Origin of the sequence: Kribbella qitaiheensis (genome assembly GCF_042657745.1) — a bacterium.
GTDB lineage: Bacteria > Actinomycetota > Actinomycetes > Propionibacteriales > Kribbellaceae > Kribbella > Kribbella qitaiheensis.
This window is the reverse complement of the sequence record NZ_JBHSKE010000024.1, coordinates 1-85,846: the sequence shown is the minus strand read 5'-3', so window position 1 is coordinate 85,846 and position 85,846 is coordinate 1. Positions and strand designations below refer to the sequence as shown.

At 69.4% G+C, this 85,846-nt stretch carries 77 protein-coding genes, 1 rRNA gene and 1 pseudogene; 20 read left to right on the top strand and 59 right to left on the bottom strand.

Features of this window, described 5'->3' with window-relative positions:
• From ACFPJ1_RS19970 to ACFPJ1_RS19960, 3 genes and pseudogenes are all read right to left on the bottom strand, one after another.
• Positions 1-167 (bottom strand): annotated as a pseudogene (locus tag ACFPJ1_RS19970) (IS701 family transposase); the annotation flags it as partial.
• Between the two features lie 407 nt (positions 168-574).
• On the bottom strand, positions 575-1,108 hold the full coding sequence (locus ACFPJ1_RS19965; protein WP_380105877.1) for a TetR/AcrR family transcriptional regulator: 534 nt from the start codon (positions 1,106-1,108) through the stop codon (positions 575-577).
• A complete protein-coding gene (locus ACFPJ1_RS19960; protein ID WP_380105875.1) occupies positions 1,105-2,538 on the bottom strand; it encodes an MFS transporter in 1,434 nt (477 codons plus the stop codon). Before ACFPJ1_RS19960 ends, ACFPJ1_RS19965 begins: the two co-directional genes overlap by 4 nt.
• Here ACFPJ1_RS19960 and ACFPJ1_RS19955 point away from each other — a divergent pair.
• Genes ACFPJ1_RS19955 through ACFPJ1_RS19945 form a run of 3 tightly spaced genes read left to right on the top strand, consistent with a single transcriptional unit; the run spans position 2,515 to position 4,057 of the window.
• The gene (locus ACFPJ1_RS19955) at positions 2,515-2,763 is read left to right on the top strand and encodes a hypothetical protein (RefSeq protein ID WP_380105874.1); all 249 of its coding nucleotides are present in this window, start codon (positions 2,515-2,517) and stop codon (positions 2,761-2,763) included. The genes ACFPJ1_RS19960 and ACFPJ1_RS19955 overlap by 24 nt on opposite strands.
• Before the next feature lie 29 nt (positions 2,764-2,792).
• Positions 2,793-3,209: a cupin domain-containing protein gene (locus tag ACFPJ1_RS19950; protein WP_380105873.1), complete on the top strand. Its 417-nt coding sequence runs from the start codon at positions 2,793-2,795 to the stop codon at positions 3,207-3,209.
• Positions 3,209-4,057: an NAD-dependent epimerase/dehydratase family protein gene (locus tag ACFPJ1_RS19945; protein ID WP_380105872.1), complete on the top strand. Its 849-nt coding sequence runs from the start codon at positions 3,209-3,211 to the stop codon at positions 4,055-4,057. The genes ACFPJ1_RS19950 and ACFPJ1_RS19945 overlap by 1 nt, the downstream gene beginning before the upstream one ends.
• Positions 4,058-4,137: 80 nt before the next feature.
• Here ACFPJ1_RS19945 and ACFPJ1_RS19940 read toward each other — a convergent pair whose 3' ends face one another.
• Positions 4,138-5,874, bottom strand: a complete 1,737-nt coding sequence (locus ACFPJ1_RS19940) for a S1C family serine protease (protein ID WP_380105870.1) — start codon at positions 5,872-5,874, stop codon at positions 4,138-4,140.
• Between the two features lie 173 nt (positions 5,875-6,047).
• Positions 6,048-6,608 carry a TetR family transcriptional regulator gene (locus ACFPJ1_RS19935; RefSeq protein WP_380105869.1) on the bottom strand — a complete coding sequence of 187 codons (561 nt, stop codon included), beginning with the start codon at positions 6,606-6,608 and terminating at the stop codon, positions 6,048-6,050.
• A 98-nt stretch (positions 6,609-6,706) separates the two neighbouring features.
• Between ACFPJ1_RS19935 and ACFPJ1_RS19930 the strand changes: the two genes are divergently transcribed.
• Positions 6,707-7,537, top strand: a complete 831-nt coding sequence (locus tag ACFPJ1_RS19930; protein ID WP_380105868.1) for an oxidoreductase — start codon at positions 6,707-6,709, stop codon at positions 7,535-7,537.
• Positions 7,538-7,653: 116 nt separating this feature from the next.
• On the opposite strand, the gene pdxR is transcribed toward ACFPJ1_RS19930, so the two are convergent.
• Entirely contained in the window at positions 7,654-9,066 is a 1,413-nt protein-coding gene (pdxR, locus tag ACFPJ1_RS19925; RefSeq protein ID WP_380105866.1) for a MocR-like pyridoxine biosynthesis transcription factor PdxR, read from the bottom strand.
• Positions 9,067-9,143: 77 nt separating this feature from the next.
• Between pdxR and ACFPJ1_RS19920 the strand changes: the two genes are divergently transcribed.
• Entirely contained in the window at positions 9,144-10,433 is a 1,290-nt protein-coding gene (locus ACFPJ1_RS19920; RefSeq protein WP_380105864.1) for an FAD-binding oxidoreductase, read from the top strand.
• Here the strand turns inward: ACFPJ1_RS19920 and ACFPJ1_RS19915 are convergent.
• On the bottom strand, positions 10,420-11,361 hold the full coding sequence (locus ACFPJ1_RS19915) for a helix-turn-helix transcriptional regulator (RefSeq protein WP_380105862.1): 942 nt from the start codon (positions 11,359-11,361) through the stop codon (positions 10,420-10,422). The genes ACFPJ1_RS19920 and ACFPJ1_RS19915 overlap by 14 nt on opposite strands.
• A gap of 63 nt (positions 11,362-11,424) precedes the next feature.
• Here ACFPJ1_RS19915 and ACFPJ1_RS19910 point away from each other — a divergent pair, with 63 nt between their 5' ends.
• Positions 11,425-12,570, top strand: coding sequence for an epoxide hydrolase family protein (locus ACFPJ1_RS19910; protein WP_380105860.1), 1,146 nt, complete (start codon positions 11,425-11,427; stop codon positions 12,568-12,570).
• Here the strand turns inward: ACFPJ1_RS19910 and ACFPJ1_RS19905 are convergent.
• The 15 genes from ACFPJ1_RS19905 to ACFPJ1_RS19835 all read right to left on the bottom strand — a co-directional run bounded on the left by ACFPJ1_RS19905 (position 12,567) and on the right by ACFPJ1_RS19835 (position 27,649).
• Positions 12,567-12,689, bottom strand: a complete 123-nt coding sequence (locus ACFPJ1_RS19905) for a hypothetical protein (protein ID WP_380105859.1) — start codon at positions 12,687-12,689, stop codon at positions 12,567-12,569. The genes ACFPJ1_RS19910 and ACFPJ1_RS19905 overlap by 4 nt on opposite strands.
• Positions 12,690-12,713: 24 nt before the next feature.
• A complete protein-coding gene (locus tag ACFPJ1_RS19900) occupies positions 12,714-13,121 on the bottom strand; it encodes a nitroreductase family deazaflavin-dependent oxidoreductase (protein WP_380105857.1) in 408 nt (135 codons plus the stop codon).
• Positions 13,122-13,199: 78 nt separating this feature from the next.
• Positions 13,200-14,108 (bottom strand): ribonuclease Z, encoded by a 909-nt coding sequence (locus tag ACFPJ1_RS19895; protein ID WP_380105855.1) that lies wholly within the window; start codon positions 14,106-14,108, stop codon positions 13,200-13,202.
• 5 nt (positions 14,109-14,113) lie between these two features.
• Positions 14,114-16,417 (bottom strand): aminotransferase class III-fold pyridoxal phosphate-dependent enzyme, encoded by a 2,304-nt coding sequence (locus ACFPJ1_RS19890; protein ID WP_380105853.1) that lies wholly within the window; start codon positions 16,415-16,417, stop codon positions 14,114-14,116.
• A complete protein-coding gene (locus ACFPJ1_RS19885) occupies positions 16,414-17,163 on the bottom strand; it encodes an MBL fold metallo-hydrolase (protein ID WP_380105851.1) in 750 nt (249 codons plus the stop codon). The genes ACFPJ1_RS19890 and ACFPJ1_RS19885 overlap by 4 nt, the downstream gene beginning before the upstream one ends.
• Positions 17,164-17,270: 107 nt before the next feature.
• A complete protein-coding gene (locus tag ACFPJ1_RS19880) occupies positions 17,271-18,608 on the bottom strand; it encodes a metallopeptidase TldD-related protein (protein ID WP_380105849.1) in 1,338 nt (445 codons plus the stop codon).
• Entirely contained in the window at positions 18,605-20,059 is a 1,455-nt protein-coding gene (locus ACFPJ1_RS19875; RefSeq protein WP_380105847.1) for a TldD/PmbA family protein, read from the bottom strand. The genes ACFPJ1_RS19880 and ACFPJ1_RS19875 overlap by 4 nt, the downstream gene beginning before the upstream one ends.
• A 211-nt stretch (positions 20,060-20,270) precedes the next feature.
• The gene (locus tag ACFPJ1_RS19870) at positions 20,271-20,489 is read right to left on the bottom strand and encodes a hypothetical protein (RefSeq protein WP_380105845.1); all 219 of its coding nucleotides are present in this window, start codon (positions 20,487-20,489) and stop codon (positions 20,271-20,273) included.
• The gene (locus tag ACFPJ1_RS19865) at positions 20,486-21,280 is read right to left on the bottom strand and encodes a COG4280 domain-containing protein (RefSeq protein ID WP_380105843.1); all 795 of its coding nucleotides are present in this window, start codon (positions 21,278-21,280) and stop codon (positions 20,486-20,488) included. Before ACFPJ1_RS19865 ends, ACFPJ1_RS19870 begins: the two co-directional genes overlap by 4 nt.
• Positions 21,281-21,460: 180 nt before the next feature.
• Complete coding sequence (locus tag ACFPJ1_RS19860; RefSeq protein WP_380105841.1) at positions 21,461-22,456, bottom strand: threonine/serine dehydratase; 996 nt, start codon at positions 22,454-22,456, stop codon at positions 21,461-21,463.
• 22 nt (positions 22,457-22,478) lie between these two features.
• Complete coding sequence (locus ACFPJ1_RS19855) at positions 22,479-23,294, bottom strand: ABC transporter ATP-binding protein (RefSeq protein ID WP_380105839.1); 816 nt, start codon at positions 23,292-23,294, stop codon at positions 22,479-22,481.
• Between the two features lie 10 nt (positions 23,295-23,304).
• Entirely contained in the window at positions 23,305-24,330 is a 1,026-nt protein-coding gene (locus tag ACFPJ1_RS19850) for a FecCD family ABC transporter permease (protein WP_380105837.1), read from the bottom strand.
• Positions 24,327-25,385: a FecCD family ABC transporter permease gene (locus ACFPJ1_RS19845; RefSeq protein WP_380105835.1), complete on the bottom strand. Its 1,059-nt coding sequence runs from the start codon at positions 25,383-25,385 to the stop codon at positions 24,327-24,329. The genes ACFPJ1_RS19850 and ACFPJ1_RS19845 overlap by 4 nt, the downstream gene beginning before the upstream one ends.
• Position 25,386: 1 nt before the next feature.
• Positions 25,387-26,409: an ABC transporter substrate-binding protein gene (locus ACFPJ1_RS19840; RefSeq protein WP_380105833.1), complete on the bottom strand. Its 1,023-nt coding sequence runs from the start codon at positions 26,407-26,409 to the stop codon at positions 25,387-25,389.
• 43 nt (positions 26,410-26,452) lie between these two features.
• Positions 26,453-27,649 (bottom strand): C45 family autoproteolytic acyltransferase/hydolase, encoded by a 1,197-nt coding sequence (locus ACFPJ1_RS19835; RefSeq protein ID WP_380105832.1) that lies wholly within the window; start codon positions 27,647-27,649, stop codon positions 26,453-26,455.
• 196 nt (positions 27,650-27,845) lie between these two features.
• On the opposite strand from ACFPJ1_RS19835, the gene ACFPJ1_RS19830 reads away from it, so the two are divergent.
• Positions 27,846-28,778: a MurR/RpiR family transcriptional regulator gene (locus tag ACFPJ1_RS19830; RefSeq protein WP_380105829.1), complete on the top strand. Its 933-nt coding sequence runs from the start codon at positions 27,846-27,848 to the stop codon at positions 28,776-28,778.
• Between the two features lie 57 nt (positions 28,779-28,835).
• Here the strand turns inward: ACFPJ1_RS19830 and ACFPJ1_RS19825 are convergent, their stop codons facing one another.
• From ACFPJ1_RS19825 to ACFPJ1_RS19805, 5 genes are all read right to left on the bottom strand, one after another.
• A complete protein-coding gene (locus tag ACFPJ1_RS19825) occupies positions 28,836-29,429 on the bottom strand; it encodes a Chromate resistance protein ChrB (protein ID WP_380105828.1) in 594 nt (197 codons plus the stop codon).
• A gap of 25 nt (positions 29,430-29,454) precedes the next feature.
• Entirely contained in the window at positions 29,455-31,311 is a 1,857-nt protein-coding gene (locus ACFPJ1_RS19820; protein WP_380105827.1) for an FAD-binding protein, read from the bottom strand.
• Positions 31,308-32,027, bottom strand: a complete 720-nt coding sequence (locus ACFPJ1_RS19815; RefSeq protein ID WP_380105825.1) for a VIT1/CCC1 transporter family protein — start codon at positions 32,025-32,027, stop codon at positions 31,308-31,310. Before ACFPJ1_RS19815 ends, ACFPJ1_RS19820 begins: the two co-directional genes overlap by 4 nt.
• A 77-nt stretch (positions 32,028-32,104) precedes the next feature.
• Entirely contained in the window at positions 32,105-34,675 is a 2,571-nt protein-coding gene (gene acnA / locus ACFPJ1_RS19810; protein WP_380105823.1) for an aconitate hydratase AcnA, read from the bottom strand.
• Positions 34,672-35,763: an isocitrate/isopropylmalate dehydrogenase family protein gene (locus ACFPJ1_RS19805; protein ID WP_380105821.1), complete on the bottom strand. Its 1,092-nt coding sequence runs from the start codon at positions 35,761-35,763 to the stop codon at positions 34,672-34,674. Before ACFPJ1_RS19805 ends, acnA begins: the two co-directional genes overlap by 4 nt.
• A gap of 221 nt (positions 35,764-35,984) precedes the next feature.
• Here ACFPJ1_RS19805 and ACFPJ1_RS19800 point away from each other — a divergent pair, with 221 nt between their 5' ends.
• Together ACFPJ1_RS19800 and ACFPJ1_RS19795 are read left to right on the top strand one after the other, a co-directional pair.
• Entirely contained in the window at positions 35,985-36,767 is a 783-nt protein-coding gene (locus tag ACFPJ1_RS19800) for a GntR family transcriptional regulator (RefSeq protein ID WP_380105819.1), read from the top strand.
• Positions 36,757-37,758: a GDSL-type esterase/lipase family protein gene (locus ACFPJ1_RS19795; protein ID WP_380105817.1), complete on the top strand. Its 1,002-nt coding sequence runs from the start codon at positions 36,757-36,759 to the stop codon at positions 37,756-37,758. The genes ACFPJ1_RS19800 and ACFPJ1_RS19795 overlap by 11 nt, the downstream gene beginning before the upstream one ends.
• On the opposite strand, the gene ACFPJ1_RS19790 is transcribed toward ACFPJ1_RS19795, so the two are convergent.
• From ACFPJ1_RS19790 to ACFPJ1_RS19780, 3 genes are all read right to left on the bottom strand, one after another.
• Positions 37,742-38,620: an alpha/beta fold hydrolase gene (locus ACFPJ1_RS19790; RefSeq protein ID WP_380105816.1), complete on the bottom strand. Its 879-nt coding sequence runs from the start codon at positions 38,618-38,620 to the stop codon at positions 37,742-37,744. The two genes, ACFPJ1_RS19795 and ACFPJ1_RS19790, sit on opposite strands and share 17 nt — an antisense overlap.
• Positions 38,621-38,713: 93 nt before the next feature.
• Positions 38,714-41,752 carry a glycine--tRNA ligase gene (locus ACFPJ1_RS19785; protein WP_380105814.1) on the bottom strand — a complete coding sequence of 1,013 codons (3,039 nt, stop codon included), beginning with the start codon at positions 41,750-41,752 and terminating at the stop codon, positions 38,714-38,716.
• A gap of 18 nt (positions 41,753-41,770) precedes the next feature.
• The gene (locus ACFPJ1_RS19780) at positions 41,771-45,289 is read right to left on the bottom strand and encodes a BTAD domain-containing putative transcriptional regulator (protein WP_380105813.1); all 3,519 of its coding nucleotides are present in this window, start codon (positions 45,287-45,289) and stop codon (positions 41,771-41,773) included.
• A 134-nt stretch (positions 45,290-45,423) separates the two neighbouring features.
• On the opposite strand from ACFPJ1_RS19780, the gene ACFPJ1_RS19775 reads away from it, so the two are divergent.
• The 3 genes from ACFPJ1_RS19775 (at position 45,424) to ACFPJ1_RS19765 (ending at position 46,941) form a co-directional block, all read left to right on the top strand.
• Positions 45,424-46,143 (top strand): hemerythrin domain-containing protein, encoded by a 720-nt coding sequence (locus ACFPJ1_RS19775; RefSeq protein WP_380105811.1) that lies wholly within the window; start codon positions 45,424-45,426, stop codon positions 46,141-46,143.
• Between the two features lie 63 nt (positions 46,144-46,206).
• Positions 46,207-46,659, top strand: a complete 453-nt coding sequence (locus ACFPJ1_RS19770; RefSeq protein ID WP_380105809.1) for a nuclear transport factor 2 family protein — start codon at positions 46,207-46,209, stop codon at positions 46,657-46,659.
• Positions 46,660-46,671: 12 nt separating this feature from the next.
• Positions 46,672-46,941: an alpha/beta hydrolase family protein gene (locus ACFPJ1_RS19765; RefSeq protein WP_380105879.1), complete on the top strand. Its 270-nt coding sequence runs from the start codon at positions 46,672-46,674 to the stop codon at positions 46,939-46,941.
• Here ACFPJ1_RS19765 and ACFPJ1_RS19760 read toward each other — a convergent pair.
• Entirely contained in the window at positions 46,930-47,889 is a 960-nt protein-coding gene (locus ACFPJ1_RS19760) for a LysR family transcriptional regulator (protein ID WP_380105808.1), read from the bottom strand. The genes ACFPJ1_RS19765 and ACFPJ1_RS19760 overlap by 12 nt on opposite strands.
• Before the next feature lie 84 nt (positions 47,890-47,973).
• On the opposite strand from ACFPJ1_RS19760, the gene ACFPJ1_RS19755 reads away from it, so the two are divergent.
• The 3 genes from ACFPJ1_RS19755 (at position 47,974) to ACFPJ1_RS19745 (ending at position 51,070) form a co-directional block, all read left to right on the top strand.
• On the top strand, positions 47,974-49,239 hold the full coding sequence (locus ACFPJ1_RS19755) for an MFS transporter (RefSeq protein WP_380105807.1): 1,266 nt from the start codon (positions 47,974-47,976) through the stop codon (positions 49,237-49,239).
• Positions 49,236-50,057 (top strand): alpha/beta fold hydrolase, encoded by an 822-nt coding sequence (locus tag ACFPJ1_RS19750; RefSeq protein ID WP_380105805.1) that lies wholly within the window; start codon positions 49,236-49,238, stop codon positions 50,055-50,057. The genes ACFPJ1_RS19755 and ACFPJ1_RS19750 overlap by 4 nt, the downstream gene beginning before the upstream one ends.
• Before the next feature lie 386 nt (positions 50,058-50,443).
• Complete coding sequence (locus ACFPJ1_RS19745; RefSeq protein ID WP_380105803.1) at positions 50,444-51,070, top strand: superoxide dismutase; 627 nt, start codon at positions 50,444-50,446, stop codon at positions 51,068-51,070.
• 70 nt (positions 51,071-51,140) lie between these two features.
• Here the strand turns inward: ACFPJ1_RS19745 and ACFPJ1_RS19740 are convergent, their stop codons facing one another.
• From ACFPJ1_RS19740 to ACFPJ1_RS19705, 8 genes are all read right to left on the bottom strand, one after another.
• Positions 51,141-51,587 carry a YdeI/OmpD-associated family protein gene (locus tag ACFPJ1_RS19740; RefSeq protein WP_380105802.1) on the bottom strand — a complete coding sequence of 149 codons (447 nt, stop codon included), beginning with the start codon at positions 51,585-51,587 and terminating at the stop codon, positions 51,141-51,143.
• The gene (locus ACFPJ1_RS19735) at positions 51,584-52,381 is read right to left on the bottom strand and encodes an alpha/beta fold hydrolase (RefSeq protein WP_380105800.1); all 798 of its coding nucleotides are present in this window, start codon (positions 52,379-52,381) and stop codon (positions 51,584-51,586) included. Before ACFPJ1_RS19735 ends, ACFPJ1_RS19740 begins: the two co-directional genes overlap by 4 nt.
• The gene (locus ACFPJ1_RS19730) at positions 52,378-53,154 is read right to left on the bottom strand and encodes an alpha/beta fold hydrolase (RefSeq protein ID WP_380105799.1); all 777 of its coding nucleotides are present in this window, start codon (positions 53,152-53,154) and stop codon (positions 52,378-52,380) included. Before ACFPJ1_RS19730 ends, ACFPJ1_RS19735 begins: the two co-directional genes overlap by 4 nt.
• A 129-nt stretch (positions 53,155-53,283) precedes the next feature.
• Positions 53,284-54,552 (bottom strand): RNA polymerase sigma factor, encoded by a 1,269-nt coding sequence (locus ACFPJ1_RS19725; RefSeq protein WP_380105797.1) that lies wholly within the window; start codon positions 54,550-54,552, stop codon positions 53,284-53,286.
• Between the two features lie 121 nt (positions 54,553-54,673).
• Positions 54,674-55,051: a YciI family protein gene (locus ACFPJ1_RS19720; protein ID WP_380105795.1), complete on the bottom strand. Its 378-nt coding sequence runs from the start codon at positions 55,049-55,051 to the stop codon at positions 54,674-54,676.
• 805 nt (positions 55,052-55,856) lie between these two features.
• Positions 55,857-57,626, bottom strand: a complete 1,770-nt coding sequence (locus ACFPJ1_RS19715; protein WP_380105793.1) for an HNH endonuclease signature motif containing protein — start codon at positions 57,624-57,626, stop codon at positions 55,857-55,859.
• A gap of 337 nt (positions 57,627-57,963) precedes the next feature.
• Positions 57,964-58,431 carry an NUDIX domain-containing protein gene (locus ACFPJ1_RS19710; RefSeq protein ID WP_380105791.1) on the bottom strand — a complete coding sequence of 156 codons (468 nt, stop codon included), beginning with the start codon at positions 58,429-58,431 and terminating at the stop codon, positions 57,964-57,966.
• 9 nt (positions 58,432-58,440) lie between these two features.
• Entirely contained in the window at positions 58,441-59,193 is a 753-nt protein-coding gene (locus tag ACFPJ1_RS19705; RefSeq protein ID WP_380105790.1) for a helix-turn-helix domain-containing protein, read from the bottom strand.
• Positions 59,194-59,297: 104 nt separating this feature from the next.
• Here ACFPJ1_RS19705 and ACFPJ1_RS19700 point away from each other — a divergent pair, with 104 nt between their 5' ends.
• Positions 59,298-59,993, top strand: a complete 696-nt coding sequence (locus ACFPJ1_RS19700) for an HAD hydrolase-like protein (RefSeq protein ID WP_380105788.1) — start codon at positions 59,298-59,300, stop codon at positions 59,991-59,993.
• 351 nt (positions 59,994-60,344) lie between these two features.
• Complete coding sequence (locus tag ACFPJ1_RS19695) at positions 60,345-60,704, top strand: hypothetical protein (protein WP_380105787.1); 360 nt, start codon at positions 60,345-60,347, stop codon at positions 60,702-60,704.
• Between the two features lie 119 nt (positions 60,705-60,823).
• Here the strand turns inward: ACFPJ1_RS19695 and ACFPJ1_RS19690 are convergent, their stop codons facing one another.
• The 3 genes from ACFPJ1_RS19690 to ACFPJ1_RS19680 form a co-directional block, all read right to left on the bottom strand.
• On the bottom strand, positions 60,824-62,491 hold the full coding sequence (locus tag ACFPJ1_RS19690; RefSeq protein WP_380105785.1) for an LCP family glycopolymer transferase: 1,668 nt from the start codon (positions 62,489-62,491) through the stop codon (positions 60,824-60,826).
• A gap of 165 nt (positions 62,492-62,656) precedes the next feature.
• Entirely contained in the window at positions 62,657-62,923 is a 267-nt protein-coding gene (locus tag ACFPJ1_RS19685) for a hypothetical protein (protein ID WP_380105783.1), read from the bottom strand.
• Between the two features lie 70 nt (positions 62,924-62,993).
• Positions 62,994-63,668 carry an SDR family NAD(P)-dependent oxidoreductase gene (locus ACFPJ1_RS19680; protein ID WP_380105781.1) on the bottom strand — a complete coding sequence of 225 codons (675 nt, stop codon included), beginning with the start codon at positions 63,666-63,668 and terminating at the stop codon, positions 62,994-62,996.
• 55 nt (positions 63,669-63,723) lie between these two features.
• On the opposite strand from ACFPJ1_RS19680, the gene ACFPJ1_RS19675 reads away from it, so the two are divergent.
• Positions 63,724-64,677 (top strand): NAD-dependent epimerase/dehydratase family protein, encoded by a 954-nt coding sequence (locus tag ACFPJ1_RS19675; protein WP_380105780.1) that lies wholly within the window; start codon positions 63,724-63,726, stop codon positions 64,675-64,677.
• Positions 64,678-64,704: 27 nt separating this feature from the next.
• Here ACFPJ1_RS19675 and ACFPJ1_RS19670 read toward each other — a convergent pair whose 3' ends face one another.
• Positions 64,705-65,646, bottom strand: a complete 942-nt coding sequence (locus ACFPJ1_RS19670; RefSeq protein WP_380105778.1) for a GntR family transcriptional regulator — start codon at positions 65,644-65,646, stop codon at positions 64,705-64,707.
• A gap of 99 nt (positions 65,647-65,745) precedes the next feature.
• Between ACFPJ1_RS19670 and ACFPJ1_RS19665 the strand changes: the two genes are divergently transcribed.
• Entirely contained in the window at positions 65,746-66,969 is a 1,224-nt protein-coding gene (locus ACFPJ1_RS19665) for an FAD-dependent monooxygenase (protein ID WP_380105776.1), read from the top strand.
• Here ACFPJ1_RS19665 and ACFPJ1_RS19660 read toward each other — a convergent pair.
• The 13 genes from ACFPJ1_RS19660 to ACFPJ1_RS19600 form a co-directional block, all read right to left on the bottom strand.
• Positions 66,964-67,617, bottom strand: a complete 654-nt coding sequence (locus tag ACFPJ1_RS19660; protein WP_380105774.1) for an NUDIX domain-containing protein — start codon at positions 67,615-67,617, stop codon at positions 66,964-66,966. The genes ACFPJ1_RS19665 and ACFPJ1_RS19660 overlap by 6 nt on opposite strands.
• Positions 67,614-69,347, bottom strand: coding sequence for a CTP synthase (locus tag ACFPJ1_RS19655; protein ID WP_380105772.1), 1,734 nt, complete (start codon positions 69,345-69,347; stop codon positions 67,614-67,616). Before ACFPJ1_RS19655 ends, ACFPJ1_RS19660 begins: the two co-directional genes overlap by 4 nt.
• Before the next feature lie 21 nt (positions 69,348-69,368).
• Positions 69,369-70,394, bottom strand: a complete 1,026-nt coding sequence (locus ACFPJ1_RS19650) for a glycosyltransferase family 4 protein (protein ID WP_380105770.1) — start codon at positions 70,392-70,394, stop codon at positions 69,369-69,371.
• A complete protein-coding gene (gene murJ / locus ACFPJ1_RS19645; protein ID WP_380105767.1) occupies positions 70,391-71,995 on the bottom strand; it encodes a murein biosynthesis integral membrane protein MurJ in 1,605 nt (534 codons plus the stop codon). The genes ACFPJ1_RS19650 and murJ overlap by 4 nt, the downstream gene beginning before the upstream one ends.
• 18 nt (positions 71,996-72,013) lie before the next feature.
• The gene (locus ACFPJ1_RS19640) at positions 72,014-72,823 is read right to left on the bottom strand and encodes a hypothetical protein (protein WP_380105765.1); all 810 of its coding nucleotides are present in this window, start codon (positions 72,821-72,823) and stop codon (positions 72,014-72,016) included.
• 1 nt (position 72,824) lies between these two features.
• Positions 72,825-73,769, bottom strand: a complete 945-nt coding sequence (locus ACFPJ1_RS19635; protein WP_380105763.1) for a copper transporter — start codon at positions 73,767-73,769, stop codon at positions 72,825-72,827.
• Positions 73,766-74,947, bottom strand: coding sequence for a putative cytokinetic ring protein SteA (gene steA / locus ACFPJ1_RS19630; protein ID WP_380105761.1), 1,182 nt, complete (start codon positions 74,945-74,947; stop codon positions 73,766-73,768). The genes ACFPJ1_RS19635 and steA overlap by 4 nt, the downstream gene beginning before the upstream one ends.
• A 170-nt stretch (positions 74,948-75,117) precedes the next feature.
• On the bottom strand, positions 75,118-76,842 hold the full coding sequence (gene recN, locus ACFPJ1_RS19625; protein WP_380105759.1) for a DNA repair protein RecN: 1,725 nt from the start codon (positions 76,840-76,842) through the stop codon (positions 75,118-75,120).
• Positions 76,843-76,848: 6 nt separating this feature from the next.
• On the bottom strand, positions 76,849-77,796 hold the full coding sequence (locus ACFPJ1_RS19620; RefSeq protein WP_380105756.1) for an NAD kinase: 948 nt from the start codon (positions 77,794-77,796) through the stop codon (positions 76,849-76,851).
• A gap of 57 nt (positions 77,797-77,853) precedes the next feature.
• Complete coding sequence (locus ACFPJ1_RS19615; RefSeq protein WP_380105754.1) at positions 77,854-78,669, bottom strand: TlyA family RNA methyltransferase; 816 nt, start codon at positions 78,667-78,669, stop codon at positions 77,854-77,856.
• The gene (locus ACFPJ1_RS19610; RefSeq protein ID WP_380105752.1) at positions 78,670-79,278 is read right to left on the bottom strand and encodes a hypothetical protein; all 609 of its coding nucleotides are present in this window, start codon (positions 79,276-79,278) and stop codon (positions 78,670-78,672) included.
• Between the two features lies 1 nt (position 79,279).
• On the bottom strand, positions 79,280-79,771 hold the full coding sequence (locus ACFPJ1_RS19605; protein WP_380105750.1) for a phasin family protein: 492 nt from the start codon (positions 79,769-79,771) through the stop codon (positions 79,280-79,282).
• Positions 79,772-79,894: 123 nt separating this feature from the next.
• The gene (locus tag ACFPJ1_RS19600; RefSeq protein WP_380105748.1) at positions 79,895-81,007 is read right to left on the bottom strand and encodes an HAD-IIA family hydrolase; all 1,113 of its coding nucleotides are present in this window, start codon (positions 81,005-81,007) and stop codon (positions 79,895-79,897) included.
• Positions 81,008-81,031: 24 nt separating this feature from the next.
• Between ACFPJ1_RS19600 and ACFPJ1_RS19595 the strand changes: the two genes are divergently transcribed.
• The gene (locus ACFPJ1_RS19595; RefSeq protein ID WP_380105746.1) at positions 81,032-82,195 is read left to right on the top strand and encodes a DUF1015 family protein; all 1,164 of its coding nucleotides are present in this window, start codon (positions 81,032-81,034) and stop codon (positions 82,193-82,195) included.
• A gap of 43 nt (positions 82,196-82,238) precedes the next feature.
• Here ACFPJ1_RS19595 and ACFPJ1_RS19590 read toward each other — a convergent pair whose 3' ends face one another.
• The 3 genes from ACFPJ1_RS19590 to rrf form a co-directional block, all read right to left on the bottom strand.
• On the bottom strand, positions 82,239-83,147 hold the full coding sequence (locus ACFPJ1_RS19590) for a CHAD domain-containing protein (RefSeq protein WP_380105744.1): 909 nt from the start codon (positions 83,145-83,147) through the stop codon (positions 82,239-82,241).
• 143 nt (positions 83,148-83,290) lie between these two features.
• Positions 83,291-84,439: a tetratricopeptide repeat protein gene (locus ACFPJ1_RS19585; protein WP_380105742.1), complete on the bottom strand. Its 1,149-nt coding sequence runs from the start codon at positions 84,437-84,439 to the stop codon at positions 83,291-83,293.
• Between the two features lie 1,093 nt (positions 84,440-85,532).
• Positions 85,533-85,650 (bottom strand): 5S ribosomal RNA (rrf, locus tag ACFPJ1_RS19580).
• Positions 85,651-85,846: the final 196 nt, after the last annotated feature.

Genomic DNA, 85,846 nt, shown 5'->3' with positions numbered 1-85,846 from the left:
TTCGCCTTCCGCAGCAGGTGCTGCAGGCCATCAGGCGAGTCATGGCCGGCGTGTTCGGCCAGCGTCCAACAGTTCTTCACCGCCAACCCCGACATCAACCCCGCGACCGCATCCCGCCCCAGCCGCCGCGACTCCACCCGCGCGAACCGAGACGCGATCCGCGCCATCAACCTGTCAAACTCCATCCGCCAACAACCAGGGTCTATGCTTTGGCCCGCGGCCACCGCGAGATCATCTTGAGTCCACACAACCCGAGATCATCGAGCGGTGGCCGCCTCGCGTCCGGGACCGCCACACCGCCAGATCACGAACTACGGCTGCCGTACTAGCACCATCACGCAGCGGAGACCGCGAACCACCCCGCTGATGCGGGTGAGACGGCCCGCACTCTGCAGGGTGAGAACGGAGCACGCTCGGCCGGGTGGGAACGCGTGCGCCGCGGGATGGGAACAGGCCGCTCGGCCGGGTGGGACCGGCCTCGCTCGGCCAGTCCGAGTTGGGCAACCACGTGCGCTGCGGATGGGAGTGGCGGGCGCTGTGCCCGGGTGGGAACGACGGCGCTGCGGCCGAGCGCTCAGCTGATCAGCGACTGGAGGGCAGGGGCGTAGAGGTCGGCGACCTGGGCGGGGTCGGCGGAGGCGGTCGGGCCGGTCTTGTCGACGGCGAGGGCGGCGCCGAGGCCGAGCAGGTGGGCGACGATGAGGTCTGCTCGCAGCTTGATGTCGTCGCCGGAGAGACGGTCCGCGAAGGCCTGGACGACCTGGTCGTGGAACCGCTCGCGGAGGAGTTTCCGTTCGTCGCTGATGCCGATGGCGAAGACCACCCGGAGCAGAAGGTCGCTGCCGTTGTCGCGGCGCCACTGGATCAGGGTCACCACCGCGTGCCGGCCAAGCTCGGCATCAGGGGCCGCCAGCAACAGTTCGGCCGCGTCGCTGAAGTCGGCGACCTGGTCGAACAGGGACTCCTTGCCGCCGAAGTGCTTGACGATCAGCGAAGCGCTGACATTAGCGTCCTTGGCGATCCCCCGCAGCGTCACCGCCGCATAGGGCTGCCGCGCGAACGCCCTGCGCGCCGCCCGGAGGATCGCGGTACGGCCGACGTCGGTCACGTGGTCCGGCCCGCCTCGGCCAGTGCGGGGTGGCGCGCCGGCCTGGCCCCGCGGGCCGGGATCAACAGGGTGAGGCCGACCGCGACCAGCGCGGCGGCGCCGGCGATCACGAAGATGATCAGGTAGGCGCCGAGCGTCGGGGCCGTCCGGCCCGCGTGCGTGGCGACCACGTTGGCCAGGACAGTGGCCACGATCGCGCTGCAGACTGCCTGCCCGATCGTGCGCATCAAGGTGTTGAGGCCGTTCGCGGCGGCCGTTTCGGTCACGGGCACAGCATGCATGATCAGAGCCGGAAGTGCCGAGTAGGCCACGGCGGTTCCGGCCGCGACCACGGTCGCACCCGCCACGATCGCGATCAGGTTCTCGCTGGTGAACAGTCGTACGACGTACCCGGCGGCCATCAGGGCGGCCGCGATCGCGAGGGTGAAGCGCGGCCCACGAGCCTTGGAGATCCGCGCGGAGACGGGCGAGAGCAGCACCATCGCGATACCGCCGGGCAGCAGGCACAACCCGCTGACCACGATCGAGGCGCCCAGCCCGTACCCGGTCGACGTCGGCTCCTGCACGAGTTGCGCGGTGGTCAGCGAGTTCGCGTAGAAGGCGAAGCCGATCAGCAGCGCGGCGAGGTTGGTGAACAGCACGGCCGGTCGCGCCGACACCCGCAGATCCACCAGCGGTGCTGAGGTCCGCAGCTCGAACAGGATCCACAGCGGCACGATCACGACCGCGCCGGCGAACAACCCGAGCGTCGCCGCGGACGCCCAGCCCCAGGCGCTCCCCTTGGACACCGCCAGCAGCAGGCAGACCAGGAACGCGCTCAACCCGAGAGCACCCGGTACGTCGAACCGCCCGCTCGTGCGCAGCTTCGACTCGGGCACGATCAGCAGCACCAGCAGGATGTCGAGCAGGCCGAGCGCGAGGCAGATCCAGAACATCGTGTGCCAGTTGGCGTACTGCACCACCAGCGTCGCGGCCGGGATGCCGAACGCGGCGCCGACGCCCAGGGTGGAACTCATGATCGCGATGGACGGGATCACCCGGTCCGGCGGCAACTCGTCGCGCAGGATGCTGATGCCGAGCGGGACGACGGCGACCGCCGCCCCTTGGAAGGCGCGGCCCGCGATCAGCACCGGCAGCAGGGAACTGATTGCGCAGAGCAACGAACCGAGCACCATCGACGCGAGCGCGACGATCAGCACCCGGCGCTTGCCGTACATGTCGCCGGCCCGGCCGAGCAACGGGGTGAACACGGCGCCGGTGAGCAGGGTGATGGTGACCAGCCAACTGACGTCGGCCGGGCGGCTGTTGGTGAGCGAGGGCAGTTCGGGCAGCAACGGCACGACGATCGTCTGCATCACCGACACCAGCACGCCACAGGAGGCGAGTGCGGCCAGAACCAGACGCGGGTGAGCAGCGGGACGGACGGTCAAGGAAGTCCTTACGAGGAAGGGCTGCGGTGGAGCGGCCGCAGTGAACAGCTGTTCACCTCTACAGTAAACGCCCGTTCACCCCTTCCTCAACTCGACTCCGGCGCTACTCAACTCGACTCTGGCGCTACTCAACTCGAGTACGGCGCTGCTCAGCTCGCCTGCGGGCCTCTCAGCTCGAATGCGGCGAAATGGACCATCGAACAACCGGCGAAGTGGACCAGTTGAGGGGTCATTCGGGCTTTTACGTTGGGAGCATGGAATCGAACTCGCAGTTGACGATGCTGCTGGATGTGGTGCCACCGCGGATCCCCGCCGGGACTGAGGTGATGACGGCGACCGTCGACCTACCGCCGGGCGATCCGGGGACCCCTCCCCACCGGCACTCGGGACCGGTGTTCGGCTACCTGCTTGAGGGCGAGCTGCTCTTCGAGCTCGAAGGCGAGGCCCCGCGCGTGATCAAAGAGGGCGAGGCCTTCTGGGAGCCCGGCGGCGACCTGATCCACTACCAGGCCGCCAACCACCTCGCCGACCGGCCGACCCGCTTCGTGGTCGTGATGCTCGGTGTACCGGGACAGCCGATGCTCACGCTCGTCGATGCCGAGGAACTCGACGCCCGGCGCGACCGGCGGGGAGCCCGGACCGCGGACGCCGACCTCTCGGAGGCGAACTGATGCGGGTCTTCCTGGCCGGGGCAACAGGAGTGATCGGTCGCATCCTCGTCCCTGAGTTGATCGCTGCGGGACATCAGGTCACTGGACTGGTTCGGCGTGCGGCACACGTCGACGTCCTGAAGGCGCAGGGTGCCGAGGCGGTGCAGGCAGATGTCTACGACGCAGCGGCGCTGACGGCTGCCGTGATCGCGGCACAGCCCGACGTGGTGATGCACCAGCTGACCGACCTGGGCAGAGGCGACTTCGCCGCGAACTCGACCATCCGGAAGACCGGTACGCGGAACCTTGTCGACGCGGCACTCGCCGCGGGCGCTCGTCGGGTGATCGCGCAGAGCATTGCCTGGGCTTATGAAGCCGGCGACTCGCCGGCAGTCGAACGGACTCCGCTCGATCTCGGCGCGTCGATGCCTCGGCTGGGGTCCGTGGAGGGCGTGGCCACACTGGAGGAGATCGTGGCCGAGGTGCCCGAGTGGGTGGTTCTCCGCTACGGCACGCTCTACGGTCCGGGCACCTGGTACTCGAAGGGCGGGCTGATGGACGACAAGGTCGGTGCCGGTGAGCTCGTCCCGAACTCCGACGTCAGCAGCTTCGTACAGGTGGAGGACGCTGCCGCGGCCGCGGTCCAGGCACTCGGCTGGCCGAGCGGACCGGTCAACATCGTCGACGACGAGCCCACTGCGGCCGCCGAGTGGATTCCCGCTTTCGCCCGTTCCGTCGGTGCTCCTGAGCCGGCACCGGTCGACACCGGGCGGACGCCTTGGGCCCGCGGCGCGGACAACCACTACGCCCGCAACCGCCTGCACTGGACACCGCAGTACCCGACCTGGCGCGAGGGCTTTCTCAGCTGAAATGACAAACGATCGGGCCCGCGCGCTCTGAGGGGAGAGGAGCGCCGCGGGCCCAATCTGGCGGTTCGCCGATGGAGGCGTCAGCGAACCGGGCCGGTGGCCAGTTCGATCGTGGCGGAGTGGTGACCGCCGGTCTGGTCGGTCCAGGTGACGGCTACCTTGTCGCCTGGGTGGTGCTGGTCGAGCAGGTTGGAGAGCGCGTCGGCCGAGTCGACGGTCTTGCCGCCGAGGGAGGTGATCACGTCGCCCGCGGTGATGCCGGCCTCCTCGGCCTTGCCGTTGGCGAGGACGTCGTTGACGACGGCGCCCGAGGTGCCGGTGGCGTTGGCGAGAACCGAGATGCCGAGCATCGGGGAGCCGCCGATGTGGACGGTCGAGGACGAGTCGCCCTTGTCGATCTGCTGGGCGATCTCCAGTGCCTGGTTGATCGGCACCGCGAAGCCCTGCGTCGTCGTCTGGCCCTGGCCGTCGCCCTGTCCCTGACCTTGGCCGTTGCCTTGTCCCTGGCCGTCGCCGAAGCCCTGGCCGCCGAAGCCCGGGCCGTTGCCGTCTCCGAAGCCGCTGCCGTCGCCGTCGCCGAAGGGCGAGCCGTTGCCGGTGCCGTCACCCGAGGCGGTCAGCGTCGCGGTGGCTGAGGTCGCACTGGGGCTGTAGGCGGTCTCGCCGGAGCCGCCCGGAGTCGGGTTGCTCGAGCCACCCGCGGTGTCGACGCCGATCACCTCGCCGGCGGCGTTGGCGAGCGGTCCGCCCGAGTCACCCGCCTGGATGTTGGCGTCGGTCTGGATCAGGCCGGTGAGGTTCTCCGGGTCGGAACCGGACGCGTCGGTCGCGGTGATCGCCTGGTTCAGGCCGGTCACCTTGCCGGCGGCGAAGCTCGGCGTACCGCCCACTCCCCCGGCGTTGCCGATGCCGACCACCTGGTCGCCGATCGCGACCTTGGAGGAGTCACCGGTCTTGGCGGTCTGCAGCCCGGACGCGTCCTTCAGCTTCAGGACCGCGATGTCGTGGGTCGCGTCGTAGCCCTCGACGCTGGCCGAGTAGGTCTTGCCGTTGCCGATGTCCACGACGGAGATCTGCGTCGCACCCTCCACCACGTGGTGGTTGGTCAGCACCTCGCCGTCGGACGTCAGCACGATCCCGGTACCGGCGGCGCGAGCGCCCTCGAAGCCGAGCACCGTGTTCACGTCGACCAGCCCGGGCGAGACCTGCGCGGCCACCGAGGCCGCGTTCATCGGCTGGGAGAGCTTGGAGCTGTTCGCGTTCGAGTGCTGATCGATGCCCCAGGCAACCGATCCGAGGACCAGGGCGGCGGCCACTCCGAACGCCCCGATCAGCGCCGGCATCCGCCTCCGCCGCTTCGGCGGCTGGTGGTGGAACGGCATCGGGCCCCAGTGCCCGCCATGCGGCTGCCCATACGGATACCCGTACGGCGCCTGCCCGTACTGCGGCTGCCCCTGCGCCGCGTAGTGCGGCTGACCCGGATGCCCGTACTGCGGCTGCCCTGGCTGCCCGTACGGCGGCTGCGCCGGCTGACCCTGCTGACCGAACTGCGGCTGCCCCTGCTGGCCGTACGGCGCCTGCCCGGGTTGACCTTGCTGCCCGTACTGCGGGTGTTCCTGCGGCCTGTAGTGCGACGGCCCGTACTGCGGCGTCCATCCCTGCTGGCCCTGCTGGCTCTGCGGGTTCTGCTGGTTCCCCGGCTGCTGGGGCTGCGGCGACGGCGGCGGGGTGTTCGGACCCTGTCCCTGTTGCTGCCCCGAACCCTGCCGACCGGTCTGGTCCGGCGTCGGTCCCTGCTCTCCGTCGATCTCGCTCATTCCGATTGCCTCCTCAGCCCATTTCCCTGCTGATTCGAGTAGAGCGCGCGATCCTGAGAGCACCATCGACCCGATGGAGGAATCACCTGAGAATCCACCGTGACCCGCACCACACCCCAGCCGGCCACTCTCACGCAGGTACCGCGGCGGGGCGCCGACCACACTCCAGTGGCTCAGCTGCTGAGCAACCGCTCGACCGCGTCCACCACGGTCCGGCGGCGGTGGGCACGGTCGGCGGGCACCGCGCTGCCGTACTCCGGGTTCATCGTCGACCAACTGGTGGCGATCGACTGGATCAGGGACAGCAGTTCCACCGGGCTGAAGTCTGCCGGGATCACGCCATCGGCCTGAGCCCGCTCCAACTCGGCGAGCCGGTCCGCGTTGACCGCCAGCACAGCGTCCAGTCGAGCCCCCTGCGGTCGCTCCAACCGGTACCAGGTGGCGAGCCGCAGGTGCCCCGGTTGCTCCTCGAAGTAGTCGAAGACGCGACCGGCGTACGACGGCAGGTCGTCCGCGTCGAAGCCCACCTCGTCGAGGTACGCGTCGATATAGGCGGTGAACACCGCGTCGAACAACTGGTCCTTGTTGCCGTAGTACGCGTACAGCATCGCCTTGTTGCAGCCGGCCACCTCGGCGATCCGGTTCACCCGGGCGCCGGCGATGCCGAGCGCGGCGAACTCCTCGGTCGCGGCCTCGAGGATCCGTTGCCTGGTCCGTCCGGCGTCTCTCTGCATGCTCCCGAGTCTACCAACCAACTGGTCAGTTGATTATTGCCGCCGAGCGAGGTTCCATAGAACTATCCAACCAGTCGGTTAGTTAGTGGAGAAAGATCATGAGCAAGACCTGGCTCATCACCGGCAGTTCCCGCGGCCTCGGGCGCGAGCTCACCAGGGCGGTCCTGGACAGCGGCGACCGCGTGGTCGCGACCGCTCGCCGGCCCGAGCAGCTCGACGACCTGGTGAAGGAGTACGGCGACGCCATCCGCGCCGTCGCCCTGGACGTCACCGACGCCGAGGCTGCCCGGGGCGCCGTGCAGACCGCGATCGACGAGTTCGGCGGCCTGGATGTGGTCGCGAACAACGCCGGCTACGCGAACAGCGCGCCGATCGAGGAGACCACCGACGAGGACTTCCGAGCGCAGATCGAGACCAACCTGTACGGCGTCGTCAACGTCACCAAAGCCGCCCTGCCGGTGTTCCGCAAGCAGCGCTCCGGCCACTTCCTGCAGTTCTCCTCGATCGGCGGACGCGTCGGCGGCACCCCGGGGATGGGCGCGTACCAGACCGCGAAGTTTGCCGTCGAAGGCTTCTCAGAGGTGCTCAACAACGAGGTCAGGCCGTTCGGCGTCAAGGTGACGATCATCGAGCCGGGCGCCTTCCGCACCGACTGGGGTGGCTCGTCGATGACGATCGCGCCGGTCGGCGAGGACTACGCGTCGACCGTCGGCGAGCTCAACCGGTACCGCGTGAGCGTCGACGGCAAGCAGGCGGGCGATCCCGCCAGGGCAGCCCAGGCCGTCGTCGACATCGCCGCCCTGGACGAGCCGCCGCTGCGACTGCTGCTCGGCAAGGACGCCCTGGAGCACGCCGATCGCGCCTCCCGGTCCCGCGCCGACGAGGCCGCCCAATGGGCCCACGTCAGCACCTCGACGGACTACGAGTGATCGGCTAGGAACTTGTCGATCAGGACGTTCACTCGTCCGGGCACTCCAGCGCGGCGAGGTGAGCGGCCTTCTCCAGTACGACGAACCGCGCGCCAGGCACCCTCCGACGCAGGACACTAACGACGCAGTGAGGCGATGGTGTCTGCAAGCAGGTCGATGCCTTCGACAACGGCCGGCTCGGTCAGTCCGCCGTACCCGAAGACGAGACCCTCAGGTCCGGCATTCCGCACCCAGTAGGGCTTCAGGCCGTAGACGCCGAGCCCGCGTTCCCGCGCGGCCTGGGTCACCGCGCTCTCGGACACGTCCGCCGGCAGCCAGGCCATCACGTGCAGCCCGGCGGAGACCCCGATCGGCTCCAGGTCCGGCAACCGCTCGGCCAGCCGGCCGACCAGGGCATCGCGCAACCGCCGGTACCGCGGTCGCATCCGGCGCAGGTGCCGGTCGAACTCGCCGCGCGCGACGAAGTCGGCGAAGGTCAACTGGTCCAGCACCGGCGAGCCGCGGTCGTCGACGATCTTGGCGGCCGCCATCGGCTCGACCAGCCGCGCAGGCAGGATCAGCCAACCAAGCCGGAGCCCCGGCGCCAGCGTCTTACTCGCAGTCCCCGCGTAGACCACCCGATCCGGCGCGAGCCCTTGCATCGCGCCGATCGGCTCACGGTCGTACCGGTACTCCGCGTCGTAGTCGTCCTCGATGATCAGCGCATCGCGCCGCGCGGCCCACTCGACCAGCGCCGCCCGCGTCTCGGCCGAGGTGACCGCCCCGGTCGGGAACTGATGCGCGGCAGTCACCAGTACTACGTCTGCTCCGGACCGCTCGAGTGCCTCCACATCCAGGCCGGACTCCAGCACCGGTACTCCGACAGCCTCGAGTCCGGCGGTGGTCGCGACCTCCCGCAGTTCGTTGTCCGACGGGTCCTCGACTGCGAGCCGCTTATACCCGGAGGCGGCGAGCACCTGGAGGAGCAACCGCGATCCCTGCGCGAATCCGTTGCAGACCAGCATATTCTCGGGCTGGGCCGAGGTGCCGCGCACCCGGTTGAGGTAGTCGGCCAATGCCTCGCGCAACTCCCCAGCGCCGCGGCCGTCGAGGTAGGCGAAACTCAGGTGCGGCGTCTCGTTCAGCACCCGGCGGATCGAGCGCAGCCAGGCCGCCCGGGGGAACTGCGAGACATCGGGACGGCTGTACTTGAAGTCGATCCTCGGCGGACCGATCGGCGCCGTTTTCCCCTTGTCTTGCGGAGTTGCCCGGGCTGCCGCGGGCGCGACCTGCGTGTAGCCGCCCGTACGGCTGACGAGATACCCCTCGGCGACCAGTTGCTGGTAGGCCTCGACGACAACGCCGCGGGACAGGCCGAGGTCCGTCGCGAGCGCCCGGGTCGACGGCATCACCGTGTCCGCCCGCAGCAGGCCCTGCCGGATCCGCTCCCGGATCCCACTCTCCAACTGCTGGTGCAGCGGCACGGTCGTCTCCCGGCGGAGCTCGACCAACAGCTCCCCGGAACCGGAATTGGTCCTGGATCGGCTCATGGAACTGGACCTTATCCGGGTACCGCTTCGCTGTCATGGTCGTGAGTACCAAGACTTTCCAGCAGAGGGGCAAGCTCATGACCGCCATCCAGCTCCAGACCGAGACCTTGATCCGCGAGGGCGAGCCCGGCTACGACGAGGCCCGGAGCGTCTGGAACGCGATGGTCGACCGCCGCCCGGCCGCGATCGCCAGGTGCCACACCACCGCCGAGGTCGCCGCCGCGGTCCGGTACGCGCGCCAGCACGACCTGGAGATCGGCGTTCGGTGCGGCGGCCACAGCATCGCCGGCCTCGCCGTACCCGACGGCGGCCTGATGATCGACCTCACCCCGATGAGCGAGGTCCGGGTCGACCCCGACCGGCGGCTCGCCTGGGTCCAGGGCGGCGCCCTACTAGGCGAACTGGATCGCGCGGCGCAGCAGCACGGTCTGGCCACCACCGCGGGCAACGTGTCCCACACCGGGGTCGGCGGCCTCACCCTCGGCGGCGGCATGGGCTGGCTGGCCCGGCAGTTCGGCCTCGCCTGCGACAACGTCGTCCGCTGCGAGATGGTGACTGCGACCGGCGACGTCGTGCACGCCAGCGCGACGGAGAACCCGGACCTCTTCTGGGGTCTGCGCGGTGGCGGCGGCAACTTCGGCATCGTCACCTCGTTCGAGTTCCGGCTGCACGCCATCGGCACCCAGGCACGCGTCGCCGAGTTCACCTACCCCGCCGCCGAGAGTTTCGCAGTACTGCGGGCCTGGCGCGAGCTGAACGCGACCGCTCCGCGGCAGGCGACCTTCACCGCGAGCATAGGCGGCGACGGGATCACCGTGGGCTTCGTCTGGGTCGGCGACCCGGCTGGGCGCGAGCAGTTGTTGCAGGCCTTCGACGGCCTCGGCCAGGTCGTTGCCAAGAGCATCGAAGAGGTTCCTTACCTGGCCTTGCAGAGCCGCGACGACGGCATCCAGGGGCACCGGTACCGCCGCTACTGGAAGGGCCACTACTTCAAGGCCCTCACGGACGACGCGATCCGGGCACTGCTGCGGAATCCCGGTGTCGGTGCGAGCCTCCAGGCCTACGGCGGCGCCATCTCCGACGTACCGGACGAGGAGGCCGCGTTCAGCCAGCGGGACACGTTGTTCGAGTTCGTCACCGCGACCCGGTGGGAGGACCCGGCCGACGACGAGGAGCGGATCGCCACGATCCGCGCGTACGCCGCTTCACTCGACCAGTACGCCGGGGGCGCGTACCTCAACACCCTCAACGGCGAGAGCGTACGCCGGGCCTTCCCGCCCGCGAAGCTGGCCCGCCTGACCACGCTGAAGACCACCTGGGACCCCGAGAACACGTTCCACCTGAACCAGAACATCAAGCCGGCGTAGCCGCTCCGAGGCGGGCGGTGAGGGTGCGGACGTGGTCGATCAGTTCGGGTGGGGACTCGACCTGGAAGTCGAAGCCGAGGAGGCCGACATAGAGGGTGAGTTCGTCGAGGGAGTTCGAGCCGGTGGAGAGGATGCAGGTCGAGGCGTCGACCGGCTCGACCGTGCCGATGGTGTTGGCGATCCGGTCGGCGACCTCCTCGGCGGGCGCACGGACCAGGAAGCGAGCCTGGTAGCGATACGCGCCCGAGGCGACTCCTCGACTGGTGTCTTCGAGTCCGGGCGCCTGTCGAGGCGTGAAGCGTGGGCCGGTAGGGATCCGCGGGTTCAGTCGGTCCAGGCGGAAGGTTCGCCAGTCCTCGCGATTCAGATCCCAGGCCACGAGGTACCACCGGCGTCCGGTCTGGACCAGGCGATGCGGCTCCGTAGTACGGATCGTCGAGGTGCCGTCGTGGCTGCGGTAGTCGAAGCGGAGGCGCTGGTGATCGCGGCAAGCGGCCGCGACGGCCATCACCACGTCGGGCGCCACCGACGCTCCGACAGTCGGAGTCACTGCCACCGACTGGAGTAGGCGGACCCGATGGCGCAGTCGCGAGGGCAGAACCTGCTCGAGCTTGGTCAGGGCGCGCACCGACGACTCCTCGATGCCCGAGACACCCCCGGTCGCGGCCGCCCGTAGTCCGATCGCGACGGCGACCGCCTCCTCGTCGTCGAGCAGAAGCGGCGGCAGGGATGCGCCGGCACCCAGGCGATAGCCGGCCACCCCGGGTACGGCGTCGACGGGGTAGCCGAGGTTGCGGAGCTTGTCGACATCGCGGCGGACGGTCCGTACTCCGACGCCGAGTTCCTCCGCGAGCGCGGTACCGCTCCAGTCGCGCGGGGACTGCAGCAAGGAGAGCAATTTGAGCAGTCGCGCCGAGGTCTCCAACATGTTCCCCAGTCTGCCATCGAGCTAGGACTGAACCTGTCCTAACCAGGTGACAGAGTCGGGGACATGATCAAGCCCTTCGTCATCGACATCCCGCAGAGCACTCTCGACGATCTCCAGGACCGGCTCGCCGCCGCGCGATTCCCGGCCGCACTACCCGGCGACGACTGGGACACCGGCGTCCCGGTCGCCTGGCTGTCCGAAATGGTCGAGTACTGGCGGACCGGCTACGACTGGCGAGCCGCCGAGAAGCAGTTGAACGAGTTCCCGCAGTACACGACCGAGATCGATGGCCAGCAGATCCACTTCCTGCACGTGAGGTCGGCTGAGCCGGATGCGCTGCCGCTGATGCTGACCCACGGGTGGCCGGGGTCGATCGTGGAGTTCCTCGACTTGATCGGTCCGTTGACCGACCCCGCGTCGTACGGCGGGGACGCGGCGGATGCCTTCCATCTGGTGATCCCGTCGCTGCCGGGGTTCGGGTTCTCCGGGCCGACGAGTGAAGGCGGCTGGACCACTAACCGGACCGGCCGAGCCTGGGCGGAGCTGATGAACCGCCTCGGCTACGACCGGTACGCCGTACAGGGTGGTGACATCGGCGCGACCGTCTCGGCAGAGGTGGGACGGGCGGATCGCGAGCACGTGATCGGAGTCCACACGAACGGCGGGCCCGGTCCGATCGCGCCGTACCCGATGCCGGCGGAGGAGCTGGCGAGCCTGTCGCCGATCGAGCAGGACCGGGTCGCGCGGATCAACGCGTTCATGCAGGAGGAGTTCGGCTATGTCGCGATCCAGTCGACTCGTCCGCAGACGCTCGCCTACGGGCTCGTCGACTCGCCCGTCGGGCAGCTCGCGTGGATCATGGACAAGTTCCGCGAGTGGACCCACCCGCGTGCAACGTTGCCGGACGCAATCATCGACCGGGACCGGCTGCTCACCAACGTGATGCTCTACTGGCTCACGGGCACGGCCGGCACGGCCGCGTACGTCGGCTATGCGCAGGCGGCGCCGTGGGGCGTGACGAAGGAGAACTCCGGCGTCCCGACCGCTGCCCTCATCTTCGCCCACGACGTAGCGATCCGCCGCTACGTCGAACAGGAGAACACCATCACCCGCTGGACCGACGTCCCCCGAGGCGGCCACTTCGCCGCCCTGGAAGAGCCCGAACTACTGACGACGGACGTCCGCGAGTTCTTCCGGGACCTGCGCTAGAGGTCCGTGATCGGGATGCCGAGGGCGCGCAGGATGTAGCCGGCCTCGGCGAGTTGCTGGCGGGCCTCACCTGGATCACGACGAGATGACCGGGCAACGACAATTCGTTGCCCGGTCATCCGTCAGGAGCCGCGTGGGGAGGACTATCGGCGTTCGAGGATGACGATGGGGATCTGGCGGTCGGTCTTGGTGGTGTAGGTGTCGTAGTCCGGCCAGATCTCGGTCATCAGCGGCCAGATCCGGGCGCGCTCCTCGTCGTCGGCGACGCGGGCGTGGGCGGCGAAACGGTCGGCCTTGACCTGGACCTTGACGTCCGGGTCGGCCTCGAGGTTGAAGTGCCAACCGGGGTGTGCGTCGGCGCCGCCGGCGGAGGAGACGATCGCGTATCCACCCTCGACCTCGCGGTAGATCAGCGCGTTCTTGCGCTCGACCCCGGACTTCCGGCCGATCGTGGTGAGGATGAGGATGTGCGCGCCGTGGTCGCCGAAGTCGTAGCCTTCCTCGCCATCGGTCTCCTCGTAGCGCTTGACGTGCTCCTGTCCGTACAGCATCTAATCTCCTTGCTCACGCGGGTAGTTAAATCCTTCAACAGCCGCACGGTACCCAGATGTTCCCGGCCGCGAACACGCTCAGCGGCGTGTCGGCACGGAGACCCGCGTCAGGTCCGCGGCGACGACGATCTCACCGTCGAACTCGGCCGCGGCCTCCTCGTGGAAGCGATCCGGCTCGGTGTAGCGCTGGGAGAAGTGGGTCAGCACGAGCTTGCGGACCCCGCACTCCCGCGCCACCCGGGCGGCCTGCCGTGCGGTCAGGTGCCCGAAGCGCCTGGCCAGTTCCCCTTCCGAGGACAGGTAGGTCGACTCGATCACCAGCAGGTCCGCGCCGTCGGCCAGCCGGAAGACCCCTTCGCAGAGCCGGGTGTCCATCACGAATGCGAACCGCTGGCCCGGCCGCGGCTCGCTCACCTGCTCGACGGTCACCGTACGCCCGTCGACCTCCAGCGATCCCGCCTGCTGCAGGCGACTCACCGCCGGCCCCACCACGCCGTACTGCGCCAGCCGGTCGGGGAGCATCCGCCGGCCGTCGGGCTCGACCAGTTGGTACCCGAACGACTCGACCGGGTGCTCCAGCCGCCAGGCCCACAACTGGCCGAACGACCCGACCGAGAGCAGACCCTCCTCCTCGACCGGCTCCTCCCGGACCTCGGCCCGCTCGAAGAACGACGCGGCGTACCGGAGCCGGGTGAAGTACTCCTGGCCGGACGCCGGGTAGTGCGCGTGCACAGGATGCCGCACGTCGTCGAGCGACAACCGCTGAATCACCCCCGGTACTCCGAGGCAGTGGTCGCCGTGGAAGTGGGTAACGCACAACCGGGTGATCGCGCCGGCCGAGACCCCGGCGTACAGCATCTGCCGTTGGGTCCCCTCGCCCGGATCGAAGAGGAAGCCGTCGCTGTCCCAGCGTAGGAAGTACCCGTTCTGGCTGCGCTCCCGCGACGCCACCTGACTCCCGGTGCCAAGGACGACCAGTTCGCGCACGGACCTCAGGCTAGTGCAGCCTCGAAAGCCTTGAGGAAATAGTCGACGTGGCCCTGGTCCCAGATCAGCGGCGGGCGGATCTTGAGGACGGTGCCGCCTGGTCCGGTGGTGCCGACGAAGACGCCCTGTTCCCGCAGTAGTTCGGCCAGGTCGGTTGCCTTCAGCGGGGTCTCCGGCGGAACCTCGACCCCGACCATCAGGCCCTGGCCCCGGACCCGCGCGGCCGGGTGCAGCCTGGGCGCGAGGCGGGCCAGGCCGGCCGACAAGTCCGCGCCGATCCGGCCGGACCGTTCGACCAGGCCGTTCTGCTCGATCACGTCCAGCACGGTCAGCGCGGCGACACAGGACACCGGGTTGCCGGCGAAGGTGCTGAAGAACTCGTCGATCGCGATGAACTGCTCGACGATCTCCCGCCGGGTGATCAGCGCGGCGATCGGGTGCCCGTTGCCCATCGGCTTGCCCAGCGTGACGAAGTCGGGCGTCAGGCCGAAGTCGGTGAACCGCCAGAGGTTGCGACCGCCGCGGCCGAAGCCCGCCTGCACCTCGTCGGCGAGGAACAGCCCGCCGAGCGTATGGGTCTCGTCCTGCAGACCGCGCATGAACCGTCCGGTCGGCGTGAGGATCCCCGCGCTGCTGAACACGGAGTCGACGGCGAGCAACGCCACGTCCTGACCGGCCCGGCGCAACACGTCGTGGGCCAGCCGAACCCGCCGGCCGGCCTCGACGCCACTGGGCTGCTGCCCGTCCGAATCCAGCCGCGGCGCGTCGAACACGGCCACGTGCGCGGGACGCGCCGACGGCGGGTAGGTGTTGGTCGACCAAGCGGCCGTCGCCTCGCTGACCCCGTGGTACGCGAGATCGGCGACCATCACTCCGGACCGGCCGGTGACTACTCGGGCCATCCGCCACGCGAGGTCGTTGGCCTCGCTGCCAGAGTTGACGAAGACACAGGTGTCCAAGCCCGGCGGCATCGAGGCGGTGAGCCGCTCCGCGAGCTCGACGGCGTTGGGGTGCAGGTAGCGGGAGTTGATGTTCAGCACCGCGGCTTGGCGTGAGATCGCCTGGACCACCGCCGGGTGAGCATGGCCTACGACGGGAACGTTGTTGTAGGCATCGAGATAGCGACGCCCGTCCGCGGTGTGCACCCAGGCTCCGGCAGCCCGGACCACCTGCAGCGGTTCGCGGTAGAACAAGGGCGACAGCTGCCCGCCCAGTGCTGCTCCCCGACGCTCCGACAGCGACGGATCAAGCCGTTGGGCAGATTTCACCCGCGAGGTCCCGCAAAGCTGGTGGAAGCGATCCGCGAGTTCGGTGGCCTCCATCCCCGCCAGCAGATCGAGTCCGTGCCAACTGCCGGCGACGAGGCTCGTCAGGTACTCGTAGTTGTCGGGATAGAGCGGCGCCCGCCACGCCGACATGAGCACGCTCGCCGCCATCCGGGCGAGCACCAGCTCACCGATCAGCTCCACTTCCTCGGGCTCGAGCGGCAACACCCGCTGATAGGCGTCGAGGAACGCCGCGGCCGCCGGCCACGGATCGGCGGACTCCCGTAGCAGCGAGGTCAGGCTGATCGCGAGATCGGCCACCCGGGCGGTGTGGTGCATGTCGCCGAAGTCGATCACCCCGGAGATCCCGTCCGCGTCGATCAGCACATTGCTCAAGGTGACGTCACCGTGCAGCACGAACGCCGGCAGCCGCTTGGTCGCCTCCTCCAAGCTCTCGAAGCGATCCAGCAGCTTCTCCAGCGGCGCCCGGCGGCTCGCGTCGGGCAACTGCTCCGCGAACGGCCGCAGTGCGGTCACCAGCCGGGGATCCCAGTCCAGTCGTCGATCGGCCGACGGGTGACCGAAGCCCTGGAGCGCACGAGCAAGCCGCGCGCAGACCTCGCCGAAGTCGGCGGCGAACCGGTCCGGCAGGACCGCGAGGTCGCCGACCGCACCCGGCATCACCGTCATCACCCGGACCTGGTGCACCCGGCCGTCGTCGGCCTTCAGCGTGACCACCTGCTCGCCGTCCACGGTGTCGACGATGCGCGGGATCGGGAGACCGGGATCGACCAGGGCGACGTGACGCATCGCCGCGCTCTCCATCGCGATCTGGCCGGGATCGTCGCCGGAGTTCGACACCTTCAGCACCAACTGCCGGCCGTCGTCGGCAACGGCCAGGAAGTTCAGGTCACGCTCACTCCGCAACGCCTGCAACTCGGGGTCGATCCCGTACTGCGCGCGCAGGAACTCCGCGGCGGTGGCCAGGTCGACCTCGGGTGGTTCCTCGACCAGGCTCGACGTCTGTCCCACGGTCTGGTTCACGGTGTCTCCTCGAAGGACTGGGGTGGTGGGGTGGGCGAGGAATTGAATACAGCGCGGCTTTGGCCCCGGAAGACCAGCGGTTCTGGGCTCACGACGTACTCCAGGTTCCCACTGGCGCTGATCCGGAAGGGAGCGTCGTGTCCGGGGCAGACGAGGTCGGCCAGGCGGGCAACCCGGTCGACCGAGGCATCCGCCTTGGCCGCGTCGTACGGACGACCCGACGCGCGGCGGGCCCGCAGTACTGCGGCAGTGGGTACGGCGTCACCGGTGAGCACGGTGATTCCGGCGTCGGTAGTCACGGCGAGGCCGATCGAGCCAGGGGTGTGCCCGGGCAGCTCCAGTACCTGGACGCCGGGGATGAGCTGGTCGCCCTCCCCCGTCGGATGGATGTCCAGCCCGTCGAGCACAGCCTTGGCCCAGCGGGGTGTGCCGAGGTCCCTGGCGGGTGGCTCGTCCAGATTGCGTAGCTCATCCTCGTGCAGCAGCACCCGGGCCTGCCGGAAGAAGTCGGCGTTCTGCAGATGGTCCCAGTGGCCGTGGGACAGCACGACGGTGTCGATATCGGCCGGCTCGAGTCCACGAGCAGACATTGCCTCCAGCAACATCCGGCGCCGGCCGGCGTGGCCGCAGTCGAACAGCACCCGCCCGGCCTCGCTCTCGACCAGGTGGACGGAGCAGAACGCCGGATTGCCCTGGTCGGTGGTCAGTGAATACCCATTGAGCAGAGTGGTGAGCGTCGGTGTCACTTGCACCCTCGTTGCGGTGATTCCTGATCAGGAAATTCTTGATCAGGAGATGGAGCAGCAGCGCCCCGCGCCTTCTATGAGCACGCACGGCCCGGGGCGCTGCTGGTTCAGGGGAGGACGAGCGGACCGGCGTCGATCAGCAGCGACGGAACCACGATGCTCTCCATGAAGGTCTGGTCGCAGCGCTCGCGCACGGCGCCGACCCCGAGGATCGCGTTCATCACGTCGTCCATCTTGAAGGTGAAGCGCAACTGCGGGTGCCAGCCGACGAGCTTGCCGTCCTCAGCCCAGTACGTCGCGTCGCGCGTCGTACCGGTGACCAGGGTCTCCTTCGGGTGCAGCACCCGCAGGTAGTCGAGCCGGTTCACCACCAGCCCGCTGCCGACCTCGGCGAGCAACTCGTCCTCGGTGGACTCACCGGGCGCGAGCAACAGGTGCGACGGGACCGGGTCGCCGCCGAACCGCCAGCCATCCGGTACCGCGTGACCGGTCGGCACGCCGCCGGTCAGCCCGGCCCGGCGCTGGTCGGAGACGACGCCAGTGAGCACGCCCTTGTCGATCAGCGTGGTCCTTCGCCGAACGTTGCCCTCAGCATCGAATCCGCTGGGCAGTCCGTCGGCGTCGCAACCATCGTCGACCAGGGTGATCAGCTCGCTCGCGACCTTCTCGCCGAGACGGCCCGCGACCAGCGACCGTCCGGTGGCATAGGCGTTCGCGCCCAGAACCGCGTACCCGTAGGTGGCGATCAGGCTGTTGACCGCCTGCGGCTTCAGCAGCACCCTGCAGGTGCCGTGGTGAGCGTCCACGGAAGGCAGCGGAGTCAGCGCCGCCCGAAGGCGGCCGGGGATCTCCTCGATCGGGATCTGGTCGGCGTCGCGGTGCAGTAGCTTGACGCTCGCGGACCGCCCGTCCTGCTTGGCGATCGCCTGGATCGAGGCCTTGGTCAACGTCTCGGCCCGGAACAGCCCGGTCGAGTCGGCCACCACCCGCTCCATCACGTCGTACCGGATGGCGCCGCCGAGCTTCATCTCGGGGTCCAGGCCGGCCCGCACCGTGTTGAACCACTGGTGGCGGACAGCCGGATCGGACTCCAGCACGGACCGAGCCGGCGCGATCTCAGGCGTGGCAGCCGCTGTGCTGCTGGAGTCCGTCTCTGCCGGTGACTCCGGGGCACCACTCGAGGCTGGCAGGTCGGCCAGGGCTGCGGAGAGGCGGTCGGCGAGGGTGCGGACCGCTTCGGGATCGAGGGTCTCCAGCGAACCGGCGGCCGCCCGGCCGTCGCGGTTGATCCGGACCCGGACCCGGAGCCTGCGCTCGCTGTGCTGGGCGGTGATCTCCGACTCGGCGTAGCGGAGCAGGTCCGCGTTCTCGCCGAGGATGTCGAGCCGGGTGCCGTCGCCGAGGATCTCCAGCGCCCGGGCGACCTCTGCCTGATCGATGCTCATCGTCCCACCTGCACATTCTGGAAGCGTCCGGGTACGGTGCCGTGGCCGACGTGGGCCACCTGCAGGGGCTCGCCCTTGTTGCAGGACGGGACGCCGTGCACCTTCCACTCGTCCGGCCCGCCGAGGGCGTCGAGCTCGGCCCAGAACTGCGGCGTGACGCCCTGGTACGTGCAGTTCTTCAGCATCCGGCCGATCTTGCCGTCGCGGATCTCCCAGCCCATCTCGGTCTGGAACCGGAACGACATCCGCTGGTCGTCGATCGAGAAGCCCCGGTTGGTGTCCACCAGGATGCCGCGCTTGGTGCCGGCGATCATCTCAGCCAGCGAGGACTCGCCCGGCTCGAGGCAGATGTTGGTCATCCGGACCAGCGGCAGCCGCTGCCAGCCGTCGGCGCGGGATGCCCCGGTCGGTTCGTCGCCGAGCGCCGCCGCGGACTCGCGCCCGGACATGTACCCCTGGAAGATGCCGTCCTTCACCAGTTGGGTGCGCTGGGCCGGAATGCCCTCGTCGTCGTAGGCGTACGAGCCGAGCGCGCCGGGGATGGTCGCGTCGGCGTACGCCGAGACGATCTCCGATCCCCAGCGGAAGTTGCCGCGGCGCTCCGGGGTGGCGTAGGTGCCACCGGCCAGGCTGGCCTCGGTGCCGAGGGCGCGGTCGGCCTCCATCGGGTGGCCGGCGCACTCGTGCAGCACCATCGCCAGCTGGTTGCTACCAGCAACAAGTGTGGTGACCTCGTCGGGACACTGCGGCGCGGTCAGCAGCGCGACCGCCTCCGAGGCGACCCGGGCCGCGTTCTCCGGCAGGCCGATCACCAGCACGTGCTCCCAGCCGGCCGTGGCGAAGTCGCCGCGGTGACCGCGGATCTGGCGCGGCACTCCCTGCGGGAAGGAGCGGCGCTGGACGTCGTTGCCGTCGCCGGCGTTGACCATCAGGCCGCCGCCGCTCTCGGTCAGGGTCTGCTCGATCAACGCGCCCTCGGTGTTCGCGAACACCTTCTCGTCGCGGTAGAAGTCGACCGACGCCTCGACCTGCTGGACCAGCGGACCCGCGGTCGACGCCTCCTTCACGGTGGCGGACAGCAGGTCGAGCTTGGTGGACAGCGGGACGAGGAACGGGTCGACCTCCATCGGCGACGACCAGGTCGCGCGCGTCGTCACGGGCTGCCCCAGCGCGACGTGACCGCCGCCGCCGGCGGCGCGGGCCTGGCCGACGGCCTGGGCGATGACGGCGTCGATCCCGTTCGGGTCGAGCCGGTGCGTCGCGGCAAAGCCCCAGTGGCCGCCGATCACGACGCGCAGGCCGAGGCCGAGGGAGTCGTCGTAGCCGACCTCACCCGGGCCCTCGAGCTCGACCAGCACCAGTTCGTGGGTCCGCCGGACGACGCGGACATCGCCGTACTGGACGTCGGAGGGGAGCAGGGCGAGCACGGTCTCAGCGGTGTCTCGCATCATTGGAGCCTCCTCAGTGGGCGGGAGTCAGCATTCACGTCTGGATCCTCCGAATCGTCTGGCCGGGCACCTCGGAACTGACTGTAGCAGATACTACGAGATTACTGAATAGCGTTGTGTTCACTACAGGACACCTCTCGGACATGCGCCGGCCCCGCACGGACTGGTATCCACGTGCGGGGCCGGACGTCAACAGGGCAAGGGATTCAGGCCCTCACCGCCGCTTCGGACGGACGTCGATGGCGAGGCTGATCGCGAACGCGACCACGATCCCGGCGCCACCCAGCAGGGTCAGCGCGGTGTCGCCGAGCACGTCGGCCTTCATCACCGCGAACAGCGCGACCAGGGCGATCACCACGGCGACGGCGATCTTCCAGTCGTCACCGATCAGGAAGTCGTACCAGAACTGGCCGAAGGACTTCAGGAACTTCATTTCTTCACCTCCACAGGGACATTGACTGGGGCGACCGGGGCCGCGGGGGTCTTCAGCACGGCGACGAAGATCCGGCTGAGCACCAGCCACGCGAGCAGCAGGCCGATGATCGCGAGGTCATGACCAGGCCAGTCGAGGCTCTCGCGACCGGACTGGAAGATGCCGATCCCCTCGACCGCCCAGTAGGTGCCGAACGACGCCAGCAGCAGGCCGACGCCGTACTTGAGCAGGTTCTCGTTGATCATCGACAGCGGCCGGCGCAGTGCGATCGCGATGATCAGCACGATCACGACGGCGGCGAGCGCCCCGGCGCTGGCGCCCGGGATGTTGTCCGCGTTCAGGCCGAAGGTGATCACGATGAAGACCACCTCCATGCCCTCCAGGAAGACACCCTTGAAGGACACCATGAAGGAGAACATGTCGATGCTACCGGTGCTCTGCCCGGCGGCCTTGGCCGCCGCGACCTCTTCCTTGTAGATCGCCGCCTCGTCGTGCACGGCTTTGCGGCCCGATGACCGCAGGATCGCCTTTCTCAGCCACTGCAACCCGAAGATCAGCAGCAGTCCGCCGATCGCCAGCTGCAGCGCCGACTCCGGCAGCCAGGTCGCCAGCGCGTAGCCGGCGAACAGCGTCACCACCGCCAGCGCGCCGAGCGCCGCCAGCGTGCCGACCAGCGCCGACTTCCAGCTCCGGGTGTAGCCCATCGCCATCACGATCGTGGTGGCTTCCACCATCTCCACGAAACACGCGACGAACGTCGCGATGATGAGGCCCCACGTTGCCGCGTCCATCTCTCACTTCCTTCGCTCGATGCAACATATGCTGCATTTAACGATAGTTACGTTGTTCTTTCCGTGTCAATGTGACGGGGAGTTTATTTGCCAAGGGCAACTTTTAGGCATGACGAGGCGCCCGAAGGGACCCGGGGGCCGGGGTCTCTTCGGGCGCCACCGCGCGGGCCCGGGGAGGGGTCAGGCCAGCGCGGCCACCAGCGTGCTGGCCGAGATGTTGCCGCCGCAGGACACGATCGCGACCCGCTGGCCTTCCAGTTCGGTACGCCGGGCCCGGGCGGCGGCGAACGCCATCGCCGCGGAACCCTCGATCAGCTGGTGCTCGGTGTCGATCACCATCCGCAGCGCGGCGCTGATCGCGTCCTCACTGACCAGGATCCAGTCGTCCACCAGCGTCCGGCACAGCTCGAAGGTGATGCTGCCGGGCTCGACACTGCCTGCCGTGCCGTCCGACAGGGTCGCCTGGGCGTCGACCTGGACCACCTTGCCGGCCTCGATCGACGCCACCATCGGGGCGTCGCGGACGGGCGAGGCGCCGTACACCTTGATCTCCGGCCGGTACCGCTTCAGCACCGAGGCGATCCCGCTGACCAGGCCGCCGCCACCGACGGCCACGAAGACCGCGTCCAGCTGCTGTCCGGCCAGTTGCTCGAGGATCTCCACGCCCACCGTGCCCTGCCCGGCGACGATGTCCGGGTCGTTGTACGGCGGGACGTAGGTGAGGTCGTTCTCGGCGGCGTGCTGCCGGGCGACCAGTTCCAGCGCACCGGAGTCGGTACCCTGACTGCGCACCTCGACGCCGAAGCGCTTGATCGCCGCGACCTTGCTGACCGACGCGTTCTCCGGCACGTAGACGATGCCCCGGCCGCCCAGGGTGGCCAGCGCATTGCTGACCCCGAGTCCGTGGTTGCCGGTGGACGCGGTGACCACGCCACGTTCACGCTGCTCATCCGTCAGCGTGAGGATCTTCGCCATCGAGCCGCGCGCCTTGAAGGAACCGGTGCGCTGCAGGTGCTCGCACTTCACCAGCACCTCCGCGCCCAGTTCCTCGCTGAACGCCCCGAACGGCACGAACGGCGTGACCTCGAGGTGTTCGCGCAACCGCGGCGCCACCCGCTGCGACCGGCTGGCGATCTCGGCCGGGGTGACCGCTTCGGTCAGGGCCTGCTCTGTCATGCGTTGCTCCCCTTCGTCGGGTTCATCCGGTGGCCACCGCCAGGTTTGCACGATCGCGCAGGCCGGCGCGCAAGGGGATGCACATCGGCTTCCCGCTGACCGGGTGCGGCACCACCTTGGACTCCACACCGAAGACGTCGCGGATGATGTCGCAGGTGAACACGTCTTCCGGCGTCCCCTGGGTGACGAGGCTGCCGGACTTCATCACGAACACGTGGTCGGCGTACTCGGCCGCCATGTTGAAGTCGTGCAGCACCATCGCGACGGTCTTGCCCTGCTCCTGGTTGAGCTGGTGCAGCAGGTCGAGCACCTCGAGCTGGTAGGCCACATCGAGGTACGTCGTGGGCTCGTCCAGCAGGATCAGGTCGGTACCTTGGGCCAGGCAGAGCGCGATCCACACCCGCTGCCGCTGACCACCTGACAGTTGGTCGACGTGCTGGTGCCGCAGTTCGGCCGTGCTCGTGACCTTCAGGGCCCACTCGACGGCCTCCTTGTCGGCCTCGCTGGGCACCTTCAAGGATGTGCGGTGCGGATGCCGCCCGAACCAGACCAGGTCCTCCACCGAAATGGATTCCGGGGTGACCAGCACCTGCGGCAGGATGGCCAGCAGCCGGGCCACCTCCTTGGTCGGGGTGTCCTGGATGGACTTGCCGTCCAGGACCACGCTGCCCTTGGTGGGCGGCAGCAGCCGGGCCAGAGCGCGCAGCGCGGTGCTCTTGCCCGAGCCGTTCGGCCCGATCAGCACGCTGACCTTGCCGTCGGGGATGTTCAGGGTCAGGTCCTTGGCGATGACGGTGCGGTCGTATGCCAGCTCGACACCTTGTGCCTGCAGACGCATGGCGGATCTCCTACTTTCCGGTCTTCACGAGCAGGTACAGGAAGTACGGGCCCCCGACGACGGCTGTCACCAGGCCGGCGGGGATCTCGAGCGGCGGCGCGAGGCCACGCCCGAGCATGTCGGCGATCAACATCAGCAGGACGCCGAACAGCGCGGCGGCCGGGATCGAGGCGATGTGCTTGCCGCCGAAGACCCGCCGTGCCATGTGCGGCGCGATCAGGCCGACGAAGCCGATCGTGCCGGACACCGCCACCGCGGCCGCGGCCAGCGCGACGGCGAAGAACAGCAGCACCCGGCGGGTCCGCTCCACCGGCTCCCCCAGGCCCGAGGCCAGGTCGTCGCCGAGACCGAGGACGTCGAGCTTGCGGGCCCACACGATGATCAGCGGGACCAGCACCAGCACCCACGGCAGGATCTGCAGCACCGAGGTCATCGACCGGCCGAACAGGCTCCCGGTCAGCCAGATCAGCGCCGCGGACACGTCGAGGGGGTTGCGGACCAGCAGGAAGCGGATGCCGGCCTCGAACGCGGCGCTGACCGCGATCCCGACCAGCGCGATCCGTACCGGGGTGGCGCCCTTGCGGTAGGCGAACACGTACACCATCCCGGCCGCCAGGAGGCCGCCGGCGAAGGCGGCCGGGACGACCGCCACCACCGGCAGGGTGGGGATCGCGAGCAGCAACAGCATGCCGGCGAAGCCCGCGCCCTTGGTGACACCGATGATGTCCGGCGCCGCCAGCGGGTTGCGGATCACGCCCTGCATCACGGCCCCCGACACCGCGAGCGCGATGCCGACCAGCCAGCAGAGCAGGACCCGCGGCAACTGGAAGTCGATCACGATCCGCGACGCCTGGGTCGAGGTGTCACCGACCAGGGCTCGGAGCACGTCTCCCAGCGGGACCTCGGTGGCTCCGACGCTGAGCCCGTAGAAACTCAGCACCACGGCCAGGACGGTGAGCGACCCCATCAGGATGGCCGGATGCTTGCGAGCCAGGGAGGTACGCCGGATGTTCTGCGCGACGATCGCAGTACTCATGAGGTCACCTTCTGTCGACGCGCGAGGTACACGAAGATCGGTGCGCCGATCAGCGCCGTGACGACACCGGCCGGTACCTCGAAGGGCGGCTTGACGTAGCGGGACACGATGTCGGCGTACAGCACCAGCACACCTCCGCCGACCGCGCAGAGCGGGAGCAGGACGGTGTAGCTGGAGCCGACCAGCCGGCGGAAGATGTGCGGCACGATGAGACCGATGAACGCGACCGGACCGGCCACGGACACGGCGGCACCACACAACACGACCACCAGCGCCGACCCGAACAACCGGGTCCGCTCGACGTTCTGACCCAGACCGCGGGCCATGTCGTCGCCGAGCGCCAGCAGGTTCAGCGGCCGGGCCATCGCGAACGCGCCGATCAGGCCGAGGACCAGCCAGGGCAGCAGGTTGCGGATGTCGTGCCAGCCCGCGTAGTTGACACCGCCGACCAGCCAGAACAGCACGCTGTCGGTGGAGTTCTCGTCGAAGATGATCAGCACCTGGGTCAGCGAGATCAGCAGACTGCTCGCGGTCACCCCGGCCAGCGCGAGCCGGACCGGGCTGACCCGGCCGCGCCCCGAACCGGCCAGCAGCATCACCGAGACACCGGCCGCGGCGGCACCGCCGAAGGCCAGCAGGATCGTCGGCGCGCCGGACAGCGAGGGCACCACGGTGACGGCCAGAACGACCATCAGCACCGCACCGGCGTTGACGCCCATGATCTCGGGCGCCGCCAACGGGTTCGCGGCGACCGCCTGCATCAACGCACCGGCCACCGCCAGGGCGGCGCCGACGCACAGCGCCAGCACCACCCTCGGCAGCCGGATCGACTGGAGGATCAGCTCATCGGGCTCGTCGGCCTTGAAGATCGCCCCGGGCAAGCGGGACAACGAGATGTGCTGACTACCGATCGAGAGAGCCCAGACGAGACCCACGACCAGGACCACCAGCAGCGCCAGCGTCACCCAGGTGACCCGCTGCTTGTTGGTGGTGATCCGAGGACGCCGGTGGGCGGCGTCCTCGGCGGTGGGCGCAGTTTCCAGGGACAGAGACATGTCACTTCCCGTAGAGCAGCTTGATGGCTTCGGTGGCGACCACTTCGGCGGAGATCAGGCCACGCGACCTGGACCAGCTGTCCGGGTCGACCTCGAACGTCCGGTTGTCCTTCACCGCGGGGACCTGCTTCCACAGCGGGCTCTTCTCCCACTGGTCGGTCAGCGTCGGGCCGGGGTTCGGGGCGATGAACATCACCTCGGGCTTGGTCGTGGTCAGCGTCTCCAGCGTGAGCGAGACCGACGCGTCACCGTTCTCGTCCGGCAATGCCGTCCCGATGCCGACCGCGGCCAGCACCCCCGGGGTGTAGGCCTTCGGCGGGAAGCCGGTGAAGCCCTTCTCCGAGGCCCGGACGAACAGCGCCTTGCGCTCCTCACCGGCCGGCACCTTGGCCTTCAGCTCGGTCAGCAGTTTGGCGTGCTCGGCCAGCCGGGTCTTCATCTCGTCACACTTGTTCAGCGCGATCGCGGTCGACATCTCGCTGTCCAGCACCTGCTGGTAGTTGCCGTTCAGACTCGGGTAGGCGATCGTCGGCGCGATCTTGGACAGCTGGGCGTAGATCGCCTTGTGCCGGCCGCTGTCGGCGATGATCAGATCCGGCTTCAGCGACGTGATCACCTGGATGTTCGGCGTGGCGCGCAGCCCGACCGAGGTGTACTTGCCGGTCTTCTCCCGGATCGGCGCGATGATCCGTTCCGGGTGGTCGTCGTCGGCGACGCCGACCGGAGACATCCCGACCGCTGCCATCGCGTCCACGAACGAGTACTCCAGCGCCACCACCTTGGTCGGGTTGCCGGTGATGGTGGTGGTGCCCAGGTCGTGCTTGATCGTGCGGGTGGACTTGCCGCACTGCTCGTCGTTGACGTCCGAGCTGACACCGGCAGCGGCGGCGGCACGGTTGGCGTTCGGGGCCGCACCGGTGGCCGGTGAGGAAGCAGAGCCGCCGCAGCCGGACAGGGCGACCGCGGCGGCGGTCAGGGTGAGTACGGCGACGGTGCGCCGGAACTTCGTGGCGGAAAGGGACATGGCATTCGCTCCTCGAGTCGAAGATGCCTTGCAGGGGTGGGATTCACCCGGCGACGGCAAGAGCCTGCGCCGGACCGGGGACGTGCGGACGGTCCTCGGGACCAGGACCGTCGTAGAGGTTCCACGGAGCCTGCTGATAGCTGTTGCTGCAGGGCAGACCGGGAGTCAGCCGATACGTGCCGGTGGTCAGATCGACCAGGCTGGACACGATCGTGGAGTAGCGGTCGAGCTCGTGCCGGCGCGGGTCGACGTGCTGGCAGACGGCGTTGGGGTGGCTGAAGTGGTCGCTCATCGTGGTCTGCACGATGCTCTGGACCGCTTCCTCGGTGGTGCCGTCGACGCGGGCCCGGGACAGGCCCTCCTCGACGCGCGGCGTCCGGTAGAGCGAGTCCACTGAGAAGGGCTTGTAGGACTGTTCGATCTGCGGCGGGATGAAGGACTGGAAGTGGTTGCCGTGGACCAGCAGCCCATCCGTGGGGTACATCCAGCCGTGCCGTCCGGGCGTGGTCTCGACGTCGATGGCGAAACCGTCCCGGTGGGTCAGGAGGAGATTGCTGGACAGGCTCTGCCGGACGCCGAAGACGGCGGCCAGGGCGTCGTGCATGTCCCAGCTCTCGAGGACTTTCCTGCGGACGAAGGTGCCCGGCACCCCGAGGCCGGTACCGAAGCCCGCGCCGAGCCCGTTGGCGTTCAGGGCCAGGCCGGCGGAGTTGGCGCCGTGGCGACCGACCTGGCCGGCCTCGACGTGGCAGATGATGGTCGGCTTGCCCGGCTGGGCGATCCGCAGTACCACGATGGTGTCGGCGATGCCGTCCCACAGGTCCCAGTTCTGCCCGGCCCAGACGCGGCCCAGCGCGTTGGCCTGCTGCAGCATCGCGAACGAGGTACAGCCGTCGTCGTCCGTACTGCGGTCCGTGGTGGCGTCGGTCTCGGCGAACGGGTTGCCCTTCGTGAGCTCGCCGCGGCTGTTCAGGGCCAGGATCTCCTCGAAGCTGCGGCCCGCGCCCTCGGCGATGCCGCGCAGCTCCTCCAGGATGTCCGGCAGGTAGCCGTCGATCACCGGCACCCACGCAGGCGCCCGGTCGAGGATCTCCTGCCAGGGAAGGCCTGTCGCGCGAGCCACCGACTCGGCGTAGAAGGCGACCGAGCGGGCGATCTGTTCGCGGGCGGCCTCGCCGTACTGGCGGCCTCGCTCACGGGCATCCGCGGCGGTGAGGTCGATCGTGATGAGCTGTGACACGGAGTCGCTCCAGTGGACGGAAGAAGTCTGGAAAGTGACGATTCGTTGTGTTCGCTACGAATATCCATATGACGGTAGTGATTGCTACAGTGGCTGTCAACGGGTCCGGCGATCGTTTACCTGCCGGTGATCTGGGCCCGCCGGGTGACATGATCGGTGCGTACCGGCAGAACTACTGCGAGGCGAAGGAGCCGTCATGACTGTTGCGGACCCCAAGACGCCCACGTTGCAGGAGCGGGTCGCGGCCCGGATCGGGACGCTCACCGCGACCGAACGCAGGGTCGCCGAATACCTGTCCGCCCATCCCCAGGAGGCGGCCTTCTCTTCTGCCGAGGAGCTCGGCCGGGCCACCGGCACCAGCGATGCCAGCGTGGTCCGGACCGCGAAAGCACTTGGCTTCGACGGCCTGCCGGGCCTGAAGCGGTCACTGCAGGGCCATCTGCAGAGCCTCCTCACGCCGGCGAACCGGCTGAGCAACAGCATCGAGTCCGTCGGCAACGGACCCGAGGCGGTGCTCAGCGCGACGCTGCGCGACCACATCGAGCGCCTGGCCCAGGCCGAGCGCACCCTCGACACGGACGAGTTCCGCCGTGCCGTGGAACTGGTCGGCGCCGCCCGCGAGACGATCATCTGCGGCTTCGCCGGCCTCGAAGGCGTCTCCGAGTACATCGCCACCCACCTGGTCCGGATCGGGCACCGGGCCCGGTCCGCCTCGGACACCGGCTACCGCCTGGCCGATCGGCTGCTACTGATCGGCCCGGAGGACGTGGTGGTCGTGCTGGCGCACAACCGCCTCGTCCGGGAGAGCCGGGTGATCCTCGACCTCTGCACCGAGGCCGGCGTACCGGTGATCCTGCTGACCGACACCCTCGGCGAAGCGTTGCGTGACGAGGTCGCGGTGGTGCTGTCCGCGCCGATGAGCCGGCCCGGCACGTTCACCAGCCAGGCCACCGTGCTGATCCTGCTGGAGGCGGTCACGATCGCGGTCGCCGCGGCGGACCGCGAACGCTCACTCGACACCACCGGCCGGATGAACCAGCTCCGCGAGGAACTGACGGGCTACTCCCGCTTGGACGAGGGCTACGCGACCCTGCCCAGGGCGAAGCGCAAACCCGAGCGCCGCAAGTAGCGACACCGGCCGGCGCCCTGCTTCAGACGCCGCTCACGCCCTGCCACGGATCCGCCCTCAGATCTTGCCCTCGGTCCGCTCGTAGACGTCCGCCTCGAACTCCTCCAGCAGGCGTTCGCAGTCGGCCACCTTGGCCCGTGCAAGATCCTTGCCCTCGGCATCCATCCAGTCCCGGCCCTCCACCTTGGCCAGCCAGCGCCGCAGCTTCTCCAGGTCCTGGCGGATCTCCTCGGCCTCCTCGAAGGTGTAGTTCTCCCGGAACCGCTCGAACTCGATCTCCTTGGCGAACTTCGTCTCACACTCCTCGACGATCTCGGCATACTCCTTCGCGGACTGGCTCCGGAAGCCCTCCACGAACTGGTCGCGCGCGTCGTCGTCGACATCGGTCAGGGTGAGGAAGACGCTCGAGCCACCCAGCTCGGCCACCTTCTCCCGCACCTTCTCCATGCCGGCCCGCAGCTCCTCGCGATCCGGTAGTACGCACACCGCCTGCTGGACGTAGAACCCGCCCAGCCGCTTCAGCTCCCGCCACACCGCCACCCGGGCCCGCGACGAGTCGCTGGGCACCTTGTAGATCAGCAGCAGCCAGGAGGCCGACGCAGCGTCGGACAACTCCGCAGTGCTCTTGGCCTTGGTACGTCGGGTCGCCATGCCGGACAGGTTATCCGGCGGCGCCTCAGGCGGCCGTCGCACCGCGTTCTCGCAGCCCGTCGAAGAGACTGAGTCCATCGACCAAGTAGGGCATCACCTCCTGCCAATCCGCGACCAGCCCCACGTCGCAGTGCGCGAAGATCTCCGCCGCGGGGTCGTTGTTGATGGCCAGTACTGTCCCGGCCCGGCTCGCGCCGGCCAGGTGGTTCATGTTGCCGGACAGGCCGATCGCGAGATACAGCCGCGGCGCGACGCTCCGTCCGGTGATGCCGAGCTGGCGGCCGTGCGCCATCCAGCCCTGGTCGGTGACCTTGCGGGTGGCGGCGAGCTCGGCTCCGAGCAGCACCCGCATCGGCTCGAGCTCGGCGTACAAAGCGGGGTCGACGCCTCGGCCGACACCGATCACGACCTCCGCACGGTCGAGTGCGTCCCCCTCGCCGCCGCTGCTCCGGTCGGCTCGCGCGATCGCGGGATCCGGCGACACGGAAAGGACGGTGTGCGAGGCCCGCTCGGAGGTACGCGGCTTGCGCAGCGGCAGCATGCCGGTCCGCAAGGTGGCGATCTGCGGTGACCCGTGGCTGACGATCTCGGCCAGCGTGCCGCCACCGGACGGCTTGAGGCCGGTCAGTCGCGTGCCGTCCACTTTGAGGCTGACCAGGTCCGACATCAGGCCGGCGCCGAAGGCGACAGCCAGCCGGGCCAGTACCTCGCGATCCCACGGGAGCGCGGCGCCGAGGACGGCCCAGGGCGACCTGGCTGCCATCCACTCAGCCAGCGCACTCGCGGCGGGCCGCGGTTCGTCGCTTGTCAGTGTTACTACTGCATCGGCACCCCAGCGGGCCAGATCCGGCGCATCCGCGCCGCCGTCAGTCCGGACGGCGGTCACGGATCCACCGGCGCCCGCCGCCAGTACCGCGGCAGCGCCTAGCAGCGCCCGGGTGCCTGCTTCAGGCCCAGGGCCGACCATGACGACTACCTCCGGCTGGCCCTGACCCGGCGGCGGGACGACCTCATCCCACTCGGTCAGCAGTTCGAGCTCGTCGAGGCATCCGCGGGCCCGGAGCTCCGCGAGCGCACGGCTCGCCTGGACCTGCGGAGTGCCACGGAAGATCACCGGCTCCCGGGTCAGCTCGACCGGGCGAACACCGGCCACCTTGGTCGGGCTGCCGGCCAGGCCCCAACTGCCGGGGGTGAGGTCCGCCGTCGAGATCCGGCGGACGACGTCCTCGGGCGGCCAGGTCTCGACGGGAGCCTTGCAGGGGTTGCACGACCGCTCCGCGACGGCGACGACCGCAGGCAGATCCACCAGGACGGACTCGGTCCAGTCGTCGTGCTGCACGGTCGCCCGCAGCCGGACCGCCTGCTCGCTGGCCGGAGTGCTTGCTGGCGAGTCGCCCGGCTCGGTTTCGACGGCGAGGACGGGGCCGACGTACGGCAGGCCGAGCAGCTCGGCGAGCATCGTGCCGACCGCTCCCGTGCTGCCGTCGACCGAGCTGGCGCCGACGAGGATGAGGTCTGTCGCACCGAGGGTCCCGATCGTGGCGGCCAGCGCCCGGGCGGTGACGAGGCAGTCGGAACCCGCCAGGGCCCGGTCGCTCAGCTGCACCGCGTCGTCGATCCCCCAGGCCACCGCTTCCCGCAGTACGTCGGCCGCGGCGGGCGGTCCCATCGTGACGGCGGTACTGCGGCCGCCGGACTCCTCCGCCAGGCGGACCGCCTGGGCGACGGCCCGACGGCACCATGGGTTCATCTCGGTGACGGCACCCGCACGCTCGAGCCGTCCGTCCGCGTCGAGGCGACCGCTGTGGTCGCCCTTCGGCACCTGCTTCACCAGCGCGGTGATCCGCAGCGGCCGGTGGCTCACGCCAGCTACGTCGTTCATGACAGGCCGGTACCGACCAGGAGGCCGATCGCGTACGTCACCGCGGCGGACAGGCCGCCGAGCAGCAACTGCCGGCCGCCGCCGTACCAGAACGGGCGGGCGGTGATCCGCGCGACGATGCCGCCGGTGACGACCAGGCCGACCACGCTCAGCAGCAGGGCCGGGAGCACGCTGGCCGCGCCGAAGAGGAACGGCAGCAGCGGGATCACGGCACCGAGCGCGAACGCGGCGAACGAGGACCCGGCCGCCAGCCAGGGCGAGGGCAGGTCGTTGGGGTCGACGCCGAGCTCCTCGCGAACGTGCACGTCGAGGGCGATCGCCGGGTCCGAGGTCAGCTCGCGGGCGACCTCCGCGGCCAGCTCGGGGCGCAGGCCCTTCGCCTCGTACATCATCGCGAGCTCCTTGAGCTCTTCCTCGGGGTGGACCTTCAGCTCACGCCGCTCGGTCTCGATCTCGGCCTTCATCAGCTCGGTCTGCGAGGAGACCGAGGTGAACTCGCCCGAGGCCATCGAGCAGGCGCCGGCGACCAGCCCGGCCAGGCCGGTCATGATCACCACCTTGCCGGTGGCGCCACCGCCGACCACTCCGGCCACCAGGGCGAAGTTCGACACCAGGCCGTCCATCACCCCGAAGGTCGCCGGGCGCAGCCAGCCTCCGGTCACATCCCGGTGCGAGTGGTGCTGCTCGGCCGGTCGTTCTGCCACTTCCGTGCTCATCTGCTGGTGTTCCTTCCGAAAATGAAGGTGAGCGTAACCTTAGTTAAATTGCATCACCTGTTACATCAGCGTACTAGTTACTTTCCTGCTGCGGCAACGACTGGCCGCCTTCGGGATTCGAGCCGATCAAGACTGAGCCGATCAAGGACGTACGGCAGCACTCCGCCTTGGCGGTAGTAGTCGTGCTCCCGCGGAGTGTCGAGCCGGATCCGCAGCCGGTAGGTCTTGCCCGCCGACGAAACCGTGGCGAAGCCGTTGCCACCGAGGGTGATGTCGATCGGCTCCTCGCCGGTCAGGTCGTCGCCCTCGCCCGGGAGGAACTCGAGCGGGAGGACGCCCATCCCAACCAGGTTGGACCGGTGGATCCGCTCGAACGACTGGGCGAGCACCGCCCGCACGCCGAGCAGGGCCGGGCCCTTGGCCGCCCAGTCCCGCGACGAGCCGGTGCCGTAATCCTTGCCCGCGACAACAACGACCGGCACATCCTCCCGCTGGTAGGCCATCGCGGCCTCGAACACCGACGTCACCACCCCGTCCTTGCGGGTGACACCGCCTTCGGTGCCCTCGGCAAGGGAGTTCCGGAGCCGGAGGTTGCAGAACGCACCGCGCATCATCACCAGGTGGTTACCCCGGCGTGACGCATAGGTGTTCAACTCACCGGCCGGTACGCCGAGGCTCCGCAGGTAGCGGCCCGCAACGCTGTCAGGCGGAATCGCGCCCGCCGGAGACAGGTGATCCGTGGTGACGGCGTCACCGAGCCTGACCAGGGCTCGCGCCCCGACCAGATCACCCGGCCTGGCCGGCGACTCGAAGTACGGCGGTCGTCGCAGGTAGGTGGACGCCTCGTCCCAGGCGAAGGTCTCGCCGGCCTCGCTGCCGAGGCCCTGCCAGCGGTGGTCGCCGGCGAACACGTCCGCGTAGGCCTTGGTGAACATCTCGGGCCGCAGCGCCTCGCGGATCACTCCGTCGATCTCGGTCGGCCGCGGCCAGATGTCCTTGAGGTACACCGGTTCCCCGTCGCTGCCCTGACCGAGCGGCTCGGTGAGCAGGTCGACGTCCATCCGGCCGACCAGCGCGTAGGCGACCACCAGTGGCGGAGAAGCCAGGTAGTTGGAGCGCACGTCCGGCTGGATCCGGCCCTCGAAGTTCCGGTTGCCCGACAACACCGCCGCGACCGACAGCCCTTCGGCCCGGACCCGCTGGGCGACCTCGTCGATCAGCGCGCCGGACGCCCCGATGCAGGTCATGCAGCCGAACCCGGCCAGGTGGAATCCCAGCTTCTCGAGGTACGGCGTGAGGCCCGCCTCGGAGAGGTAGTCCATCACCACCCGGGATCCGGGCGACAGGGTCGTCTTCACCCACGGCTTGCTCGTCAGCCCTTTGTGCACGGCGTTCCTGGCGAGCAGACCCGCGGCCACCATCACCGCCGGGTTGGAGGTGTTCGTGCAAGAGGTGATCGCCGCGACCACCACCGCACCGTGCCCCGGCTCCGACTTGGAGGTCCGGGGACCGGCCGGGAGGGCGGCTTCGATGATCTGCTTGGACTCGGCCAGGCGGATGCGTTGCTGCGGGCGGCTGGGTCCCGCGATCGACGGGACCACCTCGCCCAGGTCGACCTCGACCCGCTCGTCGAACACCAGGGCCGCGTCCGGGACGTGCCAGAGGCCTTGTTCCTTGGCGTAGGCCTCGACGAGCGCGACCTTCTCGGCCGACCGGCCGGTGAACGTCAGGTACCGAAGCGTCTGCTCGTCGATCGGGAACCACGCGGCGGTCGAGCCGAACTCGGGGCTCATGTTGGCGATCGTCGCTCGGTCCGCCACCGGCAGGCCGACCAGGCCGGGTCCGTGGAACTCGACCAGTTTGCCGACCACGCCGTGTGCGCGCAGTCGCTCGGTGATCGTGAGGACGAGGTCGGTCGCGGTGGCACCGGCCGGCAGCGAGCCGGTCAGCCGGACGCCGACGACGGGCGGCAGGACCATCGACACGGACTGGCCGAGCATCGCCGCCTCGGCCTCGATCCCGCCGATCCCCCAGCCCAGCACGCCGAGGCCGTTGATCATCGTGGTGTGCGAATCCGTGCCCAGGCAGAGATCCGGGAACACCAGGCCGTCGCGCTCGTCGACGACGCGGGCCAGGTACTCCAGGTTGACCTGGTGCATGATCCCCGAGCCGGGCGGGACCACCTCGAGCTGCTCCAGCGCCTGCTGACCCCAGCGCAGGAAGCGGTACCGCTCGCCGTTGCGCTGGTACTCCAGCTCCACGTTCAGCTGCAGCGCGTCCGGACGGCCGAACACGTCGGCGATCACCGAGTGGTCGATCACCAGCTCCGCCGGTACCAGCGGATCGACGGACGCCGGGTCTCCCCCGCGGCTGGCGACCGCATCCCGCATTGCCGCTAGATCCGCCAGCACCGGTACGCCGTTGGTGTCGTGCAGGAACACCCGCGACGCGTAGACCTCGATCTCACCGGTCGCCCCTGGCGTCCAGTTCCGCAAGGACTCGCTGGGCGATCCGTGCCGAAGCGCGTTCTCCAGCAGGATCCGCAGTGTGCGCGGCAGGTGGTCGGGCGCGACACCTCGCAGTGGCTGGAAGGCGACTTTGCGCTCTCCCACCACCAGCTCGGCTTGGCGCGGATCCGCAACGGTCATGCCGCGCCGATCGTGGCGGCCACCGCGGCCGCGAAGTCCGACGTACCGGCTGTGCCGCCGAGGTCCGCAGTACTGACGCCAGACCCGACTGTTGCCTCTAGCCCCTTTTCGATCAGTACCGCGGCCGCCTGCGCCCGCGGGTCGTCGTACCGGGTGCCGAGCCAGTCCAGCAGCATGGCGCCGGAGTTGATCATCGCGATCGGGTTCGCCAGGTTCTGCCCGGCGATGTCCGGGGCGGATCCGTGCGCGGCCTGCGCCATCGCCCGCTCGTGCGAGGCGTTGATCGACGGCGCGATGCCGAGCGAGCCGGCCAGCTCGCCGGTCAGGTCGGACAGGATGTCGCCGAACATATTCTCGGTGACCAGCACGTCGAACGCCTCGGCCCGGCGGACCAGGTGCACGGTCATCGCGTCCATGTGGAAGTCGTCCAGCTCGACATCGGGGTACTGCGCGCCGATCTCGCGGCAGATGTCGAGGAAGAAGCCGGTGCTGGTGCGCAGCACGTTCGCCTTGTGCACGACAGTGACGTGCTTTCGCCGCCGGGTCGCGAGCTCGAAGGCGGTGCGGGCGATCCGCTCGATCGCGGGCCGGGTGAAGATGCCCATCGCGATCGCCACGTCCGGGGTCGGCATGAACTCGCCGGTACCGCGGTAGGTGCTGCGGTCGGCGTAGAAGCCTTCGGTGTTCTCCCGGACCACGACCAGGTCGATGCCGGGCCGCAGCGCCGGCGTGCCCTCGAAGGCCTTCGCCGGCCGGATGTTGGCGAACAGGTCGAAGTGCTTGCGGATGGCCCCGCTCGGGTTGAGCTGGGAGCGGTGCGGCTCCGGGTAGGCGGCGCTGTCGTGCGGGCCGAGCAGCCAGCCGTCGAGCTCGCCGAGCGTTTCCAGGGTTTCGGCCGGCAGCGCGCTGCCGTGGGTCTCGATCACAGCTCCGCCGAGCGGCAGCGGCACCCAGTCGGCGGGCTTCGCACCGGCGGCGGCGAGCGCCGCATCCATCACCTGGACGGCGGCCGGCACGATCTCCGGGCCGATGCCGTCGCCAAGCAGGATGCCGAGCCGGTAGGGCTCCGGGTGGGCGGTGGTGGCCACGCTGGGTCCTCTCGTCGAGTGATGCAGCTACTGTGCTTCGTTATAACCTGTTCCGTCAAGAGATCGGGCCAGACCGTCTCAGGCCTTGAAATGCGCTGATTGTGCCTACTTGAGGGTTATAACGGGTTGTTGAACGACTGTCGAGATGGTGCCGGCGGGCGTCGCGGCGGCGGCTGGGCTGCGGTAGGTTATAACCTCCCCACCGCGTGAACGGAGGACCGATGGACGAGCAGAACGGGAGCCGCCCGACCAAGGCCGAGCTCGCGTACGGGCTGGTCCGCGACCAGATCCTGCGCGGTGAGCTCGAGCCCGGCGCCGTCATCCAGCAAGGCCGGCTGGCCGGGGACCTGGGGATCAGCACGACGCCGCTGCGGGAGGCCTTGCGGCGGCTGATGAGCGACGGCCTGGTCGAGCTGGACGCCCACCGGGACGCCCGGGTGAGCACCCTGAACGCCGAGGAGGCGCGGGATCTCGTCGAGATCCGCCGGTCGCTGGACCCGCTCGCCGCCGGACTCGCGGCGGAGCGGCGGACCCGGGCCGACCTCGAGCTGATCCGCGCCACCGCCGCCGACCTGGCTCCGCTGCGGACCGACCCCAAGGTCGAGGAGCTCAGTACGCACCGGCTCTTCCACCACGCGATCTACTCCGCCTCGCACAACGACCTGCTGGTCCAGACCCTTGACGGACTCTGGGACAAAGCAGACCGCTACCGCCGGCTGGCGCTGAAGGTCGAACGCAGCCAGGAGGACCTGGACCGCACCCACGCCGAGCACCTCGCCCTCGTCGAGGCGGTTGCCGCGGGTGACGCCGACACCGCCGCCGCAGTGATGCGCGACCACGTGGACGCCAGCCTCGGCGCTAAGGCCGCGACCCGCCTGCACACCTCGGCCGCCGCCACACCGTCCACCCCTGCAGCACGTGCGACCCCGCGTGCGAGCGCAGTACCGTCGTCCGCGCGGCGCGGAGCCGGTGCGGCGGAGAGGGCGGTGCGTAGTGGGAGCTGAACCGCTCTGGACCGGCTACCGGCATCGGGAGATCGATGCCGCCGGGTGGATGACGTTCTGGCGGCTGGATCCGCGCGAGCAGTCGTTCGCCTTGACGGACTGGGTCGGCGTGCCGGACCGGCCGGGCCACCGGTTGTGGTCGCGGGCGGCGACACCGGCCGGCGTACGGGCTGCCTGGCTGACCTCGGCGGCCGCGGTCAGCCTCGAGATCCGGGCCGAGCTGGACATCTACTCGCTGATCGCACCGGTCGACTTCCTGGTCGACGGTGTCCTGCATGCGCGTCGCCCGGTCGAGCCAGGCGAGCAGCGGATCACCGTGGAGCTACCACCCGGGTCTGTGCGGCTGGAGATCTGGCTGCCGCAGGCGGGCGCGATCGGCGTACGGGCGGTGTCGTTCTACGGGGCGGCCGAGCCACTGCCGCCGGTCGGGCCGCGGTGGATCGCTTACGGCAGCTCGATCACCCAGTGCACGGGCGCGTTCGGGCCGTCCGAGACGTGGCCGGCGTTGGTGGCCCGCGAACACGGCTGGGACCTGGTCGCGCTCGGCTTCGCGGGCGAGTGCCATCTCGACCCGATCGCGGCGCGGACCATCCGGGACACACCGGCGCGGCTGATCTCGCTGTGCCTGGGCATCAACATCTACGGCGGCGAGACGTTCAGCGGGCGGACCCTGCCCGGGCAGGTCGAGTCGTTCCTGGCGACCGTGCGCGACGGGCATCCACACACACCGATCGTGGTGATCACCCCGCTGCACGCGCCCAACGTCGAGGGCAAGCCGAACGCTCTCGGCCTCACCCTCGACGACGTGCGCGCCTGCGTGGAGCTCGGCGCGCGGGCGCTCGGCGATCCCGAGCTGCAGCTGATCGACGGCCGCACCGTGCTCAGCATCGAGGAAGCCCAGGCCCTGTACGTCGACGACCTGCACCCGGGACCCGAGGGCTACCGGCTGATCGGCGAGCGCCTCGCACCCCTGCTCACGTTGCCGCTCTGAGGATCTTCTCCAGCCTGGCGGCGAACTCCTGGTGCTCGGTGCCGAAACCACCGTGGTCTCCGGGGAGCGCGACCGCTTCCGTTCCCAGTTGCTCGGCCAGGACATTGGCGGCTCGCACCCAGGGCTCGCCGTTCGAACCTTCACCGACAGCCGGTACTACGCGCGTCGGCGCCGCGGCGAGCGCCGCGAGGTCCGGCCGGTAAGCCGCGAACGGCGGAACCTCGTAACCCACGAAGAACGCGAAGTTCCCCTGCATCCGCGCCACAGTCTCCGCATCAGCCTCCGCATCCGGTCCGGGCGGCCGCTCGGCATCCGCTTCCGGCTCGTCGGCCCCGGCCGCCGCCCCTTCGCCCGCCGCGGCGTCGGCGGCGAAGCCGGCGTTCATGGTTTCCAGGGCGGCCCAGGGGCCGGCGGACTGGAAGGTCTCGTCGACCGATCGGATCAGCGTGCGCCAGTGGTCGCGGTCGTCCAGCAGCTCGAACAGCGGCGGTTCGTGGGCGACGAGAGTGCGGACCAGTTCGGGATGGCGAGCTACCAGGTCGAGCGCGATGATCGCGCCCGAGCTGTTGCCGAAGACCTCAGCCGGCGCCTCCGCGGTGACGCCCACCGCCGCGAGCACGCGCGCGGCGTCGTCGCTGTGCACCTCGATGCTCTGCCGCTCGGCCGGACCGTCGAGCGGACTGCGGGAGTTGCCCCGACGGTCGTAGGTCACCACCGTGTACTGATCGGTGAAGTGCTGGGCCAGATCGGCGTACCCAGCGGCGTCGTAGACCCCGCCGCACACCAGCAGCAGAACAGGGCCGGCCCCGCGGACCTCGTAGTACAGGCTCGCTCCGGGGACGGACAGGATGTCGGTTCTCATGGCACCTCCGCTGGACGGTGACCGGCCAGGCGGCCGGTCACCTACTGGTCGGGACCATGATCAGGTTCTTGACATCCCGCCCGACCGACGACGTCAGGACGCCAAGCTGGTACCGAGAGCTTGCCAGTCGAGCACCGGGGCGGCCAGGTCGCGGATGGTGGCGAGCAAGCCGAGGCGCGCCGCGCGGACCTCGGGGTCCTCGGCCATCACCAGGATCTCCTCGAAGAACGTGGTGATCGGCTCGACCAGCACCTCGGCCGCCGTCACGAACTCGCCCAGCGCGGTCGGCGCCGTACCGACCTTCTGGACCGCCTCGTGCAGCACCAGCTCGGCCGGCTCGGTGAGCTTGGACGGGTCGTACTGCGCGGTCACGTCGGCCGGGACGATCCGGCGTACGCGCTGCAGTACTGCGACCAGCTCGGCGAACGACTCGTTCTCCACCTGGCGCTGGAGCTCGGCGAGGGTCTCGTCGGCGGCGGCGGGAGCCTCGGCGAGGGACAGCACCGCGGCGACCTGGTGGTGGTCGTCGCCGCGGTCGATCAACTGCTGCTCGTACCGCCGGATGGTGAAGTCGGCGACGTCGGCCAGCGCGGACTCGGACACCTCGATGCCCTGGTCGCGGATCTGCTCGGCGGCCGCCGCCAGACCGGTGGACAGCGTGATCGCCCGGAGCTCCGGGTGCTCGCGCAGGATCGCGACCACCCCGGCTGCGGCACGACGCAACGCGAACGGGTCCGAGCTGCCGGTCGGCTTCGCGCCGATCGCGAACAGCCCGGCCAGCAGGTCGAACCGGTCCGCCAGCGCCAGGATCGCGCCCGGCGTCGTCGACGGCACCGGGTCGCCGGCGGCGCGCGGCAGTTCCATGTCGAACAGCGCCTGCGCAACGGCCTCGGACTCACCGGCACGGCGCGCGTACTCGCGGGCCATCGTGCCGGCCAGGCTGGTCAGCTCGACCACCATCTGCGAGCCGAGGTCGAACTTGGCCAGCTCGGCAGCCCGCCGCAGCGCGGTCAGGTCGTCACCCTCGAGCCCGACCTTCTCCGCCAGCGTCTCGGCGACCTTGGCGATCCGCCCGGCCCGCTGCGCCATCGAGCCGAGCCGCTCCTCGAACGCGAGCTTCTCCAGCCCCTGCTTCATCGCCTCGGGCGTGCTCTGCAAGTCCGCCCGCCAGAAGAAGGCGGCGTCCTCGTACCGGGCGCGCAGTACGCCTTCGTTGCCGTTGCGCACCGTCGCCTCGTCGATCGAACCGTTGGCGACGGCAACGAAATGCGGCAGCAGCTTGCCACCGGCGTCGCGGACCGGCAGATAGCGCTGGTGCTTGCGCATCACCGTGGTGAGGATCTCCGACGGGAGGTCCAGGTAGTCCGGTGAGAAGTTGCCGAGGATCGCGGTCGGCTCCTCGATCAGGTTGACGATCTGGTCGACCAGCGCGGACTCGCCCTCGAGGTCGACGGTGCCGTCGACCTCGGCCGTGAGCCGCTGCGCCGCGTCGATGATCTGCGCGCGCCGCTTGGCCGGATCGGCCTCGATGCCGTGGATCCGCAGCAGGTCCAGGTACCCCTCGGCCGCGGCGATCTCGACCGTCGGCTGCGCGGCCGTGCGGTGCACCCGAGTCGTCCGGCCGGCGGCGAGCGTCGACACGGAGACCGGGACGACCTGGTCGCCCAGCAGCGCGACCAGCCAGCGGACCGGACGGGTGAAGGAGAGCTTGGAGTCGTTCCAGCGCATGTTCTTGTCCGAGCGCAGGCCGCTGACGATCTCGGCCAGCACACCGCTGAGCACCTCGGCGGCACCACGGCCCGGATCCGGCTTGGTCACCGCGACGTACTCGACGCCGTCGACCTCCAGGTCGTGCAGCTCGGAGGTCTCGACGCCCTGGCCGCGGGCGAACCCGGCGGCCGCCTTCGTAACGTTGCCCTCGGCATCGAATGCGGCCGCCTTGCGCGGGCCGCGGACGACCCGCTCGGCGTCCGGCTCCCCCGCCTGTACTCCGGCGACGAACGCGACCACGCGGCGAGGGGTGGCGTAGGTGGTGATGTCGCCGTGCGCGAGCCGGGTCGCGGCCAGCTTCTCGGTGAGCGCCGCGCGGACCGACTCGGCGGTCTTGGTCACCTCCGACGGCGGCATCTCCTCAGTACCGATCTCGAACAGCAACTGCCGAGTGCCGCTCATGGTCGGGAACTCGGTCGGCTCCGGCGCAGCGGCCGGCAGCTCGGCAATCCCCAGCGGATGCTCGAGCTCGGTCCGCCGCTCGGCCCAGAGCTGGGCGACCTCCCGGGCCAGCGTGCGCATCCGGCCGAACGCCTTCGCGCGTTCCGTCGTACTGACCGCGCCGCGGGCGTCGAGCACGTTGAACGCGTGGGAGCAGCGCAGCACCATCAGATGAGCGGGGACCGGCAGCCGCGCGTCGAGCATCCGGCGGGCCTCGTGCGCGTACTCCTCGAACAGCCGCCGCTCACTGTCGACATCGGCGTCGTCCAGGTAGTACCGGCTCATCTCGTACTCCGCCTGGCCGAACGCCTCGCCGTACGAGATGCCCGGGGCGTAGGCGATGTCCTTGAAGTGCGAGACGCCCTGCAGCGCCATCATGATCCGCTCGATGCCGTAGGTGATCTCCACCGACACCGGGTCCAGCGTCATCCCGCCGGCCTGCTGGAAGTAGGTGAACTGGGTGATCTCCAGGCCGTCCAGCCAGACCTCCCAGCCCAGCCCCCAGGAGCCGGTGGCCGGGTTGGCCCAGTTGTCCTCGACGAACCGGACGTCGTGCGCGTCGGTGTCGATGCCGAGCGCCTCCAGGCTGGCCAGGAACAGCTCCTGCGGGTTACCCGGGTCCGGCTTGAGCACCACCTGGAACTGGGTGTGCGTCTGCAGCCGGTTCGGGTTCTCCCCGTAGCGGGCGTCGTCGGGGCGCACGGAGGGCTCGACGTACGCGACGCGCCACGGCTCGGGGCCCAGCACCCGCAGGATGGTCGCCGGGTTCAGCGTGCCGGCTCCCACCTCGGTGTTGAACGGCTGCACCACCATGCAGCCCCGGTCGGTCCAGTACTTCGTGAGCGCGAGCAGCGCGTCCTGCATGGTGAGCACGACAACCTCAGGTTCGGTCAAGGGGATCTCGGCGGCCGGGCCTGCCACCGCATTCGGTCCCCGAGTCTATTCGCCCCCTGAGTTGGTCTGGTCACGCAGGACCACCAGTCGCCCGCTGCCGCCGCTGATCCACCCGGACGCGCGGGCCTCCACGGCCGCCGCGGTCTGCCGATCGCCGGGCCGGTCGCGTTGCCTCAGGGTGGCAGCCAGCTCGCGTGCGGTCGCGGCGGCGAACGGCCAGAGCCCGGCCGATTCGTTGCGGCCAAGAGCCGTCTGCAGGTGGTGAACGGCCGTATCGAGTTCGCCGACCGTCCGGGCGAGAAGTCCGACATGGTGCCCGGCGAACCCCGCGATGGTGATCCCAGTGCCACCGATGACGAGCCGGTCCTCGTACGGCGCCAGCTGCGCATACAGCTCCCGGGCAGCCTCCGCTGAGCCCAGGGCGGACCAGAGCTCGGCGCGGATCGCGAGATGCGTCAGCCAGAGATAGTCAGGCGGTACCTCGGGCTGCTGACGCCAAGGCCCCAGCGCTGCGGCCGCCTCCTCGATCCGCCCGGCGCTCACCAACGCCAAGGCGTGCCACTCGCGCAGCAACGCCAGCCCGGAGAAGGCGGCTGCTTCGGCAAGCATCGGCTCGATGGCCGCCAGCGTGCCCCGCGCCAGACCGAGCGTCGCCGCCAGAGCGATCGGAAGCGAGGCGGCGCCGGCCAGCGTCGTGCCTGCGTGGAACTCGGCCGCCGTCGCGGTGGCTTGCTCGGCGTCGTCGAACCGGCCCCTGCCCACAGCCACGACCGCGTCGGCCCAGACGAGGGTGACCAGCACGGGCGCGAGCGAGTACGTCTCGGCCAGCCCGCGGGCACGCTGATAGTCCCGCAGTCCCGCGGCCACCTCACCCTGCTCGAGCTGATCCCGGCCAAGGAACACCAGTGCCCGGCAGACCGCCACCGGATCGTCCGCCGCCTCCGCGAGTTCCAGCAATTCGCGAGCAGCCGACAACCGCTCGCCCAGCAGTCCCGGACGCTCGTAGGCGAGATGGCGGAGCTCCAGGATCCTCGCCAGATCCTCCGAGCTTCCGTAACTCCGTGCGAGTGACTCTGCCTCCGTCGAGAGCTCCACGGCCCGGTCGACCGTGTCCGGTTGGTAGTAGATCTCGGCCGCCAGTGCCGCCAGCAGATGTGCCCGCACCACCTCGTGTCCCGCCGGAAGCTCCCGCAGTAGTCGCTCGAACAGGGCGACACCGGTGAAGTCGACCACCAGGTATTCGCGCCAACTCCAGATCGCGTCGGTGGTGACCGCCACCGCGGCAGTCGCTGCCGCGACCACATCTCCGGCCTCGAGGGCGACCTCCGCAGCCTCGCGTGCGGCGGCCCAGGCCTGGATCTCCTGCCCCGCCCGCTTCCGGGCCCGCGCCAGACCGAGCAGTACGTCGAACCGGTCTGTGGCGGAGGCGGTGCGGTCCCGCGACACGGAGGTCAACGCCAGATCCTGCAGCCGGGCCGCCTCGGCGGGAGCGGACTGCCGCGCGGCGAGCTCGGACGCGCGGACGGCATAGGTCCAGGCCGCACGCGCGTGTTCCGGGCCGGCTTCACCGTAGTGGTGGGCGAGCTCGGCCAGTCCGATCCGCCCGGTCCGCTGCTCCAGCAGCCCGGCGATCGCGGCGTGCAACTCGCGCCGCCGCCCCAGTGGCAGCCGGACGTAGACGGCCTCCCTCACCAGAGCGTGGGTGAATCTGAGATCGGGGCCATCGGCAACGATCAGTCCGGCCAGCAACGCGGCCTCGGTGGCGGTGACAGCCTCTGCGGCGGTCAGGCCTGACGCCTCCTCGACGAGGTCGGCATCGAAGGTGGCTCCGTAGGCCGCGGCAGCCTCCAGATACCGTCCCACCTCATCGGGTAGTTGAGCGATCCGCCGGCGCACCACGTCACGGACGCCGTCCGGAACCCGTAGCTCGGCCGCACCCGTTTCGGTCAGCTGCCGCTGGTCCGCCAGCAACCGGATCAGCTCGCCGACGAAGAACGGGTTGCCGTTCGTCCGTCGAGCCAACGCTTCCGCGACCGCGGCGGGGAGCTCGATGTCGTGATGGAGCCGGGCATAGGTCTGGATGCCTGTCTCGTCCAGCCCGCGAAGGCCGATCCGGACCAGTTCCGCACGGGCGAGCTCGGCCAGCACTTCGGCGACCTCCGGCGTGATGTCCGCTTCCGCATCGCGGCTGGTGAGAACCAGCAGCACCGGCAGGCCGGTCAGCATCTGGCCGAGGCTCCCCACCAGGCGGAGAGTGTCCCCGTCCGCGCGGTGCAGGTCGTCCAGCACCAGCAAGGTCGCGCCGGCCTCGCGCAACAACGCAGCCGCCGCCTCGGCCAACCGGAAGACCGCAGTATTCGCATCCAACACTTCCGCGGCCGGATCTGGAATGAGCGCCGCCAGCGGTGTTCTCGCCCTCACGGTGTCGCCGGTCGCCGGGTTCAGGTCTGCCAAGGCCTGCGACCACGGCCAGAAGGGCGGCGCTCCGGCGGTCTCCTCGCAGCGACCCCAGCCGGTGTTGAGGCCCATCGCCGCGGCCGTCGCGGTCAACGCCCGGGCCAGACCGGTCTTGCCGATCCCCGGCTCCCCGGTGATCAGCACCACGTTCCCCCGCCCCGCGGCCGCCTCGACGAGAAGTCCGGCTAGCCGAGTCAACGGCTCCTCCCGGCCGACCAGGTGATTCCCACCGGCACCCGGCCAACTGCCCGCGTCCGGCGGACCGTCCGTGTCCGACGGGCTGCCTGCGCCCGGGCGGTTGTTCGCCATACCGGGGGTTGGCGCGGTGCTGACGGCGCGCGGGGAGGCGTCCAGGGTTGGTTCCTGGTCGAGGATTGCCTTCTCCAGGCGCCTCAGCTCCGGGCCGGGGTCGACGCCGAGCTCGTCGGCGAGGATTCGCCTGGCTCGCCGCAACGCGTCCAGCGCGGCGCCCTGGCGCTGGGATCTGTAGAGGGCGACCGCGAGCAGTCCCCAGGCTGATTCACGCAGCGGATGGGCGGCGGCCAGTTGCTCGATCTTGCCGACCACCTGTTCGTGGTGGCCCGACGCGAGGTCGGCCCGGAACAGGTCCTCGGTGGCGAGCAGGCTGAGCTCCACCAATCTGGCGGCCTCGGCTGCCAGCGCAGGTGCGACGGCGATGAGGTCGGCGTACGGGTCACCACGCCAGAGGTCTGCCGCAGCCCGGAGGAGTTCGCCGGCTCGGCCAGGATCCCTCGACAGGGCTTCGCGGCCAGCGCTCACCAACTCCTCGAACTCGACCACGTCGAGCTGGGCGGCGGCCAGCGAATAGCCCGGCGGCTGAGTGACGATGACCCGGGCGGGCGCTCTGGCCGCCCGGTCGGGCTCGAGCACGCGGCGGAGATTCGCCACGTAGGACTGCACCGACACCAGCACCTTCGGCGGTGGGTTCTCCCCCCACAGCTCATCCACCAGGCGGGATACCGGGACGACTCTGCCGCCGGACGCGATCAGCAGGCCGAGCAGGGCTCGCTGCTTCTGGCCACCGAGCTGGACCAGCCCTCCGTCGGCATCGAGAACCTCGACTGGCCCCAACACCCGAAACCGCACGCCTCGAACCTAACCGGCCGGGCCTCCGGTTGTCAGCGGATGCCTCCAAGTCGGCTCCAGGCGACTTCCAAGGCCCCGGTCCCAGGATCGGATCACCCGAGAGGAATCGGATCACCTGAGAGGAAGGAAGGGCGATGACGAACCGGACCACGGACGAGCACCGGCTGCACGGACCCGGGCTCACCGACGTACGGATGATGAAGGTGGCGCACAGCAACTTCCGCCGCGAGCTAGGGCTGAGCCCGGCCGCCGTACGGCGGACTGCGGCCGGCGACCGGCGACGTACCGCGGCGGTGGCGGACCACGTGGAGTTGTTCCTGTCGCTGCTGCATCACCACCACACCATCGAGGACGACCTGTTGTGGGAGGCGTTGCTCGAGCGCGTTCCGCAGGAGCTCGCGCCGCTGGTGCACGTGATGCAGAGCCAGCACGAGCAGGTGGCCGAGCAGCTGGATCAGGCTCACAAAGCGGTGGACACGTGGCGTCGTACGTCATCGGACGCCGACGGCGAGCGGCTGGCGACAGTCCTCGAAAGCCTGTGCACGGCCCTGTTCGAGCACTTGCACGCGGAGGAGACGCACCTGCTGCCGATCATGGCCAGGCAGCTCACGGCGGCGGAGTGGGAGGAGTTCACCGAGCAGGGCATGTCCTCGATCCCCAAGCGGAAGATGGTGCTGGGCTTCGGGATGATGCTCTACGAAGGCGATCCGGAAGTGATCGGCCTCGAGCTTCGCAAGCTCCCCGCGCCCGTACGCCGCCTGCTGCCGCCGCTCGGCCGCCGCGCCTTCCGCCGCTACGCCCGCCGGATGCACGGAACCGCCACGCCGCCACGCGGTGTCGGCCTCATCGCCTGACCCCTTCGAACCGAAGCCGCCCGACCTTGTCGAACCCGAACCTGTGAGTTGAGGAGAACCATCATGAGCACGAACACCATCCCCGCCGTCGATCTCGTCGCCGCCCGGAGCAGGAACGAAGCGATCTGGAGCCGCTCCAGCAAGCTGCTGTACGCCGGTGACATCGAGGCGTTCATCGGCTGCTGGACCGAGGACGGTCGCTACGAGGCGGCCTTGCCGGTGCCCGGTCTGCCACCTGTCCTGACCGGCCACGAGACGCTGCGCGCAGCCTTCAACGGACTGGTCGCACAGGCCCGGAGCATCAACGTCCACGATGTCCTGTTCCACCAGACGGACGATCCCGCCGTCGCCGTCATCGAGGAGCGGATGGTCGCGGAGTTCCTCAACGGCGACAAGTACGAGAACCGGCTGATCATTCGCGCGACCTTCCGGGACGACCGGATCGCCGAGCTGGTCGAGTACTACGGCCAGTTCGCCCACCAGAACCTGCTCCGCAAGCTCGGTTTCGCGGCCTGATCGCACGCGGGGATCGCGGGCGCGGCGGTGAGCGATCAGCGCGGCTACGACACGTACTGGAAAGAACGCTTCCTCGGGCACCCGGCAGCGAACCCCGAGGCCTACCGGCGCACCTCGCTGCCGCCGTACGTCGACCAACTGACCCGGCCGCTGCTGATCATCCAGGGCCTCGCCGACACGAACGTCTGGCCGTCGCACGGCCACAGCATCTCCGACCCGCAGACGATCGAGAACCTCCTGCACCTGGAACTCGCCTTCCTCCGCCGATCCCTACTCGGCTGATCTCGTGGAGATGGTTCTGGATGCCTCGGGTTCGGGGAGCCAGGCTCCGGGCGGAATCGACAACCAGTCGTCGGCCGCGAGCTCGTCGACCGCCTCGTTGAGCGCATCCAGCGCGGGATGGACGAGGTCGGCTCGCCACATCATCGACCACGGGTAGAGGACCACCGGATCCACGAGAGGTCGCAGTACGGCGCCTGCAACCGCGGGCTGGGTAGTCATCGTGAGGATCGGGGCGTCGCGGTCGCGCACGTGTTGCGCGAGTTCGTCGGCACCCTGGACGTGGGGATGAGCACCGCCACTGTCGACCCCGAAGGGCGCGAGCAACTGGAGTACTGCGTGGTCCCAGGCCGGCGTCGCGTGATTCCCAGCCCGGAAGCACACGCCGGTCCCCCGCAGGGCCTCCAGCGGTACGGCGGCAAGCTCGGCTAGCGGGTGCCGCTCAGGGATCAGGACCGCCAGCGGTTCATGCCGTACTACGCGCTCCCGCAGGCCGTCGGCCTGGGTGAGATTGCGGCCGAAACTCACGTCGAGGCGCTCGGACAGGAGCAACGGCACCGCCAGCTCGGTACCGGTGTGGAAGCGGGCGAAGAACTCCAGCTCGGGCGCTTTCCGCCTGGCTGCGGCTAGCACGAGCGCTGGGGTGAGCCCTGGGCCGACCACGTCGACCGTCAACGACGGAGCCTCGCCGCGGAGTTCGCGGACGGTCAGGTCGTGCAGAGCGAGAAGTTCGCGGGCGCGGACCAGGAGCTTGCGTCCCGAGGGCGTCAGCTCGACGCGGCGGGTGGTGCGGTCGAGCAGCCGGACGCCGAGGCGATCCTCCAGCCGTCGGATGTCGCGGCTGAGCGCCTGCTGCGCGATGAAGAGCCGCTGGGCGGCGCGGCTGAAGTGCAGCTCCTCCGCCACGACGACGAAGTACCGCAGCAGCCGGATCTCGAGGTCGTCGGGCACCTCACCTTATTAACACACCAGCTGCGTGAATAGGCGCCGAACAGGTGTTGGAGTCCGGGCCGCCGGCTGCCTCATGGTCGAGGCATGGGAGCACGAGGACGGACCGCTGGCTGCTACGGGGTGACCGGCGTACTGAACGCGTTGTGGGGCGCGACGTTGCCGGCCACCGACGCGCGGCTCGATCTCGGCGCCGGACGGCTCGGCGAGCTGCTGATGGCTCTGGCTGTCGGCGCCTTGGTCGCGATGCCGATCGCCGGGCGTCTGCCCGATCGGTGGACTGGTCGGTGTTTGCTGCGGTGGACGATGCCAAGCGCGGCGCTGGCGCTGGCTCTCACCGCCCTCGCACCATCGGCCGGCGTACTGATCGTCTCGGCTGTCGTGCTCGGGATTGTGTCCGGCGCGCTCAATGTCGCTCTGAGTCTGCAGGCGGTAGCTGTCGAACGGGCGAGCGGCCGGCCGGTGATGGCGACGATGCACGGCACCTGGACCCTCGGCGCAGTCCTCGGAGGCGCTCTGGTCACCGCGGGTCTACACCTCGGCGTAGACGTCCAGCCGCTGCTGCTGAGCGGAGCCGCTGTCCTGTTCACGACGACCCTCGCCCTCAGCAGGAAACTCCGCACGCCTGACACCAGGCAGAGCAGCACCCCATCGGAAGACACCCGGGAGGGCGTCGCCCGGGACGAGGCCGCCCGGGAGGACGCCGCGCGAGCCACCCGAGGCGAGGTTCGGCGGGGCGGGGTTCGGCGGGGTGGGCTTGTGGTCGGGCTTGGGGTGGTGGGGGCGGCGGCCTTTATCACCGAAGGCGCGGCGACGGACTGGGCCGGGGTGCACGCGACGCGGGTACTGGGGGCGACTCCTGCGGTTGGGTCACTCGTCTACACCGCTTTCTTCGTCGCGATGACGGTCGTGCGCTTCGTCGGCGACCCGGTACGTGCCCGGCTTGGGCCGGCGTTAACGATCCGGATCGCCGGCGGAACCGCGACGACGGGGTACGGGCTGGTCCTGCTGGCAGGCGCCACCCAAACGCCGCGGGTCGGCACAGCCATCGTCGGCTGGGTACTCGCCGGCGCCGGGATGGCGGTGGTCTGGCCCGTCGTGGTCAGCGCTCTGGGCACGTCCGGCGCCTCCGCCCGCCGGCTGTCGACCGTCACCACCATCAGCTACGGCGGCGGCCTCGTTGGCCCCGCGCTGATCGGCTCCGTCGCTAGTCGGGCCGGTCTGCCGATCGCCCTCCTGATCCCGGCGGCGCTGGCTGTCCTGGTGGCCGCCGCAGCACCCGCCGTCCTGAACCAGTACCTCGCGACCAGCGAGGCCGAAAGAGGAACCACCACGATGAGGAGCACCCGATGAACCAGACCCTGACCGCCCAAACCCTCGACCTCGACGACACCCGCCTGTACTACGAAGTGCGCGGTACCGGTCCGCTCGTCGTCCTAGTGGGCGCACCCATGGACGCCCGGTCGTTCGCGCCGCTGGCGGACCTGCTCGCCACGGAGTACACGGTGTTGACGACCGACTCGCGCGGGATCAACCGCAGCCTGCTCGACGATCCCGCGCAGGACTCGACCCCGGAGCTGCGAGCCGGTGACCTCGCCGCCCTGATCACCCACGTCGGCGCCGGACCGGCCATCGCCTTCGGTTCGAGCGGTGGCGCAGTCAGCGTGCTCGCGCTGGCGCAGCACCATCCCGACCTGGTCAGCACCGTGATCGCCCACGAACCACCGCTGCTGAACCTGCTCGACGACCGGGCCGAGCAACACGCGCTGTCGGCAGATCAGCGCGCGACCTATCTGTCCGGCGACGTGATCGGAGCGTGGCGGAAGTTCTTCGCGCAGGCGAACCTCTTCCTGCCCGAGGACGCGATCGACGGTATGTTCGGCGGCGAGCGGGATCCGCAGGCGGTCGCGGACGAGCGGTTCTGGTTCCTGCACGAGCTGGGCGAGAGCGTCAGCTGGCAGCCGGATGTCGACGCCCTGCGAGACGGCCCGGTTCACATCGTGGTCGGCATCGGCGAGGACTCGGCCGGCCAGCTCTGCGAGCGGACCTCGACCGCGCTGGCCGCCGGCCTGGGCATCGTCCCGACCCGCTTCCCGGGCGACCACACCGGCTTCGCGGAAGACCCCGACGCCTTCGATCCCACCCTGCGCGCGGTCCTGGCCGACAGCTGACGACGGACTTGCACACCCACCGTTCGGCCTTCCCGCCGGCCGGTGGGTGGTGCGCGTCCGGCTCATCGGCGACCACCTTCCAGCCCTCGAGCGACCGCGGGTCCGGCTCCTTGAACGACCACAAGGTGAACTGTTGCGAGGCCGCCTACGGACCGGTGGACGGAAGGGGCAGACTAGGACCTGCAGGTGGGCCCGAGTGGTTCACCGACCGCGACTGGCCGGAGCGGGTCGGGCGGCACGGTGTGTCGCTTGACCTCAACACTGGTTGAAGTTTCAAGGTAGAGCCTGGAGGTGGGTTAGGCCGGGCGCCCCGACGGGCACCGGGTCGGCGCACCTCTCGGACTCGCAGCAGACCGGCCCTTCGGGGCCCTGACGAAGGAGCAGAGTTGACCACGTCGTACACGCTTCCGGACCTCTCCTACGACTACGGCGCCCTCGCGCCGCATATCTCCGGCGAGATCATGGAGCTGCACCACAGCAAGCACCACCAGACGTACGTGAACGGCCTGAACGACACCCTGGAGAAGCTGGCCGCGGCCCGCGAGAAGGGTGACTTCGGCTCGATCGTCGGCCTGGAGAAGACGCTCGCCTTCAACCTCGGCGGACACGTCAACCACTCCATCTTCTGGAAGAACCTGTCCCCGGACGGCGGCGACAAGCCGGACGGCGAGCTCGGCGCCGCGCTGGACGAGGCGTTCGGCTCGTTCGACGCGTTCCAGGCCCACTTCACCGCGGCGGCGACCACGATCCAGGGCTCCGGCTGGGCGATCCTCGGCTGGGACGCGCTGCAGGGCAACCTGCTGATCCACCAGCTGTACGACCAGCAGGCCAACCTGCCGGCCGGGCAGATCCCGCTCGTGATGCTGGACATGTGGGAGCACGCCTTCTACCTGCAGTACAAGAACGTGAAGCCGGAGTACGTCAAGGCCTGGTGGAACATCGTGAACTGGGCGGACGCCCAGGCCCGCTTCGACGCGGCTCGCGCGAACGCAGGCGGTCTGATCACGCTCTGATCGACCTCTCACGTCCGAAGAACCTCGGCTTCAAGGCCAAGGTTCTTCGGACGTAACGGGTGGGTGCGGCTCAGCGCTGGCCGCGGCCGGAGGCGAGCCGCTCGACCGCCTTCTCGATCCGGTTCCGCCGGGTCTCCGGCTTCTTCGCCTCCTCGATCCCGAGTACGAACCAGCTGCGCTGGCTGTACGACAGCCCGTCGAAGAACGCCCGCGCCTTCGGCTCCGCGTCGAGCGCCGCCGCGAAGTCATCCGGTACGGCGACGTCCCGCGGCTCGGTGTCCAGCTCGAGCTCGACCTCGATCTCGTCCCCGCCGGCCACCCCGGCCGCTTCGCGGTTCTTCGCGCTCAGCGAGATCATGTACCGACCACCCATCACCGCGACGGTGTTGCGATAGGTGTATCCGGCAACCGTGACGACCACCGGCGGCTTCTTGCCCTTGCCGAGGGCAACGATGACCTCCGCGGGCACCTCGATCCCGGTCGTGGTGGTGCCCAGCAACGTGGTCCGGAACTTCATCGCGATCCACCTCCGAAGAACTCCGTCAGCACCGGCGCGATCGCCGTCGCCTTGATCATGTGGTTCTGCCCAGGGATCTCCCGGTGCGACGCTCCTGGTACCGCGTCCGCGACCGCCCTGACGGAGGTACGCATCCACGCCGGGCTCTTGCCGCCGCCCACGACCAGCACCGGCGCGGTCACCCCGCTCCACTGCGACGCGTCGAGCGGCTTGCCCCGGACGTTGTCGCCGAGGATCGCCGCGTCGTACCAGACTGTGTGCGCGACCGCCTTCATCGGCTTCCAGGCCGGCATCACCTTCATCATCGTGACGACGAAGCCGGGCAGCCCGATGCCCTTGGTCATGAAGTACTTGATCGCGTCGCCCGGGCGGTCGGCGAGGCCGCGCAGGTCCGCGACCCAGGTCGGTGGGATCTGGCGCTGGTCGTCGACCACGAATGGCGCCTCGAACAGGACCAGCTTGGTCACCGGTACTCCGGCCGCCGCGGCCCGCAGCGCCAGCGCCGCACCGGAGGACGTGCCGTACACGTACGCCGACCCGCCCGCCTCCTCGATCACCGCGGCCAGATCCTCCACCTCGCGATCGACGTCGTACTCCGCGGTGTCGCCGCTGTCACCGCGGCCGCGCCGGTCGTAGTTGTAGACGGTGAACCCCGCGGCGAGCAGTTCGGCCAGCTCGGGCATCGGTCCCTGCGCGCGACTGCAGAGCGCGCCGTCGACCAGGACGACCGCGGGCCCCTCGCCACGCCGGTCGTAGGCGATCTTCGTTCCATCCTTCGAGACCACGGCGTTCATCCCCAGAACTCCTTCAACGCGGGCGCCAGAACGGCGGGGTCGACGTTGTGCTCCTGGTCGGGCAGCACCCGGTGGCTGCCGTCCTTCAACTGATCCACGACGGCCTGGTTGCCGAGCTTCATCCACTCGGGGGCGGCTCCGCCGGTCAGCACCTGCGTCGGAGGAATGACGGCGGCGATCGCCTCGACCGGGACCGAGTAGTCGCCCATCACCGTCGCGTCGTACGCGAGCGTGTGCGCGATCGCCTCCTGAGCGGGCCACCACGGCGACGCCTTCGCCATCTCGACGAACTCGGCCGGCAGCCCGACCACCTCAGCCATGAAGTACTCCGCGGCCTTGTCCCGGCGCCCGGCCGCGACGAAACCACGGTAGATCGACGCGGTATCGGCCGGCGGGCGCTCCCGGGTGCCTTCGAGGATGTACGGCGGCTCCCACAGCGCCAGGCGGTTCACCGGGCGGCCGGCGGCGGTGGCGAGCAGTGCGAGGGCGGCTCCGGACGAGGTCCCGTAAAGGTGCGCCGAGCCGCCCGCGACGGCGAAGACCGCGTCCAGGTCCTCGAACTCCCGCTCGATCTCGTAGACCTCGGCGTCGCCGCTGTCGCCGCGGCCCCGGCGGTCGTAGTTGTAGACGGTGTAGTCCTGCGCGAGCAACGCGGCCAGCGGGGCGTTCGACATCCGGTCCACCGATCCACCGCAGACCAGGACGACAGCCGGGCCGTCGCCGAGCCGGTCGTACGCGATGGAGGTGCCGTCGGCCGAGATGACGTTTTCCATGATGGTGCTCCTTCTCAGGGGGCCGACGTCTCGGAAGGCCCGGGGTGAGCAGACCCGGTGCCGTTCACCTGGCCGCACCACTGCGTCGAACGTCAAAGGGCTGGATCGACACCCCCCGGCCGAGAATTTCTAGCAGGCCGCCGCCCGGTCGAGCAGGAGAGCGCGCTCGCGCTCATTGCGGGTCAGCCCGGCGGCCTTCTCGAACTCCACCCGCGCCTCCTCGAACCGGCCCAGCTTGAACAGCAGATCGCCCCGCACACTCGGTAGCAGGTGATAGTCCTTCAACGACGGCTCGTCAGCCAGCACATCCACCGCGACGAGTCCCCGCTCGGGCCCGAAGGCCATCGAGATCGCCACTGCCCGGTTGAGATCCACCACCGGAGACGGCGTCACCTGCGCCAGTACGTCGTACAGACCCGCGATGCGAGCCCAATCGGTGTCGTCGGCCTCGGCGGCCCGGGCATGACAGGCTGCGATGGCTGCCTGCAGGAGATAGGGACCGGGAGTACCTTTGAGGGTCCAGGCGCGGTCGATGCTCTCCAAGCCGCGGCGGATCAGCAGCCGGTCCCAGCGGCGACGGTCCTGGTCGAGCAGCAGCACGGGCTCGCCGTTCGGGCCGACCCGGGCGTTCGCGCGCGAGGCCTGGAGCTCCATCAGCGCGAGTAGACCGTGGACCTCCGGCTCCTCCGGCATCAACTCGGCGAGCAACCGGCCGAGCCGAATCGCCTCGTTGCACAGGGTCGGACGCATCCAGTCGTCGCCGGCGGTCGCGGAGTACCCCTCGTTGTAGATCAGGTAGACGACCTCGAGCACCGACGACAGGCGCTGGATCAGGTCGTCGCCGGTGGGGACCTCGAACTGCACGTCGGCCTTCGCAAGGTTGCGCTTGGCCCGCACGATCCGCTGCGCGATGGTCGCCTCGGGAGCCAGGAACGCCCGGGCGATCTCGTCGGTCTTCAGGCCGCCGAGCAGCCGGAGCGTCAGCGACACCCGGGCATCCGTGGTCAGCACCGGGTGGCACGCGGTGAAGACGAGCCGGAGCAGGTCGTCCTCGATGGTGTCCTCGAGGATCGCCTCGACGTCGTCCTCGACACTGTCGCCGTCGATCTCCAGCTCGTGGCCCATCTCGGCGAGCTTGCGCTGGTAGGTCTCCTTGCGCCGGATCAGGTCGATCGCACGGCGCTTGGCGATCGCCATCAGCCAGGCGCCGGGGTTGTTCGGCACGCCCGACTCCGGCCACTGCTCCAGCGCGGCCACCAGCGCGTCCTGGGCCAGCTCCTCGGCCAGCCCGACATCCCGCACGATCCGCGCAACGCCGGCAATGATCCTCGCCGACTCGATCCGCCAGACCGCATCGATCGCCCCGTGCGTATCCCCGTACGTGTCCGCTACCGTCACCCGACCGATAGAACCCCACCCCCGCCCCAACAGCAAGCGCCACCCCGAAGCAGCAGGCCCGCGTCGGTCACGCGGGCCTGCTGGATTGCTGCTGGTTGAGCTTCTCGACTGGCGGCAGCGACTACTGCTGGTAGAGGCCTGAGTCCGGGGCGAAGTCGGCTTCCTCGACGACCTTGCGGAGCTCGACCTCGGCATCGAGCGCCTCCGCCAGCCGGGCAGCCCACTCGATCGCCTCGTCCTTGTTCCGGACGTCGATGACGATGATGCCGCCGATCAACTCCTTGGTCTCGGCGAACGGGCCGTCCGTGACGGTCCGCTTACCCCCGGACACCTTCACCCGAGCACCCAGCGCGCTGCGGTGCACACCCTCGCCGATCAGCAGCACACCCGCCTTGGTCAGGTCGTCCATCAGCTTGCCGACCCCCTCGACAACCTCGTCACTGGGAAACCGCCCCGCCTCGGTGTCCTCGTCAGCCTTGTTGATGATCATGTAGCGCATCGCTGTCTACTCCCCTGGTCGAAGTCTCCGAACACTTACTCTCACGTCGACCGGCCCACCACCAGATCGACACCCAACATCCACAACCTTTTCGCCGCACCGCCTAACAGCCACCCGAGCCACTCCGCAGCGCCGACGGACAGGTCGCGTTCCCAGCCCCGCCTCCCCAACCCCGGATGGCACCACCCGGCCGGCCCCTCACCTGGGCAGACAGGCATCTCTGCCACACCGACGGCCAGCCATGCGTTGGCCGTACCGGCGACAGGCCGGCCACGCGGTCTAGTCGCACAGCCGAGCGGGCAGGCGTACGAGGCGGGCCACCGTCTTCGCCGTACCGACGGACAGGCGGTTTCGCGGTACGGGCGGTCATGCGGCCCAGGGGACGATGAGTACTGCGAGATCGCCCGGGTGAGCAGATCGTCTGGAGCGAGGTGCACGAGGGAGCGCCGATTTCGGCCTCACCCCGCGGGCTTACCCCCGCAGGACCAGGTCCGGCGTGTTCGCGCCGCCGCCGACGACGGCCCCAGGGCACGGCAATCAGCAGCCGCGACTCGGAGTACTGAGTGGGCGCACGCCGGCCAGGGCGGCCGCGAGGTCCGGGCGGTTGCGCCGGCTCCCCGTGGCGCACGCCCGGCAGGCCGGCCGCGAGGTCCAGGCGGTTGCGCCGGCACCTCTTGGCGCACGGCAACTGCCGGTGCCGCGGCGCCACACGAACTGGTAGGTCCGTGCCTGGTAGGCGGCGCGCAGACAGCTCGTCGGGTGGTTCGCGCCGGTCCGGTGGGCGGTGGCGGTCCGTAGGCGGCGGTCACGGGCCTGGGGAGGCGGTGTTGTCGGTTCCCCAGGGATTGAGGCGGTTGGCCTCAGCTGCGGTGATCCAAGGGACGTCGGTGACGTAAGGCCATGCTCGTAGGGCGCGCGCCGGTGCCTGTGCCGGTGCGGGTGCCCCGGCAGGCGCGCGAGTCGGTGCGGGTGGCGGTGCCGGTGTGGATGCGGGTGCAGGGGGCGGGGTCACACCCCTGGCAGTGGACGTCGGACCAGCGTGGGTGGCGGAAGAGGTAGAGCAAGGGTCTGTGGCCGTCGGGGCAAGGGCAGAGCCAGTGGAGGCAGGGGTGTGCGCCCGGCCGGGTGTCCGGGTGGAGGTTGTGGTTGGTGGTGCTGGGGTCGGTGGATCACCGTCTGCGAGGCGCCGCGATGGGGTTCGGCGCGTGGCGGCGGGTGGGTCGGCCCAGGTGGGGCGGGATACGGCGACGGTGCCGTTGTTGATCTTGATGGTCCAGTAGCCGGCGTGGACGCCGCGGTGGTAGGCCTTACAAAGCAGGACGAGGTTCCACAGGGCGGTTGGGCCGCCGTCTGCCCAGTGGATCAGGTGGTGGGCGTCGCAGTGGATCGGTGGCGCTCCACACACCACGCAGCCCTTGTCTCTCCTGATCAGCGCCCGGCGGATTGCGCGGTTGACGAATCGTTGCAGCATGCCGACGTCTAGAGGCTCGGAGTTCGAGCCGAGCACGATCGGGATGATGCCCGCGTCACAGGCGAGCCGCCGGATCGCGCCCGCGGACAGGCTGCCGCCGTAGATGAGATCGCCGGTACCAGTCGCGCGTTGATCCCCGTACGCCGTTGGGATGCTGCTGGCCTCGACGCCAGTGGTTCGCCCGGCGGATTGCTCCGGGGACGTCGCGCTGGAGTCGTTGGTGATGCCGCCGTCGGTGTTGGAGATGGCGGCTTTGAGATCGGTGTAGTCGATCGTGACCGAGATGGCGAGGTTGCGGTGGCCGGTGTCGTCAGCGCCGGCGGCGATGGCGAGCACGGTGGACAGGGCGTCGGCTTGGCGCTTGTCGCGGGGGCGGGGATCCAGTTCACCGTCGATGGTCTTGTGGGGCTTCGCGAGGGCATGGATCGCGGTCTTCAGTGCTTCGGCGTTCTCGTTCGCCAGGAAGCCGCCGAACTTGATGCCGTGGTCGGCATCCTTCAGCCAGAGGTTCTCGCGGAGGTAGGCCTTGTCCTCGGCGGGTTCGGGGCCGTCGGTGTCGAGAGTGTCGCGGACTCGTTTGCCGAGCTTTCGCAACTCGGTGGGGGCCAGGTGGCGGGCCGCCTCCACCATTTCTCTCTCCGCGACCTCCAGGTCCTCAACTGGCACCTTCGCGGCGGTGGGGATCTTCTCCAACGCAGTGACGATCGCCTCTGCCTGGGCAGGATGCAGCACAACCGGCAACGACTGTGGCGTTTCGACCACACCGTCGCAGTCACCGTGACCGGCATCGGCATCGGCCGGGTCGTGAACAGTCGCTGCGAGAGGGTCAGGGAGCGCGGCGGCGACGGCCGGGTACTTGCTCAAGGTGGTGGCGAGCTCGAGGTCTCGGCGAACGTCGCCGGGGTCGAGGCGGTGGCGCAGTGACAGCAGGTGGATGGTGTCGGGAGCGCCGAGTTCCTTGGCGTGGCCGATCTCGTCGAGGCGTTCGAGGATCTGCAGCCGGTAGGTCAGGCGCGTGGAGATGTCGGCGTGCAGTGCGTCGAGAGCGGTCAGCAGTTCGCTGCCGCTCATCGAGCACGCCGGTCGCAGATCCACGAGTTCCATACCCAGGAGCCTAGACACCGCCACGGACAGTTTTCGAACCAGAAAGCCCTTATTTACAAGAATTCTGGCGATTGGCCGGATGCGGTCAAGTTGTCCACAGTGGCACCGCTGATGGATCCGATGATTGGCAGGATCAGGACAGCTCGTCCACAGGGACACGGCCGCCCGCTGCGGACTGGGGCGTGGTCAGCTGAAGTGGTCGCCCACCGACTGCCGGTGCCGCGGCGCGCCGCGCACTGGTCGGCCGGCGCCTGGCAGGAAGCGTAGACAGCGCTGCCGGGTGGTTGGCGCCGGCCCGGTTGGCGGCAACATACTCGATTGGTCCAGCCAATGGGTCCTAGTCAACGTGCGATCGGACTCCCGCTCTGTAGGCGTCAATCTGACGTGTCATCGAAGGGTGTATGTCGAGCTGCGCCAGTTCGCCGAATTCGAACCAGGCAACCTCGCTCGCCTCGTCGTTGACTGTGGGCCTACCCCCTGTCGGCCGACCGATGAATGTGATCTCAAATTCTTGACGAGTTTCACCATCGTCATACCTGACGATGTGGCCCGGATCAGAATAGATTCCCAGCAGACCGGTGATCTCAGCCGTGACGCCGGTTTCTTCCCAGCATTCTCTCAGCGCACACTCGCTCGGAGTCTCGCCTATTTCCTGCGCGCCACCGGGAAGCGCCCATTGACCTGTATCACGGCGCCGCTGCATGAGCAACTGACCGGCATCATTGACAACCAACATGTTGCATGCCGGGATCAGCGTGTTAGGGGTCGGCGCATCAGGGTCGCCGTAATACTCAGTGCGCGCCATTTCAATTCCTCAAATATCAGGGTTCCAACGGACCGCTGACTTCCAAACAGCTTCGAAGCTCTCACGGTAGTGATCAAAAAATCCTGTCCCGATATCGAGCCGACGGAAGTGCAAAAGAGGATTGGCGCTCGCCGGCTGTCCCCAGGCATGGGGGTTGGCCAGCAGATCATCATCGAACCGGAATATTGAGTTATACAACGTGGTCTCATGTAGTCGAACCTCGCAGTTGTCCTCCGACGTTATCGACCGGAAATAGGTTCGCGCGGCGCGAATCTTTGCAGCCAGAGTATCTTCAAGACCTTCCTCTTTGTCTCTCATTGCTACTGCCTGAGAATCTGGGTCACCGAAGCAGATTCTGACCTCAACTCCAGCGCGGGCGCGATCGGCAAGCAACTTGCCGATATTTGGCATCTGCGACAGAAAGGTGCCAGAAAATACCAGCACGTCGATCGCCTCTTCTGATTCGCTGATGAGCTTGTGCCAGGTATCTCGCGAGACTGCGGCCCGATTGAGATGGAGCCGAACCAGTTCCGAATTCGATTCCGCCTGGCGTCTGTGCAACTTCTGCTCAGCGACTGCCGGCCACAGGTACACCTCATCGGCACCAAGTTGCTCGGCTGCCTTCCAGCGGTAACGCCTGTGCGGCACTCGGCTCTTGGACAGCCAGCGCTCGACGGTCTTCGGGTCCACCGCGCAGGCCTCTGCCAGCGCTTGGACCGTCATACACTGCTGGAGCATCACGGATCGTAGGCGGTCGTTCATCGTACGTATCATTCAGGACACCCAGGGACTTTTCAAGAACGTACTAGGATGGGCGCCTGGGCGAGAGGCGAGTCGTGCGCTTCACAGGCCGTAGTGTCGAACCCGTGAGACGGCTGCTCCTCTGGGATATCGACCACACACTCATTGAGAATTCGGGTGTCAGTAAAGCAATATATGCTGGCGCGTACTGTCGATTGACATCCCGCGCACCTACTGTGCCGCCGGCAACGGAGGGCAAGACTGACCGCCTGATCATGCGTGAGATGTTCGAATCCAATGAAATGCCAACCCCAGAGTGGCCTGATATTCAGGCTGCACTCCAAGCCGCCGCCCTAGATCACCAGGACGAGTTGCGTGAGATCGGCTTCGTATTACCTGGCGTCCATGAAGTGCTGGAGAGATTGGCAGGCAGAGGCGATGTGGCGCAAACCATCGTCACGGGGAACATCTTGGAGAACGCTATTGTCAAACTCTCCGCTTTCGCGCTCGATGGACTATTTGACTTCCGCGCCGGCGCGTACGGGTCTGATAGCGAAGACCGCCACGAGCTGGTCAGGTTGGCAAAAGCTCGCTCGACCCGGCTCTACGGAGTCAGGTTTGATGCCAGGAACACAACCGTAGTCGGTGATACGCCGCGCGATATCGAAGCCGCGCACCGTGGTGGCGCACGAATCGTCGCCGTTGCGACTGGTCCCGACTCGGAGACTCAACTCCGGCTCAGCGGAGCCGACATAGTGCTCCCCAATCTCATCGACATCGAGCGCGCTATCAACCTGATGTTGGACATCGAGAACCCCTGAGATCGCCCAGGGCGGTGGGGCTCGACTCCACCAGACCAGTCAGGTTCCGCTGACGCCACACAGCCCCCGGGACGTTTCGCGCATCTCAGGACGTCCCTGAAGCGTCCCTCAGAGTGGTGACGGCGTCCGCCTGCCTGCCCATAGGTTCTTCCACATCAAGGCCGACTCATTACAGGGACCGGGCGGCGGCGTGGAGGGATTCAGCTGTGGAGACCGAGACAATCGAGAACCTGCGAGTTGTCCGAGTCTGGCTCGGATCGCACGTCATTCTCAGCTACGAGAATGACGTACCAACCGCAGCCGCCTACGAGAGGGCGATGCGGCGCCGCTACGCGGCTTGCCAGGTCACCAATGATCCTGCCGAAGCAGTGCACGGGGAGGGTGATCACGCTGGCGACCTTTGGCTATTTCAAGAAGCATTTTCTGATGACGAGCCGAGAGGTCGCGGCGACGCGGGAACTGATTCTTGAATGCGCGGCATCCAATGACAGACAGCTGGATACCCTGTATATCGACGAAATAGAAACCGCTCCGTATGAACTGCATCAGTGTTTGCAAAAGGCAGGAGCCTCCCGCGATGCGGTGTTGATCATTCCGAGTCTGTTGCACCTCGCGGGTGAGGGCGATCCGCGCAGACTGCGTCAGCAGCTTGAAAATCACGGTCTGGTTGTGCTGATTGCGCAACCACAACAGGCGGGGCGGACGTGCTGAGTATGGGAGTTTGCGTTCTCCTCATCCTTCCCTCGCAACTCCGCTTCCGTTCCGCCGCGCCGGCCGTGCCGAGCCCAGGCCACCGAGACCCGCTGATGGATCCGATGGCTGGGGTCTAGTCAGCCGTCGGGTTCGTCGGTGGTGGGGTGGTAGGCGCAGGCGTCTTCAAGGTTCTCGGTCGGGGCGGGGCGCGTCGCCTTGACGGAGGTGCCTGGCTTGCCAGGCGAGGTGGTCTTGCCGGGCTGGGTGCTCTTGCTTGGGGCTGGGCCGGCGCCGGGGGCGGTACTGGGGGGTTCCGGCTTGGCGGACAGGGCTTTCTCGACCGTTTCGCGGAGGCCCTTGTAGTCGGGGTGGAGGTACTTGAGGCGGAGCTTCGCGACGTCGAGGGCGACGTTCGAGACGGTGGCCGACTTGACCTTGAAGGCGAGCTGGATCAGGGCGGGCAGGAGTTCCTGCGGGATGTCGGTGCGAAGCAGGTTCTTGCCGGCCTTCGCGATGGCCTGGTACTTCGTGGCCAGGGTGGTCGGGTCGGCCGCGTCGACGATGCCCTTGATCGCGCAGCGCTGACGGATCTGCCGCTGGTCGTCATCGGCGCCGTACCGGCCGCGGGCGAACCAGAGGGCGCGGAAGCCGTTCAGGTGCTGGTTCGGGCCGGGGTTGATCCACTGGCCGGGCGGGATGTGTGCGCTGCTGATACCGCCCATCGCGACCCGCTCGTTGACGTTGACGGTGATGCCGCCGAGCGCGTCCACCATGTCGTCGAAGCCTTGCAGGTTGACCTGCAGGTAGTAGTCGATCTTCAGCCCGGTCGCCTCGCCGACCGACTGCTTCACCACGTCGGCGCCCTCGTTGTCGGATGGTCCGAGGATGCCGGGATGCGCCTCCGGGATGTTCTGGTACATCGCGGTCAGCATCCACTCCAGCCGGCCCTCGAGACTCAGGCCCTCCTGACCGAAGCCGTTCGGGTAGAACCTGCGCAGCGGCGAGTCCTTCGGGAACGGCATGAAGGTCAACTGTCGCGGCATCGAGATCAGCGAGGTGTCGCCGGTCTTCGTGTCGATGCTGGCCACGATCACCGTGTCGGCGCGGACTCCGATCCGCGTCGGACCGTCGTCGCCGCCGAGCAGCAGCAGGTTGAGCCGGGGCCGGTCCTCCCACGGGTCCTTCACGTCGACGGTCGACGGCCGGGTCGCGCTCTCGCTCTCGTCCTGGGCGACGAAGACGTTCTGCACCAGGTCGCGCTGGGCCAGCACGTTCTGTACTGCGACCGCGGCCGGCGCGGCGATCGCGAACGTGAGCGCTCCGACCAGCAGGGCACCGGTGAGCCGGGCAACTCGGCCACCAGTTGCCGGACGCAACAACCGGTGCGAGCCGACGATCACCACGATCCAGAGCAGCGCCACCGTGGCGATCACGACGCTGGCGGCCAGCAATAGGCTCGGCACCACCGCGGCTGCGAGCACCTCCTCGCGCCGGGTCAGCGCGACGTAGACGGCGAGGCCGACCAGCCCGATCCACAGGGTCAGCACGAACGCCCCGAGCCGCTTGCGTCCGCCGAACATCAGGCCGAGGCCGGGCAGCAGCGCGCCGACCAGCGTCAGCCACAGCGAGAGCGGCAGCGACCGGTACTTTGGACGGCTCGCGGGCGCGTCGCTAGCCGGCGCATCGGAGGCAGGCGCATCGGAGGCGGAGGCGTCGGAGGCGGGCGCGTCGGAGGCGTCCGACGCATCGGACGGCGCGGCGTCGGACGAACTGTCGGCGCGCTTCGCGCGGGATCGACGACCCATGGCCTCCCCTGTCAGCCCTGAGGGTTCGTGCGACAGGTACCCACGCCGCACACCTCTTCAGACGCCGGACCGGGTCGAACGGTTTACCCCCACCTCATGTGTACCTCACCGACGGTGACAACCGTGAGGGTTGGTTCACCCACAGTTCATCCTGCGACGTCCCGGTCACCAAAAGTCCACCTGCCCTTGCGGCACCCTGGACGGCTCCAGCGGGCGCAACAACCCGGCCGCGAACCAGGCCTCGACGGACTTCGCCTCCTTGGGGTTCGGCACGTAGACCACCCGGGCCATCCAGTCGTCGGAGTTGCTCCGCCGCCACTCCAGGATCAGCCCGGGCCACGGGCCCCGCTCGTACGCAGTACCGAGAACCCAGCAGTGGCGCCGCTTGTGATCCGGCGGCGGTTCGCGCGGATAGCGCCTGTTGCTCCCCATTCCCCAAGCATCGCACAGAGGTTCGAATACTGCGCAAGCCGCTGTCTGGGGTTGTGGACAGCGGCCTTGGTCACACCGGAATGCGGGCGCCCCTGACGCCGTCGGTCTCAGCCAGGAAGCGCAGCACGGTGGCGATCCGGGACGGCGGCGTCCACTTGCTGGTGTCTGCCTTGGGCCTGGCGGCGCGGTTGGCCGGGGTGTCGATGGTGCTCGGCAGGATCACGTTCACGCGGATGCCGTCCTTCGCGTACTCCGCGTTCAGCGCGTCGGCGAAAGCGAGCACGCCCGCCTTGGCGGTGATGTAACCGGCCGCGCCCGAGAACGGCTTCAGCGCCGAACCACTCGACGTACAGACGATCGATCCGCCACCGCCGGCTAGCAGGTGCGGCAGGACCGCCTGCGTGATCAGGTACGTCGGGCGCAGGTTTAGCCGGAGTTGCTTCTCGAAGTCCTCGATCGGCGTCTCGTGCACGCGCTCGCCGGAGGCGAATCCGCCCACCAGGTTGAGCAAGGCCCGCACCGGCGCACCCTCATCCGCGGCCGCGACCCGAGCAACCTCAGCCGCGTCAGCAGGATCAGACAGATCGGCCACCAGGGTCTGCAGGCGCTCGTGCGACCCCAACTCAGCCAGCGACTCGGCCCGTCGCCCGGGCACGACAACCCGCCACCCGGCCCCGAGGAACTCCCCCGTAACCGCCGACCCAAGCCCACCGGTGCCACCAGCAACAACCACAGTCCGACTCATACCCCGCACCCTAATCCGGTCGCACCTGCGCGGACAGAACACTACGGTCGAGCCCATGCGGATCCTGGTTCTCGGCGGTACGTCGTTCATCGGCCGGGCGATCGTGAGCGACGCGCTGCGCCACGAGGCCGAGGTCACCCTCTTCAGCCGGGGCAAGACCGGCACCGACCTCTTCCCCGAGGCCGCGCGGCTGATCGGCGATCGCGACAACGGTGACTACCAGGCTCTCGAACGCGGCGAGTGGGACGCCGTCGTCGATGTCAGTGCCTACCAGAGCCGCGAGGTGAACGGCGCCATGGACGTGCTCGGCGACCGGGTCGGCCGCTACGTCTTCATCTCCAGCCACGCGGTCTATCTGCGGACCGGAGTGGCACCGGGATCGGATGAGTCCACGCCTCGCCGGGAGCCGTTGCGTGCCGCTGACCAGCTCGACAACGAGACCTACGGGCGTTGCAAGGTCGCCTGCGAGGACGACGTAGTCGCCCGCTACGGAGACCGCGCCACGATCGTCCGGCCGGGCAAGGTCGCCGGTCCCTACGACCCCTCGGACACAGTCCTCTACTGGGTACGACGAGGCGCCCGCGGCGGCCGGGTGGCTCTTCCGGGCAGCGCGGACCAGCCGATCCAGCTCATCGACAGCCGGGATCTCGCTCGGTTGGTGGTCCAACTGATCGCTGACGACAGGTCCGGCGCCTTCAACGCGGTGGGGCCGCTCGAGCCCATTACGATCGGCGGCGTGATCCGGACGGCGGCCGAGATCGCCGGTCAGGACGTGGAGATCGTGCCGGTGCCGGCGGACGCCGTACAGGGGCCGTTGTTGCTGCCGGAGGAGGAGTGGCCGTCGCGGCAGCGGAGTTCGGCGAAGGCGCGGTCGGCGGGGATGCCGGCGACTCCCCTGCCTGTCACGATCGCCGACGTGCTCGCCTGGGACCGTCATCGCGGTGAACCGCCGCTGCAAGCCGGGTTGTCGGCTGAGGAAGAGGCAGCGCTACTCGGCAGGCAGGGCTAGGGTCCGACCGGCGTCTTGCTCGGACACTCAGCGTTGCGGAGCCCGCATCCGCTGCAACTTCACCGCGAGCCCGTCGAGCAGGATTCCGAGACCGAACTCGAACAACTGGTCCAGGTCGTAGTCGAAATCGAAGTTGCCGAAGTCGAGGGCCCGGAAGCCGGCCAGATCGTGCGCGCCGATCAGCGCGACGAACTGGTCCGTCTGGTGCTCGGCCCACTCGTCCGCGGTCATCCCGGTGTCCTGCTCGGCCCGGGCTTCCGGCTCCAGGTTCAGCGCGACGCCGCGGACGTAGCCGAACACGGTGATCGCGGCGTACAGCGAGGTGCTCGCGTCGACGCCGAACCCGGACACGGCTCGCAGTACGGCGTCGGTGTGGGGCAGCAGGTTCGGCAGGGCCTGGGGACGGCTGAGGCTGACGGCTCCCGGCAGCCAGAGATGAGCCCGGTACGCCGACCACTGCAGGCGGGCCGCCGTCTCGATGCCCTCGCGCCAACTCGTGGGACGTTTCGCCGGGAACGGGAAGTCGCCGACCGCGGTGTCGACCATCTGCAGGACGAGGGCGTCCTTGCCGCCGACATATCGGTACAGCGCCATGGTGGAGACGCCGAGGTCGGTGGCGATTCCCCGCATCGACAAGGCCGCGAGACCCTCCTCGTCGGCGATCGCGATCGCCGCCCGAACCACTTCCTCCCGGCTCAGCGACGGCTCCGGCCGGCCGGCCGGCCGCTGCTGGGCTACCGATGGGCGAGGTGCCGGGCCGACGACGGTGCCGACGCCGGGGCGGGAGTGGACGAGACCCTCCTGCTGGAGCGTGGCGAGCACCTTCGTGGCCGTCGCCATCGCGATGCCGTGGTCGCGCACTAGTGCACGCGTCGACGGCGCCCGCTCCCCCGCGCGCAGCTTGCCGCTCTCGATCGCCCGCCGGATCTCCGCCGCGATCTGCTGGTACGGCGCCGCCTCCGCTGTCATCGCTCACCTTCCCGCACTAGTGCACCTGGACTCGTCGAGCTCTGTCTGTGACCTTGTACGTGTACACCGTACGTGCACTACCCCACGGAAGGAAGTTCCATGTCGAAGACCGTCCTGATCTCCGGCGCCGGTATCGCCGGTCCCGCCCTGGCCTACTGGTTGCACCGGTACGGGTTCCGCCCGACCGTCGTCGAGATCGCCCCGGCGCCGCGCCCGGGCGGTCAGACCGTCGACCTGCGCGGCGTCGCCCGCGAGGTGGTCGAGCGGATGGGCCTGATGCCGGCCGTCCGCGACCGCCAGCTGCACGAGCGCGGCCTCGAGTACGTCCGCGCCGACGGCAGCCGGTCCGCCGCGCTCCCCGCCGAACTGCTCGACGGCGCCGGACCTGTCGCCGAGATCGAGATCCTCCGCGGCGACCTGTCCGCGATCCTGCTCGAGGCCACCTCGACCGGCATCGAATACCTGTACGGCGACGCGGTGACCGCCCTGCGCCAGGACGACCAGGGCGTCGCGGTCACCTTCCAGCACGGAGCCGAGCGCCGCTTCGACCTGGTCGTCGGGGCGGACGGAGTGCACTCGCGAGTCCGCTCGCTCGCGTTCGGCCCGGAGTCGGAGTACGTGCAGCACCTCGGCGGCTACGGGTCCTTCTTCACCGTCAGGACCCCCGAGCCGCTGAACCACTGGATGAAGATCCACACCGCCCCCGGAGGTCGCTGGGTCGGGCTCCGGCCGGACCACGACCCGCAGTACGCGAAGGCGCTGCTGAGCTTCCGGTCGCCGGTACTGAGCCACGACCGGCGTGACGTCGAGCAGCAGAAAGCCCTGCTGGAGAAGACGTTCGCGGATGCCGGCTGGCATGCTCGCTACCTGCTGGACGCGTTGCGCGACGCGGACGACTTCTACTTCGACTCCACCAGCCGCGTCGTCGTACCGAGGTGGTCGCGCGGCCGGGTCGTGCTGCTCGGCGACGCCGGGTACTGCGGTTCACCGCTCGCCGGACACGGTACTGCGTTGTCACTCGTTGGGGCGTACGTGCTCGCGGGCGAGCTGGCAAGGTCCGACGGAGACCACCAGCAGGCGTTTCCGGCGTACCAGGCCCGGATGCAGGCCTACGTCGAGCAGCGGATGGAACTGCCGCCGGGTGGTATCAAGCTGGCCATGCCACTCACCAAGACAGGGATCCGGCTGCGCAACGCCTCGACGAGGCTGATGATGTCCCGCCCGTTCCGCGGCCTGATCGCCAAGGCCGCCATCGGGCAGCCAGATGCCATCGACCTCGACCCCTACCTGGCGCTGGCGACGCCGACTGTGCGAGGCCTATGAGTCCTTGGCCGGCCAGGGGACGTCGGCAGGGCGCAGGGTGTCGAAGCCGTCGCCGTTGAGGGCAGTCCAGGCCGCGAGCGAGCCCATGACCAGGGTCGGGTTGTGGAGGTCACCGGCGAGCACCGCCTTCACCACGTCGGCCAAGGGAGCCCACACGGTCTCCATGTCGGCCTCTTCGTGCAGGCGGTCGTAGACCTCGTTCGCCTCCGAGAGGTCCCGGGCCAGGAAGATGCGGAGCGCCTCGTTGGTCAGCCCCGGCGAGGTGAACGCGTCGACCAGGACCCGCCAGTCGGCAGCCTTGGTTGCGGCCTCCTCCCAGAGCTCCCGCTCGGCCCCCAGCCGATAAGCCTCACCCTGTACGTCGAGCAGCCCCGCGGGTGGTTCCAGCAGCCGGTAGCCGACGGGGTGCCGGTACTGGCGGACCAGGAGCATCCGGTTGTCCTCGTCCAGGGCGACCACGCCGACGGCGCCCGGGTGGACGACGACGTCGCGGACGAAGGGTTCGCCACCGGTGGGCGGGACCACCTGGTCCCGCCGTACGGCGATCACTCGCCCGGTCTGGTATACGACCTCCGAGGACGCGACCGGCCAGGTCTCCCGGGCGTCGGCCAGGCCGGCGCCGTACCGGAGCTCCGAGTGGTCCGTCATCGGGCCTTCGCCGCTTCGGCCTTCGGCTTCGCGGTCGAACCGGAGGTCTTCTTGGCGGAGGCGAGGTCCTCGACCGGCAGGCGGGACTCCCGCTGCCGGACCAGGGCGGCCGCGATCAGCCCGGAGAACAGCGGGTGCGGCTTGGTCGGCCGGGACCGCAGCTCCGGGTGCGCCTGGGTGGCGACGAAGAACGGGTGCATGGCCCTGTCCAGCTCGATGAACTCGACCAGTTCGTTGTCCGGGGACAGTCCGCTGAAGACCAGGCCGGCCGTCTCGAGCTTGTCGCGGTACGCGTTGTTCACCTCGTAGCGGTGCCGGTGGCGCTCCTGCACCGACGGCGCGTCGTACAGGCCGCGGACGATCGAGCCGTCGGCCAGGTTCGCCGGGTAGAGGCCGAGCCGCATGGTGCCGCCGAGATCGCCGGAGCCGGAGACGATGTGCTTCTGCTCCTCCATGGTGGCGACCACCGGCTGCTCGGCATCCGGGTCGAATTCGCTGGAGTTCGCCGAGTCCAGGCCGGCCAGGTCGCGGGCCACCTCGATCACCATGCACTGCAGGCCGAGGCAGAGGCCGAGGATCGGGATGCCGGACTCGCGGGCGTACCGGATCGCGCCGATCTTGCCCTCGATGCCGCGGACGCCGAAGCCGCCCGGGATGCAGATCGCGTCCACGTCACCGAGCAGTCGCGCGGCCGCCTCGGGAGTGGCGCACTCGTCGGAGGCGATCCAGCGCAGGTTGACCCTTGCGTCGTTGTCGAAACCGCCCGCGCGCAGCGCCTCGGCGACCGAAAGGTACGCGTCCGGCAGGTCGATGTACTTGCCGACCAGCGCGACGGTGACCTGGTCCGCCGGGTGGTGCACGACCTTCAGCAACTCGTCCCAGCGAGTCCAGTCGACGTCACGGAACGGCAGGTTGAGCCGCCGTACGACGAAGGCGTCCAGGCCTTCGCCGTGCAGCACCTTCGGGATGTCGTAGATGCTCGGCGCGTCCGGCGCGGCCACCACGGCCTCGACGTCGACATCGCACATCAGCGAGATCTTGCGCTTCACGCTGTCCGGGATCGGCCGGTCCGCACGGCACACGATGGCGTCGGGCTGGATACCGATCGAGCGCAGCGCGGCCACCGAGTGCTGGGTCGGCTTGGTCTTCAGCTCGCCGCTGGGCGCCATGTAGGGCACCAGCGAGATGTGCAGGAAGAACACGTTGTCGCGGCCGACGTCGTGCCGGACCTGGCGCGCGGCCTCGAGGAACGGCAGCGACTCGATGTCGCCGACGGTGCCGCCGATCTCGTGCAGGACCACGTCCACGTCGGGGCCGGCCATGGCCACCATGCGGTCCTTGATCTCGTTGGTGATGTGCGGGATCACCTGGACGGTGTCGCCCAGGTACTCACCGCGGCGCTCCTTCGCGATCACCGACGAGTAGACCTGGCCGGTGGTGACGTTCGCGACCTGGGAGAGATCCCGGTCGAGGAAGCGCTCGTAGTGCCCGATGTCCAGGTCGGTCTCGGCGCCGTCGTTGGTGACGAACACCTCGCCGTGCTGGAACGGGTTCATGGTGCCGGGATCCACGTTGAGGTACGGATCCAGCTTCTGCATGGTGACCCGGATGCCCCGTGCCGTCAGCAGACTGCCGAGGCTGGAAGCTGTCAGCCCCTTGCCGAGACTGGAGGCCACGCCACCGGTGACGAATACGTGCTTGGTCTGCTGCCCGAACGAAGCTCTGTCCACGGGCTTTTAGCCTACCGCCTGTCAAGCAGTGGTCGCGACGAGACCCGCGTAGATGTCCAGGAGAATCTTCGCCACCTCGTCCTCGTCCGGCCATCCAGCGGCCAACTCCAGGCCTTCTGTCCGCATAGCGGCCGCAGTCTCAGGTTCCGATAGAACCGTCCGTACTCCGGACGCCAGCCCGGCCGAGTCCCCAGGGAACGCCAGTACTGCGCTGTCGCCCACGAGCTCGGGTACTCCGCCCACAGCCGTCGCCACGACGGGCACACCGACCTGCAGCGCCTCCTGCAGCACCAGAGCCCGGGCCTCCCAGTGCGAGGTGAGCAGGAAGACGTCAGCGGCGCCCAGGAGGTCCGCCACATCGTTCCGGTGGCCCAGCAGCCGCACCGGCAGGTTCTCCGCGTCGATCCGCGCCTGCAGGTTGTCGCGCAGTGGGCCGTCCCCCACAACGGCGAACACCACGTCCGGGTGGGTGGCAGCAACGTCGGCGGCCACGGACAGCAGGGTCGGGTAGTCCTTCTGCGGAGCCAGCCGGCCCACAGTGAGCACCAGCGGCGCCTCACCGATCCCTAGCGCCGTCCGCACGTCTGAAGCGGGAGTTCGCACCTCCGGCATCGCGGGGGCCGCCACAGGGGCCAGCCGAGCTTCCCGTGCGCCCAGGCTGCGCGCGAGCTCTACCAGGTCGCTAGACGCTCCAAGAGTCAGATCAGCTCCACGGGCAACCACCCGCTGGCCGAGCCGCATCACGAGCCCTCGCGGCCCAGGAGCGATTACCGCGTTGTGCCAGGTGACCACGAGCGGCCGCAGGTGCGAGCGGTCGCGCAGGGCGGTCATGCCGGCCCGGTAGCCATGTGCGTGGATCACGTCGCAGCCACGGAGTCCAGGCGCCTGCCCGACCACCGTGGCGTCGCCGAAGTCGAAGTGCTCCGCTGTGCCGGGTGGCGCGCAGACGACCACCTCGTGGCCCGCAGCGAGGTACCGCGGCACGAGTGAGGCGACGTGCTGGCCGATCCCGCCTCGGGCCTCCGCCAGCAGCAGGCCGATCCTCATTGCTTCTCCTCCACAGCGGTTGGGACTCCCCGGCGCAACAACACCCGGACATCCTGACGATCCACGGCCACCGCGACCACGGCGTACACGATCACGACGGCGAGGCCGGAGAGCACCGAGAACAGCAGGGCGCTCTCCCAGCCGCCGTCGGCAGCAGGTAGCGCCACTGCCCAGCCGGCAGCTCCAGCCAGAACTGCGCCGACCAGCGCGGCGACCGTGGCGCGCGGCAACCCGCTGAGCACAGCAGGTCCTGCTACCCGCCGCAACACCACGAGCATGACGACCGCGCCCACGAGCATGCCCACGGACATCGCCGCAGCAAGAGCGCCAACCGCGTCCAGGCCGTCCCACTGCAAGGTCAGGAGCACTCCGGCGACTGCCACGGCCAGCCAGGCTCCGCCGGTGACGAGGGCGACCTGGCGGCCCGCATGCCTTGCGTACAGGACCCGGCCGAGGTGCATGAGCACAGCGAAGCCGATGACCGCCGGACCGAACGCGACCAGCCCGGCGCCCAGCGAGGACGCCTGCCCCTCCTGCACAGCGCCATCGTTGTACGCGAAGATCCGCGCGACCGGGACCGCAGTACCGACGAGCAGGGCGGCACCTGCGCCTCCGGCGAGCATCACGGCCCGCGTGGAGGTTGCGGCGTACAGGTCGAAGGCTGCGGTGTCTGAAGACTGGTAGGCGGCCGCCAGCCGCGGGAAGACCGCAGTGGTGATCGGCACAGCCAGTACGGCGTAGGGCAGGAGGTAGATCGCGTTTGCCCACGTGTACACGGCGATACTGCCTGCGGCGCCTCGGTGGTTCGCCAGGTACGTCGTGACGACGAAGGCCACCTGCTGCGCCACCAGGACGGCCAGACCAGCCGCAGCGAGTCTCCGCAGTACGGGGCCGACGCCGGGGTCGAGACGCAGCGTGGGCCTGATCGGCAAGCGCAGGAACAGCATCGGCACGAGCACTGTGAGAGCAAGGGCGAAGACGCCGGCAGTGGTGCCCCAGGCAAGCAGATCGGCGGCCCCTCGCGACGCCTCATCAGCCTTCGGAGCCGTGGCGGCGAACAGGAAGTATGTGGCCACGACGACCAGGCTGGAGATCAGCGGAGCCAGCGCGCCCGCGGCGAATCGCTTGTGGGATTGGAGAACCGCGGTCGCGACCACGGCGATGGCGTAGCCGAAGACCTGCGGCACGAAGATGACCAGCATCCGGGTCGCCGTGCTGCCCGACCCGGCGCATTCGAGACTGGTGTCGAGCATCGCGGCGGTGTAACGCCCGGCGAAAAGCCAAGCCAGCAAGGCGAAAGGTGTCAGCAGCACGACGGACCAGGTCAGCAGGGCGCCGATGATCCGGCCCTGGGCAGCGCGATCGCCACGAGCCACCGGCCCGGCCAGCACCGGAATCACCGCACCCGCGAGCGCACCGCCGACGACGATCTCGAACACCACGTTGGGCAACTGGTTGGCGGTCGCATAGGCGTCCGCCAGACACCCCGCGCCCACCGTCTTCGAGAAGACCAGCCACCGGCCGAACCCGACCACCCGGGCCAGCACCGTGACCCCGGCGATGATCAGGGCGGCCCGGGCGATCCGGCCGCCCGTGCTCACCGCGCCATCACTGCTCGGTCATCGGGGCCGTCGGCCCCACTGGTCGATCTTGTCCAGCGCGGGCGTCTCGGCGATCACCTTGGTGAAGCTGACCTTCTCGCTGGCCAGGTTGAGCGCGACGACCGCGCCCAGCGCCAGCACTTTCAGCGGACGCGGCAGCGACGCGGCCAGCGCCGTACCGGTGATGGCGCCGAGGCCGTTGGCTCCGCAGTCACCGAGCATCGACCGCTCGCCCAGGTCGGACGGCGCCGACGCCACGGCCGCGCCGATGACCGCCGAGGCCGGACCACCGGTGACAGCGACCGGCGCGCTCAACGCGGTGACCGCCTTGAGAGCACGTCCCGGGCGGAGATCCATCAGGTTCGTGAGGTTCGCGGTCCCGGCGATCAAGGCGCCGTCGGCAACGATCTCGGCGACCGCGCCGAAGCCCTTGGAGCGACGAGGCAGCAACGCCGCCGCGACCAGACCGGCCGCGCCGACTCCGAGGATCTTCACCGCGCCGCTCGTCACCTCGCCCCTGCGGAGTGCGCTCAGGTGGCCGCGGAATCCCTTGGTTTCCGTGGCTCCCGCCAGGTCGTCGTACGCGCCGACGGCACCGGACACGGAGCCCGCCACCAGGGCGGCGGCCTTGACCCGGCTGTCGGAACGACTGGCCGCGACGCCCGCCAGCGCGCCGAGTACGGCGATCGGGCCCTCCAGCAGCGTGACCGTTTCGCCACGGTGGTTCGTGCGCTCGAACGGCGCTCGGTTCTCCTTCGGCAACTTGGCGGCGGCCCGCTCCAGGCCCGCCGTCGCGGCAGCGGAGATCACCGCACCGAGCAGACCCATCTCAGTTGCCCTTCGCCTGGTCGGCCGACGGAGCGACCCCGTTCTTGGCGTCGACCGCGCCGTACTGGCCGGCCTTGCCGCCGGCCTGCTCGACCAGCGCGAAGACGACCGTCATCTGCCCGCTCGGGATGTTCGCGACGTCGACGGTGGACAGGATCTTGGTGGCGGCCGAGTCGCCGCGCAGCGACTTCAGCATGCCGCCGTTCTGCGCGCTCTCCGGGACCCCGGCGACGACCGCGCCGCCACTGCCCTGGTCGAGCCCCTCGGCGAAGTCCACCGCGTCGTTGTACGACGAGTTGTCCGGAGCGGGCGTCGGCGGCTTGGCCGCGACGACGACGACCAGGCTGGCCCGGTCCTTCGGCGTCGGCTTCAGCGACACCAGCTTGGAACCGGTCACCCCGCTGAGGATCCGGGTGGCCTCGGTGTCGACCGGCTTGCCCTCCTCGCGGGCGGCGATACCGCGGGCGAGCAGCGTGCCGGCGCGCTGGTAGGTGTTGCTGTCCGGGTCGAAGGTGATGTCCGCGGTGACGAGCTCGTTCACCAGCGACTCGACCAGCTGACGCTGACCCGGGTCGAACAGCTTCGCGTCCAGCGAGACTCGCGTGGTGACCTGGCCGCCGGCCGCCTCGAGCGCGTCCTGGATCGAGTTGGTCATGTCGTTGTCGGCCGACGGCATCGTCACGACGACGATCTTCTTGCCGGTCAGCTTGCCGTCGGTCAGGCCCGTCGTCACCTTGGCGACGTAGTCGTCGCGGTACTTGTCCAGCGCCTTGGCCTGGATCAGGTCCGCGCGGGCGTCCTCGAGCGCGGCCCGGTCCTTGTCGGCCTGGCTCTGGACGATCTCGCTGCCGGTGCCCTTCAGCGGCCCGGCACCCAGGACCACACCGGCTCCGAGGGCGAAGAAGATCGCCACGATCGAGACGATGTGGTAGCGAAAGTCGATCACGTGAACAGCTCCCGGATCCAGTAGACGAGGTCGTTCCAGCGCGCCCGCAGGATCGACCAGAGCACGTCGTCGGCTCCGATGGCGACCATCGCCACCCCGAGCGCGAACAGGCCGGACGCGATCAGCGCGACCACCTGGAAGGTCGAGACCCGGCTGCGGTACAGCCGGCCGACGCCCTTGGCATCTACCAGCTTCGCACCCACACGCAACCTGGTGATGAAGGTGCTCGCCATGCCGGAGCGTCCCTTGTCGAGGAACTCGACCAGTGAGTTGTGGGTGCCCACCGCGACGATCAGCGAGGCGCCCTTGGAGTCGGCCAGCAGCATCGCGACGTCCTCGCTGGTGCCGGTGGCGGGGAACTCGATCGAGTCGACGCCGAGCCGCTCGAGCCGCTCCGAGCCCGGCGCACGGCCGTCCCGGTAGGCGTGCACGACGACCTCGGCCCCGCTCTTCAGCGTCTCGTCCTTCACCGAGTCCATGTCGCCGACGATCAGGTCGGGGACGTACCCGTTCTCCACCAGCGCGTCGGCGCCGCCGTCCACGCCGATCAGCACCGGCCGGTACTCGCGGATGTACGGCCGCAGGGCGACCAGGTCCTCGCGGTAGTCGTAGCCGCGGACCACGATCAGCACGTGCTTGCCGTCCATCGGCGTGTGGATCTCCGGTACGCCGACGCCGTCGAGCAGCAGATCGCGCTCGCGGCGCAGATACTCCAGGGTGTTCGCGGTGAACGCCTCGAGCTGGGTGGACAGGCCGGCCCGCGCCTCGTCCATCTGCTCCGCGACGGTCTGGCTGTCCTGCGAGATGCCCTTGGCGACGACCTCCTCGCCGCGGTACAGCACGCCGTCGTGCAGCCGGATCCGCTCGCCCTCGTGCAGCACCGAGAACACCTCGGGGCCGATCCCGTCGACCAGCGGGATGCCGGCCTCGACCAGGATCTCGGGCCCGAGGTTCGGGTAGCGGCCGCTGATCGAGTCGGCCACGTTCACCACCGCGGCGACCCGGCAGTCCACCAGGGCCTCGGCGCTGACCCGGTCCAGGTCGACGTGGTCGATGATCGCGATCTCGCCCGGCTTCAGCCGTTTGGTGAGATTCTTGGTACGACGATCGAGCCGGACCACTCCGGCGATACCGGGCAGTTCAGTCGGGCGTGCTCTCCGCAGGCTGGGCAGTTTCATCGCGCTCTCATCCTGCCATGTCAAGAGCCCTCGACCCGCCTTTTAACCGCCCGCGGAGCCTAAACACTGACAGATACCCCGGTGACGGTCCGTTAAATCATCCTTTTGGCCGATCCGGGTGCCACCGGGGATCGTCGCTCAGCGCATTTCTGCCGTGTTCGTGTCGTGGCTCAGCGCTTCTTCTTACGCGGTTTGGTGTGCCGCTCGGCCGCCAGCGCGAGCAGTTCCTCGGCGTGTGCCTGGGCAGCGTCGGAGTTCTCCAGCCCTGCCATCATCCGGGACAGTTCCTTCAGCCGGGCGTCGTCGTCGAGCGCGACCAGGCCGCTCGTGGTGACCGAACCGTCGTCACTCTTCAGCACCACCGCGTGACGGTCCGCGAAAGCGGCCACCTGCGGCAGATGGGTGACCACGATCACCTGGGCCTTCTCGGCCAGCCGGGCCAACCGCTTGCCGACCTCCACCGCCGCGCGACCGCCGATGCCGGCGTCGATCTCGTCGAACACCAGCGTCGGCACCGGGTGCGTGTCGGACAGGATCACCTCGAGCGCCAGCATCACCCGGGACAGCTCACCGCCCGACGCCGCCTTCTGCAGCGGGCGCGCCGGGCTCCCCGGGTTCGCCGCGAAGCAGAACTCGATCTCGTCGGCGCCGAACGGCCCGGCCGTGGTCTCGTGGACCTCCACCGTCAGCGTCGCGTGCGGCATCGCGAGCCCGCTCAGCTCCTCGGACACCGCCACGCCGAGCCGCGCGGCCGCTTCCTTGCGGGCCGCGCTGACCTGCTCACCGAGATCCTTCAACTGGGCCTGGAGCTCGGCCTGCTCGGCAGTCAACTGCTCGACCCGCTCGTCGCTGCCCTCGATCTCGGCCAGCCGCTGGGCCGACCGCTTCGACCACTCGAGCACCTCGTCCACGGTGCCGTCGTCGGCGCCGTACTTGCGGACCAGCCCGGTCAGCACCGACCGCCGCTCGCTGACCACGGAGAGCCGCGCCGGGTCGGTGTCCACATCAGCCGCGTACGACGAGAGCTCGCCGGCCAGGTCCGCCGCGAGGTACCCGAGCTCGCTCGCGCGATCGGCGAGCTCCGCCAGCTTCGCGTCGTGCTCCCGCTCGCCGTCGAGGACCTGCTTCGCCAGCTGGAGGAGTCCGAGTACGTCGCTGGGGCGGTTCGAGTCCAGGTCGTCCGACGCGAGGGCATCCGCCGCCGAGGTCGCCGCAGTACGGAGGCCGTCGGCGTACGCGAGGCGCTCCTCCTCGGCCGCGAGCTCCACATCCTCACCAGGCAAGGGTTCTACCTTGGCGATCTCCTCCAGCCCGAAGCGCAGCAGGTCCGCCTCGGCCAGGCGATCACGCTCGCGCGTGGTCAGGTCGATCAGCTCCGCCTCGACCTCACGATGCCGCCGGTACGCGCCTGTGTACTCCCCCAGCGGGACGAGCACCGGCTTGCCCGCGAAGGTGTCGAGGGTCTCCCGCTGCCGCGCGGGCTGCAGGAGACGCCATTGGTCGGCCTGACCATGGATCGCGACCAGATCGCCGGACACCTCGGCCAGCACCGAGACCGGCACGGACGCACCGCCGAGGAAGGCCCGGGACCGCCCCTCGGAAGACAGCTCGCGCGCGATCAGCAGCTCGTCGTCGTCCAGCTCGCCGCCACGGTCCTCGGCCTGCTGCACGATCGACCTCGGCACCGCGGTGGCCCGGCCCTCGACCCGCGCGCGGCGCACGCCGTGCCGCACCAGCCCGCTGTCGGCCCGGCCGCCGAGCAGCATGCTCACACCTGTCACGACCATCGTCTTGCCGGCGCCGGTCTCGCCGGTGACCGCGGTGAAGCCCGGGTCGAGCTCCAGCGTGGCGTCCTCGATCACGCCCAGTCCGGTGATGCGGATCTCAGCGAGCATGGCTACTCAGGTCTCCTCTTGTGCGCTTCGGTTGCGCCGATGATTCAGCTCTGCCGCGCCCCGCCAGCCCAGGACCGGCAGGTCGAACTTGGCCACCAGCCGGTCGGTGAAGGACGCCTCGTGCGCCCTCGCCAGCCGGACCGGTGTCTTGCCGCGCCGGACGGTGATCCGGGCGCCCGGCGGTACCTCGACCATCCGGCGGCCGTCGCACCACAGCACTCCGCGCCCGTGCCACGCCGCCACCAGCTCGATCGACAGCTCCGAGGTCGGCGCCACCACGATCGGCCGGGAGAACAACGCGTGCGCGCTCAGCGGGACCAGCAGGATCGCCTCGACCTCGGGCCAGACGATCGGCCCGCCGGCCGAGAACGCGTACGCCGTACTGCCGGTCGGCGTCGCGACGACCACTCCGTCACAGCCCCAGCGGGACAGCGGGCGGCCGTCGACCTCGACCATCACCTCGAGCATCTTCTCGCGGGCCGCCTTCTCCACGCTGGCCTCGTTCAGCGCCCAGGTGTCGAAGATCCGCTCGCCGTCGTACCAGACGTCCACCGCCAGCGTCATCCGCTCCTCGACCGTGTAGCTGCGGCCGACGACCACCTCCACGATCCGCCCGAGGTCGTCCCGCTCCGCCTCGGCGAGGAACCCGACATGGCCAAGGTTCACGCCCAGGACCGGCGTGGCGTGCGGGCGGGCCAGCTCGGCGGCGCGCAGGATCGAGCCGTCGCCGCCGAGCACGATGATCAGCTCGACGTCCTGGGCGGCCTTCTCCGGGTCGTCGGCGATCTCGACCGGGTCCAGCTTGAGCGCCTCCGCCTCCTCGGCGAGCAGGCGCACGACCAGACCCGCGTCGGTCAGCAACCGGTGCGCCTCGCGCGCCACCTCGACCGCCTGGTCGCGGCCGGTATGCGTGACCACAAGCACCCGCCGGGGCTCGGACGCCGGCTCAACCACTGGTTCTCCCGCCTTCGATCGCCTTGCTCGTGCCGCCCGGCGGGTCGCTCGAGCGGCTCACTGGGGACCGCTCTCGATGGCGGTCCGCAGCATCGTCTCATCGAGCGGGGACGCCGAACGCCGTATCCACAGGAAGTATTCGACATTTCCCGACGGTCCGGGCAACGGGCTGGCCGCCACCCCCGCCACTCCCCAGCCGAGCTCGGCCGCCTTCCGGGCCACCCCGCGGACCGCGTCGGCGCGCAACTCCGGGTCGCGCACCACGCCGCCCTTGCCGAGCCGCTCCTTGCCGACCTCGAACTGCGGCTTCACCATCAGCACCAGATCACCCTCAGGCTTGACCACTCCGAGCAGCGCCGGCAGCACCAGCGTGAGCGAGATGAAGCTCAGATCGCTCACCACCAGGTCGACCGGCTCCCCACCGATGTCCTCCAGCGTCAGGGTCCGGACGTTCGTGCGGTCCATCACGGTCACCCGGTCGTCGGTCTGCAGCGCCCAGACGAGCTGCCCGTAACCGACGTCGACGGCGATCACGCTCGCCGCCTCGTTCCTGAGCAGGACGTCGGTGAAGCCGCCGGTGGAAGCTCCCGCGTCCAGGCAGCGGCGGCCCTTCACCTGGATCTCGCTGAACGCCTCCAGCGCACCGACGAGCTTGTGCGCTCCCCGTGATGCGTACCCCGGGTCGTCGACCTCAGAGGTGTCCACCAGGATGGGCGCGTCCGCACCGACTCCGGTGGCGGCCTTGGTCGCCACCGTGCCCGAGACCTTCACCTTGCCGGCCGCGACCAGCTCACTCGCGTGATCCCGCGAGCGGGCCAGCCCACGCCGTACCAGTTCGGCGTCGAGCCGGGACCGCTTCACTGCCTTGGCCACTCAGACGCGGTCGCCGTGCTCGGCGTCCGCCTCCACCAAAGCGCTCTGCAGCCGCTCGTGCAGGTCCGCATACACCTCGGCATGCTCCCCGACCGGCCGCTCCCGCAACTCGTCCAGCCGAGCCATCGTCTCCTCCACCAACGGATGCGCCCCTTCCTCATCCGCCACCCGCTCCGGCTGCGGCTGGTACTGCGCCTGCTGGTACTGCGAACCACCCGATGGCGGCCCGGGCCTCGCCATCACCGCAGGTGAAGGCATCACCGCCTCGACGGGCTCGGGGGCTACCTCAGCCTCCTCGAACGGCTCCTCCACCTCGGCTGCGGGCTCTTCCTCCAGCGAAGCCTCGAAGGCGTGCTCGGAGTCGTCCGCCGCCAGGAAGTCGTCAGCGGCCGGCGGCGGGTCGCCGTACATGGTGAAGCCGGCCAGGAGTGGGTCGGTGTGGGAGCGGGCCTGCAGCGTCGGGTTGACCCAGCCGGCGGAGTTCATCGACTCCGGTCCCGGCTCGGAGTCGTAGTCCGGCTCGGTGGGCTCGTCGGTGCGCGGGTCGGCACCCGGCTCGACGTCGGGGTCGACCGCCGGGGGGAACTGCTCGCCGGGGTGTTCGGTCACGTCACGCCTTCTTCGCCGGCGCCGTCTTGGCCGCCTTCTTCGCCGTCTTCTTGGCCGCCTCGCCGTGGTGGACGCTCTTCTTCGCGGCCTTCTTCGCAGCGGCCTTCCTCGCCTCTGGAGCCGACTCGGCGAAAGGCGCCGCGGCAGCGTGGACAGTCGTGGCATCGGTCTCGTCGACGTCGGCGAGCTCGCGCTCGAGCCTCTCGACCCGACGGGTCAGCGCCGCGACCTCCTCGGACCGGACGAAGCCCAGCCGCGCGACAGCGCCCTCGACCTCGTTCGCCACGATCGCCTGCAGCAACTGGCGATTGCTCTTGCTGGTGGCAACGATCTCGTCGGCCAGCTCGGTCACCTTGGTGCTCAGGCCGGTGGTCAGCGTGTCCGCGCCGGTCTGCTGCAGCAGGGCCTTCGCGGCCTGCTGGGCGCGCTGCTTCGTGACCTCGGTCAGGCCGCTCGCCAGCTGTACGTAGCCGCGCAGTGCGTCCATCACCATGACTGCCTCCTCGCTGAATCCTGTCCCCAACGGCCCGGTCCGAGCGGGAGGCTGTCCCCGCCCACTGCGCCGGTCCGGGCTTCGTTGCCAGCCACGTTATCGCGCTAGGACCGCAATACCACGTCAGCCCGACAGGCCGACCCGGTGCAGCGCCTCGTCGATCTTGATCGACCCGGGAGCCGGACCGGGCTTGGGCAACGGCCGCCGGGCCAGCGAGGCCCCCTTGGCGGCCGTCTTGGCTACGGGCTTGGGAGCAGCGTCCACCGCAGCCCAGGTCGCCGACAGGATCGCGCGGAGCCCGTCGAACGGCTCGCCCTCTCCCTTGACCACCACGGCCTGGTCGACCACCTCGGCCGTCCAGCCCTTGCAGGTGTGCTTGCTGCCCTCGACCGTCACGCCCGGGTGCTTCTCGGCCAACGCGCTCAGCCCGGCCCCGACGTACGTCGGTCGCTGGTTCTTCGGAGCGGCGGCGAGATCGTACGCGTCGTTCACCCCGGTGGCGACCCAGAGGCTGGCGATGCCGACCGCGTGCGCGCCGGCGATGTCAGAGTCCAGCCGGTCGCCGATCATCAACGGGCGTTCCGCCTTCAGCCGCTCGATGCTCGTCTCCAGCAACGGCGGTTCGGGCTTGCCGGCGACGGTCGGGTCGACCTCGACGGCGGCGCGGACCGCCTGCACAAGGGTGCCGTTGCCCGGCGCCTTGCCACCCGCGGTCGGGATGGTCAGGTCGAGGTTGGTGGCGTACCAGCGAGCGCCTTCGTTGATCGCGTGCGCCCCGTCCGCGAGCATCACCCAGTTCACGTCCGGGTGGAACCCCTGTACGACGGCGACCGGGTTGGCGTCGCTGCTGCGGACCGCCTCCAGGCCGTACTCCTCCAGCGCGACGTACAGGCCCTCGCCGCCGATCACGAGCACCGGCGAGCCCTTGGGGAAGTCCTGCGAGATCAGCTTGGCGGCCGCCTGGGCCGAGGTCACCACGTCCTCGCCGATCACGTCGAGGCCGAACGACGCCAGGTGCTCGGCGACCACCGAGGCGGGCCGGCTGGCGTTGTTGGTGATGTAGCCGATCCGCATCCCCTCCTTGGCGGCCTTGCGGAGGTTCTCTGGCGCCTCCGGGACGGGATCCGGCCCGACGTAGACGACACCGTCCAGGTCGAGCAGCGCCACGTCGTACGCGGTGGCGAGCGGTTCGTCACACGCCGACAGCGGGGCGGGCGATTCACGTGTCGTGCTCATGCTTCCCCCCGTACGATGCCGCCCATGTCAGAAGCGTCCGCCAGCGTGTTGCGGCTCGAGCCGCTGCGGGCCTGGCGGTTCGTCGCGGGCAAGGTGAGCGCGCTCGGCGCGGTGACCTCGCCGCCGTACGACGTGCTGGAACCCGCCCTGGTCCGGCGGCTGACTGACTCTGATCTGCACAACATGGTGAGGCTCATCCTTCCACGCGATCCGGACCTCGGTCCCAGCCGGTACGACGAGCCCGCGCGCAGGCTGGCCGGCTGGCAGCGCGACGGTGTGGTGATCCAGGACGAGCGGCCCTCGCTGTACGTCTACGAGCAGCAGTACGGCGACGCCGTGCTCTGCGGGCTGGTCGGCTCGCTCGGCCTTGATCCGGCCCAGCGGGTGGTGCTGCCGCACGAGGACGTGATGCCTCAGTGGGTCGACGACCGGTTCGAACTGATGGAGGCCACCGAGGCCGACCTCGAGCCGATCCTGCTCGCGTACGGGGGTGGCGGCGTGGCCAGTGACGCCGTGGACGCCGCCCGCGCGGGTGAGCCGTGGCTGGTCGCGGACACCGAGAACGGCGCGCACCACCGGATCTGGCGGATCGAGGACCCCGCGGTGCTCGCCGCGATCGCCCAGGAACTGGCTGGCCACGAGGCCCTGATCGCCGACGGGCACCACCGCTATGCGGCGTACCTGGAACGGAACCGGCGCGAGCCGGACCGCCCGGGAACCGAAGCAGGGCTGGCGATGCTGGTCGACAACGACCGCCACCCGCTCACCCTTGATCCGATCCACCGCGTCGTCCCGGGTCTGTCACTCGACCTGGTCTCCGCCCGTACTCCGCAGGGCTGGCAGGTGCTCCCCGGCCGGGTGGAGGGCGTGCCGGACCGCATCGCCATCACCGACGGGACCTCCTGGGTGACCCTGAGCTCCACCGAGGGCCAGGTGACTCCCACGGTCGCCCTGCTGCACCGGGTCCTGCTACCGGCGTGGGGAGTCGCCGCGGACGAGATCAGCTTCCACCACGCGCTGTCCGATGCCATAGCGCTGGCAAGCCCTCAGCAGGCCGCAGTGGAGCTGGTAGCGCCCCGCATGGACCAGGTGCTCCGGTCAGCCGCTCGGGGCGTCATCCTGCCCCAGAAGGCCACCTCCTTCGGCCCCAAGCCTCGGGTGGGCCTCCTCTTCCGCACACTCGACTAGAGATCGCTCCTGCCTGCTCGCAACATCCCTGGCCGCGCCAGGCCTATGGGCGGTGATAGAGGCTGAGGAACTCTTCGCGGAGGGGCTTGCGGGCCGCGCGGTGGCGCTCGGTGAGGCGGCCGAGTGAGAACAGCAGCTCCGCATCGCCCTGGTCAGCGGCGTCTCGCGCCTGCGCACTGAGGACCTCCGCGGCCGCGCAGTGATCCTGGTGCTGCCCCAGCAGTTCCTGGTACTTCGCCGCTTGGGCCGCCGTCTCCTTCGCTTCCTCACCCAGGACGGAGGCGGTCGTGCTGGCCGCGTAGCGCACGCGTTTGGCCAGCAACCGCACCTCGTGCCAGTCGTCGTCCTCGGTCCACGGCTTCAGCTGGTCGGCCGCGCCGGTGAATGTCTGTTGAGCCGATGCAAGCAGCCGAGGAAGCACCTCGACGGCAGGTGTCGCCGCCTTCTTGTTCAGGTCCGGGGCCGCTACCACCGCGTCGAGATCGTCCAGCAGCAAGGCTGTCCGCTCTCCCATGACTACCTCGGCAGACTGTGCGGCCGCCCGCTCCAACCCGACCGTCAGCGTGGTCAGAATCGTCGCCACATGATCCGGATCGTCCTCACTGGTCACACTGTCCCGAACCAGCGCCGCGATCACCTCGAGATCCCGAGCCTCCCCACAACTGGCCGCCAAAAAGGCCAGCTCCGATCGCAGGTCCCCGGCCCAATCCCCCGCCAGCACCTTCCGGAACAGCTTCAGATCACTCCGCAACCGCCGGCAAGCCACCCGCACCTGATGGATCGCGTCATCCTCCCCCTTCTCCACCATCCGCACAGCCCGCCCCAACCGCCCGGCTCCCTTCCCCAAGGCAGCCGCCACGAGTTCCCCGACGAGCACCCCCTCGGCCTCGCCATCCATCGGTTCGCCCGCCACCCCACCGGCGACCGACCCCAAAACCACGCTCTCCACCATCTCCCCATTCTCCCCGCACCGTCACCACCCCGCCATGGGCTCGCAGCCCACCCCCGCGTGCAGGAGAGCCCGGGCATGCAAAAGCGGCCCGGACGGGCAGCGGGTTTGTGACCCACCGGCCTGTCCGGGCCGCTCAGAAGCTGTCAGTCCTTCGGCTTCTCGTCGTCCTCGTCCTGCTCCGCGACCTCGGCGTCGGATCCGACGGCGGTGCCCTCGGCTACCGGCAGCTCGTCCTCGGCGTCGGGTGCGACGTCGACGTCGCCGTCCAGGGCGTCGTCCACTACGACGTCGTCCTGGTCATCCGTGGTCTCGTCCAGCTCCTCCGCGGGCTCGTCCAGGGCGTCTGCTGTCTCGTCCACATCATCGTCGGCGACTTCCTGGATGACGTAGTCGTCTTCGTCGTCGAGGTCGGTGAACTGGAGGCCTTCCAGCTCGGCGGCGCGTTCGGCGGCACCGGTGGAGCCGTCCTGATCGGCACCGGCGGCCCGGTGGAACCAGACCAGGGCCTCCTCGGTGCGACCAGCCTCGGCCAGCGCGTCGGCGTACGCGTAGCGCAGGCGCGGCAGCCAGTCGGCGCGGGTCCGCTTGGTCAGCTCGGGTACCTCGAGCGTCTGGATCGCCGCCGCGGTCTGTCCCATGTCACGCCGGGCACCGGCCGCGACGATCAGCATCTCGATCTGCGAACCCTCTTCGAGGTCCTTGACCTGCTTCTCCCGCGACAGCGCGAGCGCCTTCTCCGGCCGGCCGAGCGCACGCTCGCAGTCCGCCATGGTCGGCAGCACCTCGTGGTTGCCCGTCATCCGCCGCACCGCACGGAACTCGGTCAACGCCTCGTCATAGTGCTCAGACAGGTACGCAGTAACAGCCACAGCCTCCCGTACGCCGCCCAGGCGCGCCGCGAGCCGTCGAGCGGTCTTGGCGTGCTGGTAAGCCAGTTCGGGATCGTCGTCCAGGAACCGGCCGGAAGCGACCAGGTGCTGCGCGACGAGGTCCGCCAGGCTGCGCGGAAGCGACCTGAGCTCGGCCTTCACCGACCGATCGAGCTCGGCACCGGTGATCCCGGCCGGAATGACCGGGTCGTCCTTGCGCGGACCGACCTTCTCCTCGTCGTGCCGGCTCGCACCACTGCCACGGCCACCACGCTCGTTACGCCGCCCACCACGCTCGTCCCGACGCGGTCCGCCACGGTCATCCCGCCGCGGCCCACCCCGGTCGTCCCTGCGCGGCCCAGAACGCTCGCCACCCTGATAACCGGTCCTGTCGTCCCGACGCGGCCCCGAACGCTCGCCCACGCGGTCATCCCCACGCGGCCCGGTCCGCTCACCACCTCGGTACCCAGTAGGCCCTTCCCGCCGCGGCCCAGACCGCTCGCCACCCTGGTATCCACCACGGTCATCACGACGCGCCGCAGGACGATCCCCGCCCTGGTAGCCACCACGATCATCACGTCGCGGCGCCGGACGGTCGCCACCCTGGTAACCACCGCGATCGCCACCACGCGGCGCGGAACGGTCCCCACCCTGGTAGCCGCCGCGGTCGTCGCGCCGAGGTGCGGAGCGATCGCCGCTCTGGTAACCACCGCGATCATCACGACGCGGCGCCGAGCGCTCACCGGCCTGGTAACCACCACGGTCGTCGCGCCTCGGGGCGGAGCGGTCGCCACTCTGGTAGCCACCGCGGTCGTCGCGCCTCGGGGCGGACCGGTTGTCGCGGCTGCTCGGAGGGTACTGACCACGGAAGGGGTCACGCTCGCCGCCGACGTTCTTGTCGTCCCACTTGGTGTTCCGACGCGGTGCGCGCTCATCCGAGCGCGCCCCGGAACGGTCGTCCCGACGCGGGCCCGAACGGTCGTCCCGGCGCGGCGCGGAACGGTCGTCCGAGCGCGGCCCGGAGCGATCGTCGCGGCGAGGAGCCGACCTGTCATCCCGGCGAGGACCGGAACGGTCGTCGCGACGGGGAGCTGAGCGGTCGTCGCGGGATGAGCTCGAGCTCCGAGGACCGCTGCCAGCACTGCGGGGAGCCCCACCGCCAGAGCCACCGGTACCGCCAGTACGCGGCGCACCGCCACTACCGCCGGTGCGCGGAGCACCGCCACGGCTGGACGAGCTGCCACCGCGGCTGCCAGGGCCGCCTGAACTGCCCGCACCGCCTCTGTAGCCGCCGCCCGAGCGGCTGCCTCCAGTGGAGTCGGAACGCCCACCGCCGGATCGGCCGGCACCGCCGGACGAACCACGGCCGGAGCGATCGCCCGGGCCAGAGCGAGGGTTGCGAGGTGGCGTAGCCACGGTGACTCCTATCGGTCGTACGAGGTGTTGACGCTCAGACAAAAATACAGGCACAAACATTAAGGGCCACCCGGTGTGGGTGGCCCTTAACAGTGTGAATGTCCGGCGACGTCCTACTCTCCCACGACCTCCCGGTCGCAGTACCATCGGCGCTGTCGGGCTTAACTTCCAGGTTCGGAATGGAGACTGGGTGTTTCCCCGACGCTATGGTCACCGTAACTCTATAGAAATATCAACCAACCACACTGCAGTCACTCCAACCCCCTGTTGAGGGGGTTGTGGGCTGGGGGTTGACCGTATTTCGGGAACCGTATAGCGGACGCGTGTATCTTCGCAGCAAGTCTTTGTTGACCACCCGTGGGTGGTGTTGAGACAAGCCCTCGGCCTATTAGTACCAGTCAGCTCCACACCTTG

What these genes read in the sequence shown, in the direction of transcription:
- pdxR (WP_380105866.1), bottom strand. Translation starts at nt 9,066, where the DNA reads ATGAGCCGATCCAGGACCAATTCCGGTTCCGGGGAGCTGTTGGTCGAG.
- ACFPJ1_RS19790 (WP_380105816.1), bottom strand. Translation starts at nt 38,620, where the DNA reads ATGAGAACCGACATCCTGTCCGTCCCCGGAGCGAGCCTGTACTACGAG.
- acnA (WP_380105823.1), bottom strand. Translation starts at nt 34,675, where the DNA reads ATGACCGTTGCGGATCCGCGCCAAGCCGAGCTGGTGGTGGGAGAGCGC.
- ACFPJ1_RS19640 (WP_380105765.1), bottom strand. Translation starts at nt 72,823, where the DNA reads ATGGGTCTGCTCGGTGCGGTGATCTCCGCTGCCGCGACGGCGGGCCTG.
- ACFPJ1_RS19950 (WP_380105873.1), top strand. Translation starts at nt 2,793, where the DNA reads ATGGAATCGAACTCGCAGTTGACGATGCTGCTGGATGTGGTGCCACCG.
- ACFPJ1_RS19920 (WP_380105864.1), top strand. Translation starts at nt 9,144, where the DNA reads ATGACCGCCATCCAGCTCCAGACCGAGACCTTGATCCGCGAGGGCGAG.
- ACFPJ1_RS19750 (WP_380105805.1), top strand. Translation starts at nt 49,236, where the DNA reads ATGAACCAGACCCTGACCGCCCAAACCCTCGACCTCGACGACACCCGC.
- recN (WP_380105759.1), bottom strand. Translation starts at nt 76,842, where the DNA reads ATGCTCGCTGAGATCCGCATCACCGGACTGGGCGTGATCGAGGACGCC.
- ACFPJ1_RS19670 (WP_380105778.1), bottom strand. Translation starts at nt 65,646, where the DNA reads ATGACAGCGGAGGCGGCGCCGTACCAGCAGATCGCGGCGGAGATCCGG.
- ACFPJ1_RS19680 (WP_380105781.1), bottom strand. Translation starts at nt 63,668, where the DNA reads ATGAGTCGGACTGTGGTTGTTGCTGGTGGCACCGGTGGGCTTGGGTCG.
- ACFPJ1_RS19855 (WP_380105839.1), bottom strand. Translation starts at nt 23,294, where the DNA reads ATGCGTCTGCAGGCACAAGGTGTCGAGCTGGCATACGACCGCACCGTC.
- ACFPJ1_RS19595 (WP_380105746.1), top strand. Translation starts at nt 81,032, where the DNA reads ATGTCAGAAGCGTCCGCCAGCGTGTTGCGGCTCGAGCCGCTGCGGGCC.
- ACFPJ1_RS19800 (WP_380105819.1), top strand. Translation starts at nt 35,985, where the DNA reads ATGGACGAGCAGAACGGGAGCCGCCCGACCAAGGCCGAGCTCGCGTAC.
- ACFPJ1_RS19730 (WP_380105799.1), bottom strand. Translation starts at nt 53,154, where the DNA reads ATGGAAAACGTCATCTCGGCCGACGGCACCTCCATCGCGTACGACCGG.
- ACFPJ1_RS19590 (WP_380105744.1), bottom strand. Translation starts at nt 83,147, where the DNA reads ATGGTGGAGAGCGTGGTTTTGGGGTCGGTCGCCGGTGGGGTGGCGGGC.
- ACFPJ1_RS19660 (WP_380105774.1), bottom strand. Translation starts at nt 67,617, where the DNA reads ATGACGGACCACTCGGAGCTCCGGTACGGCGCCGGCCTGGCCGACGCC.
- ACFPJ1_RS19930 (WP_380105868.1), top strand. Translation starts at nt 6,707, where the DNA reads ATGAGCAAGACCTGGCTCATCACCGGCAGTTCCCGCGGCCTCGGGCGC.
- ACFPJ1_RS19735 (WP_380105800.1), bottom strand. Translation starts at nt 52,381, where the DNA reads ATGAACGCCGTGGTCTCGAAGGATGGAACGAAGATCGCCTACGACCGG.
- ACFPJ1_RS19675 (WP_380105780.1), top strand. Translation starts at nt 63,724, where the DNA reads ATGCGGATCCTGGTTCTCGGCGGTACGTCGTTCATCGGCCGGGCGATC.
- ACFPJ1_RS19840 (WP_380105833.1), bottom strand. Translation starts at nt 26,409, where the DNA reads ATGTCCCTTTCCGCCACGAAGTTCCGGCGCACCGTCGCCGTACTCACC.
- ACFPJ1_RS19850 (WP_380105837.1), bottom strand. Translation starts at nt 24,330, where the DNA reads ATGAGTACTGCGATCGTCGCGCAGAACATCCGGCGTACCTCCCTGGCT.
- ACFPJ1_RS19665 (WP_380105776.1), top strand. Translation starts at nt 65,746, where the DNA reads ATGTCGAAGACCGTCCTGATCTCCGGCGCCGGTATCGCCGGTCCCGCC.
- ACFPJ1_RS19940 (WP_380105870.1), bottom strand. Translation starts at nt 5,874, where the DNA reads ATGAGCGAGATCGACGGAGAGCAGGGACCGACGCCGGACCAGACCGGT.
- ACFPJ1_RS19605 (WP_380105750.1), bottom strand. Translation starts at nt 79,771, where the DNA reads ATGGTGATGGACGCACTGCGCGGCTACGTACAGCTGGCGAGCGGCCTG.
- ACFPJ1_RS19915 (WP_380105862.1), bottom strand. Translation starts at nt 11,361, where the DNA reads ATGTTGGAGACCTCGGCGCGACTGCTCAAATTGCTCTCCTTGCTGCAG.
- ACFPJ1_RS19865 (WP_380105843.1), bottom strand. Translation starts at nt 21,280, where the DNA reads ATGGACGCGGCAACGTGGGGCCTCATCATCGCGACGTTCGTCGCGTGT.
- ACFPJ1_RS19705 (WP_380105790.1), bottom strand. Translation starts at nt 59,193, where the DNA reads ATGAACGACCGCCTACGATCCGTGATGCTCCAGCAGTGTATGACGGTC.
- ACFPJ1_RS19600 (WP_380105748.1), bottom strand. Translation starts at nt 81,007, where the DNA reads ATGAGCACGACACGTGAATCGCCCGCCCCGCTGTCGGCGTGTGACGAA.
- ACFPJ1_RS19845 (WP_380105835.1), bottom strand. Translation starts at nt 25,385, where the DNA reads ATGTCTCTGTCCCTGGAAACTGCGCCCACCGCCGAGGACGCCGCCCAC.
- ACFPJ1_RS19815 (WP_380105825.1), bottom strand. Translation starts at nt 32,027, where the DNA reads ATGAGCACGGAAGTGGCAGAACGACCGGCCGAGCAGCACCACTCGCAC.
- ACFPJ1_RS19900 (WP_380105857.1), bottom strand. Translation starts at nt 13,121, where the DNA reads ATGCTGTACGGACAGGAGCACGTCAAGCGCTACGAGGAGACCGATGGC.
- ACFPJ1_RS19650 (WP_380105770.1), bottom strand. Translation starts at nt 70,394, where the DNA reads ATGAGGATCGGCCTGCTGCTGGCGGAGGCCCGAGGCGGGATCGGCCAG.
- ACFPJ1_RS19695 (WP_380105787.1), top strand. Translation starts at nt 60,345, where the DNA reads ATGATCCTGCCGAAGCAGTGCACGGGGAGGGTGATCACGCTGGCGACC.
- ACFPJ1_RS19860 (WP_380105841.1), bottom strand. Translation starts at nt 22,456, where the DNA reads ATGACAGAGCAGGCCCTGACCGAAGCGGTCACCCCGGCCGAGATCGCC.
- ACFPJ1_RS19775 (WP_380105811.1), top strand. Translation starts at nt 45,424, where the DNA reads ATGACGAACCGGACCACGGACGAGCACCGGCTGCACGGACCCGGGCTC.
- ACFPJ1_RS19820 (WP_380105827.1), bottom strand. Translation starts at nt 31,311, where the DNA reads ATGAACGACGTAGCTGGCGTGAGCCACCGGCCGCTGCGGATCACCGCG.
- ACFPJ1_RS19880 (WP_380105849.1), bottom strand. Translation starts at nt 18,608, where the DNA reads ATGAGCATCGATCAGGCAGAGGTCGCCCGGGCGCTGGAGATCCTCGGC.
- ACFPJ1_RS19710 (WP_380105791.1), bottom strand. Translation starts at nt 58,431, where the DNA reads ATGGCGCGCACTGAGTATTACGGCGACCCTGATGCGCCGACCCCTAAC.
- ACFPJ1_RS19830 (WP_380105829.1), top strand. Translation starts at nt 27,846, where the DNA reads ATGACTGTTGCGGACCCCAAGACGCCCACGTTGCAGGAGCGGGTCGCG.
- ACFPJ1_RS19870 (WP_380105845.1), bottom strand. Translation starts at nt 20,489, where the DNA reads ATGAAGTTCCTGAAGTCCTTCGGCCAGTTCTGGTACGACTTCCTGATC.
- ACFPJ1_RS19905 (WP_380105859.1), bottom strand. Translation starts at nt 12,689, where the DNA reads ATGACCGGGCAACGAATTGTCGTTGCCCGGTCATCTCGTCGTGATCCA.
- ACFPJ1_RS19825 (WP_380105828.1), bottom strand. Translation starts at nt 29,429, where the DNA reads ATGGCGACCCGACGTACCAAGGCCAAGAGCACTGCGGAGTTGTCCGAC.
- ACFPJ1_RS19685 (WP_380105783.1), bottom strand. Translation starts at nt 62,923, where the DNA reads ATGGGGAGCAACAGGCGCTATCCGCGCGAACCGCCGCCGGATCACAAG.
- ACFPJ1_RS19770 (WP_380105809.1), top strand. Translation starts at nt 46,207, where the DNA reads ATGAGCACGAACACCATCCCCGCCGTCGATCTCGTCGCCGCCCGGAGC.
- ACFPJ1_RS19755 (WP_380105807.1), top strand. Translation starts at nt 47,974, where the DNA reads ATGGGAGCACGAGGACGGACCGCTGGCTGCTACGGGGTGACCGGCGTA.
- ACFPJ1_RS19945 (WP_380105872.1), top strand. Translation starts at nt 3,209, where the DNA reads ATGCGGGTCTTCCTGGCCGGGGCAACAGGAGTGATCGGTCGCATCCTC.
- ACFPJ1_RS19690 (WP_380105785.1), bottom strand. Translation starts at nt 62,491, where the DNA reads ATGGGTCGTCGATCCCGCGCGAAGCGCGCCGACAGTTCGTCCGACGCC.
- steA (WP_380105761.1), bottom strand. Translation starts at nt 74,947, where the DNA reads ATGAAACTGCCCAGCCTGCGGAGAGCACGCCCGACTGAACTGCCCGGT.
- ACFPJ1_RS19740 (WP_380105802.1), bottom strand. Translation starts at nt 51,587, where the DNA reads ATGAAGTTCCGGACCACGTTGCTGGGCACCACCACGACCGGGATCGAG.
- ACFPJ1_RS19935 (WP_380105869.1), bottom strand. Translation starts at nt 6,608, where the DNA reads ATGCAGAGAGACGCCGGACGGACCAGGCAACGGATCCTCGAGGCCGCG.
- ACFPJ1_RS19910 (WP_380105860.1), top strand. Translation starts at nt 11,425, where the DNA reads ATGATCAAGCCCTTCGTCATCGACATCCCGCAGAGCACTCTCGACGAT.
- ACFPJ1_RS19875 (WP_380105847.1), bottom strand. Translation starts at nt 20,059, where the DNA reads ATGATGCGAGACACCGCTGAGACCGTGCTCGCCCTGCTCCCCTCCGAC.
- ACFPJ1_RS19720 (WP_380105795.1), bottom strand. Translation starts at nt 55,051, where the DNA reads ATGCGCTACATGATCATCAACAAGGCTGACGAGGACACCGAGGCGGGG.
- ACFPJ1_RS19715 (WP_380105793.1), bottom strand. Translation starts at nt 57,626, where the DNA reads ATGGAACTCGTGGATCTGCGACCGGCGTGCTCGATGAGCGGCAGCGAA.